Below are 101828 nucleotides of genomic sequence, written 5' to 3' on the forward strand. Positions count from 1 at the left end.
GATATCTCAACACATAGCGTGGCAGGTGATCTTCCGGTTAAGAATATTCTTCGAATAAAGGCAATAAAGGATACCTCTAAAAACGATCTTGATTTCGGCTTTATCAAGGATAAAACATCTATTGTCACCATCGTAGGGGAAAAGTTTATGGCGCAGTATAATGTTGAATATCTACCAGTGCCCGAATTTAAAGGATATCAAACGAGAATTCAAATCACTCCCCAGGATATGACGCCAATTGATAACCCAGATGTTACCATGTCTGAAACAGAGATGCGAAACTACGCAATGTCTGCCCTGAAGAGAAAGAGAACGTATCATTCTGTATCCTCTAAAGCTTATGGCATCAAGGCAGACTTAAATAACATTTATACGGTTGGCGATTTCGTGTTTATTGATGTGACTTATACCAACAGCACCAATCTAAAGTATGATATTGATCAGGTAAGGTTCAAAATTGATGACAAGAAAATAACCAAGGCAACCAATGTTCAGTCTGTTGAAATTGAACCTTCCTACATCCTAAATGGGATCAACAGTTTCAAGCGCCAGTTCCGTAATGTTTACGTTTTCAAAAAGTTTACATTTCCAGGTAACAAGGTTCTGAATATCGAAATGACTGAAAAGCAGATCTCCGGAAGGGTAATCAGTTTGCAGCTTGATTATTCAGATGTATTAAACGCGGATACCTTATGAGAAAGCTTCTGATGATTGCTGCTTTGTTATTTACGGGGTATTTAGCAAAAGCCCAACAAGGCTATACCTACATTGGTGTACGAGGGGGATGGGTAGCAAATGATGCCTACACAGGGACTATTAATCTTGATTTTTCTTCGAAATATTTCAGCTCTTATGAACTTTTTGGAGAGGTCTATGACAAGTCGAAGAGCGACTATCGCTCATATATGGCAGGCGTGGTATATAAACCAACCTTAACCAGAAATAAGAACTCATTACTTCGCTTTAGGGCAGGGGTAGGGATTGGATCTGGAAATGATAAGTTTATTGCCGCTCCGCAGTTAGGGCTTGAATTTGCTCAAGCCATAATGAATAATGTTGATCTTCTATTTGTCAATAGAAATCAAGTCGTGTTTTTTGACCCAAAGAATACTAGGTGGCGTGTCGCTTTAGAAGTCGGCTTTCGCTTTCCTTTATAGGCTAATCGTGCCAACTGTAACAAATTAATTCTCAATCCAATGCAAGAAACTAGAGAACAACAATCGCTTTATCGTTTCTTTCAAGCGGTAATTTACTTCACTCTGATTTTTGAGTTCGCTGTTTTTATTTATATAAATGCCCCCTTTTGGGGGCCATTTAAAAAAGCGGTTATTAAATTCTCATCGCTTCCTTTTTACGATAATTTAGTGTTTAGCAAATTAGCAACCTTGCTGATCATTTGCCTGGTTGCTATTGGAACCTTAGCAAAGAAGAACTTAGAACTTAATCCCAAAACACAAATTGTTTACCCTTTAACCCTGGGATTGCTTCTTTTTTTTGGTAGCATATTCATCTATGCAAAGCCATCTCCGATTATCTTCATGGGCACTACCGGTTACAATATACTGTATATGGTCATGTCCCTGATAGGTACTTTGCTGATACATGCTTCAATGGATAATATTTCCAAAATCATCAAGTCTGGATTAGGAAAGGATAAATGGAATGTTGAGGGGGAAAGCTTTATGCAGCACACCGAAAAAAAGGTTAATCCCCATTCAGTAAACATCCCGATGCAATTCTATTTCAAAAAGAGAATACATGACGGATGGATAAACGTTGAGAATCCATATCGGGGGACAATGGTAATAGGTACACCCGGTTCAGGTAAGTCCTTCTCTATTGTCAACCCCTTTATACGCCAATTATTGGCTAAAGAATTCACAATGTGCGTTTACGATTTTAAGTTTCCCGATTTAGGCAAAATAGCCTATTACCATTATAACCTGGCTAAGCAGAACGGTAAAATGAAGAAATATAAGTTTCACGTTATCAATTTGAATGATGTTGAGAAAAGCGAACGGATCAATCCGCTCCGAGCGGACTATATACGAACTTTGGCTGATGCATCAGAAACCGCTGAGGCGCTGGTAGAGGCACTCAAAAAAGGAGATAAGGCAAGTGGAAGTGATGCTTTTTTCACGCAATCTGCCGTTAACTTTTTAGCCTCGTGCATCTACTTCTTAAGTAGGTTCGAAAACGGTAAATATTCAAGTCTGCCGCACGTCCTTGCCCTGCTCAATAGATCTTACGAGGAAATCTTTACACTCCTTTTCGGGAATAAAGAGCTTGTTTCGCTTCTTTCCCCATTTATGACTGCTTACAAGGCGAAGGCATTTGATCAGTTGGAAGGACAAGTAGGAACATTAAAAATCTTCATATCCAGGCTTGCCTCAAAGGAAACCTTTTGGGTTTTTAGTGGTAATGATTTTAACCTAAAAATATCTGATAAAGAGGAACCAGGTGTAATCGTTTTAGCAAATGATCCCAATACTCAAAACATAAATTCGGCCTGTTATTCAGTAGTCTTGAACAGACTTACAAGATTGGTTAATTCAAAAGGCAACTTGCCAACTGCTCTCATTATCGACGAAATACCGACATTGTTTGTTCATAAAATTGAAAACCTGATTGCAACGGCCAGAAGTAATAAAGTCGCCATATTAATGGGCTTACAAGAGTTGCCGCAGTTCAAACAACAATACGGGAAAGATACGGCAACAACCATCACATCAGTGGTAGGTAATATCATCTCTGGAAGTGTACGGAATAAAGAAACACTGGATTGGCTAGAGCGATTATTTGGAAAGAGCAAACAGATGGGTCAGAGCTTAACTATTGACAGGGAGAAGACCAGCTCACAACTCAGTGAAAAACTCGAAATTCTTATCCCTGCAGGAAAAATCGCCTCACTCAATTCAGGTGAGGTAGTGGGTATGATAGCCGCCGATGCCTCCAACAAGTTTACTGGACAATTCGATACCTCAGCAATAAATTGCAAAGTGAATCTCAATTCTAAGGCTATAAAAAAAGAAGAAGATAACCTGCTCGAACTTCCAAACTATTACAACTTTGGCAGTAAAAAAGAGCAGATCCTACAAAAGAACTTTGAGGATATCAATGAACAGATTGAATTTTTAGTCTCAGGTTACGCCACCGCCTAATATTTTATTATGAAGTTTTTATTTCTCTTAGCCAGTTTCTGGCTTTTTTCGTTTTCGGGCTTTTCCCAAAACTTTAATACCGTTCTGCATATTTCAAAGCCTTCAGGTGTGCAACTTGCTCCAAAGCAACCTGCTATTAAGCAAGATAGCGTAATCCATCCGATGGCTGTTAATAAGAAGGTCGATACCATATCGCACCTGAGCGAAAGGAACATCCACCTATTAGCCAACATGCCCTTACGTGACATATCAAAGCTTACATCAGGTTTTGGTAACCGAACCCATCCGGTTACAGGAGAAAGGAATAAGTTCCACTCTGGTATTGATATTTCAGCAAGAGCAGACACAGTTTTCTCTATCCTTCCAGGAATCATAGAGGAATCAGGGTACAACCCAATTTTAGGTAATTACGTGCGCATCAGACATGGCGAGGTTACAAGTATCTATGGACACCTTCTAACAAGGTTTGTTTTGAAGGACGAATCAGTAACGGCCGGATCTCCTATTGGTATCACAGGCCAAACCGGAAGAGTTACAGGGGAGCATCTTCATTTCACGATCAAGTACAGAAATGGGTATTTAAACCCTCTAACCTTCCTGGCTAAGATCGTAACCGTGCAGGCCCGTAATCAATTCATAGCTGCAAATTCAAATCTATAACCACAACTTATGAAAAGGGAAAATAGCAAACACGAAGCAAGCTTGAAAAACAAGCTTACAACCATCGGAGAGCCGATTGAGGATCATACTTTATCGGTTGAACTTACCAAAGGTGAAGCTGCCGAATACGGTATAGATCAAAATGATATTTTAAGTCCAGAACATCAAATGATAGAAAGTGAGGGAGAAGATGTCGGATAAAAAAGCACTATTTGAAGAAGTCGCTAATGCGATTATTGAAAAGCTTGAAAAGGGAACTTCGCCCTGGCAAAAGCCTTGGTCAGACAAACAAGGAACAGCTTTTAATCTCCCATACAATCCAACAACTGGTAACAACTATAAGGGCATGAATAGTGTCTGGTTAATGTTGCAGGATCGTGAAGATCCAAGATGGCTAACGTTCAAACAGGCACAAGCAAACGGATGGCAGGTAAACAAAGGGGAAAAAGCTAAGACAATCAATTTTATCAAGCTTCAGGACGTAAAGACTATGAGGGATGATAAAGGGAAGCCGGTATTAGATGATAACGGTAAACCTCGTAAAGTCATCGTCAACCTTCGTAATCCAATTATTACAACCGCCTGGGTATTTAATGCCGAGCAAATTTCCGGGATACCGCCTTTGAGCCAGGTTTTGGATGATTCCAAAAGGGAGCAAAAGTGGTCAAATGTAGAACGAGCCGAGTTCATTGCTGAAGCATCGAAGGCCAAAATAATTCACGGAGGCAACCAAGCATATTATTCCCCTGGTACTGATCATGTGCAAATGCCCAACAAAGACCAGTTTAATAGCGCATCGGCTTACTATGGAACCCTTTTGCATGAATTAGGTCACTGGACCGGGGATAAGTCCAGATTAGATAGAGATATGTCCGGAAGATTTGGAAGCGTTCAGTATGCTAAAGAAGAGCTTATAGCTGAGATCGCCTCTTACATGGTAAGGGGACAGATCGGTTTAGAAAAGGGATTAGACCAAACTGCCGCCTATGCAAAAAGCTGGATTCAGGTTCTTAAAAATGATCCATATGAGATTTTTCGAGCTTCAGCTAGTGCCCAGAAAATCAATGATTATCTATTAGACTTTGAGTTAAAAAGAGATCTCAAAGAAGAAGCTAAAACCAACGTAGAGAAGCCTGTAAAAGGCGCTGACTTTATTAAAGGCGAAAGTATTCCATATAAGGATGAAACCTATCAAATTTTAGAAGTGCTACCTAGAAAAGTTTTGCAGGTAAAAATTGAGGAATCTTCATCATTGCTAAAGGTAACTGCTAAAGATGGTCTTTATCAATCTCTATTAAAAGCAAAGTCGGATTCCCTGGATCTTAAAAATGGCGAGGCGGTAAAGCCCCTAAAGCCTGCTTTACACGATAATAACCTACAATTAACCCCAAACTTTAAACGATAAATTTTTGCACTATGATAACCGAGGAAGTAAAAAACAAAATGCCTGTTGAGGACTTTAAAAAAATTGGCTTAATGAACAACGATACGTTGAACCTTACCAAGGAGGATCTTAAAGAACTATCAGCTGGGCGAAAGTCAGGACTTTTAGATCTTAAAAACCTGGAGCATGAGGGCATCCAAATTGAAAGGCTGAAAGCTAAGATCTCCTTACAGGAGAATAAAGACGGATCGCTGTCGGTTGTATTACACCCCATCTACAAAAATCCGCAAAAGCATAGCCTTTTGAATGACAAGGAAATGGACAGCTTGATCACCGATAAAAAAGCAAATATTGTCAAAAGCTATCTTGATGAGAAGGGGAAAAGTCATAAAATGCTTATCGAATATGATAAGGACACCAAAGAATTCGTATCAATGAATACAAACCGGATTCTGGTACCGGAGAAAGTCAACAATGAACCTCTTACCCCAACGCAAAAGACAAAGTATAAGGATGGTGAGGCAATCACAATGCCAGACGGTACTATGCTTCAGCCCAGCCCCACTGCTAAAAACGGCGTTAGATCTAACAATACGTTTCTTGTCCTATCCATCCTCATTGATGGCGGTGTTTCCTACTTGCTAGTTAAAGCGGCTCAGGCGCTGTTGGGCATTGGTAAAAATGAAGACCAATCAGCCGTGCAATCGGCACAACTTACTAATGCCTTCCACAAAGGTTATTTGGATGCCTTAAAAGAAATGGAGGCTCAGAAATGGAACAATAGAAATTCTAAATTAATGAATTTCCCTGATGACCATCATAAGCTTGACCTTGATGAATTAAAGCTCAAAGGACAAAACGGCCATAAGCAGGAAGCCAGGGGATATACAAGAGGGGGGATGTCAAGATAATGGCTACACCTTTAATTAGACTTGGTATTTGTGATTCGGTTATTGACTTCTTTAAAGCTGATTTCAGTATCGATCAGAACGGGAATATTGTGTTTGATTATGGGGACGGTAAGTTGGAGACGTTCGGGATCAATAAGCATATCACGCCTAAGCTGTGCCCACCTTGGGTAAGTCACAAGCTCGATCTTCCTGCAATCACTGATGTTTATATTTTTGAATCTGCTATCGAAGCTTTGTGTTTTGCACAATGCAAATGGTCTAAATTGAAGGAACAAGGTTTTATGAAAGCCTTGTTCCTCTCAATCGGATCTCTGACTTTACCCCAGGTTACTGAATGGATAAGCGAAAGCCTAAAAGGAAAAGACTTCCACTTCGTATTTTCTAATACCCTTTTAGGGCGGGTAATGGATTGTAGAATGGCCGCACGACTGGCAAATAAAACAGTCCGGGTTACCCACTATGATGAAACGGTATTTGTTGATTTTGCAGGGCACACCTACCAGTTCAATGAAGACGATTTTACCCTCAGTGCTTTTAAAAAAGCTTCGGGCTTTTATTTTAAGAACGCCCGGACGCACAAACCTCCATCGCCCCATAAGTCGTATAAGGATCTGTTAAAGTCAGTTAACCGAGCATAACTTGCTGTCGCCTGAAATGAGCACCGGTAGCGCCTGCAGCTCGTTAACCTGGTTAACTTCTGTCGCCTAGCTTGTGCCTGGAGAGTACCGGATCTGGCGCAGATCCGCTCCGCTCCGGAGAAAGGCTGTCGCCTTTTAGTAAATAGGTTGCTTCGCAACAAGGGTGCTAACGCACCCTTGTTATTTGCCTATTTTTTCCAACGGCCATTTTTAGATTTAAGAGCAATGTATGTACAACCATAAAAAGTGCGTGGGGTCTAGGAAGTATGGCAACGGGATTTTGGCGTTTTAAGAGAAATTATTTAAAAACCAGTATTTAGGCCATTTGAAAGTGATTAAGCTATGGTTTTAAGTATATCCGTAGTTCTATGTGGAGAAGATAAATAAGTTTTATGTGTAGAATCAGATCTTTCAGTTTAACAAAATAGAATAGTTCGAGATCTAAATTTACTATCAAAATGGGGTAAAAGGCCATGACAAAGGGTGATTGATTTCGTAGAATAGGTTGAAGGAATTAGTAGGCAAGTTTTTGGTAATGTCGCATTTTTTCAATGGTTAATAATACGTGTGTTTAGGCTAGAACTAGGATGATTTGGAAGGGGTGTTTAAGAGGGATACGTACTATTATAGGCAGCTTTTTTCTTTAGATAGCTGAGTTGACAACGGTTAGGATGTGCTTTATAAAGCTCACTATCTCTTTTTTTCTGAAAATGGGCAGTCGATTAAGACGATGCAAGACGGTTTTTTCAAGGCGATTAAATTTGCAGTAGAATCAGGAATTTAGCGGTTTCAGAATGGCCAAGGGGATGTATGCAAATATTAGTTTTTGAACCTTTAACGTGCATTAGGACAGCTTTAAAAAGGCTTTTTTGGCATGCCTGCGCTTATGGCCGACACGGGCTTTCCGCTGTATCTTTTTTCCCTCTCCCTCTATCCAGATGCAAAAAAAGGATGCCGCTTCAATCCCTGATGCAATTAAAGGAGAGTATCTAAAACGAAGGTTTTATCAGTCAATTTTGAATAGCAAGACCAGTTCAAAATGGCCTTAATTATACTAAAACGAAGGTTTTATCAGCATTATAATGACTTCATGTTTTTATGCTTTTATGCCTTATTAAGGATCTGCAGAATGCGATATTCTATTATTTCAGAACCTAAAACGAAGGTTTTATCAGTCAATTACTAAGCTCAGGGTACACTTGATGGTTGCCTTATACGCCGGATAATGTCTAAAACGAAGGTTTTATCATCCGTAACTATTTATTAATCATAAACTTAATTAAAATGCAAAACGAAAATTTAGATTTTTTGAAAAACAACCTGAAGTACTTGGGTTTTGGGGATCAGGCCAACGAGCGCCTTCAGAAAGAGATTGCATCTGGTAAAGAATCTTTTAACATAGAACTGGTGACAAAACCTAAGTCTCCTGAGTTAAAGGATGATCAATCGGTAAAGTATGATCTAGCATTTGCAAAGTCGAAAACGTCCGATAATTATTATCTGAACTCATATACAGCTAAGCTTCAGGGAACAGATATCAAGGAGGCAAAAGAGCAAAACTTTACTGTGCACAATGGCAATGGTGTAACTGCTAAGGAAGCTTTTAACCTGATATCAGGAAGGGCAATCAATAAAGACATTACCAATAACTCAAATGAGAAATTTAATGCCTGGATTAAGTTAAACAATGCGGAAGATGGAGGCCATGATAAAAAGTACTACAACAAAAATTACGGTTTCGATCTGGAAAAGGTCGTTGATGCGCTTGGAGTAAAATTCAATGAAAATTTCACCAAAGACAGTGTTTTGAAATCACTTGAAAAGGGGAATTTACAAGCCGTGATAGTTGAGAAGAATAATTCTGCTGAACAGATTTACATTGCCGCCAACCCACAATTCAAAAAGCTTGATATCTATGATAAGGATCTTAAGCCTGTTTACGTGAAAAATGAGAGTATCAAATCCTCGTTAAATCCTTGGGAAGGCGGCCAACCGAAAGAGAATAAAACCGGCTTATCCAGGTAGCCTAGATGCTAGACCTTAGAGGGATGGCATTCGCTGTCCCTTATTCTACTAACTAAAGAAAAATATGGCTGAACAATTAAAAATACATTTTACTCAAACAGGAGAGGGCGAAACCGCCCCATATAAAAGCGTTTTCGGCTTTAATTCCGCAGTTAAGCCATATGATGGCCAGACCGGTTCCACCAATTTACCTATATGGAATAAATATGAGGGAATGAAATTCGATGGCTCTTACAAAATCAGAGACCACCATGATGTAGCCCATTTAATGAAATCCCTGGAAAGTAAAAGTGTAGAACTAGGCTTTGCCGTGCATGTAAATGATAAAAAGGAGGCGATGATCCAGTTCTTAAGTATAGGAGGTAGGGCAGGCACCGTACTAGATACCGGGGTTATTCTTGCAGGATCTAAGTTGCATGATAGTAAAGTAATCTATTTAGTTCATAACCATCCATCTGGAAATTTAAAGCCGTCTAAGGCCGATATCAATTTAACAAAGAGGGTTCAGGAAGGATTCAAAAAGCTTGATGTTGACATCTACCATGTTATTCTCAACACCTATAATAAAGCTTTCACAGTCATTTTAGAAGATGATCATTCTGTCTTTTCAAGGGATGAAACGCCAAGGGAGGGTAAACATTATTCGGCGCATATATTCGATGAAATGAAAGTGCTCAGAGAACCTATTGCTAGAATTGCCGGTTCTAAAGATGCAGCTGAGCTTATACAACAGACCCGTTTTTCTGCTTTTCCAAAGCATGGAATTCTTGCTTTAAGTAGTGATATGTCCGTGACTGGCAACTATTTTCTGGATAGCTTATCATTAAAAAACGTAACTGACATTATAGCTCCCCTGCCTGGTGTTCGGTCTATTATCGCTTATGGTAATACCGATCAAGAGCGTGAGATGATTGAACTCCGAAAAAGCTTACTACCTTTTGATTATAGCATGTTAGATTATGTACAGGTTAACTCTAATGCAAATGGTGTAAAAGCCGCATATAAATCCTATGCAGATGAAGGTTTATTGAATGAAACTTTTGCTAAATACGGGACAAATCAAATCAAACAACCATTTCCAAAACAGGATTTAAAGCCTTGGGAGAGTTCCGCTGATTCAGAGAATATAATCAATAAGAAAGGCATATCCCGCTGAATATATTTGAAATAATGTATACAAAATATCAATTTGTTTTTATCTTGATAAACTTTTTAAATTTAATTATGTCATTCGTTCTCTATCAGCCAATTACACTTATAGTATCCACTGTTTTGTTAGTCTTAATCCTTATGGCTTTCGTCTTTAGAAAACGGTTATTTCAACCTTCCAGAAAACCTGATTATAAATATTTAATGGAGAAAGAGATCTTAACCAGCTACGATAGTCAGGACGAACCTGATTATAACAAGAGCATTGAAGAAAGAGCGTATAATCGGAAACTTAATGAACGGAAGATTTATTCATTAAAATCACTTGATATTGAAACAAAGGCACTTCTGATAAAAAACAACATAGAAACAGTAGGTGAACTGAAATTTTCGTCCCTCGACTTTTTACTTGATGTCGGCCATGATGATTCCATAGACCAACAAAAATTGAATTCATTTTATGCCTGTAAAAATTTTATATCTGCCTGCCAGTATAAAAAGGGTAAATCACATTTAGATCTGTAGTTATGGATACTCAAAACCTCATTATCATTTGGACCTTGCTTTTGATAGGAATGCTCTTAGGCAAACTTCAGGACAAGTATTTGAAGAGCGCTAATCCTACAAGGGCGACATTTAGGCTAATTAGTGCAGCATCAATATTATTCTATGCACTGGGTGTAATCCTGATATTAATGTATACAGTAGAAAATCACCTGTAATTCACTAATTATTATTTGATTAAACGTGTACATTTAATTTTGTTTTATATGTAAATATACATATATTTGTTATATACCATTGTTGGTAACGGCCTTAAATCTTTCATTATGGAGCCAATTAGTAAGAAATTCCGAACCTATACAGGAGTTGAAATAGACTTTCAGAACCTTAATCCTGAAGTTTTTACCATTGAAGATATAGCTAAAGGGTTATCCGTAATGCCCAGATTTGCAGGGCAGGCAAAGGGTGTAATATCAGTGGCAGAACATTCCATTAATGTGGCAAAGCTTGTCCCGGCTCATCTTAAATTGGAAGCTTTACTGCATGATGCCAGTGAAGCATATTTAATGGATATCGCAAAGCCTATAAAACAGCTGCTACCAGACTATGTGGCGCTTGAAAATGAAGTTATGCGCAATATTGCTATACAGTTTAACCTATCATTTCCCTTAGATGACCTCATCAAAAAAGCAGATAATCAAGTTGCATTATTAGAATGGAACAACAGCGTTTTAAGTAATAAATCAGCCTTATTTCCAGCTGAAATTATTGAAAAACGATTTCTAGATCTCTATAAATCAATACAGTTTGACCGTTCTCTGATGACTTCAAAAAAAGTACATTTAAGAAGATAAACCCTATAAATTTCTCACTTTATGAAAACTTTAACACTTCTAGCACTGGCTACTTTAACAGTTTCAGTAGCCAAAGCACAAAAACTTAATGGAGACAGTACATTCGTTACCGTTGATAATAAAACGATATCCGTTAACGATTCCCTTAGAATTGGCCTACCTGTAGCAGGGCAACCGAATTTTCTCTTCATCGAGGATGCCAACGACAAAAAAATTAAAAAGGTTTCAAAGGTAGCAGATAATGCATCTGCCGTTGGATCTGTAGTTGGTTTAGGTGGAGGCTTGAAAGGCGCCATGCGAGGAATCAAAATCGGAAGAGCTGCAAATAAAGTTTCTACGGCAGCAGGAGCCGCTGATATAATCAACGGACATGGAATCATTAAACCGGGAGATTTGATTGTCGTTACTAGCTTCTATACCGATAAGAATAATGAGGTAATAGCTGAAGCCAAAGGAGTGAATAATCACAAATACCGTATTAAAATCAATCAGGCGATGATAGTGAAGGAAGTAGTCACCAAAGATGCCGACCTGTTTCAAGAGGAAGAGGATGAGGCAGAAAATCAATAATCCTATCACCTTAAATCCTACATTATGTTAGACGTCCTTAATGAGCCTAAAACTTGGTCAGAAATAAAACTCCGTAAACCAAGTGCGGAGATCTGCGATGCTATGCAGTTGATCATCTCGGACTTTTCCGAGATATCTGCCTCCAAAGCTCTTGAAAAGCTTATTGTGAATTATCCAAAGCAGAAAGAAAGAATTCAGGTTCTGGAAGCTTCAGGAAAGGAACAAAGACAGCAGATCAGCCAACTGGAAGCAGAATTAGCTGAGCAAAAAAAGCTAGTAGCTGCTATTCGTCAATCATACAAGAATTTCACGGCATTGCTTTCCGACTGATCAGGCGACAGACTTTTTCCGGAGCGGAGCGGATCTGCGCCAGATCCAGAAACATCCAGGCAAGGACAAACGAATTATAAATTTGTAGGTGTTTTTACCAATAACAGAGAAAAATCAAATTCCACGAAAGGAACTGTGTGGAGTAGAATCGGTAGCCACATAAATCTTGCTACTTGCGAGATTTTCGATATTGATAGTCAAAAATAATGTAGTTTAAATAGCAAACGAAGTACTCGTGCAAATTAGTTCCATAGGCATATGGAGGCTAGGTCTTCCGTTGCTATGTGTTACACGTAAAGTCGCCTCTTTACGGCCATCCTAAAAGTTTGATATGCCGGTATAATAGTTTTATCTAGTTCTATTAGTTTTGCCGAGATTTCTTCGCATTGTTGTTTCTCTTCACTATCAGCTTTAAATCCGGTCCAATGTCGTACTTTGGGCATTAATTCGCTCTTATAGTCCGGTCCGTGTTGTGTATATGGCCAAGAATCGAAGTAAGATGTGATAATTTTTGTTAGTTCTTCAAGCTCAATGAGAAATTTTGAAGTCGCGAGCGCAATTTCTTCAGCGAGAAATTTATTCCTTGTCTGCTTCAAATATTCAATAACGGCATCTAAAATATCCTCCTGACTACTCCAAATTCTATGGTAATCTTTTAAAGAACGGAAGATACCCATGAGCTTTTCTTCGTCGGCTATCTCATCAAGTTTAAGAAAGGTAGTTTTATCAATAGAGTCAGCTTGACTAACAACATCATTTGTATAGTAATTGTGTTGAGTACCGACCACTTGGCTGTCTTTTACATTGATAACTATTCCAGCGTCCCCACTAAGTTGCTTGTTTAAGTTTTTTGTTACCCAACCCATGTGATTAGCCTTCCACTTTTTTAGTCTAGAAACAGGAAAATCAATGCCATTATTTTTGTCTATCAGATCTGCGCAACTACCACATAGAAAAAGCGCATTATCCTGATGCATTCTTTGCTCTGGTGTAATACCTGAAAGGTCTCTTGGACCGCCCACAGAGGCAGGATATATATGCGCTATCTTTCCATTGTATAAAAATTTTTCATCGTCTACATCAGAAGGTCCTATTGTCATTAATCTACAGCTAGGGTTAGAGCAAACGAATGCTGCACGCATCTTAGTTAAATTCTTTATTGTATGGGAAAATTCATACCTTTTTAAAGGTGTAATCATCAATGTATATTTGATCTTAAATATACATCATCCGACTAAGATTTCGAAAAGTGAAGGAGTGATTTTGGTTTTGAGAATTGGCTTTTCAAAATTCCTTTCATTCTGGTAATGTATCAAAGGCCATTAAGTTTTTAGGCAATTTTAATTTTATGAATCAAGCAAAACCACTTTACAACATTGCTAACTTGCCAGACAGAAAAACGCTGGATAAGGTGACCTCCGCGCTTCGCAGTGCTGATCTTTCAAAAGTTTCTTATCAAAAAGTGCTTTATAGCCTGATGAATGACCTTAGGTTTATTCCATTTGTAACCGCTAAGCTTAAAGCAGGGCACCACATAGAAAGGGCAAGAATAAATGTACCAAATCAAGTTTTTTATTCCGAAAAGGAAATTAGCTACAGAAATGACTTTCAAAACATAAAACGTTATGGGAGAGCTAATTCTCCCGGACAATCTCTTTTTTATGGTGCTGTTAAGACTGAGAATATTAAGCATCCAAGAATAATAAATTTACTTGAAACGAGTGAAATGTTCCGTAGCGCAGATAGAAAATGTGATGCAGAATTTGTTATGACGGTAGGTAAGTGGAGGATCAAAGAGGATTTTGAAGTAATCGAGTCTGTTTTTAATAAACATAATATTGAAACTATTCCACAGATAAAACAATCTTACGAGTATCATCTCAACAACCTAAAGGCGGAAATGCCAGACCGAATTGATGATATTGAATTTTTATTAGAGTTTTTCTCTGATGAGTTTGCAAAAAAAGCAATCAAATCAGACGATGATTACAAAATTTCGGTAGCTTATACTGACCTTGCTATGAACTTCCTTAAAGCTGCTGGTGTAGCATATCCAAGTGTGAGAACAGACTATCAGGGCTTTAATGTTGCTCTCGACATCCATGCAGTTGAAAACTTTTTAGAACTTGAAGTGGTCGCTATGTTCAAAATTTACAAAAAGGGGGATCAAACGTTTATGGATAATTTGGCTTATGCGACTGATTTAGGGGATATGAAAAGTAACTTTAAATGGATTGACATTAAAGGAACGCCAGAGGAAGTAATAAATGAACTTTTATTAAAAAGTTGATTATAAATTAATAGCGAACCGTTACAGTTAGCAACAATGATTTTATCAGAGGAATAAAAACGATGGTTTTGTAACGATTTAAACGAACTATTGAAATTCTGTTCCCACTATTACAAGAAAACGACCGTTTTTTGATGTAAAATGACATGGGTTTATGATAGCAGTTGCTTTAGATTATATTGTTTGTGAGTCTGAACATAAGGAAAACTAAAAATTGTAGGTCAATTTTCCAGATGACCTTAACGCTTATAATTTATCTTATGTTAAGTAGATGCGTGCAACTCTCCGGTTTTTCTTCTTGGAATTAGAACCTTGAGTTGAATACATCACTCAAAAGCAGGTGTTTTCTGTTTTGTTTTTGAATATATTGATGTTCAGTTATCTCTTCTGTCAACTAGCTGCTTGGCTAAAAAAATCACTATTACTTCATTTCTTCCAGGTTGCTCCACTATGCAATCTGAATGTTCGAGGAATTTATATATTGTGCACTTTTATGCCTTTAGTCTTACATACTTTTGGCCTGGCCGCAATTTTGCAAATTGGCATGTTCTTTCTTTTGTGCATATAATTTAACTTTTATGCAGATTTGCACCCCTTAACCGCAATGAGTTTAAAATAACTGAAACTGAGCTAAGGCTCATGGCCAGTGCTGCAATCATTGGAGATAGCAGAACACCAAAAAAAGGATATAATACCCCTGCTGCAATCGGTATTCCCAAAATGTTATAGCCCAGAGCAAAGAACAGATTTCCTTTTATATTTCCCATTACTTTATGGCTTAGTAAGCGAGCTTTAGCAATTCCATTCAAGTCACCTTTAACTAGTGTAATTGCCGCGCTTTCAATAGCCACATCAGTCCCAGTGCCCATTGCAATCCCTATGTCTGCTTGCGACAATGCAGGCGCATCATTAATGCCATCCCCGGCCATAGCTACATTTTTTCCTTTAACCTGCAAGCGTTTAATTTCCTCTAATTTATCTTCCGGCAGCATTTGGGCCTTGTATCCATCAAGGTTTAAAGTTCTACTTACCGCTTTCGCGGTGTCGTCATTATCTCCGGTAAACATCAATACTTGCAGACCTTCTCTCTGCAATTTATGGATTGCTTCTTTACTAGATTCTTTGATCTTATCAGAGATAACCACAAAACCAACAGCAAGATTTCCAATTCCTAAATAAGAGACTGTTTTACCCTGTTTTTGTTCGGCTCTAACTTGCTGGGCTAGCACCGAATCAATTTTTACTTTAACTTGTTCCATAAGCTTTTCATTGCCTAAAGAAAGATTTTCCCCTTCAAGTATGCCAACCACCCCTTTTCCCGTTATAGCTTCGAAATGTGTAATAGGTAAGAGCTTTATATGTTTTTCGTCCCCATAACGTAGCGTAGCCTGTGCCAGTGGGTGCTCACTACTGCTGTTCAATGATATGATTTTTTGAAGGATATCGTTTTCGGTAAAACCGGAGTTGGTACTAACCACTTTTTCAACGGATGGCTTCCCTTCAGTAACCGTACCTGTCTTATCAATTACTACAATATCAATAGTATTCATCTTTTCAAGTGACTCCGCATTTTTAATGAGCACACCAGACTTTGCACCTTTTCCTACACCAACCATCACCGACATCGGCGTGGCAAGGCCAAGGGCACAAGGACAAGCAATAATCAGCACTGCTATCGCATTTACAAATCCATAAACGTAGGACGGCTCTGGCCCGTAGATTGCCCATATAATAAATGTGGCAATTGATATGAAGACCACAACAGGAACAAAGTAACCGGAGATTCTATCGGCCATCTTTTGGATCGGTGCTTTCGATCTGCTGGCAGAGTTTACCATTTCAATAATCTGGGAAAGCAAGGTCTCTGCGCCAACTTTCTCAGCCACCATGGTAAAAGTTTTGGTCCCATTTATAGTACCTGAACTTACCTTATCTCCAGGTTTTTTATCCACGGGAATGGGTTCTCCGGATATCATCGATTCATCAATTGTTACGTCTCCGACTTTTATTCTTCCATCAACAGGTACTTTTTCACCAGGCTTTACCCGAAGCAGATCCCCTTTTTGAATGTCATCAATGGCTACAGTCGTTTCCTTTTCCCCCACAATCTTTGTAGCCTGGTTAGGTGCGAGTTTTAAGAGTTCTTTAATGGCACTATTAGTTCTACCATGTGCATGTGCCTCCAGGAGCTGCCCAAGTAGAACAAGCGTTAGAATAACCGTAGCTGCCTCAAAGTATACATAGACAGTACCTGAATGAGTTTTAAACTGGTTCGGAAAAATACCGGGAAATAACAAGGCAACTATGCTAAAAAGCCAGGCAACTCCTGCGCCAAGGCCAATTAAGGTAAACATATTCAGCTTCCAGGTGATAACTGAGCGCCATGCACGTTCAAAAAACATCCAGGTGGCATAAAACACGACCGGAAGGGAAAGCGCAAACTGCACCCAATTCCAATATCTAAGATCCATCAACTTAAAAAGCGGATTCCCTGGGATCATTTCAGACATGGATATAATGAAAATAGGAATCGTAAAGAGGGCAGCGATTTTGAATTTGCCTAGTAACCTGTCATAAGACTGATCCTCTTCTTCTGCGCCTATGCCGCCCATTGGTATCAGATCCATTCCACAGATTGGACAGGCACCTGGCTGATCACGGATAATTTCCGGATGCATTGGACAGGAATATTTAACTGCTTTATTTAATGACGGCCGTTTCACTAAATCCATTCCGCAAACCGGACAATTCCCTGGCTTGCCATACGTCTTATCACCTTCGCAGTGCATCGGGCACTCATATATTTCCCCATCATTTCCGCTATTTACAGCTCGGCTCAGAGTTTCGTGATGCTGGTGAAGCGGTGGTTTATTATCATCATGATTATGGGTGGTATGATCATGCATCTCAGGGTGCTGATGACCAGACATCTCTATCGAATAACTACCGGCTGCTGATAAAGCTTCCTGCAGTTTTTCGGTTGACACATGTTCCTGCATCGTAATAACAGCCTGTGCTGGCTCTAATGTAACCGAAGCGGACACTCCAGTTACTTGGTTTAAAGCATTTTCAACCTTCGATCGGCAACCATCGCAGGACATTCCAATTATGTTATAGGTGTGTTGCATAATAATCTAGTTTAAGAAGTTAAAGGTAGACGACTAGTAGTTTAAGCTTATACCTGCCCCATAGCCCATATCACTATCATAATGGGTAGATAATGCAAATGAATTTGTTAATACATATTTCAATCCCGCTGCATATTCTTTATCAGTATTCCACATCATATTTAACCGTATACGATTACTAAGCGGGATATCTTCCCTGCTCAACTGAAAACGAAATTTCCCATCACCATCTACTCTTCCATCTGCCACAACTAACATTGGTAAAGTGTACTGCACACCAGCTACAAATGTTTTACGGTTGTTTTTATTGCTGATCTGTCCAAAGGAATTCTTTTCTATTTCATATACGCCTTTTTTATAATGATAATCAAAGCCTACATAAGGGAACAACCATTGCATTTTTCCAATATAGCGCCCAAAATTTAATTCCGCTTCGCGGCCATCTTCTGGTTTTAGACCAAGGTGCCACAACCCTTGTACTTCAAAACGGTTACCTGCCAGTAAAAAAGTGGCATCACTACCATTACTTTCAAGTCCAATAGATGCTACCGGATGGATCATTGTTTCATGACGTTTAAATTGCTTGAAGGCTTTCTCCTTATCCGGTATTTGAGGATTAGGTGGCGAATTTTGATAACTGAGCACATTTCCCATGCCTGCCATCATGTGGTATAAAATATGGCAATGAAAAAACCAGTCACCACTTTTATTAGCAGCTAGCTCCAATGTGTCGGTTTCCATTGGCATAATGTCGAGGGTATTTTTGAAAGGTGCATATTCGCCCTGCGCGCCCAATACCCTAAAGTCATGTCCATGCAAGTGCATCGGGTGGCGCATCATGGAATTATTGGTCAGAATAATACGAACTTTCTCTCCCTGTTTAATAAGCACCTTATCCCATTCCCCAACTGTTTTATTATTGATGGACCATACATAGCGGTTCATATTTCCTTCAAGGGTAAAATTCAATGTTCTTGTAGGTATATCCGGTAGCGTTGTTTTGACAGGTGATCGAAGCATGGCATAATTAAGCGTTGCAATATCATTGCTCTGGCTGGTCATATCCATATCCTTCATATTATCCATCTTCATTCCCGGCATTTCCTTTACATCGCTCGGCCTTTGTGTGCGTTCGCTGCCGGTTATTTCAGGATACATGACCGTATTCATGTCCATGGATTGCAGACTCATTTGCATGCCTTCCATTGGCTTCATATCTCCATTCATTTTCATCATCCCGTTCATCATTTTCATGCCTTCGAAATATTTCAGCGGAGGCAATGTCGGAGCTGGCATTTTCATGCCGCTGCCTAACCATAATGAGGTATACCCGCTCCGGTCTTCTGGTGTAGACCGAAATTCATAGCTCATATTTTTTGGGATGGTAACGATCACATCATAGGTTTCTGCCACGCCTATAATTAATCGGTCCACTTCAACGGGCACTACATCATTACCATCATTCGCAACAACAGTTATTTTGCCACCGGCATATTGCAACCAGAAATAAGAAGAAGATCCCCCGTTTACTACACGTAACCTAACTTTATCCCCGGCTTTAAACTGTGGTGCCTCGATTTCAGGCTTGCCGTTGGACAGGAACTTTTCATAATACACATCACTCACATCCATGGCATTCATGCGCTTCCATTCGTTGGCCAGTTTAGTGGTAAAATATCCCTTTTTAATAGCTTCAGCATAACCCTGCACACTGCCTTTTTTAATAGCATACCAGTCATTGGCTGCCCGCAAACGGCGCTGCACCTGCTCTGGATTTTCATCTGTCCAGTCGCTCAACACCAAGGGAATTTCAGCAATTTTCTTACCCGTCATGGCATTGTTTTCACGACTTTTAAAAACCAGTGCCCCGTATGTGCCCACTTGTTGTTGAAAGCCAGAATGTGAATGGTACCAATAGGTGCCATTTTGGACAATAGGGAATTTATATACATGTGTAGTTCCGCCCGGGATCATTGAAGTGGTAAGCATAGGTACCCCATCCTGCTCATTTGGTAAGATGACCCCATGCCAATGTAAAGATGTTGCAGTTTTTAGTGTATTGTGTAGATAAACTTCAGCAGTGTCACCTTCAGTAAATGTTAATGTCGGGGCAGGTATAGAGCCGTTAAGTGCAATACCACGTCTTTGTTTTCCGGTAAAGTTTACAATGGTGTCGGCAACATATAAATCATAACGAACAGTTTTGCCGCCCCCAACGATCACTCTGTCCCCAATTTGGCTGCCTGGATCTGTTTTCAGGCTATCCATATTCATTCCGTGCTCCATAGGCCTGTCTGTTTCTGGCTCGTTTTTCATCTCTGCTTTGTGGGGCATTACATCCTTCACCTTTTTAGGGACTGCTTGTTTTTTTGGAACCGACTTAGGCGTTGCATTCTTTATGGTTTTTTTTACCAGCGTCATACCGCATTTGGGGCACTTGCCGGGTTTATCCATTTTTACTTCCGGATGCATCACACAAGTATATATTTCTTGTTGTGTCTGTTTTTTATTTTCCTTCTGTCCGGATGGCATCTTCATCCCAGGCATTTGCTGTGCAGAAGCTGTAAACCAAAGGAAAACTATGGCTATTACTGTTAATTTTTTCATTAGGAGAAACATTTTAAGTCAGTGAGATTATAGGAAACTGTTAGCCTACAAAGCTTCAATACTACTAGTACAGACTATTGACAACATTTTTTCTTGCGAATAAAAATCGCTTTAAGAATGATTAGAATTACTTTCTTTACTTTTTTCATTAGAGATGGTTTTATCTTATTCAAGACCTTCTTCTGCTTTTACCGCCCAGTCCATGATCGCAGCTTTTTGTTCTTTGCTAAGCTTTGCATTCCGGTGGATGAATGTATAAGACGATAATGGCATTTCTCCATCATTGATTTGGCTTGCGATAGACTTTAATTTGCTTTTTTGCCGTCTGGTGGAATACGATCCAAATTCACTAAAGTTAAGCTCCTTCTTTCCGTCTTTAATATGACTAGCTAGGAACCAACCCACCGGCTGAATGGTGGCGTACCAAGGGTAATCTGTATTATCACTATGGCAATCATAACAGGCGGTTCTTAATAAAGGCCTTACATTTTCAGGGATCGAAATTGTTTTAGAGATATCGTTCAGCGATACCTGCCCGCTAATATTGCGGACAGGATGTATGAGCTGAATGCCGATGAATAAGATCAGTATAACTAACAATATCTTTTTTGTACGGCTCATATTTCTATTAAATTTCTTCTTTTACTTCGCCACAAGTAAGCATTTTTGTGCCCAGATATGGGTTCTTGATCTCTTTGGTTTCGCTTAACCAGTTTGCCCCTTTGTTATTATTATACATCGGGCAATGTGTTTGATACAAGGTTTGACTGCTTGGAAACACCTTTACCAGATCATATAAGTCTTGACTCAGCGTTTCAAAATGTTCTCTTTGATGTACGATATTGCTTCCGTTAGATGCAATATGCTCAGCATGCTCCTTAGCATCCTCCCTAACTTCGCTAAACACCTTTTGTTGCTCAGCAGAAAAAGAAGTAGTATCTGTTTTCTCAATAGCTTGTTGCAAATCTCCACCAGCTGTGGCCGCTTCTTTACTATTGTCATTTACCAATGCGTTTTTAAGTTGCAGGTAAGCAGTAACCACTTCGCTAATGGAGCTTTCGCTTTTAATTGCCGAGTTGCCAGATTGTGTTAGCGCAGTATCGCCAGCTTCAGCTGTGTTTTCTTTAGATTGATTACCGTTTGTGTTGCAGGCTGAAAGGCCTATAACTGCAATTGCGGCCATAAATAATATTTTCATTTTTATTTGATTTTAGAATAGATAGCTAACAGCAAAGACTTATTGTCCATGAATTAGCTGTTAAGAATAAATTATTGATTAATAGTTCCCACCACTTTGCCGCAACTTAGCATAGTACTGCCATAGTAGGGGTTTTTGATTGCTTTACTGTCACTAAGCCATGAAGCTTTTTTCATAGGGCAATAGGTTTCGTAAATTGGTTGTGCGCCCAACTTAGTTCCTTTTGCAAGTGCAATCATGTTAGTAGAAAGATTAGCAAATTGTTCGCGCTGCTTTTTGATGTCCTGAGTATCTGAAATAGTTCCGGCATCTTTAAGTAAGGCATGAATGTTACCTTCAGCTATAACTTTATAGTCAATGCCGTTGGCGACTTTAATAAATTGCGTCGCATTTGCTGATGCCTTGCTGGCGTCACCTGCAATTAACGCATCTTTGATGTTATAGTAAGAAGTCAGAAATTGTGAAAGCTGCGATTGAGCTTGGCTGGTATTTTCCTGCGCAAAGCCCTCTGACGCAAAAGCAGTCGTCAGGAATGCAAGGATTAGAAATATCTTTTTCATGTTATTGATTTTAATGTATACACTAATATTTTAGGCATAACAAAGTAATTGCTATGCAAAACGCAAGTAACATTAAATCAAATTTGAAAGCTTTGTATGGCAATACGGATATCTTGTATAGGAGAACGACAATGCCGGACAAAGTACCCGTTAGAAGTACTTATAGGAAATGTACGCAGTCCACTTATTGGATAAGCTGTAACAGGTAAAACGAAACACGATAAAGACAACAAACTGTAATCAAAAAAGCGCAAATCTGTCTTATCAGACTTTGTAAGTTTAGCGACTTCATCCTGACAGCAATTGTCCTTGGATTCTTTAGATGAAGAATGATGATGACCATCGGCCGCCTTATCATGCGCATGATTTCCCTGGTCATGCGAATGAGCATGCTCGGGGTTTATAGCTCTTTCCGCACCCATCGCACAGGCGAAGCCTACCATTATATTCAAAAGAAATATAAAGGTTAAAAAGGCCGCTTTGAACTGTATGGATGTACGGTTTTTCATCTAGTTATATAAAAGTACACTATTAATCTGTAATCGCGTTCTACGAGCAAAAGTAGTTGAAATCTTTATTTCAATTTTATAGAATTTGGTGTTTATCATACAAAATTTTCACCTGCTTAAATGAAGCAGGTGAAAATTTCAGATTAATTTAGGCAGCTGTACTCATTTGCTCACAAGCCTGTGCACATGCACGGCAAGCCTCTGCACATTCCCTGCAATGCTCCATACCCATTTCTGCATGTTTTTCACATTCCTGGGCGCAGGCATTACACACCTCAGCACATGTTCGGCAAAAAGCGTCACTATATTCACTGCCTAAACTCATAACTTCTGCCGCGGAACGGCAGATAGCCGCGCATTCCAGATCTAACTGGATACAGCGGGAAAGCGTTTTTACATCTTCTTCTTTTAAACATTCTGTAGCGCAATGGCTACATGCTACTGCACAGGCTACACAAGCCTGGATACAGTCCTGAAATCTTTGATGCGACATAGTTAACTGTTTTAAATTGTTAAATGTTTATTTATTGTTGTTTGCTAATAACCACTCCTGTAAGTCTTTAATTTCTTTTTGCTGGTCTTCAATGATCTTGGAGGCCATCGTCTTCATTTCTTCATGTGTGCCATAATCCAACTCCATTTGAGCCATTTCAATAGCACTTTGGTGATGGCCTATCATTAACATAGCGAAATCATGATCTGTGTTTCCATTTATAATTTGCAAGTCTGCATTTCTCCCCATCTTTTCCATTCCCATCATCATTTTTGCATCAAATTCAGGTACATTTAAATGCGGTGGGTGGCCCTGTAAAAAGGCGTCAAGCTGTGCGATCTCCTGGGTTTGTGCAGTGATCATCATTTGAGCGATTTCCTTTAAGGTCACATCTTTTCCGTCCTTTAGTTCTGCATTGGCCATATCAATTGCACCCTGATGGTGCATCATCATCATCATGGCAAAATCATTATCTGGGTCTTTAGTCATTTGCATGGCGTTCATTTTATCCATCATCTGGTGCATAATGGTCATCATTTGGTTTTTGTCATGTTCCTGGATGGTGATCTTATCATCATCTTTACTGCAAGCCTGGGCAAAAATTAATAGCCCGAGAAGAGATAGTATTTTTAGTGTGTTTTTCATAGTTGTAGGTATTAAATAAGGTTCTATTATTTGTTATCAGTTTTATGTAAAAATTATTTGTGTTGCGCCAGCCAGTTTTCAAACTCCTGAATTTCCTTTGTTTGATCAGCAACCATTTTTGTTGCCATTGATTTGAACATTGGATCTTTGGCAAATTGTAGGATGGTGTTGCCCATCTTTAAGCCATCCGCATGATGTTTGCTCATCATCATGGCGAACTGTTGATCTACGGTGACTGCTTTTCCTTACCGCTTTCCGTATCTAATATCAGGTCATATCCAATTGACTGCACTGCTTTTTGAAAAGTTGTTGGCTGTACCTGATCTGGACGAAATAAAATTTTAACAGATTGGGTGGCATAGTTTACCTCTGCTTTATTAACTCCCGGCTGGGAACCGATGATACTTTCAACACTTCCTGCACAAGCCGCACAGGTCATACCCAAAACAGGCAGGGATAGCGTTTCTATATTTTCTAATGGGGCCATTTTCTTTGTAATTCTTTTATACAAAAGTAAGCCAGGTGTAAAGGAGTTTTTTTACAGAATCTTGCGAAAATGTTATATGATTTAGCATCTTGCTATATAACAATCAAGATAAAGTTGTGCAAAATTTAATCAAGGGAACCAGATATAAGCGTGTTTTTTCAGCTTATATCTGGTTATATTTCAAGTTTTAGTAGTCTATTTCAATGTTTCTTTTACAGAACCGCAAGTCAGCATACTTTCCCCATAATAAGGGTTGCGGATCTCTTTTGAGTTACTTACCCATTGTGCTCCTTTATCATTTAAAGCCATAGGACAATGTGCTATATACAATTCGCCACTTTCAAGGCCACTTTCTTTTAGCAAAGCAATAAACTGATCACTTAAGGATGCATAAATTGTTCGTTGGGTTTCAATATCCTTGGCACCAGTAATTTGTGCAGCTGTTGTAGCTAAAGCAGAACCTCTCCCAATTTCTTTGGCCCCGGCTTCAAGAGCAAGGGCTGCAACTTTTGCTGCTGCTGCATCCCCATCAGTTAATTCAGCGGTCAAGTCTTGGTATTGCTGATATACTGCATTCAGTTTATCGTCCTTCAGCGTTATTGAGGCTGTAGAAGGTGTAGTGGCCGTAGGTGCAGGAGCTTCCATCGCCGCTGCCGAGCCATGATCATGACCCTCATGACTATCTTCTGGTTGTTGGTTGTTGCTACAGGCAGCTAATAAGACTACAAAACCTAATGCTAAAACTGTTTTTAATGTTGTTTTCATGATTTTAATTGTGTTTTTATTTAATTGTTGTTTTACATTTTTGCACTTGCCATGGGATCTTTCCCTTTTTTAAGGATATACTCGCTATAAAGCAAATATGCACCGGTGACCACCACCTGATCACCCGCTTTCAAACCTTCTTTGATTTCTACCGTGTCGAAACTTTCCATTCCGGTTTTTACGATTTGAGGCTCAAACTTGCCCTGTTCTTTTTCAATCCATACATGGGCACCTTTTCCGCTACGGATCACTGCATCTACCGGAAGGTTAAGGACATCTCCTTTACTTTGGGTGGGCACAAATACATTAGCCTGTAAACCTGGTTGCCATTGATTGTTCGGATTAGGCATGGCTCCCCTTAGTTGTATCAGTTGGCCATCTGCCTGTAAAGCAGGGTTCATAAACTTAATGGTCACCAGTTGAGGCTGATCTTCCCAACCTGGGATCACAACTTTCACCTGCTGGCCTTCTTTGATGCTTCCAAGCTCAGATGGATAGATATCTGCCTCCACCCATAAAGATTGATAGCCTTCCAGGCGCATGATCGGGCTTCCCTCGGCCACATACTGGCCCTCGGTAACCGACAATTCGGCAACCGTACCGTTTTGGGGTGCCATATAGGTAATGTTCGGGTTGGTTTTTTTACTATTTTGCAGCGCCTTGATCTGACCTTCAGATTGTCCGTACAAGCTTAATTTCTGCCTGGACGACTTTAAAATTTGCGAAAAAGTCTTATCACCAGGGAACTGTGCTGCCTGCGTCAGGGCAAGCAGGTATTCCTGTTGTAAGGAAGCCAGTTGCTCTGAGTAGATTTGATATAAGGGCTGTCCTTTGCTAATCTTCTCTCCCGTCTGCCGCACATATAAACGGTCCAGCCTTCCAGCTACCCTGCTTGAGATGTATTCCGTTTTATCCGGGTTAACAACCAGTCTTCCGTTCAATTGTTTATAGGTATTAAATCCATTTAACCCAACTGCCATGGTTGTGACATTGGCCAGTGCCCTTTGGCTTTCATCCAAGTGCAGGGCGGCATCAGCAGAGTTTTTTTCAAAAGGAACCAGATCCATCCCACAAACTGGACATGTCCCCATCTTATCCTGCACCACCTGGGGATGCATCGGACAGGTAAAAGTTTGTGAGTTGACATTTGAATTTTGATCACCTTTTTTCTTATCATCGCTACAGGCCGCAAGAAATAAGGTAGGTGTGAGCAGGGCTATAGTCAAGCTTTTTATAAATTCTTTTCTTTCCATGGTGTTACTCTCCCTTTTTTGGTGTTTTAATGAAACTTTCACTGTCAATTAGGTAATAGGCATTTTTAGCAAGATCCCATCCGCTAAGCTCCTCAAAAACTTGTATTTGATTATTTTGACTAACGCCTGTTTTTACAGTTTTAGGAATAAAAACCTTCCCTTCTTTTTTAAAAACTACATACTGGTTACCGATAGACACCACTGCCTCTTTTGGTAACCAAACTCCCTTCTTAGCTAAGAAAGGAATCTGGCCAGTGACCAGTTCCCCCGGTTTCAGTCCGCTTTTCTGGAGGTAAACCCTTGCCAGGACAAAATTTTCACCGGCATTAAAAACCGGTTGAATTAATCCGATTTTACCAGTCAGCGTTTGCTGTTTATTTGCGGTTCTTTGAATGAGCACCTTTGCTTGTTTATCCACCTGTGAAGCAACATCAGGGGTTAAAGAAAATTCTGCCACCAGGTCACCAGCTCGATAGATGGTGAACATATTCTGTCCGGCACTCAGGTATTGTCCTTCGCGAAGCAAAACCGCCGAACTTACTGGGCTTGCCGCAGTTTGGCTGGCCGGCACACTTCCTGCGTCCCCTGAAGCCATATCACCCATTCCTGCACCGACAGCAGCCGAAGGCATCGGAGCGGGGGGTTGAGCAGCAGTGGTTGCAGCCTGTTTCTCCAAAATGAAACCGGTAGCATTACTGTAGACCGGAATTCTATAAAAAATCTGCCCTGTACGCAGCACTTTGCTGATTTGTGCGGGGTCCATGCCAAGGAGCATTAGTCTTTGCTTTGCAGGTTCCAGCATGCCATCTTGATTTCCAGAGCCATGAATCAATAGAAGTTCCCGCTGGGCTGCTGCAAGGTCTGGTGAGTAAATTTCCATGATCAGCTGTCCCTTATTTACCGGCTGATAATTGTACTTAACATACAGTTTTTCAATGCGCCCGGAAACGCGGCTGGCCAGGTTAACCTGGTTACGGGTATCATAGGCTATGCGGCCTTGTACCTCACGAATGAAAATACTTGAACCTTCCCTGGCCCGTATTAAAGGAATATTTGCAATGACCTGCTCATTAGCTGGTTTCAATAAATAGTTCAGGCTGGTGTCTCTTTCCGCATGCTTTTGCGCGCTTGAAGAGGGTTCACTTTTCTTATTTTGACAGGCAGCCACAGCCACCCCGATCGTTAAGAATAATGATAGCCTAACGATATAATTCTTTTTCATAATCAACGATCATATTATATAATTTCATTTTTTCATCCAGTACATTGATCTGCATCATGGTCAGCGCTTCCCAGGAACTAATGACTGCCGGAAGCTGTAACTTATTCTCCTGATAATTGACAAAGTCTGCATCCATCGTCTTTTTTAAAGCAGGGATGATTGTTTGCTCCATGGCAGTTATCCTATTCTGCATGGACAGTATTTCATAATGCATCCCGGTTAACATGCCCTGGCTTTCCTGCAACATTCCCCCACGCTGTTTTTCCATAGCCTGTATTTCATAATCCATAGCCTTAGCCTCGGATTTATACATTTTTGACGACCATGGTGCGATTGGAATGCTGATCATCCCCATTACGCTATATGCTTGAGGCATCATATTGCTTAATGGGCTCATGTGGTCAAACCTGATTTTAAAATCGGGTTTTGCCTGAGCCTTCATGGCATTTAGTCCTAGTTTCATTGAACGTATGTTTTGTTCCATTTGAAGGATGTCCTTTCGCTGGCCAGCAAGCAGCATGGTGTCAATCTTAGCTTCTGCTAAATACTGCGGAACAAAAGTTGAATCAATCTCCAAATCCTGGTTTCCTGGTAAATTCATCAAGCTGTTTAGCCATGCCTTAGCCTTTGCAATATCTCCTTGCTGCATCCGGATCATATTCTGGTTTTCTTCAATTTTAGCATTTGCTCTAAAAACCCCGGATAACTGGGACTGGTTATAGGGATAGCGAATCTGCTCGATCTTTTTCATCATCTGCATGATTTTATCATTCTCTTGGAGCACCTGAATGCGCTCGCTAGCTACGATCCATGTATAGTATAGGGCTTTCGCCTGGGCTTTGAACTCATTCAAAGCAATGGCACGCCCTGCCAGCTCTACATCTCCTTTGGATTCTTCATACCGCCTTTGTGCATTAAGTTTGCCTGGGTTTGGAATATCCTGTTCCAACTGGAACATGATGGAACCTTTGTCCCTGTCATCCATTATTTGACTTCCGGGATAAGGTGTCATAAAAGTTCCAACACCTACCATAGGTGCCATCCATGCTGTACCTGCCTTTGCCTTGTGTTTAAAGCTTTCTGCTTTTAAAGCATAAGTCTGCAACAACAGGTTATTATTCTCTATTCGTTTTAAAACCGTATCCAATGACATGGTATGTTGTTGTGCTAATAGCTGTAGCGGTAAAACCGCTAACAGCAACACTGTTTTTTTAATGCTGTGCATCACTTACCTCCAATTTTCCATATTTTCTCAATTCATATTCCTTGCTCATTAAAAAGATCAATGGGGTTACCAGCAGAATATGTGTCGAGGAGGTGAGTACTCCTCCAATCATAGGCAGCACAATAGGCTGCATCACATCTGTACCCACGCCAGTAGCCCACAACACCGGTATCAAACCAAATAGCGATACACAAACTGTCATTAGTTTTGGACGCAGACGCTTGGCTGCACCTTTGACCACATACTCCCGAAGATCTTCTTTACTAATCGTTTCACTTGAATTGCCTTTAAGTTTAATCAACTGATTCATGGCATCATTTAAGTAAATAACCATCACAATCCCTGTTTCTACTGCAATGCCAAACAAAGCAATAAAACCTACGGCAACCCCTACAGATAAACTGACACCCCAGAAGTAGATGATATAAGCGCCGCCTATGAGGGCAAAAGGCACGGTGATCAGGCTTAAAAATGCTTCTCTAATTGAATGAAATGCAAAGTAAAGCGAGAAGAAAATGATCACCAGCACGATTGGAGCAATCCACATCAAGGTTTGCTGTCCGCGGATCATGTTTTCATATTGACCACTCCATTCCAGGAAATAGCCTTCCGGCAGAATGCCGTTGGTTTTATTTAATTTTTCGATAGCTTCATTTACGGTGCTTCCCAAATCCCTATCACGCACGTTGAACATCACCGCACCTCTCAATAATGCATTTTCAGAATTGATCATTGGCGGCCCATCTTCAAAGCCTATATCAGCCACAGCTGATAAGGGAATTTCGCCCATGCTTGCTGATTGCAAGGGAATGCGTTTGATACTTTCTACACTGTTTCGGAACTCCTGTCCTAAGCGCACACTAATTGAAAAACGTTGTCTGCCTTCAATGGTATTACCAATGGCAGCACCGCCTAGAGCCGATTCTACAGTTTGATTAATATCATCTACGGTTAAACCATAACGGGCTAGTTCCTCCCGCTTCACATCTACAGACAGGTATTTACCCCCTGTAATAGGGTCTACATAAAGGTCGGTCACACCGCTAGTGCCTTCCAGGGCCTTTTTTACCCTTTCGGAAATCGACGCGATGCTATCGAGGTTTTGTCCGTATATTTTAACGCCTACATCCGTACGGATCCCTGTAGCCAACATATTAATACGGTTAATGATAGGTTGTGTCCAACCGTTTACCACACCCGGAATCTGGAGCTTTTTGTCTAGTTCATCAATAATACCTTTTTTAGTCATACCCTCGCGCCACTCAGACTTAGGTTTGAGCATAATAATGGTTTCAATCATGCTAATTGGCGAGTTATCTGTCGCTGTACTGGCGCGGCCTGCTTTACCTAAAACTTTATCAACCTCAGGCACCGATTTAATGATCTTGTCCTGTATCTGTAAAATGCGTTTTGCTTCATTATTGGAAACGTCGGGCAACGTTACCGGCATAAAAAGAATGCTTTGTTCATCCAGCGCCGGCATAAACTCAGTGCCCAGATTTTTCAACAAAGGAATAGTGATCAGCAGGGCAATGATATTGATCGCTATAGTGGTTTTACGCCAATTTAATACCGTTCTGATTACAGGCTCATAAAACTTTTCCAGAAACCTGTTCACCGGGTTTGCATGATCGGGTCGAAACTTTCCCTTCATAAAAAAGGAAATGAGCACCGGCGCCAGGGTAAGCACCAGTAAAGCATCCACAATCATTATAAAGGTTTTAGTGTATGCAAGTGGATGAAACATTTTCCCTTCTTGTCCGGTCAGCATAAATACAGGCAAAAAAGAAGTAATAATAATAACTGTTGCAAAAAACACGCCCCTTGAAACCTGTTTGCTGGACTTTTCAATAACTTTGAGCCTTTCTTCCTCAGAAATCCAGTCTGGACTTTTTTTAAATAAATTTTTAAACCAGGTTCTCATATTTCATTAATTTTTTTGTTGTTCATTTTGCCACAATTCATATTTTTCAGACAAATGCTTGTAAGCGTTCTCACTCATCACAATTCCATTATCTACAATTACCCCTATGGCCAGGGCTATTCCGGTAAGGGACATGATGTTTGAGGAGATATCGAATGCATTTAATAAAATAAAGCTCGCTGCAATAGTAATAGGAATCTGAATGATAATACTTACAGCACTGCGCCAGTGAAATAAAAAGACAATTACAACAAGGGATACGACAATCATTTCCTCAATAATCGTAGTTGTAATAGAATCTACTGATTCCTTGATGAGTTCTCCCCTGTCGTACACAATGTCAAACTTAACTCCTGCGGGCAAGCCCTTAGAAACTTCCTTCATTTTGGCTTTAACCCCATCAATTACTTCGTCGGCATTTTCGCCATAGCGCATCACCACAATTCCACCAACCCGTTCTCCTTCTCCATCCTGATCAAAAATACCAAGCCTGGTTTCTCCGGTCATCTGTACTGCGGCCACATCAGACACCTTGATGGGTGTTCCTTTTTGATTTTTAATAGGAATTTTTTCAATTTCCTCCAGGGATTTCAGGTAACCAGATGTTTTAATGATATAACCAATATCACTCATTTCAAATTTACGGCCTCCCGATTCATTATTGTTGGCGCGCACCGCTGCAATAACTTCTGGAACCGATAGTTTATAGTAAAGTAATTTATTGGGGTCTATCGCAATCTGGTATTGCTTCTGAAATCCCCCAAAGGAGGCAATTTCACTCACGCCAGGGACGTTTTGAAGGGCAAATTTCACGTACCAGTCCTGGATGGCACGCTGCTCACCCAAATCGATATTAGGCGCATCCAGAGTGTACCATAACACGTGGCCTACACCTGTCCCATCAGGTCCAAGCTGTGGTGCAACACCGGTTGGCAGCGTGCCGGTAACCGTACTCAAGCGTTCCAGTACTCGTTCTCGTGCCCAGTAAACATCCACATCATCTTCAAAGATCACGTAGATAAAGCTCATTCCAAACATGGATGAGCCTCTCACGTATTTAATTTTAGGAATACCCTGTAGATTAGTGACCAGTGGATAGGTAATCTGATCTTCAATTAATTGAGGAGACCTGCCCATCCATTCCGTAAAAACGATAACTTGATTTTCCGAGAGGTCAGGTATAGCATCAATGGGATTCTTTTTAACAGCAAAGATCCCCCATACAAACAGGCCCGTAGCCAGCATGAGGACGATCCACCTGTTTTTAAGGGACCATTCTATTAGTTTATGTACCATGTGTTTTTGTTCAACCGATGACTATCATAGTATCGGGAATGTTCTTGGTTTGATCAATCACCATGTACTATAAATTTTTACAGGTATCATCTTTTACATCTACAAGAGATTAATAGTGCAAAAGCGGTTCTGAAAATGCGGAACCAAGTAAAAATCAGTAGTAAATTGAATGATTGAATTATTAATTTTATAATGAATAATTCATAGAAAATTTAGGCTGTAGCGATGCTATAGCCAGTACACGAAAGTGTAGGACGGTAGAGAAGAGGAATCAAATTCTGTAAGTACAGTTTCGGATAAAGACTGGAATATCTTGCTTTTGTGGAGGAGCATTACTTAAAGATGCTTTACCCAATTCTATTGGAATAATAACATTCTTTGTTTGCCAAGTGATGGTTTTTAAAACAATAGCTGGCGCTTGTTCAAACTGAAAATGGCTTGGGACCGTCTTCTGGGATTCATCAACCTTTAGTAGCTTTGTTTCTTTTTCGCAACAGGTTTTTTCTTTTGCCTGTTTTGAGGTCATGCCACAAAAATCACAGGAAGGCGATTGAGATTCTATCATGCCCATTTGGACTAACTCCCCCATGCAATAATGAAGATACACTGTTGCCCCTTGGGATATACCAAAGTAAAAAACGGCAAGAAAAATTAGCAGTGTCTTTTTCATTTGGCACAAAACTAAAAAATAGATTTTACTTTTTTTTATATAATTCCGACCAATAGTTATATGACCCAAAGAAATGCGTGTTTTCAAAAAAATAGGCTCTTTTTGTGTTCTTTCTAATGAAAAATCTTACGTCTATTTTACACATGCACTAACTAAGCTTCTATATTCTTAATAAACCAATTCCAAATTACAACTAAACATGTAGCACCGATAAATAATCCTACGGCAAGCTGAACGATAATCGCGACTAATTACAAGAAGGCTCCGATTAGAGTAAAGATCATCTCCCAACCTTACCCCACCAATTAAAATAATTAATGAATTCGTTTGGCCATAGTCACGAATTAGTTTTAACCGCTATATGTAGGCTCACAAAACGATCCATTTTTGAGACAACTCTTTAAATTAGGTTATCTTTAAAGATGTAAATAGATTATTGTCTCACTAATCCGTCTCAATAATCTATGCATTATTATCTTTGCTTATAACGTTTTTTATGAAAATTGGATACGCCAGGGTCAGTACATCAGACCAGAACTTAGACTTACAGTTGGATACACTGGAGCAATTCGGATGTGAACAGATATTTGAGGAAAAAATATCCGGAGCTTCGAAGGATAGACCTCAACTTATTAAGTTATTCAGCATACTAAGAAAGGGTGATAGCATCGTAGTTTGGAAACTTGACAGACTGGGCAGGTCATTAAGAGATCTGATTGACTTGATTTCAAAGATGAAGGATCTAGGTGTAACATTCGTAAGTATTCAAGATAGCATTGATACAAGTACGGCGACAGGGAGATTTACATTCAACATCTTTGCGTCTTTAGCCGAATTCGAGAGAGAAATTATTAGTGAGCGAACTAGAGCTGGCTTAGCTGCAGCAAGAGCAAGAGGCAGAAAAGGCGGTCGACCTCCTGGATATAGTAAAGAAATTATTAGCAAAATTAAGGCGGTTAAGGTTCTCTATGATCAACAAGATAAAACAGTACAGGAGATTGCCGATGACCTTTCCATTAGTAGAGCAACAGCCTATAGATTTTTAAAAATTGCTAATCAGTGGGCGTTAGCAGCTAAAACATAAAATTATCTAGAAGTAAACTGAATTGTTCAAAATTACATGATGTTCATGATTCATGAACATCATGTAATTTTGAACAATATTTCGATAATAGTTTGATTCATAATAAATGTTCATTAGTTTTGAATGTTCAGGTAACGTGAACGATAACTTATATTGAACATGAGAGAAGAACAGATTTTGATCCCTGCATTAAACAAGTTAAAAGAGGTTACAGGGATTAATGCTAAAATTCTAAATATCATTAGTCAAAAACGAGAAACTATAGATGCCATTATTGAGATCTCTAAGGGCCAGCAAAGCTATGTTTTAGAAGTAGAGGTTAAAAACGAACTCCGAACTGCTGCACTGTCGTATGTCCTGAATAAAAGAGAATCTACTGAAGGAAATATCATTATGATTTCAAGGTACATTCCTACACCTATGAAAGATGAGCTAAGATCACAAGGAATAAGTTATATCGAAAGTTCTGGAAACTGCTATATTGAGACACCTGGTATATACATATACATTAATGATCAAAAAAGCCCACCATTAAAAGCAACTGAGGAGACCAAGCTATGGGCTCCCACCGGCATGAAGTTTCTCTTTGCAGTCTTAATGGACCAGGAGCTCCTGAATTCATCATATAGAAATATCGCCTACACGGCAGGTGTGGCCCTGGGAAATGTAGGTAGTTTTATTTATGAGATGAAAAAAGAAGGTTATGTAATCACAGGAGCAAGAAATAGGAAGGAGACGTTATTATTAGAGAATAAAACCATGTTAATCGACAAATGGGCGGATATGTACAGGGCTGTTCTTCGGCCTAAACAACTGGTTGGAAAATTTCGCTTTAATAAAAAAGAAGATAGAGAAAACTGGCACAGCCACATACCTTCTGATCTTGGAATATATTGGGGCGCTGAAACTGCGGGGGCCATTCTTACTAACTATCTTACTCCAGAGGTTTACACGGTATACTCAAATGAGGATCGCTTTGAATTGATGAGAAAACTTAGAATAGTTCCCGATCAGAATGGTGAGGTTGAATTACTTAGGCCTTTTTGGAATGAAGAAGTAGTTGTTTCCAATGAAGATACAGTGCCTGCTTTACTAGCATATGCTGAGTTAATTAGCAGCTTTGACAGCAGGAATCGAGAAACCGCGATGCGCATAAAAGAGAAATATGTCAAATAATCCCATCATTGCGCCAGCGGTGGCTGAAATGCTCACGAACTTGCAAGTTGTATTCTTAAAGTTTGACATTGATTTCTATCTTGTTGGAGCTATAGCACGCGACATACATCTCTCGAAAAACGAAGAGCTATCTTCAGCGCGTGCAACAAAAGACGTAGACTTGGCTATCACCATAAATGATGAAGGACAGTATAATGAAGTCAAGGCCGCATTGATCGATACTAACCATTTTGATGCACACGAAACAGAAACGATCAAGTTAATCTACAAAAAAAGTATAGAGGTTGACTTACTGCCGTTTGGGCAAATTGAACAGCCAAATAGGAACGTAACTTTAACAGACCCCACCTTTGTCTTGAATATGCCTGGCTTTACTGAAATATATCCTTTTGTTAAAGACTTTGAATTAGCAAACGGGCAAATCATCAAGGTATGCACTATGGAGGGAATTGTATTGCTGAAGCTTATTGCGAATAATGATCGACCGCAGAGAACAAAAGATATTACAGATATCGAGCATATAATTCAATCATACTTTGATCTCTATGATGATGATATTTATTTGGTGCATTATGATATAATGGAGCTGTATGATACAGCGAATGCCGACTACATTCGCCTAGTATGTGCGAGATTAATAGGAAGAAAAATGAAAATAATGCTTGAAGACTCACCTGAACTGGCGCAGAGGATAATGGAAATTCTTGCCAAACGGGAAACGGCCAGGTGGCTTGCCATGCTAGCAGGGATGAAGGATGAACAATAAAAATATAAATGAAGAAATCATTTTCGTAAACTTGAATATCTAACACCAAATATGACGTCTGATCACCTACTTTCTTTAACTACATCCTTTCAGGCAAATTCGTGGCGTGGTATTTCTAACCAGATTCAAGTAGGAAAAAGCCTTGAAATGATTCGAAATGGAACTTACAGCTCTCGAGTCAACCGACTACGGGAATACTTGGATAAGGGGGACCGAGCGACCTATGACCAGGAAAAAAGAAGACTCCCTGCAATTACGTTTTCTGCTAATTTTAACGTTAAAAGAAATAGGTATTCCATATCTCACTACAATCAGCTGCTTGTACTAGACATCGATAAACTTAATAGTGAACAGATGATTTCGACTAAAGAGGTGTTTTCAACAGATCCATATGTATGGGCATTTTGGGAATCTCCATCAAAAGTAGGTTTAAAAGGGCTTATTCATTTTGACTTCGGAAATGGCTTCCCAGCGGAGGATGTTAATTTTCGTCATACCTATGGCTTCAGAAAGGTTTATACTTACATGCTGGAAAAGTATGGAGTTGAAATTGATAAAAGCGGAAGTGATGTTACTAGGCTATGTTTCTTCTCTTACGATCCGTCGCTTTGGGTAAGAAAGGATAATTTTGAATCATTTCCTGTTACTTACACAGAAGCTGATGCAGTTGTCATCAGAGAAATTGTACGTTCAACGAACTATACATATGCCGCAGAACCGACTGGAAATCAAAAATTTAATCCATATCGTAAAAATAAACAAAAAGATAGAACTCGCATTCAAGCTATAATCAGATATCTTAATAAACGAGACCTTTCGATAACTGACAGCTTTAACAACTGGTATCAGGTTGGTTATGCGATAGCAAATACCTTTACATATGAGCTTGGTACGAAATATTTCCTTTCTCTATCTAAAATGGATGGAAGTAAGTTTAATGAAGACGGTTGCAAGGATATGATGAACTACTGCTATGCAAACTCAATGGGAAAGTTTAGCTTTGCAACTGTAGTCCATTTTGCAAAGCAAATGGGTTTCAAGGAAAAGAGAGAGGTACCTAAGGTGGAAGAGATCCTATGAAGTTGGGATTTCAATCGCAAGTATTAACAGCCATTCTGTGCACGACAAAGTTAGGAGGCGCTCTGATAGTTCAGTATTTTTTATTCAGGAACCTCAATCTTTTCCTTTATGTCGGTTTTTAAAGACTTTTCGTCGGATAGAGCAATTTTGGAAATCCTATGCAAAATGCGCGTAAAGCTTGCTCATCAAAGGAATAAAGATCATTTAATCCATCTGCACACATCAAATCCGCATAAAAACTATCATAAGAACGGTCCAGCTAAGAACGAAAAACTGCTATGCAGCCTCTTTCCATCTAGAAAAAAATGGAAGACAGTTCTGCAACATAAACGTGTAAAGGATGGGGTCGCCCGAAGCACTAGCGAAAAGACTTTACTTTCTCTGCACGCGACAATCAAATATTATGAAAGAAATGACCCAGCTGCCGATTTCCTAATAAAGCTTAAAGATTTCATTAAGGAAATACAGACTGCACTACACGCGGGTGATTATAAAATTAGTTCTCCCAATATCATCCCAAAGTTAAAAGAAGACAAGCCGAGCTTAACCGAAAAAAATATTTGTAGACCGATCGCGTCCTTTGGTCTAAAAGACAAAATTATCTTAAGTATTACCAACAGGTATTTAACAACTATACTCGATCCATTGTTTATTGAGCGGTCATATGCCTTTCGCGCAAAACGTATGATTAAGGGTAAGGAAATGTGTCCCACCCATCATGAGCCTGTCGAGGAAATACTTGCGTACAGAAATAAACATGATGAAGGGAGCCTGTTTGTTGCAGAATGCGATATGAAAAAGTTCTTCGATACAGTGAACCATACCATAATAAAAAGAATTTTTAGGCAGTTCTTTAAGCGTAAATTAATATTGAATTACCCTCCGGAAGATATAAATAATGCAAAAAGAATCCTCTACGATTATCTCGACGTCTACACATTTAACCGTAGCGTACTACCTTTGAATAAGGAACAAAAGCATTTTCAAAAATTTAAAATAGAAAAAGGCGAATACGGCTGGGTAAAGGACGAACTTATTTCAAATGGATACTACAAAAACATAGCTACCGCTAAAATAGGAATCCCCCAAGGTGGTGCATTGTCCGGATTGATTGCAAATGTTGTTTTACATGGCGTAGATAAAAATGTTACCAGTCAGAATGACAATAACCTACTATATGTAAGATTTTGCGACGATATGTTGATCATACACCCGAATCAAGAACAATGTGTTTTAGCTTTTGATAGATACTTGTCAGCAATAAAGTCAAAAAAACTAGTAGTTCACCAGCCTGTAAATACCCCTTATGAAAATCCACGACATTTTTGGTCAGAAAAATCTAAGAGCTGTTATATATGGGGGGAAAAACGCGGAATAGGTTCACCTTGGATTGGCTTTGTTGGTTATGAAATCAACTATCAGGGCTTCCTGAGAGTGAGGAAGAGTTCCTTATTAAAAGAGATGAAAAAGCAGTTTAAGGTAGTCGGAGACCTTAAGCTCATTTTAAAGGATCCCCATTGTAGAAGTAGTGAAAAAACAATTTACGAGTCAGTAGCAAACCGTTTGATTGGTATGTCAGTGGGCCGTGTAAACCTTTGGAATTGCCAAAAAATAAAAAATGAGATGTGCTGGGCAAGTGGTTATCGCTTACTGACGGATAATAAGTATTCAAGGATACAGCTAAAGCGCCTAGATTCAAGCAGAAATCGGCTTTTACTAAAATTACGAAATAAGATTAATAAAATCCAGGAGAGTGAATCTGTTGAAGAAAGTGATAAAGATGAAAAAGCTAAGACAAAAGAACAGATTTACTATGGCTATCCTTTCAGTTATTATTATCAAACGTTAAAGAATGAGCTTTAGAATAAGTGATCGTTTATTCCCAGTCGTGCAGCCTTTTAAGTTCATATACGTTAATATTCTTATTATTCGATACAGCATTTTTTAACTGCGTTTCTATTAGACTTTTCAACTGATTAAGCCCTTGATGGCGCAATAAGTGATCACTTACTTTACAGTTATATACTGATGTTACCATCCACCGGTACTTTTTTTCACCTTCTTCGTCCGATAGCAAAATAATATCTTTGCTTTTCAGTTGCGTATACCGGTCATCGATACTGTATAATGCAGACCATAAGTTATGCTTATCCTCGTCAACTCCAAATAAAGTGCTAAATTCAATCTGCAGATCTTCATGAACCCTACCCAGTTTGATTTCCTCAAACTTGTCAGGAAAATATTTCACACGTTTAAAGTCTTTTAACAGAATCTCCTCACCATTTATGTCAACCACATCAAGCAGTCTCGCGTACGGACCGAATTTCCCCTGGTATTCTAAAAAGATGTGAGGCATCTCATATTCGAAATCTCCTTTTGAATCAACTAACACTATATCATTGTATTTTACAAGCCCTTCCATTTTGATTTTCACCTGTTGATGCCTGGGAAGTAACTCCCAATTACTCCTGATCATCATTTGCTGTTCGTGGCGTCTTATACTTAGCTCATCATCATAGTCATCTTTGGAAATGAAGTCGTGTAAGCTCACATAGTCATATTCTTTTTTCTCTAGATCTATGTAACCAAAGTATTCATGTACGTGACACCAAATCCCAAGAGGATGATATTCAAAGGCGGTGGTTCGCTGCCATTTCGGCATAACTGCGAAGTCAGGGTCGAGATCTGCAAAAGGGTAACAATCATCATTTAAATCCCTTAATAATACATCTTGATAAAAAACAGCACTACTGCCTAGCAGACTAATAAGTTTATTTTTTACAGCTATTCTAGATCGCAGTTCATTGGTTTTTGACTGGCGTTTAGTGACTAGTGAAAATCCAAAAAACGTAAACAAGATCCGGTCATTCTTAGGTAATAGGAGCAAATCTTCTAGTTCTGCCTTGCCCCATAGATAGAATTCCATGACACCGACAAGTTGCAACTCGTGTCGGAATGAGTCGTAGGTTTTCTTTGAGATGTTAGCTGCTGCAGCTAGAATATAGCCGTAAGGCGGTTCATTTGGATCCACCCCCCCTTTGACAATGCTTTTAACCTTTGAAGATCCCATTTCCTTCTCACGTTTGCATTGAACCATCCATAAGCGACCATTCATGGGAGAAAAGGACTCCACAATTTCTTCGTCACCATCTTGCGGGGAATAACTTTGTTTTTCATAGGCACGAATATCATATCCATCATCTGCGCCACCTCGTCCGGTAGCCTCAATGCTTTGCCAGTCTTTATAATCATAAATTAATTGACGTACTAAATCTTCGAAACGATGGGGCTCAAGGTCTTCAAAATGAATTTGCCCGAGCGAACGGGTTATAGTGGGTTTCTGCATACTTCAAACTGCTGTTACGCATGTTAAAAATAAACATATTCGTAGCAACTATATACGATCAGATCAATCGATTTTTATAGGTCTTGATGACACATCTCCTATCAACTTCCTCCTTGGTAATATTTCCTGTCTAAAATCAATCAAATTCCTAGTTCGGTGTTATCCTATATTACTGATTGCCTACCCTTTCTGCTAGATATCAAATGCTTAAAAATGCTTGTTTATAGATACATTGTCTGTTATTCTATAAAACAGCAAAAAAAGGTAAAATTTCTTGCCTGTAAATACTAGGAAATTCACGTTTAGAGTTGTTCATCTTGCAGCTGCCTTACGACTCAACTTCTCCCGGAGTAACTGTCTTCAAAAAACGAACATAACGAACTTTTAAACAGTTCTAGATCTTAATTTATTCCTCAATGTTTTCCTTCGATTTATCTAAGCTTAAAACTAAAAATAGAACAAATAAGGTTCTGAAAACAGTTGAAAAGATTAATAAGGCACTATAAATATTGGAATATAGAACTATCGATGGAGATAAATTGCCCAGCATTATCCATACAATATATAATCCGATGAATACAACAGATAATTCAATAATTGCATCTTTAAATACTTTGATAATTTTTGCATAGTTATCAGTTGAAAATAAGAGCTGCATCGGATTATCAGCTTCCCTAAGTGGCTTATAGGCAATATTAGACTTAAATGCAACTATTATTGTTAGCGCCGCCAAGATAAAACCCGCTAAAGAAACGCATGTTCCAATCAGACTTGACAAAACACTTAACTGTTCATCTACTCTGTATTTTAATGTGAAGATTACCGGACATAAAAAATTAATCAATAGTAAACAACATACTAAAAAGGTATCAACCGAAATAGGATGCCTGAGGTACAAATCAATGAAGCTAAACTTTTTTTCCATTATATATTTTTACGGATTATTTCAGCCTGCATTTTCTCTAGAATATCTGCAGAAATAATGGTTCTATATCTTGGTTGTTTTTGGACTTTTATATTACTCTTCACTTTATCCACTAATAAATCAAATATTTCAAGTCGATTATTCTTGTTTTCGTCCTCAGCTTTAACGCTTAAAGTATTGAATAGCTCTGAATTCTCTGGTTTTTTAATTAGGTTTCTAATTGTATTGAATATAGATTGATTAACTTTTTTTGTTTCTTTTTTCTTCTGATAATCAAATTTTAAATCTAGGAGTGCATATTCACTCTCGAATTGGTCTAAAGATGCTTTCGCTGCCGTGTAAATTCCTGTATCAACATCTTTTATTCTCTCAATATTGTCCTTATGAATCTTGACAATAAATTCACTGGTTCTATTTATTCTGCTTATATATTGAGAAAGTTCATCTTTAACTAAAGGTGAATATCCAAGCGAATCAACAGCTTTCTTATGCAATCCAATATTTTGAATATACAAAACAAAATCATTAATTTTTGCCCCAAATTGATTGTATTCTAATGCCAGTTTTTTATCTTTTTTTGAGTAATCAATAATAAAGTGTGTGGTCTCAAGCAACCCTTCCTCTGCTAATGCCTCAATACCTCTGGATTCATCAGTTTTCGTATTCATTATCTCAGGTAGAATATCGGTTCTAACACACCTAAGTTTCCCTGATATTTGTTTTATTTGGGGATGAAATTTTACATCTTGGATAAAAATAGATTTTTCCCCAAAACGTTGATATCTAATTCTGGCTTTTGTTTTTGCTAGTATAACAATAATTTCAAAAAGCGCCCTGAATTTGTCGCCGTCAGTAGGTTTAAAATCTTTTTCAAATTTAAACCTGAGATTGTAGTAATGAATTGTTTTTTCTATTAAGATGACCTTGTTACTCATTATTAGAGGTTAATTTTTAACTCAAATATAATGTAAACAACTCCAGATGATGAAAAAACTTGTCAAGCTTAATGGTTAGACTGGTACTAAGTCTTGTAAAAAGCACAGCGCACAGCCAACTCTCCTTAAAACCGGGCAGTCATTCTTTTCTTACACACTAACATCGTATCGTGATTAAACTTATCTTAACCACTGAAATACTAAAATGAATGCAAACCATGAACAAATTTTTGATTAAATGTTCTTTTTTTGTGATCAGCCTAGGCGCCGCTATTTCAGGATATTTCTTCTATGCGCTCTCCGGACCTTTTGAGGTCAACGGCAATGGCGAATGGAGGATGGATGTCACTGGGCAGGTCGGCGACTTTATCGGTGGGATCGTCGGAACCCTTTTTGCATTATCTGGGACACTTTTGATCTATCTCTCCTTCAGGGAACAGACCAATCAAAATAAGCGCGAGGCATTTGAAGCGGCCTTTTTCGAGATGCTTAGACTTCATAGGGAAAACGTCCAGGAAATGAGGCTTTCGAAGGAAGTCGACGGCCATATTGAGCTTGCTGAAAACCGTAAGGTATTCCGGCTGATATATGCTGAATTTGTGGAGTGTTACCGAGAGGTAAAAAAGTTTTTCCGAAAAACCGATGATTACATTCTTCCCAAGTACAAGCTTGAACTCGATGGTATCGCCAGACGCATTAACAACAAGATAGATGTTAAGGAAATGGCTATGATCGATACTGCTTATTGCATTGTTTTCTTTGGTATGGGCAATGAGGGCGAACAGGTTTTAACACACAAGTTCAGAAATAAGTATGATGGCATGCACTTTCGTAATCTGTTAGCTTACATTAAGCTGAAGCCAAAGCAGACTGATGAATTAAGGTATAAAAACTTCCTCTACTTCAAAGGCTTGCCGGTCACCCAGCAGCGCGCAAAGATCCGTGAACTTTATGATTTTAAGCGTAAGGCGGTTATTAAAAACCCCACGCTGTCAGGTGCTGAGCTGAACTATTTGGTACGAAACGATTATATGAAATATTATGGAGGTCACCAGCATCGCCTTGGGCATTATTTCAGGCATTTGTTTCAGACTTATAAATACCTGCACTACCACCCCAACCTGAACGCGAAGGAAAAATATTTCTACGGCAAGACACTTCGTGCACAACTTTCAACTTATGAGCAGGCGCTTTTATTCATTAATAGCATTTCCACACTGGGAATGAAATGGGAGCTTTTGGCGGAATATAAGGAGGAAAGTGGCATGAACCCAGATAAGATTGCCAAATTTCGAAGAAAAAACCATTTGATCACTGAATACAACTTGATCAAGAACCTTCCAGGCGAAAGCTCATTCGGTTTTAGATACAGTACATATTATCCATCCATTAAGTATGAATCAGGGGAATAGATCCCTTCCGCATAGGGATCAAAAGAAAATATTTGTCTCAAGAAAGGAAGCTTTGTGCCCAGGAAGTTTTTATACTAAAAGGTTAATAGACTGCCATGACTAAAATAGATCGGTAAAGAGCACGCATAAAATAAGTAAATAAAATATCCGGAGATAGGACATTTACACTGTATAAAAACAATTCTTACTTTAGGCAACTATAATAGTATAAATGGGATTATTTCAGCAATCAGTTTTAAAAAAATACATTCGGGACCTAAATGTAAATGTTGTCAGCAATGCATTTGAAATCTTCACAAGCATTTTTAATGATCCAATTAAACAAAGGAACATTTTGAATTCCAAGGAGGAACAATATCAGGAGGGATTTTTACGAGAATTATTTGTTGATGTTTTAGGATATGTTTTAAACCCTAATCCCAACTTTAACTTAATAACAGAGAAGAAAAACGAAAACAATAGCAAAAAAGCAGACGGTGCAATCTTAGATGGCCTTAAGGTCTTAGCGGTCATTGAATTAAAGAGCACTAAGACGATTGACTTAAGTACTGTTGAGGCTCAAGCTTTCGGTTATAAAAATAATCAACAAGGATGCAGATATGTAATAACGTCCAATTTTCAGAAGATTAGATTCTATATAGAAAACACAATCAATTTTGAAGAATTCAATCTGTTCAATTTATCTTATGATAAATTCCAAATGCTCTGGGTTTGTTTAAGTAAGGATTCTTTGACGAACGACATTCCCTACCAAATGCGACTATTATCAAATAGCGCGGAGGAGAATATCACAAGAAAATTGTATTCTGATTATTCAAATTTCCGTATCAACCTATTCTCGGATATTCAAGCGAAAAACGGATCTGTCGATAAACTATTAATATTTAGAAAAACCCAAAAATTACTGGATAGATTTCTATTTCTTTTCTTTGCCGAGGATAAAGGCTTGGTTTCACCAAACTGGACGCGGAAGATCTTAAATGATTGGACAGACTTAAAGGATAAATTTGATAACTATGTCCCCCTATATGACCGTTTTCGAAAGAATTTTGAGTACCTAAATTCGGGCTTTAAAAGCAAGGACATAGATATATTTGCTTATAATGGAGGATTATTTGCTCCAGACCCCTTATTAGATTCCTTAGTAATTGATGATCAAATCTTGTATAATGGCTCAATTAAATTGAGCAATTACGACTTTGATACTGAAGTTGATGTAAATATTCTTGGACACATCTTCGAACATTCATTAAATGAGCTAGAGCATATTCAAGACGAGGACACAAGCCTTCATCTTGAAAATATATCTAAACGTAAAAAAGATGGTGTCTTCTATACGCCTAAATACATTACAAAATATATCGTAGAAAATACTTTAGGTGCTATATGCAATACTGAAAAAGAAAGAATTGGTATATCCGATGAAGACTTTCAGTTCATTCCATCAAAAGCCAGTAAAACACTCACGAAAAAAAGAGAATTTCAGAACAATCAACTAAACCAATATAGAGAGTGGCTACTTAAGTTAAAAATACTTGATCCATCTTGCGGTTCAGGTGCGTTTTTGACGCAGGCGCTTGATTTCTTAACGTTTGAGCATCGTAAGATCGATGAATTAAGAGCATCGTTGTTAGGTGGTAGCATTGTTTTATCAGACATTGAGAACACAATATTAGAAAGGAATATTTACGGAGTTGATATTAATGATGAAGCCACTGAAATCGCTAGATTATCATTATGGCTTAGAACGGCAAGAAGAGGGCGTAAGCTAAATAACCTTAATAACAATATCAAAACTGGAAATTCATTAATCAACGATCCATTAGTAGCGAATGAGAAAGCATTTATCTGGCAAGATGAATTTAAGGAGGTATTCGAACAAGGCGGCTTTGATATTATTATTGGTAATCCTCCATACGGGGCTCAGGTACGTGAAATAGAAAAGAGATATTTTGACATTAACTACACGATTACTCAATACAATTATGATACATACAGTTTTTTCTTCGAGCTGTGTATGAAACATCTTCTTAAGTCAACCGGACTTTTAGGCTTTATTACACCCAATACTTTTATGGTACTTGAAAATGGCGAGAAATTAAGAAAATATCTATTTATGGAGAATAGGGCTATCACTTTAGTTGAAACGCTAGACGCCTTCAGCGACGCTGTTGTGGAAACAATGGTTAGCATTTTCTCTAAGTCACTACCTAATTTAGATGATCAGATAAATATCCTGACCAAATCTAAAGCAAATGGAGATCTTCCAATTGAAAGTTATAACCAGAACTTTCTCGCTTTAAAGGACATATTAAATGCAAATAAATTAATTACAAATTATAGAGCCTCCGCAAATAGCTTTTTATTAAGGAAGAAGATATTTGCGGACAGCGTCCCCTTAGTTTCTATAGCAAAAATCATAACTGGTGTTAAGCCGTATCAAGTCGGAAAAGGAACACCCAAGCAAACAAGGGACGTTGTTAATCAGAAATCCTTTACAGCATATGAGAAAAAAAGTGAAAAGTGGTTGCCTGTAATTAGAGGCACTCAAGTTTTGAGATATAAATTATTGAACAATAATGAATTTATATATTACGGCCCATGGCTAGCTGAACCGAGGACTATTGATATATTTAAAGGTGAAAAACTGTTTATTCGAAGGACAGACGACAAACTTCTGGTTGCATACGATGACCAAGATAGTATCAGTATCAATTCCGCGCACGTATTGAAAATTAGAAATACGGATGAACATGACTATAAAGCTCTTATGGCCTTGTTAAACTCCAAACTAATGAGGTGGGTTTTTCAATTTGAAAATTTCCATATGGTAAATAAGCCGTTGGCAGAAATCAAAGTAGTATTTCTTGAGAGGCTTCCAATAAGAACAACAAGCAATTCTGAGTTTCTTCACCAACTGGTATCTGATTTATCAAGATGGATGACTGAATTGGAGAAAACAGAAAATTCATTCCTGTCTATTCTAAGTAGTAAGTTTGAGGATTCTACCTGGCTTAAAAAGTTTAAGAATTGGACGAAATTGAGTGAGACAACTTTTCTAAAATATATTGAATCCCAAAAAGTTACTGTATCAAAGCAAGCAGAGTGGCTAGATTTTTTTCGGTCACAAAGGACAACGGCACTACTATTAGAAGAGCGGATTGCCTCAACAGAATCACAAATTGACGATGCGATTTATAAGCTTTATAATCTTAGTGAGGAGGATATTAAAATAATTGAATCCTAATGGTTAGCAGCATTCGTCTCACAAAACGAAGCTTAAAGTGCTCTCCTATCGAAATTGAGCCGCATGATATCAAAACCATTATAGTATACCGACCTAACTTGAGCGTATTTTCTTTTAGCTGTAGGTTTACTCCGGTTATACCAAATATAACAAAAGAAGAAGGCAACTTCCAGATAGATATAGATATCATGATGTGTTTATATCTATATACCACATGCTAAATAGTTTTGTCTAAGTAAGAAGAACGACTGTAAAAAAACAGAGCTTAAGCGCTCTCCGATCAGAGTTGAGCCGCCTAATGGCAATAGCATTATAGTACACCGACCTTAATTATATCTTTAGCTACAAGTAATCCACTAAAGGAGAGAATGAATTTTGTAAAGGTTTATTTCTGCAGAGGAAACAAGCTACTATCATAATAGCCAGCTATCCCGGTGGCCATTGGAATTATTTAGTGAACACGTCGTGATTGATATATAAAAATTAATATTTAAGATACTTGTAAACTGTGCTATTACTTTTGATACTAAGGGTTTTCCTGATTTGGGCTATACTAACTTTAGAAGCATATAGGTTTTTTACGGCTTTCATTTTCAACATGGCATCGGGTGTTAAGCCTTTCGGCCTTCCTCCTACCCTGCCACGCTCTTTAGCGGCCTTTAATCCTGCGTTGGTTCGCTCTATTTGAACACATCTTTCATTTTCAGCGAGAATGGCATTTAGACTAAACCAAATCTTACCCATTGGTGTATCAGTATCAATATCTTCACTGATTGAGACAAAGCGAATATTTCTTACTTTGAATTCGGTCATAAGCTTGATTAGTTGCAAAGCGTTACGGCCTAATCGGTCAATTTTCCAAACAACAACGGTATCACCTTCTCTAAGCTTTGAATATAAAGATTCCCATTCCTTCCTAACTTTGACGCCACTTTCCTTTTCAAAGAAAACCTTGTCACATTTATAGTTATGCAAAGCATCATCTTGAAGGTCTAAGTTTTGATCTTTCTTTGAAACACGTTTATACCCAAATATCATATTATCTTTTGATCTTAAAATCTGCTGTCTGCTGATTGACTAAAAAATCGTTAATGTCATTAAGTCCTTTATCAGCATAGAAGGAACTCTTATCAATGGCACCCTTTACAAGTTCAATAGCCTTTTGGGTTGCATGTTTACCACCTACCCCATCACGACCATTGTCAAAGTATAAGTGTACTGGGATACTTTTTTCAATGGACTTTGCATTGATCTTCTCGCAAAGAACTTTCGTTAAATTTCCCGTACCATTAAGCAAAATAGCATTATAGCTTTCATCAGGATACAAATGTCTGTAACTGGCAAAATCCATAGACCCTTCAAATAACTTTATACTTTGGGGATTATTCCCGATAGTAAAAGTAGATATGCCACCACCATTCAAATTTCCTTTATATACTTTTGATCTAACCGCATAGCCATTACTTGAATTTGGAAAACCGATGCCAAAATAATTATCCTCCCCATTTGTCCAGTGGACTTCCTTTGCTGCTCCGGCAACATCTTTAAGGTCTAAGCCCCTACTTTGCAGATAACCTATTAAGGCCGGATGCTGCACCTTATCAAGAACCTTTTTGATTTCAATGTTATATTCGGTCTCGCCATTCTTTTTGAAAAATGCCTGATAACCATCTGCAACAATATCAGTATTATTGGATAGGCGCCTGATAGCTTCTACAAAAGATTTGTTCTCAAACTTCTGTACGGCTTTAATTATGTCGCCACCTTCCCCCAGGGCATGATCGTACCAAACGTTGTCTTTATCTTTGATACTTATAGAACCTGTTTTTTGATGGTCGAAACCAAAAAAGTACTCTTTGCCTTTCTTCCCATCATACCTAAGCGTACCGATACTTTCCAGTTTGAAAAAGTAGTCGAGTAAAGAGATTTCAGATTTAATTCTTGCAGCTTCTGCGGTTAATACTGCATAATTGGTTTTGGTATTCATAGCTTTACATTTAAAGGTAAGATTATTATTTGATTAGGTGTAATCATTTTACGCACGTTTTATTGTAACGTTTATAGGCTAAAAAAAATTTTGATTGGTTTACACGGATTACGTTTAAACGTTCGTTTATTTGTAACCCAAATTATCAAAAACTCATCATCAAAAACCGGAAAATGGATTTGATTAGTGAAATGAGTTTCTGATAATCCTTCATTAATACATTAGCTTTTAAGAAGTCATATAGAAGATACAACTCCAATATTTGAGGCACCTGATTGTTGTCAATTAATGAGGGAATAATGATAAAAGCAAATACCTTATTTGGTCTAGCATTAGACGCTAAACATAGTTACGAATTCTGATATACAAAAAAGATTAAAAATCCAGGTAATGACATACCTGGATTTCCAAACTTATTACATTACTGCTTTACAAGTTGATCTATGAACTCTGAAATCTTAGGATTACTATAATCTGCACCGCCAACATGATGAAAGGCAATGTTTCCTGATTTGTCAAGGATGACTGTGGTTGGCATGCTTCCGGCAAATAATGCTTTGGGCATTTCACTTGCAGGAATATGAACCGGAAGATGGAAGCCTTTATCTTTCATAAAGGTGGTTGATTCGTCAACCTTCCCATCTACATCAACCATCAAGAACATGATATCACTTTTATCTTTATATTTTTCATGCAGTTGATCTATGGTTGGCATTTCAGCGATGCATGGGGGACACCATGTAGCCCAAAAGTTTATAAAAACCACCTTACCTTTTTGATCAGAAAGGTTGATGGTATTACCCTTGCTGTCCATAAATTTTACATCTTGAGTTGGTGAGGTCGTATTGGCAGCTGGAGCTTTTGACTTGGACTCTACCTTAGGTACATCAGGTTGGAATAGCCCGATCTTCATTAAGCCCTCAATTACCAGGCCTTTTGCATCTGCACTAAATACCAAAGTTACTACCAGTAGTAACACCACTATATTGCTGACGTTTGAAAAGGTGATATAACTTTTCAATGTTTTGCTGTTTTGCTGATTACTTGTCTTCATTTTATTTCTTAATTTTTACGTTTGTTCCGTTTATTAGTTCTTCAGAACCAATTTTTACGTACTGATTGTCAATGTTTAACTCGCCAAAAACTTCTTGTAAATTGCCCTGTTGAATGCCCAAACTGATATCAACCCGTTCAATTTTTCCATTAATCACTTTCTGAACAAAAATCCCGGATTGTGATCGTATAATACTTGTCATAGGTAACCACAATGTTTGATATGGTCTGCGTAGATTCAGTTTGACCTGCGCATATTCACCTCCCCGGAGTTCATTTTTTGCATTCGGTACATCAAATTCTGCGTTCACTGCTCTGGATTCTTGCTTTACAAAATCACTTTTTCGGGACAGTTTAGATTGATATACTTTTCCTGGCAAGTTGCTTACGGTAAAAGATACCGGAGTATGCTCGCTCAATGATTGTGAATGTTTCTCTGGAATGGCGACAGTTAAGCGTAGTTGGTTTGTCTGTACGATGGTGATCATTGGTATCTGAGAATTGTCGCCAACTAAAGCCCCATTTGATACATTTTTATCGACTATAATTCCATCGAACGGCGCTGTTATCCGTAGATATTGCTTTTGCTGAGCAGAAATACCCGTGTTGGCTTTGGCAGAAGCATAAGCGGCACTGTCACTTTTGAATTTACTTCTTGCTTTATCAAGTTCAATCTCAGCTACAGATCCTGCCTTCAGGGCCGCTTTTTTAAAGCGTTCATAAGATTGCCGGCTATACAGGTAATCTTCGTAAAGTTTGTTTTCTGATGATTTCTCTGATAGGTACTTTTGACTTACTTCTGGTGCTTCTAATATGGCTAATAGTTGCCCTTTTTTTACGCGAGTACCCCGATCGACTAATATTCTTTTCACAAAGCCTTTCACTTTTGGGTACAAGTCAGTATGTTCAAAAGGGTGCAGTTCTCCAGGGAGATTCAGTACATAATTTGGTTGATCAAGAATAGGTTGGACTACCTCAACCTGCGGTGCAGGGGCGGGCTTTTGATCAGCTGTAACCTGCTTGCTCGGCTTTTTCTGGCTGCAGCTCGCCATAATCAGTAATAACGGGATGGCAAAATTGGCAACCTTCATGTATTTAAAATTTATCATTTTCATAATTCTAGCGAATGGGTCTGGTGGGAATTAGTATTGTATTATCAAACTTTTGTTTTCAGGATCATCAGGATCCAGAGTTGGGCTAAACCTTGATTTGTTTTTCATAACAAGAGCATAGATGTGTGGCAAAATCAGCAGAACTGTTAGAGTAGACAGTAATAGTCCCCCAATTACGGCCTGACCGAGTGGCGCGACTTGGTCACCACCATCTCCCAGGCCAAGCGACATTGGAATCATTCCTGCAATCATCGCTAATGTGGTCATGATAATTGGCCTTAACCTGGAAGAGGCAGCAAGAAAGGAAGCTTGACGTGCCGACAATCCATATTTTAGACGATTGACCTCTGCCTGGTTGACCATTAATACAGCATTGGAAACGGAAACTCCGACCGACATAATGATTCCCATGTACGATTGTAAGTTTAATGTGCTTCCAGAAAGCAGTAGTAGTAGTAGACTTCCCCCAATTACAGCAGGGACCACAGATAGAATCAGTCCTGAAACGGCAAACGATTGATAGTATGCAGTCAGCATTAAAAAGATAACGACCATCGCTACCACCAGGCCGGTCTGAAGTCCTGAAAGGGTATCATCTAACAGTTGCATTAAACCCTCAGTGGATACTCTTACTCCACGTGGAGGTTCTCCTACATTTTTAATTGCTTCGGTTACCGCTTTTGAAGCGGCACCTAAGTCTGTTTGATAGGTATTTGCAAGCACGCTTACATACCTGTTTGGTCCCTGCCTGTTTACTTGCGCAGGCATCTTTACAGATCGCAGTTCAGCAACATCCTCGAGTACCGGTCGAGGCTGTCCAGCCTTTAAAGGCAACGCACGTAAATTCTCCAGAGATTGCATATCCGATTCAGGTATCTGTACCTGCACCTGGAAAACTAAACCCGATTTCGGATCTACCCATAGGTTTTTGTTTGTAAAACGCGTGGATGAAGTGGCCATAGTCATTGTTCTGGCTACATCTTCCATAGTTAAACCAAATTGAGCGGCCAGCTCCCGGTTTACGTTAATTTGAATTCCTGGGGTATTAACGGGTTCAGCAATACGAACGTCACGCAGAAATGGCATTTTTATTAGCTCTGCCTCCAATTTCTTTGCAAATTGCTCAGCAACTTTTAACTGGCTACCTGCGACCTTAAGCTGAATAGGCGTCATAGCCCCTTGGCTCATGATCTTTTCGACCATCTCAATAGGCTCAAAGTTTATCTTTAGCTTTGGCAATTGTTTACCAATTTCATTTCGGATATTTTCTTTTAGTAAGGTCATGGAACCTGTATAAAGATCCTGATCTACAGAGACCTGCAAGACAGATTCATGAGAGCCACTGGTAAATAGAAATATTGGGTTAATTGCCGTAGCTGAAGGCTGTAAACCTACATATGCAGATGTGATCTTTATCGCATTTCCAGGTAGCTGATCTGAAACAATTTTGGTTACCTTTTTTAGGTAATCCTCAGATTTCTCAAGCCTGGTGCCTTCTGGGGCAACAATCCTCATTTGCACATCGCCATTATTGCTTGCCGGTAGAATGTCGGTTCCTATAATTAGGCCTCCGGCAACTAGAATTGTAAGGGAAAGTAGTGTATATATACCAATAACTTTCCAGGTTCTGTTTTGGCTGTAACGGGTCAGTATTAGATATTTTCGTTTGAATTGCTCAAATCTGGTTAGTTTCTTTTTTTGAAAGCTTACTTTTTGATGGACAAGTAACTCAGGCTTCATTAGCCAGTTAGCCATAATCGGGACAAATGTTTGAGAAGCTATAAAGGATGCAATCATCGCAAATGCAACGGCTAGTGATAGTGGCATGAACATGTCCTTTGGTATCCCGCTCATCATAAATGAAGGGATCAGTACTGCCAGTATACAAAGAAGAATAAGAATTTTCGGAATGGAGATTTCCAAAAGAGCGTCTAAAATAGCCCGTTGCTTTGGCTTTTCCATTTCAAAATGCTGGTGGATATTTTCTATCGTTACCGTGGCCTCATCGACGAGTATACCGATTGACAATGCAAGTCCACTTAGGGTCATGACGTTTATGGTCTGTCCGAACAGATATAACATAATAACCGCCGAGAGTATGGCAATGGGTATGGTAAGTACCACAATCAGCGCCCCTCTTGAATCGCCTAAAAACAGGAAAATCATCAGGCCAGTTAAAACCGCCCCTAATATGCCTTCATGTATCAGGTTTTCTAAAGAACTTTCAATATAACCAGATTGATCAAAAACGTACTTGATATCAACATCCTCGGGCATGGCAGCTTTAAGTTTTGGAATTGCTGCTTTCAAATTCTCTACGACCTTTAGTGTAGAGGCATCGGCCTTTTTAATGACTGGCAAATAGACTGAGCGCTTACCATTTATAATGGCATAACCTGTTGTGACATCCGCTGCATCTTCTACAGAGGCTATATCTTTGACAAAAATGGTATTTGCCGAACTTGACTTTATTGGAATATTAAGAAAGTCTTCAGGTCCGGTAGCAATGGAGTTAACCGGGCTCATCAAATTTTGATCGCCAATCCTGATGTTTCCGGCAGGCGAAGGAAAATTGTTTTTTGCAATAGCCATAGTGACCTGCTCTGCAGAAAGTCCATATGACTGCATAAGGGTTGGATCAACCTTAACGACCATGGTTCTAACATTACCACCAAATGGTGCAGGCGCAGTTACCCCGGGAATAGTTACGAACATAGGCCTGATTTTAGTCATGGCGAGGTTTTGGAGTTCAGTAATGGACCGCTTAGGGCTTTCGAAGACCAGCTGACCAATTGGAAGAGAACTGCCATCAAACCGAACAACCTGAGGCGGAACTGCACCAGGGGGGAGGAACCCCATAGCTCTTGAAACCTGGGTCGAAACTTCTGCAGAGGCCTGGGCCATGTCAGTACCCGGATAGAAAGATAGTTTCATCAGGGTAAAACCCTGAACACTTTTAAAATCAATTTCGCTTACTCCGCTAACAAATATGAGTACCTTTTGAAACTCATTTGCCATAAATCCATCCATATATGCCGGCGTTAAGCCGCCATAGGGCATCGCTATATAGATAACAGGAAGTTCGACCTTTGGGAAAATATCAACATTGATATTGCGTATTGCTGTAAAGGAAAAATAAGTGATAGCTATAACAGCTACCATAATTGATAATGGCTTCTTTAATGCAAACCTGATCATATTCATAATGTTAGTTAAATTGAGTAGCCAAATAGTTGAAATTGCCAGATACTTCTGCTTGTGTAATCAGCAGATTCCACAAGACCTGCTGGGCCTCAATGAATTCCTTTTCGGCTATTTGCAGGAAAGATTGAATTTGTAGCAATTCTGTTAAGCTAATTAATCCGCCCTCATACCTAACCAGGTATAGATCGTAAGCCTTTCTTGATTCCTGTTCTGCCAACCTATTTTGAATCAGCTGTATTCTTTGTTGATTGATTCGTGAATTAACCGACGACAGGGCCGTTTCCATTTGCAGTTTTTGCATATCGTACTTAGCCTGCACTCCCTTAATGGTTTGCTTAACACGCCTTTTTCCTAATGAACTCGTGTAAATTCCGGAGATATTCCAGCTAAGTCCTAAGCCAATCAAGTAGTTGTTTGCATAATTGGAAAAGCCAGATGTAAGTCCCGGTGTCATGGATCCATCCGGATTGATACTATTTCCTCTTGTTGACAGCCCACCCAGAACTGAAAGTGAAGGAAATGCCTCCTTAGTAATTAAGGTTTCCTGCGTTTGCTCATAGGATATCTGGTCATTAATGACCTTTAGATAAGGATGAGTAATTGGCACCGAATCTGTTTTTAGATGCTGTATATCAGATTTAAGAAATCCATTTTCGGACAGGTTGAAGCTTTGCACCGGCACCACTTCAGTGAAATTAATCTTACTTGCATTTAATTTGCCAAGCCATTCCTGCTGATTGGCTGTTGCTTGTAAGAATGATGATGCCGCCAATGACGTATCTGCTCCGGGCTTTATACCTGCCCGCGCCAGGCTAGTAGTCACCTCCCTGATGTTATTTAGCCTAATAGCATTTGCCTGGGCCCATTGCAGGTTTGCTCTATTGTACAAGATATCAATGTATAACCTGGTTACTTTACTTTGTAAAGAAAGGCCGGTAGCTTGATAACCACTTTCTGCAGCCTGTACCTGATACTGAGCTGCTTCTACTGCACTGCGTTGCCGTCCAAACTCAAAAATTGTCCAGTCTACCAAGACTGACCCGAAAGTATTATAAACGTTATTTAAGTCTGGGTTCAAGATTGCATTGCTACCTGATACGTTAAAAACCCCAGGAACAGGGAAAAACGCTCCCGCACTGCCATTCAAGGTTCCAAAGGAACTTTGTGCTTGAAGCTGTACTTGTGGGAGAGCCTGACTTTGAGCTTCCTTTTTTCTGATTTTAAACTCTTCAATCAGATACTTTCGTTCGTGAAGACCAGGATAGTTATCATTTGCCTGTTCCCATGCCTCCTTTAAAGACAGGGTATGAATTTGCTGTGCCTGTGATGATTTACTCCATAGAATAAACAGCACAAGCGACATTTGAAGAAAATACTTCATCGCTAAGAATTGAAATTAGATATTGTCGAATTGATGTTTCGCTGATGTCAGCGTAAATAACAGCGGGCGCTGTTTTAAAACAATTCTATATCAGAAGAAGCCTGTTTTGTAAAAACAAAGGTAAATAAGACCAACGTAGCCATGAGTTTGGAACTGGGAGTACTGTTGGGGTTTTAAAACCAGTTAAAAGCGAAATTAGAAATTCCGGTAGAACGAAAAATAAAAGTGGAACCAATGCGACCGGTGAGGAGGCCTGCTTCAAAGACACCTGCTGATCCTCAAACCCTTGCCCTAATAACTTACAATTGATAGAGTTAAACTTCAAGCCCTGCTTTTGTATTAAACTTGCTTTAGAAGCTTTATTGAAACCCAGTGCTGTAGTAGCCCCGTCAGAAAAGAATGACTCTATCCCTTTTCTAATGGAACATGAGGATACCAAACACAAAATGACGAGCATACCTATAGACAAAGACTTGGCTGTCTTGCTATTGGAAAGGTCAAAAATATGTTGGAGTAATTTCTTCATCAAGCGCAAAAGTAGTGTTTTTTATTTATTGGCAAAAAGTACCGGATTTAATGCCGTTTAAGGATGGATAACAGACCAGCCTTGTTGTTGACGAATGATGACCTCACCATTACCACTAGGTACAAAATGAATAAAGTCATATAGTTCATCTTTTCCAATGTTACGTTCCCTTAGGGTATTTTCACATTGTGCCAGAAGCACACCTTTATTCCTTAATGTCATAAGCACTTCACGGTATTTTCCATCTTTTTTGAAAAGAACCACACCGTCACCAAATACAACCAGTTCGACCTCAAGTTTCCCCTTCAATCTGGGGTCATCCAATGCATTGTTAATGTTTCTTAGCGTTGCAGATATTCTTTTGTCTTCACCGTTGTTAAGGATATACAATACTTTATAATGGCTTTTAGTTGCCTTAGCGCCGCCAAAATGGATCACTTTACTTTGTCCTTTTGCTGGATTAATATAAAACAAACAAACTAGTACAGTGATTAAAAAAAAATATGGTCTCATGCGGTCATTGTTTTATAAAGACATCAAGGTATAGTTGTAAATATACCTTGATGTTTTGGAATGCGAACCTAATTGGATTAGTGCTTGCCGATAAATTCTTTGATTCGGTCACTTAAATCAAACACATTAGCATTTAGCTTATTTTCCAGTAAACTGCTTCCTGCAGCACTTCGATAGCCACCGGCGCAATGAACAACAATAGGCTTATTAGTTGGAATCTCGTTTGACCGGTTGCTCAGCTCTGGCAATGGGATATTGATTGAACCTTGGAAAGCAGGTTGGCTTTCAGCCTCTGGCTGATTTCGAATATCAACAACCGTATACGCCGAAGGGTGTTCCTTAAAATCTTCAAAGTCTAATTCAGCTGATTGTTCAGTTCCAAAATCCAGCACAAATGCCTCTTTGATAAATGGTTCATATCCAATTTTAGCGGTCCTTTCCTTCAAGAGTTTTAAAGCATTTTCGTTTTCTGCTGCAAGGTAGAATTTATCACCAGGGGCAACCAATGCACCTAACCATGTTTCAAATTTCTCACCATCCATGATGTTAATGGAATTTTTCAGGTGTTTCCTTTTATAGGCTGCAGAATTTCGTGTATCCACAATGGTTATGTGATTATCAAGTAGAGCTGCTTTTTTCAGATCATCAACTTTTTGCCCCACTATAACCTTATCCAAACTATTCTTTAATACAGGAGCGCCTGTTTTATTTAAATCAACGTTGTAAGGAAAATACTTTGGTATAAATGGTTGATCGGCAGTTAATTCTTTAATGAATTCAGACTCAGGCATATCCTGTAAAGACCAGTTTGTTGCTTTTTCAGCGCCAATAGAACTGCTACTAGCCTTGCTTAAGGCCTTTCCACACAATGTGCCAGCTCCGTGAGCGGGATATACAATTACGTCATCATCAAGCAACATCAGCTTGTTTCGAAGCGAGCTGTACATTTTTTTTGCAAGCTCTTCACGTTTCAAATCTAAATCTTCACCTTTTTCTCTCAGATCAGGTCTTCCACAATCGCCAATGAATAGCGTATCCCCCGTAAATACGGCTTTGTCTTCTCCCTGGTGTTCCAGGACAATAGAGATGCTGTCTGGAGAATGTCCAGGTGTATTCATTGGTTTAAATTTGACTTTGCCAACTTCAAGCACAGCACCTTCATCAAACGGTATAAAGGTATAGTCGGGATTCATCAATTTGCTCGCAAATATCTTTGCGCCGGTTTCCTGTTGAATCTGAAGGTGACTACTTACAAAGTCTGCATGTGGATGTGTTTCTATAACTCCGATAATTTTTGAAGCATGTCTATCTGCATAGTCATAATATGGCTTAGGATCGCGGGCAGGATCAATCAATACAACCTCACGCTGACACTCGCTCAAAACGGCATAACTGTAATGAGCAAGATTCTTATCTTCAAATTGTTCAATTTTCATGTTCTTCTGATTTGATATACAAATTTCTAACAATTACTTTTTCTATACGGTGATTTAAGTCACCAACCCTGATCCTTAGTGAGGAAGCCGATTTTTTATTACCCCATAAAGGTATGTCCCTGCTAATGCTCCAAATATTACAATCAACATTCCAAAATAGCCATGGCCAATATTTACGAACATTGGACCCGGGCAAGCGCCTGTTAGTGCCCAACCTAACCCAAAGATGGTCCCTCCCAGTATATATCTTGGAAAGCTTTTATCCTTATCTTGAAAAGCAATGGGATTACCTTTATAATCATTGATTTTAAACCGTTTAATGAGGAACACAGCAAGAGAACCTAATACTACAGCAGTCCCCATAAGCCCATACATGTGAAAAGATTGAAAACGGAACATTTCCTGAATACGAAACCATGAAATCGCCTCAGATTTACTCATTATTATGCCGAACAAAATGCCAGCTACTATAAATTTTAAAGACTTCATTTTTTTGAATTTTATAGATTAGAAGAGATATGGAAGTATTAAATAGGTTGTGGCAAGCCCACCAATAAAGAAACCGATAACTGCAATCAGAGATGGTACCTGCAGATTAGTTAAGCCTGAAATTGCATGGCCTGATGTACAACCACCTGCATAGCGGGCCCCAAATCCCACCAGTACGCCTCCAACTAACAGAATTAAAAAACCTTTTATTGAAAGTATTGCATCAAGACTGAATAATTGCGACGGATTTAGGCCACCTTCAAAACCTACCCCAATGGTCTTTAGATCAGCTATGGTAGCTTCTGAGAGTTGTAATGGTTGATCATTTTTTAAGAGTGTGGAAGAGATCACCCCGCCCAATACTGCACCAAATATGAATAGCAAGTTCCATTTTTGTGTAGTCCAGTCAAAGTCAAAAAATTTCACTTTCTTACCTGCACCAGCTATGGTACAAATCGTCCGCAGGTTGGAGGAAACACCAAACGATTTTCCAAAGTATAAAAGTAAAACCATGATAAAGGCAATGGCGGCACCAGAGGTATACCATGGCCACTGTTGTTTGAGTAGTTCTAGCATATGTTGTATGATTAATTTAAGTTAACTTGTTAATTGAACAAATTTCGGAAGATTCAGGCCCTTATAACGGTGACTTCTGTCACTCAACAGATTAAAATCCTTCAGCCTTTAGTGTAAAAGTTCCTTTATCAAGATAAAGCCACCCATGATTAGAACAAACCAGCCAAATCCCCTCTTTAGTTTTGATCCGTCAACCTTTTTACTTAAAAATATTCCAAAAAAGAGCCCGGCCAGCGCTATTCCGGTAACTTTAAATAAAAAGAGCCAGTCAATTTGAAAGTGTCCCAGGTCACCTGTAAAACCTACTAAGGAATTCATGGCGATAATCATTAAGGACGTTCCAACAGCCTCTTTCATTGGCAAGCCCAGCAGAATCACAAGAGTAGGTATAAGTAAGAAGCCACCGCCTGCCCCCAGAAGTCCCGTAGCAAAACCAATTCCTACACCATAAATCAATAGCCTCAGCGTATGTCCCGAATAGGCAGGAGATTTTGTTTCTATGATTGCTTTATCCTTGATCATGGAGAAGGAAGCTACTAGCATTAGTAGCGCAAAAAGCACCATGGTCATCATATTTAAGGTAACCTGAAAGCCACCAATAGAAAACAATTGTGTAGGTAAGATAGGGACTAAGAACTTCCTTATAACAAATACGGTGATTATTGAAGATAGACCAAATAACAGGGCGGTTCTGATGCTGACCAGATTATTCCTGAAGTTTTGATATGCACCTACCAAACTTGTTGTACCTACAATAAACAAGGAGTAGGATGTGGCAAGAAGGGGATTAACGCCAAAAAGATATACCATTACAGGGACTGTGAGAATTGACCCACCACCACCAATAAGTCCGAGCGATATACCAATTAATGCAGAAGCGAAATAAGCAATGATTTCCATATTGTAAAGTGTAGTACAAATATGGGCTGTAAAACATACCAGAATGGTGACTTGAGTCACACTGGAGCTTATTTGAGATATTCGATGTAGCTGCGATGAAGGATAACCTTTTTTTGCTGTTCCATTTTCTTTAGAAGACGGGAAATTACCTCTCTTGAGGAATTTAAATCATTTGCAATCTGGCTATGTGTTAGCATTAATGCCCTCGTATTGAGATCATGATGTTGCTTTTCAAGGTAGAATTCTAGTCTTTCGTCCATCGCTTTAAAAGATATATGATCAATAACAACTAGTAATTCTTCAAATCTTGATCTATAGGTTTCTAAAACAAAGTAGTACCACGTCTTATAATTTTTCATTAGTTCGTCCATCAGCGTAGTAGGAACTGCCAGGACAGTAGTTTTATCTACTGCACTTGCCTTGATTTCACTAGTTTGTTGCTTTGTAGAGCAAATCATAGACAGCGCACAAGCGCCTCCAGGATGAATATAATACATAAAGAATTCACTCCCATCCTCACCTTCACGGTACAGTTTAACCAATCCCTCAACGACCAGCATTGTAAAACGCATGTTCTGCCCGGTATTCATCAATAAATCACCTTCATTGAATTCTTTCAAAAAGGCATTATCAATTAGCGTTTCAATTAACCGCGCTTCAAACTGAGGAAAGGATGCAAGTAAGTATTGTTTGATTAGGCTCTGATCCATGCGTGTAAGTATCTAATAAACCAAAATTGCTGATTAATATTCACTTATGAGATTGAATGTAAATATTATTAGTCAATGGAGCTAAGTATCTGTTTAAGAATATCAAGGTCTTGCATTGATGGAGATCAGCATAATTATTTTATTCAACATGTGATGAACTGATAGTAAACATATTATCTAAATGGTTACTAATTCCTTGACTTGGTTTAGGCGTATAATAGGGAACATTCTAACTAAAAGCGAATCAAAAACCCGTCTCATTATACATCAAAAAACGGTCGTGGCTGTTGCACAATGGCTACATTTTCTGAAACCTCGACCCGTAAGATGATTTATTCAGCCATTAGGAGAATTTTTACTGATTAGCTAGGATAGTGGAAAATGCAAGTAAGTGCCGCTGCAAGGTGTCTATAACGGCTTCAAAGAAGGCTTGGGAAGGCTTTCTTCCCCCTTTCTTCAGGTATTTTTTTAAATTGAAGGCAATTGCAGCCATGAGCATGACTTTATGGGCACCGGCTTGACCCAGTACACCTATTTTTCTTAAACCATAGTAATGAGTCAAACTACCAAAGACAGGTTCTACTGTGCTTTGCCGCAGTTTTTTCATTTGCCTGCCTCTTTTACTATGTTGTCTGCTAAAAGCTCTGAGGTACTGTTCGTCATAAATTGTCCTGATAATCTGTCTCCATGTTTTATTTGGCACACAGGTGGATTTCATCGGACATGTTTTACAATCCTTCGTTGCTGTCCGGTAGATTTTCAACACTGTTCCATCCTGGTTTGTATGAAAGCCTTTGAAGGGTAAAGGCTTGTTCATTGGACAATGATATTCATCTTTTTCTTTGTTATATGGAAAGCCTTCGATCTCTGGCTTATACTTTCCAAATACTGGTATCCAACCAGTAATTCCTCTTTGTTCCAGGAAATTGTAATTGGAGCCATTGGAGTAACCTGCATCTGCAAGCAGATCCGTCATTACCATTTCGTTTTTCTTTAATCGGTTTTGTACCTGCATGCTAATGGCAGGTAAGTATTGGCTGTCCCTGCCATCGGCAAAGTCTGCTTGGATATGTGAGATTACACCTTCTGCGGTGTCCACCGCCATACTGCAATGATAGTTCAGCTTTCTGGCTTTGCCAGGCTTCACTGATATGCGGGCGTCTGGATCGTGCGGATTGTAATACGTCTTATTGCTAAGTAGCTGTGCTTTTTCATGTGCTGCTCCTGGTGCCCCAACTGGATTGTCAAGCAAATTTTGCTGGTGTTTTTTTACTCGCCTTAAATGATGCTCCGGTGCAGTAATTTGCACTGAAGTAGGTGGATCATTCTTTTTTTTACCTTCCTGATTCTCTTCCTCCACTTTTTTCAAGTGGTTGTCTATGGAAGAAGCTGGTACTTTTAACACCACACTTTCCATAGATGCATTTGCTTTAATGGGCGCTGAATCTACTGCTTGAGTATGGCCAGATACCATTCCGCTGTTTACACAAAGGGTAAACACTTTGTTGAACAATGTTTCAAACAGGGAGGCCGGGTATAGCTGCCTGGTTCTGCTTATGGTAGAATGCCAAGGCAGCTCTTCATCTATATCAAAGCCCAGAAAGTACAATACGTCCATTCGCATGGAGCAATGCTCTACCAATTTGCGGTCAGAAGTTACGTTCTCAAGGTAACCAGTCAGCAGTAGCTTAAAAAAGACTACGGGGTCAATAGATGGGTTGCCAGTTTTGCCATAAAGTTCTTTTGTTTCTTTGTATAAAAAGCTCAGATCAAGCGTTTCGCGGAGTTTGCGGTACAGGTTTTCCTTGGGAACCCGGCTCGAGAGCTGGAAGCTGAACAGCTTTTCAGTATAGTCCTTTCTGCCTTGCATGCTTTAATTTACGCATTTCAGCAATTTTATAAAAGCAAAATCTGCATTTATTCGAGTTGTGCAACAGCCACGGTCGTTTCTTGGAATGTTAGGAACAAACTTTTTATGATTTCGTTTTGGCCAAATTCATGAATTCGTTTTAGCCGTTACAGTTTTGAGGGACACCTGTAACGGCTAAATCACCAATGAAAAATCTCCTGGTATATTGAATTAGAAAATGAGGGTTTAATAGATATGCCACGTGATTAATTACAACAGCTATTTCCTTCCTGAATTGGTGGACATGGGACAGTAGCATAACTGCAAAACACACAACAATCCCCAAAATGAGGTTTTAATTGAGTTTTACAGCTTTCGCATTCATAAAAGTACTGACAAGCATCCGTTGGCATTACCTCTTCTTTTTTATACCCACACGAAGGACAGGTGATGGTAGAATTTAATTGAATTTCTTTAGTCATCTTATTGCGTTTTAATACTTGTTACCTGGTAGCCGGTTTTGTTTATTTGGGACTTTAAACTGTCTACTGAAACCTTTTTAGGGTCATAACTTACCTTTGTCTCAGACTTTTCATAGGAGGTTGAGCTTTTTGCAACACCAGAAACTTTAGAAAGTGCCCCGTCAATGTGGGCGGTACAACTGGCACATGTCATCCCTTTAACTAAAAAATTAACTGATTTCAGATTACTTTGCTGTTGGACAATAGTGGATTGTACAGGAGTTTCATACAATGCAGATGTATAATAAGGGAAAGCAAGCAGTAGCCCCGAAAATAGAGTAATGATCAGTAATGCTTGTTTAGATTTCCTAAAAGTATTACGCTCACACCCACAGTTTTCTTTTTTCTGTGATTTTCCAGATAACTGTTGATACCAGGCAAAAGCAAGAACGATTACGGTGATTCCGATGAAATATGGGCGCGTAGGTTCTACCCACGAAAAGGAAGAAGCCACGCCAAACGTTCCTGTAATAAGGGCAATCACTGGGGTGATGCAACATAATGATGCTGCAAATGCAGACAATAATCCTACGCCAACTAACCCTGACCTTTCTTTTGTTTTCATATTTGTTCTGTTTGGAGATTTGAGGCTGTAATATGGATAAGTAAAGGTTTTAATAATTCGATATGCATGAGGTCTATGGAGTAAAAAATGGTTTGTGCCACTTTGCGGGTCTTAATAATTCTTCCATCCTTCATTTTACGTAGATGTTGAGAAACTGCAGAGATGCTCATGCTTAAAATATCGGCCAGATCACAAGGGCATAGTTCACCCTCTATCTTTAAAAGAAAAAGAATTTTAAGCCTTACTTCGTTTCCAGCGAGGGCTAGGATACTACTTAACCCTGTCAAAGTTGTTTGATTAGCCTGTAAAAGTTCTTTACACCCTTTTATCTGGCATGAATCGGCTAATACCCGTATACAGCTTTCCTGACTTTCCATGATGCAAAAATATATTTATTTAAGTATTTTAGCAAATACTTAAATAATAGCTTTATATCTTTAAATGCACTAATGGTCTTGTACTCCTTAAGAAGAGAAGTTGCCTCTTCATATTGTTTGTAATAAACATTGTTTTTCCTGCCTATGTTCCAGCCTTTGATCAACAAGGTAATTGCGGCATTGAGTTGTTCAAGTTTTTTGTGTTTCACCGTATTTAGACAGTTGAATGTATTTGCTATTGATTTTAATACTACATTGCCAGAACTCAATACATTTATTACTGGGGAATGGGCATGGATAAATATAGATGTTCCATTAACATATTCGCAGCAAATTGGGAGCAAACAACAAGGTGGCTTTGCTGATTTCGTACAGCCAATAATAAAAAGAAATATTCTAGGTTGGCAAAATGCCACAATCAATCTTGCTTGCCGCCTTGAGTATGTGGATTGGAATGTTGGAAGATTTAATGAAACTGATGAAAATATTGGAGATGAGTTATGGAGCATAATGCCGGGTCTAAGCTTCAGACCAAGGCCTCAAACTGTTCTAAGGGCAAATTATAGAATTCAAAGTCAAAAAGATTTATTAGTGAACCCACCGAGTCGAACTGCCGCAATACAATTCGCAACACGTCCATTCGCATAGAGTAATGCTCTACCAGCTTGCGGTCAGGGGTATGATTCTCCAGGCAACCTGTCAGCAGTAGTTTGAAAAAGACGACCGGGTCATTTGAAGGATTGCCGGTCTTGCAGTAAAGTTCCTTTGTGTGTAATATAAAAAGCTCAGATCAAGCGTTTCGCGGAGTCTCGGTACGGGTTTTCTTTAGGAACCCGGTTCGATAGCTGATAAACAGGTCTTCTGTATAATCCTGTCTGCTTTGTATGCCTTTAATTTCGGCATTTTTATAAAAGCAAAATTTAACATTATTAGAGTTGTGCAACAGCCACGATTAAACCCTTATTCAGCTAATACGTTAAACATTATAACATTAAGTAAACTGCCATTGAATAGTAGGCTTGCCCAGATTTGAAAGTTGGCATTCTATATAATTAAAAAGCCTCAACGATTTGTTGAGGCTTTTTTCTTAAACTTGATTACGTTTTTGAAAACAAAAAGAGGCTTTATCAAGCATTACATACCAAATATACGATATATTTGGCTATATATTATATGAATTACAATAAACTTGAATATTTTGTTTCACAGCAGCGTTTAGATAGGTTTTTAAATGTCTGTGGAAATTCTAAAGTGAAAGCCCAAAAGCTATATAGAATCAATTTGAGAATAGCTCAAGCAGCTTATCCGATACTAAGTCTATTTGAAATATTTTTCAGAAATGCCGTTTACAATCATGTATCAGCATACTTTGTAGATCCAAATTGGATTTTGCATGAAAAAACAGGTTTTATGGCACATCCTAGCTTAAAACGGTCCAACTTTTATTTAAAGAAATGTATTCAAAATGCTGAAACCTCTATGATCCGTAAGGGTCGAGTTGTAACAACTGGACATGTCTTAGCAGAGCAAACATTTGGCTTTTGGACCAGTTTATTTGAGCCACATCATTATAAATTAATTGGAGGTTCTCCGATTAAATGTTTTGTTAACAAACCTCCAACTATAAATCGAAGTGCTATTGCAATTAAACTCGACTCCATAAGAGCCTTTAGAAATCGAATTTATCATAATGAACCAATCTGTTTTCTAAACAATACCATTGACTTTACACATGTCGAAAACATAATACAATCTATCTATGAGCTAACAGATTGGATGGACCAGGATTTAAAAGAATACATTGAATATTTTGACAACGTCAAAACAAAAATTAAAGATGGAAAAGGCCTTTAATACCTCTTTACTTCCATTTTAATTTAAGCCACAATTGCATAAAGAGAACTCTCTTCGGGCGCTGCAATATATCAGGATATTATTTTAAATTCATACGCTGTATACGCACTGCATTCAAGATCGCCAATAAAGCAACTCCAACATCTGCAATTACAGCTTCCCATAAGTTAGCCACACCACCAGCGCCTAATCCTAATACAATAACCTTTACAACCATTGCCATGGTTATATTCTGCCATACAATGTGCCTTGTAATCTTACCTGCTTTAATAGCAGAAACAATTCTGGAAGGCTGGTCATTTTGAATCACAACATCGGCGGTTTCGATAGTAGCGTCACTCCCAAGTCCCCCCATAGCAATCCCTACATCAGCCAAAGCAATTACCGGAGCATCATTAACCCCATCGCCTGCAAAGGCAATACGTAATCCCTGGTCTTTTAATCCCTGAACCTTGTTCACTTTATCTTCAGGCAGTAAATCACCATAGGCTGCATCAATACCTAATTCTTTAGCCACCTCATCTACTACAGCTTGTTTATCTCCGGAGAGCATAACTGTTTTAATATTCAGGCGGTGCATTTGTTTTATCGCCTCTGCTGCATCCTCTTTGATCTCGTCAGCAATGGTAATGTATCCAACATAAACATCGTTTACAGCAACTACGATTATGGTGTAAGCAATCCTTTCAATTTCTTCTGGGTATACTATTTTAAATTTCTTTAGTAATTTGAGGTTACCTACAAGGACTTTCTTCTCTTCTACAATACCCTTTAAACCATGTCCGGGAATCTCTTCCACATCAGTGGCGGTGATATTACCAAGCAGATTACCTGCATAATCAACAACCGCTTTTCCAACCGGGTGAGTCGAGTTTATTTCTAACGCAGCAGTAATTCTTACTAATTCCTCTTCGCCAATTTCTTTGGCGACTACCTGTTGGACTTTAAACACGCCCTTAGTTAGCGTACCGGTTTTATCCATAACAACGGTATTGACTTGTGTCATCACATCAAGAAAATTACCGCCTTTAAAAAGGATACCATTTCTAGAAGCAAGGCCAATTCCACCAAAATACCCCAAGGGAATGGATACCACCAAGGCACATGGGCAACTGATTACAAGGAATACCAAACCTCTGTAAAGCCAATCGTTGAAAATATAATCACTTACAAAAAAGAATGGAAGAAGGACTAAAGCTAAAGCCAGGAAAAACACAATCGGTGTATAGATTTTCGCAAACCGGGAAATAAAAAGCTGTGTTTTTGACTTACGGGCAGTGGCATCCTGAACCATTTCCAAGATTTTACTGAGCTTACTATCCTTAAACAGCGAACTCACTTGTACTTCAGAAACTGTATTCAAATTAACCATTCCAGCAAAAACCAGATCAGCTTTGTATTTCGTATCAGGCTTACTTTCTCCTGTTAATGCTGCTGTATTAAAAGAAGCAGAATCAGACTTTAAAACTCCATCTAGAGCGACCTTTTCTCCTGGTTTTATTTGTATGGTTTCCCCTAACTTAACATCCAAAGGGTTTACAGTTTGGGGAACACCATCTCTTATAACCGTTACTATATCTGGTCGAATATCAAGCAAGGCTTTGATATTCCGCTTTGCACGATTAACAGCAGCGTCCTGAAACCATTCACCAATTTGATAGAATACCATTACTGCCACTCCCTCACTGTATTCTCCAATATAAAAAGCGCCCAGTGTGGCAACGGACATTAACACAAACTCGTTAAAAAAATCACCCCTTATTGCCTTTCTGTAGGCAAGATTTAACACGCCCCTTCCAGCAAGAACATAAGCAACCGCATTCACAATAAAGCCTGTCAGGTTATTAAGCTTGTAGCCAAAACCAAACTCCGCCACGAGTTCGATAACTAAAATGAGTAAGGCCAGCAACAAATCCCAATGGGCAACTATACTATTTTCGTTTTTCTCATCAATACTATTATTGTGGCCATCACCTTGCAAGTTTTCCTGCAGGTCAGGTTGAACTATTTTAGTTTGTTCTTCCAATTCTAATTTTTTTTTTACTTCCATTGTTTTTTATACAAAAAGCTCTCCAGGCCACGCAATACTATTGCATAGTCTATTTTAAACATTTTCCTTTTAAAACCACATTAATTTCATCTGATACAAATCCATGTGATCTATTCTCCCTCTTATATCGCTGCCAACATAAGATTAATCTTATTACCCAGGCCACTATAAACGCTGAAAAGAAACCCCCATATCAAAGCTTCATTTTATTATATGAAGATGAAACTTATTAACGGCTATTCTTGTTATATAATAATTACCAATATATAAAAAATTAATTATGACATCAGGAAATCAAGAACAGCCAGAAAAAGATCAGCATCCAGAGCATCACGAGCACAAGGAGCACCATGTACATCCCGAACACCATGAGGGACCGGGACACAAAAACGAACCAGAACACCACGATGAGCCGGAACATCATCAGGAACAGGAACATCACAAGGAATCGGAGCACCATACTAAAAAGCCCTGATATGCAACAATGCTCCACACGGGGCATTGTTATTAATGTTATTGCAATGCTTAAATTTTAAAGAATTAACGACCTCAATAAACAGCCAAAGCATTATTGTTTTATAGTTATTAAACGAATAAGAATTGCTCCTGCGTTAGCTATTCCAGATTATTAAGTTTAGTTCTTGTAAGACGAATATCCTCATGATTTGACTACGTATTCAATTTTTACAAGCTCTTTGAAGCGTGGCTGACGGCTTAATACTGACTGACTTTTATCTGCCGCTCAGCACCACAAATTGGTTTGTAAGGTTGTCTGTCGCCCCTTACGGTGGGCCTACTACAGATTAAAGGAGTTATAACATTAAACCAATAATGTTCTAAACGTTTTAAGAAATAACATTTTAGATCAACCCGCCCATTTGCCACTTTTTTCAAATACCTGATAGTAAAATAATAAATAGCCAAAATAACGCATCCTGAGATCAGTATTTTAGTGCGGAGTTCTTCGTCTCCATTAGTCAGCTGAGGATATTCAAATAAGAGAATAACCAAAATTCCGGCAGGTTCCGGGGCTGTTTGCGGCCATTATATTCGCCCTGGTGATTGCCAGTGCTACGCCCTCATCACCAGTAACTGCCAAAAGTGCCAGAGCAAATAAAACACCCGCAGACCTGAAAAAAGATGAAGAAACTGCGGTAGCTGCTGTTGTAACCATCAGTATTTCTTTTGGGTATTGGTAGCTATATTGGTTACAGCAGCGATTGTAGGCATCATTGCTCGTTAGGGGATCTATCCTTATTATCTTTTAAATTGTTTTTATATACACTGCTTAAATCTAAAACTATGTTATACAATGTAAAAAGTTTGGTTGGCTTCCATATTGGGGCTACCGACGGCGAAATCGGAAAAGTGGAAGACTTTTATTTTGATGATGAAACCTGGACAATACGTTACCTGGTCGTAAAAACAGGGGGCTGGCTATCCGGCCGTAAAGTACTTATTTCTCCGTCGGCCGTAAATCAACCTGATTGGGAAAATGAGATCTTCCCGGTTAATCTTACCCAGGAACAGATAAAAAACAGTCCCGATATCGACACGGATAAGCCCGTCTCCCGCCAGCAGGAGATCGAATTGTACAGTCATTATGCCTGGCCGTACTACGGAATTGGCGGGGTAGGTTTTTACGGTGGTATGGGCATGACCGGTATGACCGAAACCAGGACGCCACTGGAAGAAAGCATAGCTGCATCAAACCCTGATCAGCAAACAGGTGATCCGCACCTGCGCAGTACCAGTGAAGTTAAGGGCTACCAGATCCATGCTACCGATGGCGAAATCGGCGAGGTAGAGGACTTTGTTATGGATGACAACAGCTGGACGCTGCGCTTTATGGTTGTGGATACCGGAAACTGGTTTCCCGGAAAAAAGGTTTTAATATCACCCAGATGGCTCACGGATATACAATGGTCAAATTCGGCTGTGTATTTGGATCTTCCGGTAGATGCCGTAAAAAACAGCCCTGAATATGACCTCTTTAAACCAATACCGGAAGTTTACGAAACTGATCTTTATACCTATTATGGAAAAACTTTTTAATTGCTCTCGCTTTCTATAACTTTTGGATCGGCCAGTTCGGTTGGCATTTGCATAGAAGCTTGCAGTACGCTTTCTTCTTCGCTCTGGTCTGCGGGGGTATACAGGATATAAAAGGCATATTCCCCCTTCTTTTTTTCATCAGAAGCTGAAACACTGCTCTTTGCCAGGCTGGTTATATTGGTTTCGACGATATGTGCATCCTTATTGTCGGCCATCCATTCGTTTATTTCTGATTGCAGGGCTTTTATTGGGCGCAGCAAAGATCTGGATCTTGTTCATGGCGGAAATATTCTGTTGTAAATTTTTTAAATAATTTAAAAAAAAATGCAGGCTGACCTACATTTTAAAACTTAAGCTGCCATTTTCCGGCATTCCTCTGCGCATTCCCTACAGGCTTTGGCACATTCCTGGCAATGTTCAGTCTGGTGCTGTCCGCACCGCATTCCATGCCGCATTTTTCGCACAGTTCTGCGCATATATGGCAAAGCGCTTTGGCATGATCGCTACCCAGGCTCATTATTGGTGCGGCCGATTGGTATACAAGTTTTATTTACTAATTTCATGTCAATAGACTTAATCAGATATTTCGTTTAGCCTTTTTATAACTGCCGGATTTGTATAAGTTGAGCAACGTTTGTTTGTACAGCAAAATCAGGTAGAAAAGTAATTTATACAATATTAGTTACTGCCATATCTTTCTTATTGCCAAGAAAAGATTACCTATTTGCTGAAGCAAGGCACCGGTTTTGATAACCCTTCAGTTCTTCAGGGCAACAATAGCAGATATTTTTGCAGGCACCTACCCAGGCAACGGAATATGTCGAAGGTTTGCTGACCCTTCGAATAAAGTAGTTTTATTTTGCAGGTTGGTATTTTAGGATAGTCAGTCGCTTCTTCGCTTCGAGCCGTTTTCATCAGGCAGATGTTGCTTGGGAACTGAATATTTCCAGCAAAGACAAAGAATTTTCTACAGTGAAGTCGAACAGATTTTTGTACTTTTACTATTATTTACTGGCACTATAATTAAACTGAAATTTATGAATTGTCCATCCTGTACGAAATCTTATTAATGACCGATAGGCAAGGTATCGAAATTGATTACTGCCCTAAATGCCGCGGCGTATGGCTCGACAAAGGCGAGCTTGACAAAATAATCGAAAAATCACTTGAACAGGAAACACCTGTCCAAAATCAACAAACGCCTAATCAGCAAAATCCAAATTACAACAACCCTTATAATCCGGGTGGATATAGTGACGGCGGTCATCACGGTAGTTATAACAAACATGGGCGAAGGGGTTTCTTAGGAAACTTGTTCGATTTTTAGGCGAACTGAGGTTGATCCATTATAGCTATACTAAGAGATAATGTGCTTATTAATGATATTAATAAATCGGAGCAAACGAAGCCGTACGATTGATCAAATCTTTGGATATAGCCAATATGAAGCCTGGGTTGACAGAACGCCAAGACCAGCTTCCGCTACAACATCGCTAAGCCAGTGCCGGTTTATTGTACATCCTCAAAACGGCAACAGCAGCAGCGGCGGTATAGCCTGATACCGTGTACCATACCGATTGTTCGCCGTATTCCCGCCGAAGGAATTCTGCCGAAGCAAATGCTTCAGCAGCATGGCCGGAAGGGAAGGCATTTGGAGTGCCGTCAGGCCTGGTCACGGCTGTGATCCGCTTTATGCTTTGGGTAGTTCCGTTTAAGATGATGTTGGACAATAAATAAATGCCGCTCTGATCAATCAGGCTGTTTTTCCCTTGAAACCCAAGCCGTTTAAAACGAATACCGCTGCTCCAGGAGCAAATTGCAGGTAATCATCCACGATGAACTGGCGGTGTGGATGTTCACTGTAGAATTCGTGCCTGGCCTCCTGTTCAAGTCGGGTGAGCGCATTGTTGTCCAATTTTATAAATCCATAAGTCAGAGCTGCCCCCCGGAATGATAATAGCTGATAGAGGAATGGGGGTATTTAATTCCTGCAGGACAATTTTATCATGAACGCTTGAAGTATCGGATTGTACAGGTATAGTAATCGACAGCCTGAAGTGCAAAAGTGCTTCCCGAAAATAATATCGGTAGTATATATAAAAAACATTGGAGGCAGCCTTTCATTTCTGTAATTTTAAACCACCATTTTTGAACAGATAATAGGCCGTCTGATAGTAGGATATCGCCTCATTAGTTACCTCTCCTGAAAATTTATGGGGCGTCTGTTCATTTGTTGATGGATTGTACAGGTATGTTTCCAGCTTTCTTCCTGGACTTAGGATCACCAGACTGTCGCCTTTCATGTATCCCAGTTTCTGATAGGTACCTAGTAAGGTACGGGGCGTATACTTTTTATCAAGAATGTTTTTGCCATAGTTGTTATTTACGTATGACCAGTTCAGTAGAGAAAAAAGCGTTGGATAAAGGTCTATCTGGGAACACATTTTGTCAATACGGGCCGGTACTGCACCGGACATATTAAAAACCAAAGCCGGAATATGGTATTTTGCAATGTCAATCTCATTCTTTCCGGCACTGCCAGCGCAATGGTCGGCTACAAAAATAAAAACGGTGTTTGCATACCAGGGTTTTGTTTTGGCCAGTGCAAGAAATCTGCCTATCGCATAATCAGTATATTTTACCGCACCTTCCCTGCCTGTACCTGAAGGAATATCAATTTTGTTTTTGGGATAAGTAAACGGGCGATGGTTGGATGTAGTCATCACAAAATTATAAAAAGGCTGTTTGGATGCAAATCCAGTATCGGCATCCCTGATTACTGCAGCAAAGAGATCCTCGTCGCAAATGCCCCAGGCGTTCTCAAAACTCACCTGTTTGTCTGTAAGAATCGTTCTGGTAGTTTTGTAATTATCCCCTATGGACAAATTCCTGCCCCTGTCAACAATATTAAATCCATTACTGCCGAAGTACTGATTCATGTTGTCAAAATATCCATCCCCGCCATAAAAAAAAGTAGTTCGGTATCCCTTAGTCCTGAAAATGCTTCCGATAGTAGTCAGTTCTTCATTATTCTTTCTTCTGACAATACTATTTCCTGGAGTGGGGGGTACAGCTAGGGAAAGTGCTTCCATTCCGCGGACTGTTCTTGTTCCGGTAGCGTACATGTTGGTGAATAATAGGCTTTGATCTGCAAGAGAGTCTAGTACGGGTGTCAGCTTTTGGCCATTGCCAAATTTTCCCATAAATTCTGCGCTGAAACTTTCCAGTACCACCATGACCACATTTGGGGTTTTAGCTTCACTGGAACCAGTGATCTGCCTTGTTATCTCTAGCGGATCAGCACTAGCTGACGAGCGGGATTCCCGAAGGCTTATTTTCATGGTGGCAAAAGCCCTTTTTATCTCCATTAACGGATAAAACTGGTCAAAGTTCAGTTCATTGTTTTTAAAAGCAGCCACAAATGAGAAAATACCTGCTTTAGAGAGTTCATTCTGATACCTGTTTCTGCTTTTTTCCGCCCAGGAGTTCTCGGTTTTCCATAAGAGCAGGAATGCTGCCGAGCAGATCAGAGGAGTGATGAATAGCCGTTTCACAAAGCGTGTTTCTGATTTAAAGCTGTTGACAAAATTTTGCCTTATTAGTATTAACACTGTTAGCGTAATGGTCAATACCCCGCCAAATAGGAGCGGCAAAGGGTAGGATTCGTTGATGTTGTTGATAACTTCATATGTATAGATCAGGTAATCCACCGCGATAAAATTAAAACGGCTTTCAAACTCCCGCCAGAATGTATATTCTGCGAAAAAGGAAAATATTGTAATGAGAATCATTAGAAAAACCATAAAATAGGTTGCGATCTTATTGAATACAGTTCTGTTCCAGCGCTGGGGTAACAGCAGTAGATATATTGAATAGGGAATAGTGAAACACAATGCTACCGTAAGATCAAAAACAAACCCCTTGGCAATAACTCCAAGAATGTTTAAACTATCTAAGTCTGCCTGAACTACTGAAATCGATAAAAACAGTACTCTCAAACACAATGAAGCCAAGAGGAAAAATGATAGAAAGGAAAAGAGAACGATATACCTGCTATTAAGAAAGTTTTGCATATGTAATAATTATAATCATGTTGTTAATCGTCAGTATTTTCAATTTTATGCGCTTTCTGCATTTTGGCTTTCCACCTCAAGTACCATTTGTGATGATAAAGACTTAGCAGGAAGTAGATAGCAGCAGCGGCAACGACTGCGATGATCAGCATGTTCAGGCCAACCGCTACACCAATACCTGCGGTACACCATATGGTTGCAGCCGTTGTAAGTCCCTGGGAACTGTTCGTTTTATCGTTTTTATAGATAATGCCCGCACCCAAAAAACCGATACCTACTAGGATATTGGCGATGATTCGTGAGGCAGCGGCAATGTCCTGCAGATGCTCACCGATAGCGGTAAACAGAGTAGCACCCAAACAGACCGCTGCATAGGTTCTGATGCCTGCACTGCTCCCATGCTTTTCCCGGTCAAGCCCAATGGCAGCGCCCAGAACAAATGCAATCAACAATTTTAAAACAATGAATATCTCTTTCTCAACATCCATAAATTAACCCTCCATATTTAAAAACCACTCCTGTGCCCGCTTAATGGCCTCTTCTACAATGGAAAGTTCTTTGACCTGCCCTTCCTTTTTTAACTGGTTGGCGATCTCAATCGCTTTTTCCCTTACATGCGGTTCCAGTTCACCCATCTCCAATGGAAAAATTTCTGATGTCCATTTCATAGCTTTTTGATTTTGTTTATTTTGAGTTTTCAATGCGCCTGCTAAATACATCGATATTTTCTTGTTTTCCCTCTTGTAGCTTCCCGCTGCAATAAGAAGTAAAAAACCGGTGCTCTTTGAGAAAATCAAGGGTAATATTGTCCCATTCCCTACCGACAGAAAGCCCCCTTAGCCCCCATTCTTTCTTCAGCAATTCATCGGTCATCAGGAACTCGTCAGTCCCCAGGTTGTAGGTGTCCGCATCGCAGATGATCTCTTGTAAAAAGGTCTTTGGGCAGTGGGGTATCTTTGTGGCCATGATGCATCCCCGGATATCTTCGATAATAACCGGGTCTATCCCATGCTCCAGTAAGAAAGGCTCCATGATGGCCACACTCTGCTGTTCATGACCCTGAGGCCCGGAAAAAAGGTGTCCTGTATCATGGAACCAGGAAGCTGTAAGCAGGATAAAGTGCTCGGTGATGCCAAGCCTGTAGTAGTTTGCTATTTCCAGCGTCCTTTCTACCACCCGCCTGGTATGTTCCAGATTATGGTAAACCAGTTGGGGATTAATGTGCTCATAGAATATAGCGGAAACATAAACAGGTAACTCCTTACTTAATAACTTGATATTATTTTCCATCTTAATTAGTAATTTACCAGTGTTTAATTAAATAATGACGAATCCTGAGAACTATAGCGGCAATAAGCAAAAGGGATGCTATTACAATAAGAATAATCTTTAATACCTTTTTAAATAAAGGAGTTGGCGGCACGACTTCTTTAGGCAAATCGTTAAATGTCTTAGGTTTATATTTTTTATTTCTCCTACTGGGTATTGTATTTCTTTTCATTATTATACTTTTTTGCGTGGGCTTATTTGGAGATAAGTCCGGAAATAACATTGATGGTGAGGGCTACAATAATGGTATTAAAGGCAAAGGCCAAAACCCCGTGCATCCAGGCCAGCCTCCTGATCCTTTTGGAGGTAATCTGTACATCGGAAACCTGAAAAGTCATGCCTATTACAAAGGAGAAATAGGTAAAATCAAGATAGTCGGGCTCCTTTTCTTCGGGGAAGATCAGGCCACCAGGCTTTATCTTTTTGTCCTTATCGCCCCGCTCCATATCACAATAGTAAAAGTGGGCATAACGCAGCGTAAAAATGGTATGCACCAGCCACCAGGAACTGATGACACAGGCAAAGGGAACGACAATCTGATAGACAATATCCTGTTTTGACTTTTCCGCACTCCCCTGCAAAAGGATAACAATCGCAAACAGGCTTGCAAAGGCAGCAGCAACGGCAAATAAAAACATCAGTGAGCGGCTGGAATCCTGGGCGTGAGCTTCATGCTTCACCTGGGCGGGGTGCGAGGTCAATATGGTAATCCAGGCAAGCGCCAGGCTGCTCAAGGCATAGGCTAGCCAGGTTATCATGAAATGCATGGAGAAGGACAGACTACCATAGGTTGCCAAAAATACAAGCAGGGCAATGCCTAATGATATATATAGCTTATAGTGGGCATCCAGTTGGTAAATTTTCATATAAATGTTTATAATAATGCTTTTAAGACCTAAACAATTATCCCCAAGATCATAAAGATCAGGAACCCGGCAAAGAAAGCGGCAGTGTAAAACGGAGAATCCTTTTGTTCGTGAGCCTCTACGAGAAGTTCCTCGGTGACCAGAAACAATAAGGCCGCCGAGCCAAAAGAAAGTACGACTTCAAGCACCTTATCGCCCGTATAGTGCAGTACAAAAAATCCGATTGCTGCCCCCATTACAAATAACACGCTCAACCCCATCAGTATTAATAGGATTTTCCTGCCTTTCATCTGCAATTTTAACAGGCTGCTACTTATAGCAAGGCCCAATGACAGACATTCCATTGCCAGGGCAAGGGCCAGCAGCATGCCCTCTTTTGCCCCGGCAGCAAACCCGATACCCAGCAATAGGCCATCCAGTAAAATATCAATGCCAATGGCGGTCAACATTCCCCAGGGAAGGAGCTGATCGCCTTTATTACCGGCCTCTTTGAGTTCCAGTTTAGCGGTATACCATTTAATGAGCAGCATGGAAGCAATACCCATTATAAACCCTGCAATAATCGCTATGGGTTTATGAATTTTGATCATGTCTGGCAATAACTCAACTGCTACTACAGAAAAAACCACCCCAGCAGCAAAATGAAGGATGATGCTTTGTACTGCCGCATTGGGCTTGCGGTAAAGAACACTTACCCCACCGGCAATCAGCAAGGCAACCGGGATGCAGGTAAGGCCCAGCTCTTTGCAAGAAATTATCAGTTTAATTGGCATAATATCGATTTAAATAGTGTTTATAGGCCATAAATGACATATAGGACAGGGTTAAACCCATTAAGGCACCAAAAAAGATCTCATCGGGGTAATTCAGTCCATTATATACACGGCTATAGAGAATTAAAGCTGCCCAGCTAAATAGGATCAGCTTCAGCAGCCGATAGCGCTGATTAAAGTACAGACTGAAAAATAGTGCTATGCCAACAGCGGCGGAAGCTGCCGGAAGACATCCATAAGCTGCGCCCTTTCCAGCGGAACTGATATGTAATTGGAGGCCCAAATACTGTTGATACAGCGGACGCAGATGTTTAAAAAAATTATTGAACGTAAACAGAAATATGCTTTGGACACTAAGATATATGATTACAAAAGGGAGTATGCGCATAAAGCGAATTTTATCATATGCCAATGCCATTAATAACAAGAAACAATAAAACGGAACCCAGAAGTAAAAATTTCCAACGTGAAGCATTACCTGATCCATAAAACGACTGTGGTGGCTGTTTGCCAAAATCAAAAGCATGTCATTCAATTCGCTGAGATCACTTACTATATGTGCGTCAGCAAGAATGAATGAAACTAGCAGCCCGGTAAAAACTAAGGCTGTTATTACTACAAGAAAGTGGATGTTATTGGCTCTCATTACAATACTGAATTAATAAATTAAATTCTATCGCATAAATAGCTATGAAGTAAACTGTAGGTAAATAAGAAAAACAGCTGAAACTGACATAACCAGTAGCGTTGCAAAACCCAGGAAATTGGAAAGCTTTCCATTGGTGTATTCTCCCATGATTTTTTTATTGTTTGCGATGTGCAGCAGAATGGCGATGATCACAGGCGAAGTTAAACCGTATAAAATAGCAGTATATAACAGTGCGTCTACCGGACTGATGCCAATATAATTGAGTAGCAGCCCAATGACTACCGATATAATGATAATGGCATAGAACGGCTTTGCCTGATGAAACTTCTTATCCAGGTTGCCCTTCCATCCGAAGGTTTCCGATACAATATAGGAAAGGCTGCCGCTCAACACCGGAATGGCCAAAAAGCCAGTTCCAATCACCCCCAAGGCAAACAAAAGATAAGATGCCCGTCCCGCCACCGGTTCCAATGCCTTGGCCGCCTGTTCTACCGTATCAATCTGCCTGATTCCCTGGCTGTAGAGTGCAGTACCCGTAGCAAGGATGGTAAAGAACATGATCATGTTTGACAAGAGCATGCCCAGGTTTACATCCAGTCCCATTTTTTGGATCAGCAGCCCCATCAGCCGGTTTTCCCTGGTCTTATTCTCGGATCGGGTGCGATGGTCCCCGTTTATGTTCACCAGTCTTTTATTGATCATCACCTGGCGTTTGACCGCCTTTACATCTTCGGCCTCCATTGCCGTTTGCCAGAAAAAGAGGTAGGGTGAGATCGTTGTTCCAAGGATCGCAACCAGCATCCCTATAAAGTCCTTGTCCCATTTTATCGTTGGGATGAATGTTGCCTTTAATACCGCCCCCCAATCCGGTTTGGTAAAGAACGGAACAATGATATAGAGCAGTAGGGTCAGACACAGGTATTTCAGAACCGAAACGAATTTGGAATACGGGAGATAAATGATAAAGAATAATAGAATGGCCGTAAACAGTACGCTAAATATCATGGCATGGACGGCGGGAAAGATCAGGTGCGCCACAGCGCCCATCCCGGCGATATCAGCCCCTATATTTAATATAATGGCAGGTACACTGAACAGGATCATCAGATAAAGAACAAATTTAGAATAATGCTTTTTTAGGGTAGTTGTCAGCCCAACGGCGGTAACCAGACCAATCCGGGCGCAGATTTCCTGAATCGCGGCCATTAAAGGAAAGGTGATGAGTACCGTCCAGAGTGTAGCTAGCCCATATTTGGCACCGGCCTGTGAATAGGTCGCAATCCCTGACGGGTCATCGTCACTCGCACCAGTAACGACGCCCGGGCCTAAGGCCTTCAGGAATTTTTTTACTTTTCTAAGCATGCTTTTATCCCTTTGATTTGGTGGACTCTTTTTGATCGTTTTTATAGGCAAGCAGACGAAGTGCATTCGCCACTACAACCAATGTGGAGCCTTCATGAGCCAACACTGCCAGTCCAATAGAGGTTATGCCTAAAATCGTTAGCGGTATCAGGGCGGCAACCACTCCCAAACTGATCCATAGGTTCTGTTTGATGATTCCTTTAGCCTTGCGGCTTAAGCCAATTGCAAAGGGAAGACTTTCAAGTTTATCCCCCATTAAGGCAATGTCGGCCGTTTCCAGGGCAACATCCGAACCCGCGGCACCCATGGCAATACCAACCGTACTTTTTGCCATTGCGGGGGCATCGTTCACGCCATCACCGACCATTGCCACCATTTTCTCGGATTTGTCCAGTTTTTTGACAGCTTCTACCTTATCTTCAGGCATTAGGTTACCAATGGCGTCAGTGATGCCGATCTGCTTTGCAACAGCTTCGGCTACCTGCTGGTTGTCGCCTGTCAGCATGATCATCTTTTTAATCCCCAATGCAGACAACTCATTGAGCACATTTTTTGCTTCTTTGCGTGGGACGTCCATTAACGAAAGTATGCCGATGAAATCATTGTCCTGCTTGACCAGCATCGATGTATGTCCACCCTTTTCCAGATCCTCCACCTGTTTAATAATCTCGGCAGGCACATTATCTTTTTCAAACAATGCCTTATTCCCAATCAGTATTTTTTTACCTTCAACCTCTGCCTGGACGCCTCTTCCGGTAATGCCTTTTACCTTACTTGCCTCCGGCAAAGATTGTTTTTTAAGTTTTTCCAAGCCTCCCTTAACAATGGCTTCAGCAAGGGGATGGTCGCTTAGTTTTTCTACGGATATTGCAATCAGTAGCAATGCTTCCTCAGAGCTTCCATTTAGTGGGATTACATTGGTCAATTGCGGTTTCCCTTCTGTAAGGGTACCAGTCTTATCGAAAGCAATTGCATTTAAAGAACCCAAATCTTCTAAAGGTCTTCCTCCTTTGATCAGCACACCGCCACGCGCGGCACGGGCAACCCCGCTCAATACGGCGCTTGGCGTAGATATTGCCAGGGCGCAGGGACTGGCCGCAACCAGTACCGCCATTGCCCGGTAAAAACTTTTACTAAACGGCTCATCAATGACCAGGAACGCAAAGCAGAGCAGCGCTACCAAGACCAGCACAATCGGTACAAAATACTTTTCAAATTTATCGGTAAACAATTGGGTAGGGGATTTTTGCTTTTCCGCTTCATTTACCATTTTCACGAGCCGTGAAATGGTAGAATCCTTCGCTTCCTTAATCACTTTAACCTCCAATACGGAAGCGCCGTTTATGGTTCCAGCAAACACCCGGTATTGCGGTTTAATACTTTTTTCGCCAGTATAATCTTTGGCAGGATCGGGTACGGGCGATTTATCGACCGGTACGCTTTCTCCGGTTATGGGTGCCTGGTTTACGCTGCCCTCGCCTTTGATCACCACGCCGTCGGCGGGAATTTTACTGTTGGGCTTAATAATGATGGTGTCGCCCAGTACCAGCTGTTCAATACCTATTTCTTCTTCTTTGCCATCCCGTACCACCAGGGCGGTTGGGGGGGCAAGGCTGGTCAGCGCGGCAATGGATTTACGAGCTTTACCCATTGCATAATGTTCCAGTGCATGCCCCAAACTGAAAAGGAATAGCAGCAGGGCCCCTTCCATCCATGAACCTAATATGGCAGCACCGATTGCAGCAACCAGCATTAAAAAATCAATCTCAAACCCGCCTTTCATTATGGTTTGAACTGCTTCTCTAGCCGTGAAGAAGCCCCCAAAGAAATAGGCAATTATATAAAGGATAAGACTAACCTGTTCGGGTATACCTGCCACATAAGATAACCCAAAGCCCGCTCCCAGAGCAGCTCCACAAATCAATGAGAATATCAGCTCTGTATTTTTTCCAAAAACTCCGCCATGTTCATGTCCTTCTTCCTCCTTATGATCAGCCTTGTTCTCCTTATGGGAATGTGACTGATCTTTGGAGTGGGTATCCTTGGTGATTTTCTGATCTGCCGCACTTTTAGGCTTGGGAGTTTTGCTTTCCCGGATATTCCCCGGACTATTTTTTGGGGCTGTTGGTTTTTTTGCCGGTTGTTTTTTATTATTGCTTTCCATATCAGGTAGATTTTTAAATTTTGAGCTTGGATAAGCTCTTTGCTGTGCAGTATTTTAAGTAGTTATAGTTACATAGGGCGGCATAAAAAAGAGATGCCTTCCGAAGAAGGCACCCCATCAGATGTGTGTATTAATCCTGGTTTAATTTACTGTGATGCTCATGGCAGGCATCAGCACATTCGTTACAGGCCTGTGCGCATTTTTTGCAGTGTTCGTGATCGTGTTTAGCGCATTCCTGGGCGCACATCCGGCATGCTTTTTCGCAGATAAGCAAGAACTCATGTGCGATGTCTGATCCACGCTGCAACAAGCGGGCAGCGAGCATGCAGATGTCCGCACAATCGATGTCCATTGGTATGCACTTTTCCATCATTGCGTTTTGGGCTTCTTTAAAGCCCTGGGCAGCACAGTTTTCACAGGCTAGGGCACAGTTCAGTAATTTCTGAATAAGTGCCTGGTGATTTTGATTTTCCATAATTAAAATAGATTAGTTATATGTAGATTTATTTCTACCACGTTTGACTGAATCATGTGCGTTATTTAATTATTTTAGTTCTTTTTTTAGTGACCTTCATGTTCTTCGCTATTTTTTAATTTCGATAGCAAATCATAGGCCCCTGATAAAACTACTTTTCCTTTAACATCTAGATTTTTAGGTAGTTCTACTTGAATATATCCACCGTCACTTGTCCCGACAACTACTTCAATAATCTCAAAATGAAAGGATTCGCCTTCAGCTTCCGATTCTGTTTCGGATTCCTTTGGGTCATGTTTATGACCCTTTTCCTCGCCATCATGTGCAGCTTCTTTTTTTCCTGATTTTGAAATAAAAATGTACTTTTTGCCCTGAAAATCCACGACAGAGGCTAGCGGCAGGGCCATGACCTGGCTGGTTCCTGTCTCTATCAAAGCTTTGAGGTAAGTTCCCGGAATAAAACCTTTGCTCCCTTTTGCAATGGCATGGACTGTAACGGTTTTGTCGGGTTTAATCTCCTTTCCTACCAGTTGAACCACGGCTTTTTGTTCAGTACTATCATTGGTCATTTTAAAGCGAACAACTTGTCCTGCCTTTACTTGGGAAGCATCCTTTTCGAATACATTTAATTCCACGTGAAGGTTAGAACTATTTACGATTTCAAACATCACATCATTGGGATTTACAAATTTCCCTGTGTTGACGTTCACTTTGGTTACATAGCCACTAATTGGGGCATAGATATTTACCTGACTGCGTATATTCCCTGCGGTTAAATTTGCAGCATTGATGTTGATCAGCTGCAACCGCTGTCTAAGCGCACTCTCCCTGGCCAAAGTACTTTGATACTGTGAGCGTGACTGTTGCAGTGTTTTTTGGGAGTTTACATTCTGGTTTGCCAAGGTTTGCTGACGCTTGTATTCAGTATCGGTCAATTCAAGCTGGCTTTTACTTTCAAGATAATCCTGCTGGAGTTGTACATATTCCTGGTTTTGTAAAACGGCAATTACTTGTCCTTTACTCACGCTGCTACCCTGTAAAAGAGGGGTGGATTTCACAATGCCTCCCATTTGCGTAGTGACGCTCACTAAATTTTGAGGAGGGACATCAATATATCCATTAACTTTTAGCAATCCGCTCAACGCTTTCATCTCAGGTGAACCTAATTTAATGCCAATCGCATTATACTGTGACTGGGTTATCTCTACGGAATTTTCATTTTCCTCATGGTTTTCTTCAACTGAAACTGCTGCTTCAGGCTCTTTTTTGTTTCCACAAGAAGTTAAGAAAACAGCCAATGCAATAATATATGTGATCCGGCTGATGATTTGAATTGTTTTTTTCATTTTATTTTTTATAAACCCATAAGGTATTGGAGTGTGTAAACTGATTGATTATATTCGTTGATGGCCTGCAAATAATTAAAGCGGATATCCGAATAAGTCCGTAATCCCTGCAAATACTCCACATAACCAATCTCGCCGTTCTGAAAGGCGATCTGTGACTGCTTTAGGATCAGGTTTACGTTTGGCAATGCACTGCTTTTATAATATTCAATACTGCGGGAGTTTTTTAGCAGATCCTGGTAAGCCCGGTTGTACTGTCCCTGCAAGTTGGTCTGAAACAGACTGAACTGGCTTTCTGCTACCTGCTTTTCTATTTTGGCAGCTTTGATCCGTGAAGAAAAAGGCTTAAAAAAGAGCGGTATAGATATACCCGCCTGAACGCCCTGAAATCTTTTGCCCCCGTTAAAATATTGATCCTGACCGTTCACGTTCTGACTGCCAATAATAGACTGGTTAAAATAGCCGATTGTAAAATCGGGGCCGGAACGGGCTTTTTCCACTCCAATCGCCTTATCTGCAATCTCGATCTGCTGCCTTTGCAAAGCCAGCAATGGATTTCCAGCGATTGCACTATCCAGACCGGTGTTATTCCAGTCTTCCTGTTTGAACTGCTCTTTTGCTATTTCTATACTAGCCTGTGAATTGAGCAGCCTTTTAAGTTCTGAAGTATAGGCCAAAATATCCGACTGGTTCTTGCTCATCTGGTTGCGCACTTCATTATACTGGGTTTCAGCCGTAGTCTTTTCCAGTAGATTGGTTTCCCCTGCCTGGTAACGGAGCGAAGCTGCCTTCAAAAAGTTACTGTAGACACTGTCCTGGCTTTTATACAATTCCTGCAAGGCAATAAAATAAGCAAGCTGTGTGTAGGAACTTTTTACCTGGTAGGTCAATTCTTTTTGTGTAACCAACAGGTTTATTTCAGCACCCCTGATCTGGGCATCGTATAGATTGCGTTGATTTTTAAACAATCCGGGATACGGGATACTCTGCGAGGCACTAAAGTTATTGTCCCTTTTTATGCCATTGATCTGACCATATTGAACGTCAATGCTGGTCTTGCCTAAGTCCGTTGAACTGCCCCTTAATGCCTGCCGCTGGCTAATTTGTAGACCGGAAGACCTTACAGCCTGGTTGTTGCCAATTGCAGTCTGGATGGCCTGTTGCATGGTTATTGGGGAGCCGGTGCTGGGCGTTTGTGCCTGCGCCGCCGGAGCAAGTAAAGTAAGCCCAGCAATGAACAATACAATCAGGGCAGTAGGAACAACAGTTTTCTTTTTACTTTTAAAGCCTTCGAAATAAGTATATAACACGGGTAAAACAATTAAGGTCAAAATAGTGGAGGTGATCAATCCGCCGATTACAACAGTAGCCAGAGGTTTTTGAACTTCAGCACCGGCAGCTGTAGAAAGGGCCATTGGTAAAAAGCCCAGCGAGGCTACTGTAGCAGTCATCAACACTGGCCTTAAACGAATTTCCGTGCCTTTGAGGACAATTTCATCTAAGGTATATTTACCGAGCTTTTTAAGTCTGTTGAATTCAGTGATCAATACAATGCCATTGAGCACCGCTACACCAAACAAGGCGATAAAACCGACACCAGCGGAAATACTAAATGGCATTCCTCGCAATAACAGGGCAAAAATACCTCCTATGGCAGCCATCGGTATAGCAGTGAAGATCAACATCGACTGCTTTACTGAACCGAAAGAGAAATACAATAATAACAGGATCAATAACAGTGCTACCGGAACAGCAATAGATAGTCTTTTAGTCGCTTCTTTAAGATTCTCGAACTGACCGCCGTAAGTAATGTAATATCCTGCTGGTAATTTAACCTGTTGATTGATTTTTTGTTCGATCTCCTCTACCACACTGGCAATATCACGCCCACGAACATTAAGTCCCACGATGATCCGACGTTTGGTGTCTTCACGTTGAATCTGATTTGGTCCTATTTTGAATTCGATATCGGCTAGCTGATCAAGTGGAACCTGATTTCCATTAGGCGCTGTCACATAAACATTTTTTACATCATCAATACCTTGACGGTTTTCCTGGGATAAACGTACCACCATGTCGTATCGTTGTTCCCCTTCATAAACAAGTCCCGCCGACTGTCCTGCAAACGCGGTATTCAAAGCCTGGTTAACGGTACCTACACTTAGTCCGTATTGTGCTATCCGGTCACGGTTGATCCTTACTACTATTTGTGGGAGCCCTTCCGCTTGTTCCAGATACAGGTCTTTTGCACCTTCAACTGTGGAAACGATTTGCCCTATTTGTTGAGAAAAATCGGTTAATGTTGAAAGGTCGTCGCCAAATATTTTTATCCCGATGTCTTGTCGCACTCCCGATATTAGCTCATTTGAACGTAGTTGAATCGGTTGTGAAAAACCGAAACTAACACCCGGTACATCTTTGAGTGCCTCACTCATCAGTTCTGCAAGTTCTTCACGGTTTGTCGCAGACACCCACTCATCTTTATCCTTCAATATAATAGTAAGGTCGCATGCTTCCATCGGCATGGGGTCTGTAGGTATTTCAGCGGCTCCGATCTTTCCAATCACCTCTTTTACTTCGGGAAATTTCTTTACAAGGATCGCCGATGCCTGGTTTACCTTATCAATGGTCTGTGACAGGGAACTACCTGTTAATAACCTGGTTTCCACGGCAAAATCACCTTCTTCGAGGGTTGGAATAAATTCTCCACCCATTCTGCTAAATACAAATACGCTGATAGCGAAGATTATAACAGCAGTTAAAGTAACCAGCAGACGTCTCTTCAGCGCTCCTTTAATCATAGGATGATAATGCTTATGAAAAAAGTCCATCATACGGTCTGAAAAGTTTCTTTTATGTGTGGTGTTCTTGCTTAAAAACAACGAAGAAACCATAGGTACATATGTCATGGAAAGTAAAAATGCGCCAAGGATAGCAAAAGAAACGGTCTGTGCCATAGGGCCAAACATTTTACCTTCAATGCCTACCAAAGCCAGAATTGGGAGATAAACTATTAAAATTATAATCTCTCCAAAAGCAGCGGCTGACCTGATTTTTACTGCTGATTCATAGACTTCTTCGTCCATTTCCTGTTGAGTTAATCTGCGTCCTTTTCGCAAACCGAGATGGTGCATAGTTGCTTCCACAATTATGACTGCTCCATCTACAATTAATCCAAAGTCAATTGCACCAAGGCTCATTAGATTCCCGGATACACCAAACAGGTTCATCATTGAAATAGCAAAAAGCATGGCCAATGGAATTACCGATGCTACAACAAGACCTGCTCTCCAGTTTCCAAGAAACAAAACCAAAACAAAGATCACAATCAATGCTCCTTCGATCAAATTTTTGGCTACTGTACTCATAGCTCTGTCTACCAATGCACTACGATCAAGAAATGGTTCAATCGTAACCCCTTCTGGCAAGGTTTTGCTGATCCTGTCAATTTTTGCTTTAACTTGTTTTACCACATCATTGGCGTTGGCCCCCTTAAGCATCATCACGATCCCACCAACGGCCTCGCCCTGAGCATCGGGTGTTGCACGGGTAAGCGCGCCGTAACGGATGGAACTCCCAATCTGCACAGCAGCGATATCTCGGATCAATACAGGTATGCCGCTGCTGTTATTTTTCACAACAATCTTGTTAATGTCATCAAGATTACCAACTAAGCCCTCACTTCGTATAAAGTAAGCATTAGGCTTTTTATCTATGTAGGCACCGCCAGTATTCTGGTTATTTTGTTCTAAAGCAGTAAAGACATCGCTTATACTTAAATTTAAACTTCTTAGTTTATCAGGGTCTAAAGCAATCTCGTACTGTTTTAATAAACCGCCAAAACTGTTTACCTCGGCTATACCGGGTGTCCCTAAAAGCTGTTTACGGACAATCCAATCCTGAATACTCCGGAGCTCACGGGCATCAAATTTTTTCTCAAACCCGGGTTTGGCATGGATCACGTATTGGTATATCTCACCAAGGCCGGTTGAAATCGGGGATATTTCGGGGTTACCAAGCCCTCCGGGAATATTGTTTTTGGCTTCAGTCAACTTTTCGTTGACCTGTTGTCGTGCCCAGTAAATATCTACATCATCATGGAACACGATAGTAACCACAGAAAGGCCAAACCTTGAAATGGAACGAACCTGCTCAATTTCGGGAATGGTAGACATGGTCTGCTCTACAGGATAGGATATTAACCGCTCAACTTCCTGTGTGGCAAGGGAAGGACTAAGGGTTATGACCTGCACCTGGTTATTGGTAATATCCGGTACGGCGTCTATGGGTAATTGACGAAGGGAATACACCCCCCAGGCAATCAGTGCTAAGGTAAACAGGCCAATGACCAATTTATTTTGTATGGAAAACTGAATGATTTTTTTCAGCATTGAATTTTAAATTAGGTATAAATAAAAAAAACAGATCAATGCGGGACAGGATCATTTCCAAAAGGATTGATTCAGTCGCAATAACTTGATAATTTAAATTAACCTAATTGGGGAGGCTGCCAAACGGAAAGAGAGGTGGAGGTTGCCTTTCCGGAAATACCGTTTGAATACTCTCGTATGATTTGTATAGGAATCTCAATAGAAACTATTATTTGCCTAACAAACGTTGGGGTGTTACAACAGGCACACACACAGAAGGGTGAACAGGCATCCGTGCGGTGTTGATTGTGTGTTTGCGAGGTAACAGGCTTTGTAAAGCTGGTCTTAAGAGAAGATTGATTATATGCAGCAGCATCTGCGCATGGAGCACAGCTCAATGCGATTATTACTATACAAATAAACCTGCTCCAAAATTTCACTTTAAACGATTTTGCCAAATATAAAAAAAATATAACAAAGGCAAAGTACTTAGGGCAAGATTATATTTTGCTGCTTCTATTATAAAGTATTCGCATTTAAACATCTAAGGAAAATCTAATGAGCCATTTTATGTTATTGCTTACAAGGGTTGACAACCGTTCGTTTTAAGAGTTGTTCTTTTCTTGTGAATGGTTGATTCATTTTGTATAATTGAGTTGGAGAAAACTTTGAATTATGTGCTATAATTATACTCAACACCTTGGGGAAGAAAGATTTAGAACGGGGAATTTAATAGGCAAATCTTGGATGATACCGGATATCAACCGCACTATAACTCCAATGGCTTTAATTTCCCAAAAATGGCCATTATAACCTCTGAAAACAAAGAAATTATTGAGTTGGCAGAATGGGGTTTTCTGCCTGACTATATTCAGGACCCGAAAGATGCTAAAGCAAAAAAAATAAGAAGTGGCACCTTGAATGCAAAATCAGAAACGATTTTGAACTTTCCTCTTTTAAAAAATATGCGGAAGCAAATTATTGCCTGATAACTACTACTGGTTTTTTTGAACCGCACCATAACCCTGATGGTTCGGTTGCCTATTATTTTATAAGTTCAAAATCAAGAAAAGCATTCTGCTTTGGTGGTTTATGGAAAATTTGGAAAGACCGGCAAACCCTCTTTTGACACGGATACATAACAATAAGCCAAGAATGCCATTTATCATTTCTTCTTCAGATGGACAGCGTTTCCCGGTAAGCGGTAAAATAAGAAATGCAAAAGCCCAACTGAAATATTTTGGGTATGGCAAGGGGGTCACGTTTTATACGCACACCGCTGACCAATACTCCCAGTTCGGAAGTAAAGTTATCGCCTCGACTGAAAGAGATGCTATGTATGTACTGGATGAAATCCTAAATAATGAAACTGAACTAAATATTTTGGAGCATACTACAGATACATCCGGCTATACAGACTTGGTATTTGGGTTGTTCGATTTATTGGGAATGCAGTTTTCACCCAGGCTAAGGGATATCAAAGATCAAAAACTTTCTAAGATCAAAGGCAAGGATTTCGAATATCCCTCCTTGAAATTTACCGGTGTCATAAATCCAGATTATATCGCAGGCAGATGGGACGACTTATTGAGATTGGCCGGTTCGATGAAATCGGGATATGTTACCTCTTCATTGTTTATTGGCAAGCTGCAGTCTTATCCAAGGCAAAACAATTTAACGTATGTCCTGCAGGAATACGGCAGGCTTATTAAAACTATTTTCATTCTGAAATATCTGTTAAGCCAGACGTTGAGGCGAAAAATCAACACGCAACTGAATAAAGGCGAAGCACTTCATTCTCTCCGGAATTTCCTCTGGTTTGGAGGGGACGGCAAAATTAGGAAGAAACAAGAAGAACAACAGCAAGAACAGGCGTTATGCTTGAATGTAGCAACCAATAGTGTTATACTTTGGAATACAATTTACATGCAGGAGGTCTTGAATGAATTACGGAAAGAAGGGTATATTGTAAACCAAGATGATATCGTTCATTTGTCCCCAGCAAGGTTCTCTCATATCAACAGGCTAGGAAAATACTTCTTTGATTTTGATGAAAATGGGTTGAATGGGAACTTAAGGCAATTAAGGGTAAATGCTTAGCGATACATTTCGTCCAAATACTATTGGAACCCCAGTACGAGGTTGGAATACTTAACGAGATGATTGACTTGCTAAAGAAAAATGATTCTGAGAAACTTGACTGGTTTGCCAGCTTTGGAGACGACATCAGACATATCACTATGAATGTAAACGCTTATCGAAGAGGCTTAGATTTTGGTTTTACTGAAATTAAATTTGATCAACATGGATGGTTTGTCAGACCTCAATTTTTGGATTTTGAAGCTATCAAACTAGGTGATACAAAAAATTACAACTCTTATAGCGAAATTAGAATTGGCCGAGGACCAAACCTCGTCTGGACATATGCGCTTAGTTACAGCTTCGGAACCGCTGGAGGTGGTAGTAATATTTCAGTATATGATCGCCCTTATAAGGACAGAGAAACAGCTCTTAACTCAGCTTTGAGCGACCTTAAAGATCTGATGCAAGCTAAAGTTGGCAATAGTGATAGAAGTAACTACAACCCTCAAATAATTGCTTCAACTTTAAAAGCCGTTTCTGAGTATAAATATAAAGATTCACAAATGACGTTATTTTAAGGTCATTTACTATCAGGCGACTGTTCAACGCCTGGCCACTCAGCTGCAGGTTCTCCAGGAAGTCAATGTAGGCGACAGATTCGATCCGGATAAGCCCGGATCTGCGACCGGCAAGCCTCAATATAGGCGACTGTTTGTTCAAAATGTATCCCTAAATCCCGAATACCAAAGCTATGGCCGTACTTTGGAATGTAGACCGAATTTCAAAATCCCTAAAAACAAATAACTTTTAGGCGACACCTTATCCTGATATCGCTCAGGAGCTTCATTCTACAATCACCCAGACTGGCGACCTTACGTATCTCTTATAATCTCCCATTGCACCCTGCGGCTTGTTGGCTTTGCCCAACTTTACATTTACGGAGAATATTACTCTAGCTCCTCTCAAAGAAGATTATCCCTCCCCCATTTACATCACTAGTCCTCCTACCTTGCAGTAAATATTCTGGCAAAAGAAAAAATGTTTAGCCTATATTTTTTATAAAGTCTTAGCAATAAATGTCAACTTTTATTTGCAAATATATGTATTTATACATATATTTATGTAAGAAACGAAGACGATATGGAAGCTAAAAACATCTCCCCTGAGTGTACACCTGTAAAGGAACTAAAATTTCAAATTGAATCTAAATCCGGCCTACCAGATACATTAACTCACATAGTTGAATGTATCTCATTTTGGAATAAAGAAGGTGCTATATGCCACGAGAATAGCAAAACAACCAAGTGGCCTGATGAACATAAAAATCGGACATGCAAGACTATCAGCTATGAGGACTTTATTTTGTGGATGATCTCTAGCGATTGTGAGGCTTTCGTATTGTCTAATCCGCAATACATTACCGGTAAAGGCGGCCATCACGTTTGGATTGCTGACAAGAGTACTAACGAGCGAATCCTAATTATTTTCTTTGAGGTTACCCCACCTGAACCAACCAAGGCACCTAAACGCAGATTTAAGGTTAATCGTAAATATACCCACTTTGCCATCAGCAGAGCCACTAATAAAATCGTTGATGGATGGGATTATAAAGGAATCGACAAAGAGAGTATCAAGTACTATACTGCCATTGATCTTAAAGACAATGATAGATTGGTAAAGGATTTTAAAATAGTTGAAAAATCAAAAGTTATCAAGTCTGGAATAGATCCTATGGACTGGAATAATTGGGGGAATAACTAACCCCACCCCTTTTACTCACTTATCTTCTAACCCTAATTCCTTTTTTATGAATACTCAAATCTCAATTTCAGACACAGTTTTTTATCATGGTACAAATGCCAATTTTGATAATTTTGATATTAGCATGAGAGGCAGCAATACCGAATGGTCTAATACTGTTCATGGTTTTTTCTTCGCTGATAAAATCGAAAATGCTTTGCTATTTGGTGAGCGAATTATTAAGGCTCGATTGTCTTTAAAAAATCCTATAGATTTAAGATTGGAATCAATATTTAGCATTCAAAGCCAGGCATCTACTATTTGGGAAATCCTTACAGGTGAAATTCTATCTAACGAAGAAGCTTTATATACCTTGAATGAGGAAATCGGTTTAGGAGAACTTGGTGAACTTAGGGATGCTTTAGATACCGAAGACGCAAATGCCATCTTAGTTGAAAAAGGCTATGATGGTATTCTATCTTCACTAGGAAATGAACAGATAGAATATATTGTTTTTAGCGTGAATCAAATTGAACAATTAGCCAACTAATAATTAGCATTATTGCAATGGATAATGGGAAAAGTTCTCCAAGGTTAATAATGGTGGGGATCGATCAAACTTCAAAAATAAGGTTGAAGGTTGGGCAACTAAACTAAATGCTGTTTTCAATACCATTGGTTATGAGGTAACCATCAAAAGGAAAGATGAAAGTCCAAATTCATAAAATCTTTCATGGTAAGGCGACAGCCTTTCTCCGGAGCGGAGCGGATCTGCGCCTGATCCGGCACTCTCCAGGCACAAGCTAGGCGACAAATGTTAACCAGGTTAACAAGCTGCAGGCGCTGCCGGTGCCTAATTCAGGCGACAATTCCAAAGTTAGTATAGCTATAGGAATCTTCGGTTACGAGCAATTTGACTTCTCATGTACTCATTGAATAAGTCTTCCTGAGCTCGTTGTTTCCGCTTTCTGTTTTGGCGTTTAAGGAATCCATAAATAAACCATGCTTTCAACAGCATAATTACCACATATGGGGTATAGCTGAATTCTTTTGATGTAGTTTCTCCTAACGCAATCATTGAGACTGCAATGGTTAGTAGTAAGAAATAGAATACAGTTCTCATAGCATTAGGATTTATATAAAAATAAACTTTTATCAGCTTTTTTCAAGCTCATTAAGCTTGTAGATGCTCTCTTTTATTTTATCTGGCAACTGGTCTCCATATCTTTCTTTCAGTTCTTCCAGTACCGTTTCAATTATTCTAACAGTATAAGGAACAGTTGGTTCTTTAAAGGTAATCCCCTTTTTTCTACCTGCCCCACTACGTTTGCCGCCTCGTAAAGTTGAATCCATATTTCGTTTATCCAAAGCTATGAGATCCATATCTATAAGACAAACTATTAAGTGCTTTTGATTAAATGTGTACATTTAATGACTTTATGATGACATTTAGTATATGTCTATATACATATATTTGATATATATAAATTCAAGCGCCATGAAGATAAGAGCTTTCAAAATTGATTCCCTTAACAGGGAAATTGTTGAACTTCAGATCGACCCCTCATTAAAAGTTTTTAATGAGGTTATCGGCTGCCGTTGTGTTGATGTCATCAGACTGGATGCTTTGGGAACGGATGTTATTTACATAGATGATGAGGGACTATATCAGGTACCTGAAGGGGCATTCTCAGTAAGGGGGCTTTATGGTGTGTTTTCCGGGAACGGACTTGTTGTAGGAACCTTCGAGGGGCAGGATGTAGATTGTACAACAACTCTTGATAAACTTAAAAAACTCATCAGGTTTGAAGATCCGCATTACCGTCCAGAGCCAGCTTTACAGTTTATTGTATTATAAAATAAATTGCTAATTTGGGGCGAGAAGGGATTAACCCTGATTTGATATATTTAAATGGAGAAAATTTTAGATGGCGATCAAGATCAGCCTTATTCAACCTATATTCATAAGCTCCTGGAATTTGAGTTAATCACTCCTACAACGCTTTCCACTAAGATGTGGCCGAACCTACCTGAAAAGACTGCATATAATAAGCTGTACAACAAATTGAATAGAAAGGCTAAACAACGGATAACTGATGCTGATATCGCTTTAGCAAAGTCTGTTTGTCACGAATTAAAACTGTTTCTCTAAGATTTGGGTTCATCTTCTCCCTTCGGCTTACCAGATTTAAGAGCAGATATTACTTCATCCTTAGCACTAACGATCTTGTGTAAATATTCGTTTTCTTTTTTAGTTAGCTCTAGCTCTTTTTGCAGTTGAAAGATGATCCTTTGATTTTGATCTCTGTAGAATTTCTCCGCATCATCTCCTGGTGCTAGTTCTTCACTTTCTATAGGTCGATAACGCTCTCCTTGGCCGGTTTCCAAATAGTCTATATTGATATTATAGATTTCCTCAAGCATGTACTTAATCCGTGCTGTAAGGTTATTTTTTCCCCTTTCAAGATCAGAATACCCGCCTTGTGTTAAACCTAATGATTCCCCAAATTTTCCTTGGGTCTTACCAGAATCCTTTCTGTATTCTCTAAGTCTTATGCCTATTTGTTGTTTTTTTTCCATTTTCCATTTGAAGCGCGTCTTTAAGATTCTCCATGAGACGATGATATTTGCCTAAAGCACAATATATTGCATAATTGTGCAATTATGCATTTTAATTTCCTCCCGAATCGTAAATATAGATAATCGTTTTTAATTGAATCTAAGTTCAGATCCTGAAAATCGATTGAGTAAAATATCGTTTACCCCACTTCCAAAAAAGCACAGATCGACAATATATTATACCGTTTTACAGTTATAATACTGCTGGAACCGTAAAAACCTGTTATCGGCTATAAGAGGCACGGGTTTAGCTATAAAAATTTCACTATAATTGTGTAATCATTAACCCTATCCTTATACTATGAAAAAGGCGAGAGCTGAAGACAAGCAATTAGTTGTAGCTATTCTTACGAAGTCCTTTAATGAAAATCAAAGCGTCAACTACATTGTTAAACAAGACAATAAAAGAGAATCACGGTTAAAAGAATTGATGGCTTATTCATTTGAAATTTGCTATCGATATGGTGAGGTCTACTTATCTGACGATAATACAGGTTGTGCTCTTGTTCTTTATCCTGAAACAAAATCTGTTCTTAAGACCATTCCCCTGGATCTGCGATTGCTTATTAAATGCATAGGTATCGAGAATGCAGGTAAAGCTATGAAGCGAGAAAGCTTGATCAAAAGTCAGTACCCGAAAGAGCCGATCTACTACCTGTGGTTTATCGGGGTGCTACCTGATCAACAGCACAAAGGTGTAGGTACTTCGTTAATGTTGTCAATCTTAGATGATGCCAGACGTCAATCAAAGCCTGTTTATTTAGAAACTTCTACAGTGAGAAATATTAAGTGGTATCAGAATTTCGGCTTTAATATTTACCATGAACTTGACTTTGGCTATAAGCTATTTATGCTGAAAGGACGGTAAGAAGGTATGAATGTATTCGATACTGAAATGCATCTGGTGACATTTCTCTTTGTTATAGCTGAATCCGTATTATTATTATTCCAGACATTTTATCTTCTTTCAAGGCCATCTGAAAAGCGCAGGCTTTATTTCGTAATTCTTTTATTCCTATTGATTTTATATAACATCACTGGGGGCCTATTTCCTGATCCTAACCTCAGCATAGATATTAAAGTTCAAAATATCTTAGCGTATGGTACCGGCTTCTCAATGGCCTGCTATTTTCCGTACTACTTCTATAAAGGATGGGAATTGAAGGAATTGAGGTTTCATGCCTTTTATGGTGTTTGGTTGTTTTTGTTTTTACCATACTTGGCCTTTATAGGGATCGAGTATATGTTTACCGGTGATCTGATCTCTTCGGTCCAACATGGGGTTGCAATTGCTTTTATATATGCCATAGTTGTAATGCTAAAGATGTTCAAGGCAATATCCATGAAATATGCACTTGATAATAGTGGATGGACAGCCGATGTGTATTTAACCTATTTCGCCATTATACCCTGGATTGCATTGCCATTAATTAGTTTCTTTCAACTTTCACAATTTGTAGAGGTAATGGTTACGAACCTGGGATTTACTATTATTACATTCCTGTTCTCCCGGAACAACATTATTAAATCATGGGAGGAAGAGCGCCAACTTGCTAGCCTTAATGGAAATCTAAGCCTATTGGACAGCTCTTCAGATGTATTCTTGAATAACTGCCAATATTATAATTTAACGGCCAGGGAAATAGAAATTGTTACTCTAATCCGGATAGGGCAGACATATAAAAGTATCGCTACTGATCTGTTTATAGCGGAAAAGACCGTTGCTAAGCATGTTCAGAATGTCTATCGGAAAATGGACGTGTCCAATAAGATGGAGTTGGTCGGCAAGTTAGAAGACAATCAACCCAAAACTGAAATTTAGTATCTGCCTACTTTTTAGGCAGATACTTTTTCTTCTGAAACACAGCAACAATATATGCAGCTGGATCTTCTATTTGCGACTTATTCTTTTGCTTCTTTATTTGCTCAATTAATGCTTCAAATTCGGGCATATATTTTTGAGCTATCAACTCAGCATACGCTTTTGAAATCCCGTAGGCTTCTACTGTTGATACAGCCTTTTGATAAGTTAAAGAGGTCTGGATGTCTACTTCTTTGGTATTAACCCTGTTGTAGTTTACATATATGGTAATGGAGTGAAAGGAACGCCCTTTTTTATGTAATTCGTAATCGAATGTAATGTCGGTATGCGTGTTGATTTGCTGTTTTGAAATCTCTAATACATTCTTTCTAAATGCGTTCACTTCAGTAAACTGCTCAGGAACTTTGTTCTTAGGGTCTTTCAAGTATAGCATTTCCTTAAGTTTGGCGATCTCAATAGTGATCTTCCCTACTGCCCTCCACTGGCATGCCAGGGTGTACAAACGTTTAGCATATTTTGAGGAACAGGATAGAACGGATTTTAGCTGAAATATTGTAAAGTTGTTTTTCAATTCAAATAGATAGGGTCTGGCCTCCGGAGATACTGAGGCTGTAAAATATCCTTTGCCCTTCATGTACTCAAATCCACTAAATAGCCAAATTTGTTTGAGGCTCCGTTCAGTCTCAATAGTAAACATTCTGCTACCCATATCCTCAGTAGCCTGCTGCAATTGGTTATAATGCCATTCACGACCGGTTATCGATTCAATGTCCTTGGCATAGAGGTTATATTTCTTTTCCTTATCGTCATCCTTTTCTAAGGATGCAAGTAGCAAGAAGAGAATATCTAATTGACAAGCAGTAAAGTCATACCTTCCACTGGTAATCATGTTATGCTGCATGATTACTTTGTCTTTGGGTAGCTGTTGAAGTTCCATGATCAAATATAACAAAACGAATATTAAAAACGAAGTATTGTTTATCATTATTCGTTTTGTATGAAGCTCAGGAATTTTAAGTGTTTACAACAGGCGACAGATATATACCCGACCAAGCGAGATCCAGTACTGATATCTGTCCGACCTAGATAACTTCAGGCGACTGTTTGATGCCTGGCGGCTCAGCTGGAGCATTTCCAGGATGTCTGATCAGCCGACAAATCTATCTTTTAAGATTGTCCAGACTGATAAAACCTTCGTTTTAGGTTTTGCGAGCTATCATATCTTTTGATTGTTATTATAAATGAGGCACTTGGACATAAGATTGACTGATAAAACCTTCGTTTTCAACTAGCTAATACAGCTGATAAAGAGGTGATTAGATTTTAACCATCATAATGCTAGCGCCTAAATACATGAAATAAAATCGGATACTACCCCTTCAGGAGGCCATATTTTTGTTACCACACTGATAAAACCTTCGTTTTAAAGTCAGCAACATGCAGTATATCAATTATTTATGCGGTATATATGGTTTGAAACGCACTGGAATAGCTTTAATTTGAAAAAACGAAGTATACTTTCTCTTACTCGTTTTTAACTGATAGAACCTTCGTTTAACGATGATAAAACCTTCGCTTTTAAGGATAATAACTTCGGAATAAATGATGATACCTTCTTTTTAGCTGATAAAACCTTCGTTTATATGCCTATAACTATCTGTATATTAACGCATTACAGGGGCGTAAAATAACAAAGTAAAGAAAGTAATTAAATTAAAGAAACATGTTAGGCCACCTCTTAAGCTTATACAGACGTGTGTTTTTGAGAAATCGACAAAATGGCAGGAAAACAAAAAAACAAGAGGGAGGGAACAAAATAAAATTCTGTTTCCCGTTTGTAACAAATCTGTTACATTGCCCCCGGTTTCCATAAATGCTTTTGAACAAGATCAATACTATTATGTTTTTATGCATTTATGCGTTTATGCGTTTATGTCTTTATGTCTTTATGCTTTATAGTATAATATCAATTACATCCTTTAATCTAGTGGTGTAACATGGAGATAGCTTTTCATTTTTCAACTTCCAATTCCTTCCAAATCCCTGACTTCCTAATCGGAGTTTATCAGTACCGTACAGTCCATTGATCTTATCCAAAGCTACCATAATCTTTTCTTGTTTCTCAGAATCGAATTGATAAAATAAATTACTTTGAACCTGGTCTGAGGAAATTATATCCGTGACAATGACCCCGGCCTTCTTATATTGATACCCTTTGCGATAAATACCTTTTAGTGCCAAAAGAGCAAACTTATTTAGTTCCATTGTGCTATTAATAGCTACAGGAAGAATTGTTGTTTTTGAATTGCTATACTGCTTAAGATCCCCTCTGAACAAGTTAGTCTGCACAAAGACAGTTACAATCTTGCAACACGAATTCTGGTCCCGTAACTTCTTAGCACATTTAGCAGTGAAATTACTCACGGCCTCCGCTATATTTTCGTACTCCGTAAGCATCGTTCCAAAGCTTCTTGAAGTACATATTCCTTTTTTTGAAGCAGGTGCTGATTCCAGAGGTATGCATGGTTTACCTCTTAATTCATACCACATTCTTAAACCTGTAATTGTCATTTTTGATTTTACCCATTCGCTAGGCAAACATGAAAATTCCAAAGCGGTATTAACCCCGTGCTGAGCAAGCATTTTTGCATATTGACCACCAATTCCCCAAATGTCACCGACCGGAAAATCTGATAAAGCAATATGTATTTCTTCTTTAGTCAGGATAGCTTTAACACCTCTTGATGTGGGATCTTTCTTGGCTAACTTATTTGCGAGCTTAGCCAGGGTTTTGGTTGGTGCCAATCCTATGCTGATGGGAATTCCTGTATTTGTTGTGGTAGTCTTAACGATATGTCTGGCATATTCCGGAAGATCATAATATTCAAATCCCTTGAACTGTAGAAAGGCTTCGTCAATGCTGTAGATTTCGGTTTCAGGAGAGAACCTGGATAAGGTTGCCATAACCCTACTGCTCATATCTCCATAGAGGGTATAGTTAGATGAAAATACTTGAACTTCTTTTTCTTCGATGAGCGATTTGATTTCAAATGCCGGAACTCCCATCGCAATACCCAGGGCTTTTGCCTCATTCGATCTTGCAACGACACAGCCATCGTTATTGCTGAGTACAACGATAGGCTTACCCACCAATGAGGGGTTAAATACCCTCTGACAGCTTGCGTAAAAGTTATTGCAGTCCGCTATTCCAATGATCATAGTGCTTTGTTTATAATATAGGTGACCTTACCCCAGATAGATCCTTGGTTAGCCTCGTCAATTAAAACAGGTTTAAAATTTCTGTTAAAGGCCATCAAATATGTGTTACCATTTTCCTTTCGGATTTGCTTTAGTGTAAATCCCCCATCAATCCAAGCCACTACTAGACTGTTATTTTCCACTCTGAGAGATTTATCTACAATGGCTAGAGAGCCATCAAATATTCCTATATCTATCATCGAATCCCCCGTTATTCGGCCTATGAATGTACTGGAAGGGTTTTTGATCAGTGTTTCGTTCAAGTCTATTGCCAATTCCATGTAATCGGAAGCAGGTGAAGGAAAGCCAGCCTGAATTCCTTTGTCAAAGTATGGAATCAGCTTATTTGTGTTATTTTGTATCGTATATAATTGAATCTTGTGCTCCATAGTGCCGGTAAAAATACTAAATATATTAGCAAAGGAAGCTTAAACAGATAAATATGAAAACGCAAGAACTAACACTACAGCTTTATAGCTCTCTTAGAGACAAGGGCTATACTTATTTTTATGGTTCGATTGAAGAAGTCCCGGAAGACGAATTTGGAAATTCAACATTGATAACTTTAACACCAATTAAATTTGATCCGGAGAATCTGCCGATCCCAGAAGAATTCCATGCCTGGTATTCATTCTCTGAATCGGGTACTGAAATGGCTAAAGGTGTCGATACTATCAAGTTTGTGGTGCTACTTCCGGAAACTATAATTGCTTAAATACGATGTGTTATAATTATTCGCAAGAACTCAAGGCTCAGGATCTTGAAATTGAGTATAATCGAGAGATGCCAAGTGAGTATAGGGAACAGTACCAGCCGTACTATAATGCTGATGGATATGCTCACCCCTTGATGCCAGTTATATCCTCTGATCAACCCAACATTATTCAACTGCAGGAATGGGGATTGATCCCTATTTGGGCTAAGTCAGACGATGATGCCAAAGTAAAAAGAAAAGGAACATTGAATGCAAAAGCTGAAACACTGTTTGAACTCAACTCCTTTAAAAATATAGCTCCCACCCGAAGGTGTCTAATTTTGGTAAGTGGTATATTTGAGCCTCATCATTTTAGTGATGGGGATGTAAGGTATTACTATATTACCCGAAAGTCTAAAAGATCCTTTGCAATAGGCGGGATATGGAATTATTGGAGAAGCCCGCAAACCGGAATCGTTCACCGATCATTCTCTATGATCACCACCCCGCCAAATCCACTTTTAGAAGCGATACATAACAATAAACCCAGGATGCCGTTTTTCGTCCCTGATCATCAACATAATTCATGGCTCTCAAATGATATCAGCATTACGGACATTCAGTCTCTTATGCAGCCTTATGAAGACGTCAGTGACTTACGAGCCTGGCCTATATCAAAGTCAATCAACTATAGAAAAACAAACTCGAACATCCCAGAAACCTTGCAGCGAGCCGAGTTATCTCATCCAGTCCACATTCGTGAAAATCAACACATTTTAGATATCCTAAACCGATATATAGCTTAGCTATAAATTACGATCTATTTTTGTCGTTGCCTGGTTTGAACATTCGGGATCAATTTTCCCCAAACTTGGTATATAAGATCATTTACGTCGGGGCATTTATTACCCCTTGCAAAATACTTGCCTTCCCCCCTCTCCTACTTTTAGATTTTGTAGCAATTTTAGTACTACGTATATACGTACCCCTGTTTAAAGGCTATTATGGAGGTATATACGTTGGTTTACGTATATGCCTACGTAGATAAAATACTGCTTGCTTCGCATTCAAATACGCATAAAAGAGTATTTGAAATCCTTTCCTGCCGGCCCATATTTGATTAATGGCAAGCCGATACTGGTCGCCACCTACGATCTACAGAAATCCACCGAGCTTAATAGTTTTTACCATATAATATCTATAATACAGTTTAACCATAAAATTATATGTCTGTATAACAGTTAGTTATGTATTTAAGCTTTAATTTTAAGCTATGCTTTTGCATAAATGCATAATAACCGTATATTTGATATGTAAATAAGGTTTAACCGTAAACTTTACTTACAGGCGGAGCGAATAACGCCATATTTATAAGATGCTAGGTAAGCATTAAAGGAAATACCTAAAGCTGCAAAGGGCTAAAACATTTGTTCCGTGTGTAGGATCAAAGCACCGACTAGAGGACTGAAAGAGTAGGCGAAAGCCTTTTATCCTCATCATACTTAGATCGAAGAAGGATGCATGGAGGGCTAACCCCACTCGAAGCGCCATAGCTATGTCAATAGTTTCTTACGTTGTCATATGGTGTGCGCCATATCTGATGATGGTCAAAAGGCCGAAACAACAAAACCTAACTTTATGAATATCGAAGAGCTTAGAGAAAGAATTAAGGAAATCAAAGACAGTGTATCTTTGGTAGACTTTCTAACCAAGTTAGGCTATGAGCCCACTTCGAAGAAAAGCGGTCATGAGAGGTTCTTTCTTTCACCTATAAGAGATTCAGACAGCGATCCCTCCTTCTCGGTAAATGACAGTAAAGGATTCTGGTATGATCACGGATCAGGCCAGGGCGGTAATGTAATTGATTTGGGTAAGTTAGTATTCAAGACAAATAGTATTCCCAAGGTTGTCGAGGAAATTGAAAAGCTGTATAATGGTCATCCATCTTTTTCTTTTAGCCAGCGTGAATTAGTACCCAAGGTTTATACTCCGAAACACGAGATTGTAAATGTTAAAGATTTAGGCCATAATGCTGCCATAACCTATTACATTGCTTCCAGAGGTGTTATTAATGCTGCTATATCTAGTAAGCTCTTAAAAGAGGTTTATTACGACCATATAGATGACAAAGGATCTAAAAAAAGGTATTTTGGGGTTGGGTGGCAAAATGCATCTGACGGATATGATGTCAGGAGTAAATACGGAAAGATCTGCATAGCTAAAAAGGATCTTTTATTTAAGGAAGGATCTAATTCTAAGATTTCAATTTTCGAAGGGATGTTCAATTACCTTTCTGCCCTGGAGAAAGACCCTTCCCTGAATAAAAACAATCTGATTGTTTTAAATTCCTTATCGATGGTAAACAGAGCTATTACACTCATAAAGGCCAGTGGCTCTATTAGAGATATAGATCTCTATTTTGATAATGGTAGCGGAGGCAGGAAAATGACAGCTGAGTTTCAAAAGCAATTGCCACATGCAGTTGATCGCTCCTATCTTTACAGGGGATATGATGATTATAACGATATGCTTAAAGCGGAAATTTCTCACAGAACACCTAAGCCTTGGCAATCCAATGAACCCGAAAGAAATTCTCAACACACCAGGTGATTTTTTTTT

At 39.5% G+C, this 101828-nt stretch carries 100 protein-coding genes and 2 pseudogenes; 41 read left to right on the forward strand and 61 right to left on the reverse strand.

Annotated elements, in window-relative coordinates; translation table 11 throughout:
* The 15 genes from traN to BM192_RS18850 form a co-directional block, all read left to right on the forward strand.
* Positions 1 to 696, forward strand: a 696-nt coding sequence (gene traN / locus BM192_RS18780; protein ID WP_074964071.1) for a conjugative transposon protein TraN, incomplete at its 5' end; no start/stop codon positions are given.
* The gene (locus BM192_RS18785) at positions 693 to 1157 is read left to right on the forward strand and encodes a hypothetical protein (protein WP_037443438.1); all 465 of its coding nucleotides are present in this window, start codon (positions 693 to 695) and stop codon (positions 1155 to 1157) included. The genes traN and BM192_RS18785, both read left to right, overlap by 4 nt.
* 39 nt (positions 1158 to 1196) lie before the next feature.
* Positions 1197 to 3161, forward strand: coding sequence for a type IV secretion system DNA-binding domain-containing protein (locus BM192_RS18790; protein WP_037443436.1), 1965 nt, complete (start codon positions 1197 to 1199; stop codon positions 3159 to 3161).
* Positions 3162 to 3170: 9 nt separating this feature from the next.
* Entirely contained in the window at positions 3171 to 3821 is a 651-nt protein-coding gene (locus BM192_RS18795) for a M23 family metallopeptidase (RefSeq protein WP_051760154.1), read from the forward strand.
* A gap of 9 nt (positions 3822 to 3830) precedes the next feature.
* Positions 3831 to 4022, forward strand: a complete 192-nt coding sequence (locus BM192_RS18800) for a hypothetical protein (RefSeq protein WP_037443434.1) — start codon at positions 3831 to 3833, stop codon at positions 4020 to 4022.
* Positions 4012 to 5226 (forward strand): ArdC family protein, encoded by a 1215-nt coding sequence (locus BM192_RS18805; RefSeq protein ID WP_051760152.1) that lies wholly within the window; start codon positions 4012 to 4014, stop codon positions 5224 to 5226. Before BM192_RS18800 ends, BM192_RS18805 begins: the two co-directional genes overlap by 11 nt.
* Positions 5227 to 5237: 11 nt before the next feature.
* Entirely contained in the window at positions 5238 to 6116 is an 879-nt protein-coding gene (locus BM192_RS18810; RefSeq protein ID WP_037443432.1) for a DUF4099 domain-containing protein, read from the forward strand.
* A complete protein-coding gene (locus BM192_RS18815; protein WP_037443430.1) occupies positions 6116 to 6754 on the forward strand; it encodes a hypothetical protein in 639 nt (212 codons plus the stop codon). Before BM192_RS18810 ends, BM192_RS18815 begins: the two co-directional genes overlap by 1 nt.
* Positions 6755 to 8038: 1284 nt before the next feature.
* Positions 8039 to 8779, forward strand: coding sequence for a hypothetical protein (locus tag BM192_RS18820; protein ID WP_037443428.1), 741 nt, complete (start codon positions 8039 to 8041; stop codon positions 8777 to 8779).
* Positions 8780 to 8843: 64 nt separating this feature from the next.
* A complete protein-coding gene (locus BM192_RS18825; protein ID WP_074964072.1) occupies positions 8844 to 9935 on the forward strand; it encodes a JAB domain-containing protein in 1092 nt (363 codons plus the stop codon).
* 68 nt (positions 9936 to 10003) lie between these two features.
* The gene (locus tag BM192_RS18830; protein ID WP_170844864.1) at positions 10004 to 10453 is read left to right on the forward strand and encodes a hypothetical protein; all 450 of its coding nucleotides are present in this window, start codon (positions 10004 to 10006) and stop codon (positions 10451 to 10453) included.
* Between the two features lie 2 nt (positions 10454 to 10455).
* Entirely contained in the window at positions 10456 to 10650 is a 195-nt protein-coding gene (locus BM192_RS18835; protein ID WP_037443421.1) for a hypothetical protein, read from the forward strand.
* 108 nt (positions 10651 to 10758) lie between these two features.
* On the forward strand, positions 10759 to 11286 hold the full coding sequence (locus BM192_RS18840; RefSeq protein ID WP_074964073.1) for a hypothetical protein: 528 nt from the start codon (positions 10759 to 10761) through the stop codon (positions 11284 to 11286).
* Between the two features lie 21 nt (positions 11287 to 11307).
* Positions 11308 to 11856 carry a hypothetical protein gene (locus BM192_RS18845; RefSeq protein WP_037443420.1) on the forward strand — a complete coding sequence of 183 codons (549 nt, stop codon included), beginning with the start codon at positions 11308 to 11310 and terminating at the stop codon, positions 11854 to 11856.
* 24 nt (positions 11857 to 11880) lie between these two features.
* Positions 11881 to 12186, forward strand: a complete 306-nt coding sequence (locus BM192_RS18850) for a hypothetical protein (RefSeq protein WP_037443419.1) — start codon at positions 11881 to 11883, stop codon at positions 12184 to 12186.
* Positions 12187 to 12473: 287 nt separating this feature from the next.
* On the opposite strand, the gene BM192_RS18855 is transcribed toward BM192_RS18850, so the two are convergent.
* Positions 12474 to 13385, reverse strand: a complete 912-nt coding sequence (locus tag BM192_RS18855; RefSeq protein WP_139218464.1) for a hypothetical protein — start codon at positions 13383 to 13385, stop codon at positions 12474 to 12476.
* Positions 13386 to 13534: 149 nt separating this feature from the next.
* Here BM192_RS18855 and BM192_RS18860 point away from each other — a divergent pair, with 149 nt between their 5' ends.
* Positions 13535 to 14476: a hypothetical protein gene (locus BM192_RS18860; protein ID WP_074964074.1), complete on the forward strand. Its 942-nt coding sequence runs from the start codon at positions 13535 to 13537 to the stop codon at positions 14474 to 14476.
* A gap of 569 nt (positions 14477 to 15045) precedes the next feature.
* Here the strand turns inward: BM192_RS18860 and BM192_RS18865 are convergent.
* The 16 genes and pseudogenes from BM192_RS18865 to BM192_RS18945 all read right to left on the reverse strand — a co-directional run bounded on the left by BM192_RS18865 (position 15046) and on the right by BM192_RS18945 (position 32458).
* The gene (locus tag BM192_RS18865) at positions 15046 to 17604 is read right to left on the reverse strand and encodes a heavy metal translocating P-type ATPase (RefSeq protein ID WP_074964075.1); all 2559 of its coding nucleotides are present in this window, start codon (positions 17602 to 17604) and stop codon (positions 15046 to 15048) included.
* Positions 17605 to 17637: 33 nt separating this feature from the next.
* Positions 17638 to 20211 (reverse strand): multicopper oxidase domain-containing protein, encoded by a 2574-nt coding sequence (locus tag BM192_RS18870; RefSeq protein ID WP_037439794.1) that lies wholly within the window; start codon positions 20209 to 20211, stop codon positions 17638 to 17640.
* A 165-nt stretch (positions 20212 to 20376) separates the two neighbouring features.
* The gene (locus BM192_RS18875) at positions 20377 to 20832 is read right to left on the reverse strand and encodes a heme-binding domain-containing protein (RefSeq protein WP_037439787.1); all 456 of its coding nucleotides are present in this window, start codon (positions 20830 to 20832) and stop codon (positions 20377 to 20379) included.
* A 7-nt stretch (positions 20833 to 20839) separates the two neighbouring features.
* Entirely contained in the window at positions 20840 to 21409 is a 570-nt protein-coding gene (locus tag BM192_RS18880; RefSeq protein ID WP_037439789.1) for a DUF3347 domain-containing protein, read from the reverse strand.
* A 71-nt stretch (positions 21410 to 21480) separates the two neighbouring features.
* Positions 21481 to 21969 (reverse strand): DUF3347 domain-containing protein, encoded by a 489-nt coding sequence (locus BM192_RS18885; RefSeq protein ID WP_074964076.1) that lies wholly within the window; start codon positions 21967 to 21969, stop codon positions 21481 to 21483.
* Positions 21970 to 22046: 77 nt separating this feature from the next.
* Positions 22047 to 22478 (reverse strand): hypothetical protein, encoded by a 432-nt coding sequence (locus BM192_RS18890; RefSeq protein WP_074964077.1) that lies wholly within the window; start codon positions 22476 to 22478, stop codon positions 22047 to 22049.
* A gap of 148 nt (positions 22479 to 22626) precedes the next feature.
* Positions 22627 to 22971, reverse strand: coding sequence for a four-helix bundle copper-binding protein (locus BM192_RS18895; RefSeq protein WP_037438769.1), 345 nt, complete (start codon positions 22969 to 22971; stop codon positions 22627 to 22629).
* A gap of 27 nt (positions 22972 to 22998) precedes the next feature.
* Positions 22999 to 23616, reverse strand: a complete 618-nt coding sequence (locus BM192_RS18900) for a DUF305 domain-containing protein (protein WP_074964078.1) — start codon at positions 23614 to 23616, stop codon at positions 22999 to 23001.
* 53 nt (positions 23617 to 23669) lie between these two features.
* Positions 23670 to 23831: pseudogene (locus BM192_RS21230) on the reverse strand (DUF305 domain-containing protein); the annotation flags it as partial.
* A gap of 11 nt (positions 23832 to 23842) precedes the next feature.
* The gene (locus BM192_RS18910; protein ID WP_037438771.1) at positions 23843 to 24103 is read right to left on the reverse strand and encodes a cation transporter; all 261 of its coding nucleotides are present in this window, start codon (positions 24101 to 24103) and stop codon (positions 23843 to 23845) included.
* Between the two features lie 195 nt (positions 24104 to 24298).
* Positions 24299 to 24868 carry a DUF3347 domain-containing protein gene (locus tag BM192_RS18915; RefSeq protein ID WP_037438773.1) on the reverse strand — a complete coding sequence of 190 codons (570 nt, stop codon included), beginning with the start codon at positions 24866 to 24868 and terminating at the stop codon, positions 24299 to 24301.
* A gap of 32 nt (positions 24869 to 24900) precedes the next feature.
* The gene (locus BM192_RS18920; RefSeq protein WP_074964079.1) at positions 24901 to 26121 is read right to left on the reverse strand and encodes an efflux RND transporter periplasmic adaptor subunit; all 1221 of its coding nucleotides are present in this window, start codon (positions 26119 to 26121) and stop codon (positions 24901 to 24903) included.
* Between the two features lie 4 nt (positions 26122 to 26125).
* Positions 26126 to 27343 carry an efflux RND transporter periplasmic adaptor subunit gene (locus tag BM192_RS18925; protein ID WP_037438777.1) on the reverse strand — a complete coding sequence of 406 codons (1218 nt, stop codon included), beginning with the start codon at positions 27341 to 27343 and terminating at the stop codon, positions 26126 to 26128.
* On the reverse strand, positions 27321 to 28568 hold the full coding sequence (locus BM192_RS18930) for a TolC family protein (RefSeq protein WP_037438779.1): 1248 nt from the start codon (positions 28566 to 28568) through the stop codon (positions 27321 to 27323). The genes BM192_RS18925 and BM192_RS18930 overlap by 23 nt, the downstream gene beginning before the upstream one ends.
* A pseudogene (locus tag BM192_RS21375) lies at positions 28555 to 31788 on the reverse strand (efflux RND transporter permease subunit). Before BM192_RS21375 ends, BM192_RS18930 begins: the two are co-directional and overlap by 14 nt.
* A gap of 271 nt (positions 31789 to 32059) precedes the next feature.
* Positions 32060 to 32458 carry an HYC_CC_PP family protein gene (locus BM192_RS18945; RefSeq protein ID WP_074964082.1) on the reverse strand — a complete coding sequence of 133 codons (399 nt, stop codon included), beginning with the start codon at positions 32456 to 32458 and terminating at the stop codon, positions 32060 to 32062.
* Between the two features lie 496 nt (positions 32459 to 32954).
* Between BM192_RS18945 and BM192_RS18950 the strand changes: the two genes are divergently transcribed.
* The 5 genes from BM192_RS18950 to BM192_RS18970 all read left to right on the forward strand — a co-directional run bounded on the left by BM192_RS18950 (position 32955) and on the right by BM192_RS18970 (position 38427).
* Positions 32955 to 33542, forward strand: coding sequence for a recombinase family protein (locus BM192_RS18950; RefSeq protein WP_074964083.1), 588 nt, complete (start codon positions 32955 to 32957; stop codon positions 33540 to 33542).
* Positions 33543 to 33701: 159 nt separating this feature from the next.
* Positions 33702 to 34718, forward strand: a complete 1017-nt coding sequence (locus BM192_RS18955) for a type IV toxin-antitoxin system AbiEi family antitoxin (RefSeq protein ID WP_074964084.1) — start codon at positions 33702 to 33704, stop codon at positions 34716 to 34718.
* Entirely contained in the window at positions 34708 to 35484 is a 777-nt protein-coding gene (locus tag BM192_RS18960; protein WP_051760167.1) for a nucleotidyl transferase AbiEii/AbiGii toxin family protein, read from the forward strand. Before BM192_RS18955 ends, BM192_RS18960 begins: the two co-directional genes overlap by 11 nt.
* A 51-nt stretch (positions 35485 to 35535) precedes the next feature.
* The gene (locus tag BM192_RS18965; protein ID WP_037443560.1) at positions 35536 to 36564 is read left to right on the forward strand and encodes a BT4734/BF3469 family protein; all 1029 of its coding nucleotides are present in this window, start codon (positions 35536 to 35538) and stop codon (positions 36562 to 36564) included.
* A 108-nt stretch (positions 36565 to 36672) separates the two neighbouring features.
* Positions 36673 to 38427: a reverse transcriptase domain-containing protein gene (locus BM192_RS18970; RefSeq protein ID WP_037443558.1), complete on the forward strand. Its 1755-nt coding sequence runs from the start codon at positions 36673 to 36675 to the stop codon at positions 38425 to 38427.
* 13 nt (positions 38428 to 38440) lie between these two features.
* Here BM192_RS18970 and BM192_RS18975 read toward each other — a convergent pair whose 3' ends face one another.
* From BM192_RS18975 to BM192_RS18985, 3 genes are all read right to left on the reverse strand, one after another.
* Positions 38441 to 39910 (reverse strand): restriction endonuclease, encoded by a 1470-nt coding sequence (locus BM192_RS18975; RefSeq protein ID WP_037443556.1) that lies wholly within the window; start codon positions 39908 to 39910, stop codon positions 38441 to 38443.
* 406 nt (positions 39911 to 40316) lie between these two features.
* Positions 40317 to 40835 carry a hypothetical protein gene (locus BM192_RS18980; RefSeq protein ID WP_074964086.1) on the reverse strand — a complete coding sequence of 173 codons (519 nt, stop codon included), beginning with the start codon at positions 40833 to 40835 and terminating at the stop codon, positions 40317 to 40319.
* A complete protein-coding gene (locus BM192_RS18985) occupies positions 40835 to 41770 on the reverse strand; it encodes a hypothetical protein (RefSeq protein WP_037443552.1) in 936 nt (311 codons plus the stop codon). The genes BM192_RS18980 and BM192_RS18985 overlap by 1 nt, the downstream gene beginning before the upstream one ends.
* A gap of 218 nt (positions 41771 to 41988) precedes the next feature.
* Between BM192_RS18985 and BM192_RS18990 the strand changes: the two genes are divergently transcribed.
* The gene (locus BM192_RS18990; protein ID WP_074964087.1) at positions 41989 to 43182 is read left to right on the forward strand and encodes a putative phage abortive infection protein; all 1194 of its coding nucleotides are present in this window, start codon (positions 41989 to 41991) and stop codon (positions 43180 to 43182) included.
* Positions 43183 to 43393: 211 nt separating this feature from the next.
* Entirely contained in the window at positions 43394 to 46429 is a 3036-nt protein-coding gene (locus BM192_RS18995; protein WP_037443547.1) for an Eco57I restriction-modification methylase domain-containing protein, read from the forward strand.
* Between the two features lie 483 nt (positions 46430 to 46912).
* On the opposite strand, the gene BM192_RS19000 is transcribed toward BM192_RS18995, so the two are convergent.
* From BM192_RS19000 to BM192_RS19080, 17 genes are all read right to left on the reverse strand, one after another.
* On the reverse strand, positions 46913 to 47467 hold the full coding sequence (locus BM192_RS19000; protein WP_037443545.1) for a recombinase family protein: 555 nt from the start codon (positions 47465 to 47467) through the stop codon (positions 46913 to 46915).
* A 1-nt stretch (position 47468) separates the two neighbouring features.
* The gene (locus BM192_RS19005) at positions 47469 to 48416 is read right to left on the reverse strand and encodes a CHC2 zinc finger domain-containing protein (protein ID WP_037443543.1); all 948 of its coding nucleotides are present in this window, start codon (positions 48414 to 48416) and stop codon (positions 47469 to 47471) included.
* A 421-nt stretch (positions 48417 to 48837) separates the two neighbouring features.
* Positions 48838 to 49470, reverse strand: coding sequence for a TlpA family protein disulfide reductase (locus BM192_RS19010; RefSeq protein WP_051760163.1), 633 nt, complete (start codon positions 49468 to 49470; stop codon positions 48838 to 48840).
* A gap of 1 nt (position 49471) precedes the next feature.
* Positions 49472 to 50560: an efflux RND transporter periplasmic adaptor subunit gene (locus tag BM192_RS19015; protein WP_170844865.1), complete on the reverse strand. Its 1089-nt coding sequence runs from the start codon at positions 50558 to 50560 to the stop codon at positions 49472 to 49474.
* 51 nt (positions 50561 to 50611) lie between these two features.
* The gene (locus BM192_RS19020) at positions 50612 to 53785 is read right to left on the reverse strand and encodes an efflux RND transporter permease subunit (RefSeq protein WP_037443541.1); all 3174 of its coding nucleotides are present in this window, start codon (positions 53783 to 53785) and stop codon (positions 50612 to 50614) included.
* Between the two features lie 4 nt (positions 53786 to 53789).
* Complete coding sequence (locus tag BM192_RS19025; protein WP_083401144.1) at positions 53790 to 55166, reverse strand: TolC family protein; 1377 nt, start codon at positions 55164 to 55166, stop codon at positions 53790 to 53792.
* 85 nt (positions 55167 to 55251) lie between these two features.
* The gene (locus BM192_RS19030; RefSeq protein ID WP_037440944.1) at positions 55252 to 55692 is read right to left on the reverse strand and encodes a hypothetical protein; all 441 of its coding nucleotides are present in this window, start codon (positions 55690 to 55692) and stop codon (positions 55252 to 55254) included.
* A 57-nt stretch (positions 55693 to 55749) separates the two neighbouring features.
* A complete protein-coding gene (locus BM192_RS19035) occupies positions 55750 to 56205 on the reverse strand; it encodes a DsrE family protein (protein ID WP_074964090.1) in 456 nt (151 codons plus the stop codon).
* A 77-nt stretch (positions 56206 to 56282) separates the two neighbouring features.
* Complete coding sequence (locus BM192_RS19040; RefSeq protein ID WP_037440940.1) at positions 56283 to 57641, reverse strand: MBL fold metallo-hydrolase; 1359 nt, start codon at positions 57639 to 57641, stop codon at positions 56283 to 56285.
* Positions 57642 to 57716: 75 nt separating this feature from the next.
* Positions 57717 to 58130: a DUF6691 family protein gene (locus tag BM192_RS19045; RefSeq protein ID WP_037440937.1), complete on the reverse strand. Its 414-nt coding sequence runs from the start codon at positions 58128 to 58130 to the stop codon at positions 57717 to 57719.
* A gap of 18 nt (positions 58131 to 58148) precedes the next feature.
* Positions 58149 to 58706, reverse strand: coding sequence for a YeeE/YedE family protein (locus BM192_RS19050; RefSeq protein WP_037440934.1), 558 nt, complete (start codon positions 58704 to 58706; stop codon positions 58149 to 58151).
* Positions 58707 to 58814: 108 nt separating this feature from the next.
* Positions 58815 to 59606 carry a sulfite exporter TauE/SafE family protein gene (locus BM192_RS19055; protein WP_037440931.1) on the reverse strand — a complete coding sequence of 264 codons (792 nt, stop codon included), beginning with the start codon at positions 59604 to 59606 and terminating at the stop codon, positions 58815 to 58817.
* 68 nt (positions 59607 to 59674) lie between these two features.
* Positions 59675 to 60316 (reverse strand): Crp/Fnr family transcriptional regulator, encoded by a 642-nt coding sequence (locus BM192_RS19060; protein ID WP_051759900.1) that lies wholly within the window; start codon positions 60314 to 60316, stop codon positions 59675 to 59677.
* Between the two features lie 355 nt (positions 60317 to 60671).
* Entirely contained in the window at positions 60672 to 62186 is a 1515-nt protein-coding gene (locus tag BM192_RS19065; RefSeq protein WP_074964091.1) for an IS1182 family transposase, read from the reverse strand.
* A 245-nt stretch (positions 62187 to 62431) separates the two neighbouring features.
* Positions 62432 to 62647: a GDCCVxC domain-containing (seleno)protein gene (locus BM192_RS21305; RefSeq protein WP_074964092.1), complete on the reverse strand. Its 216-nt coding sequence runs from the start codon at positions 62645 to 62647 to the stop codon at positions 62432 to 62434.
* Position 62648: 1 nt separating this feature from the next.
* The gene (gene merTP, locus BM192_RS19075; RefSeq protein ID WP_037440929.1) at positions 62649 to 63251 is read right to left on the reverse strand and encodes a mercuric transport protein MerTP; all 603 of its coding nucleotides are present in this window, start codon (positions 63249 to 63251) and stop codon (positions 62649 to 62651) included.
* Entirely contained in the window at positions 63248 to 63628 is a 381-nt protein-coding gene (locus tag BM192_RS19080; protein ID WP_037440927.1) for an ArsR/SmtB family transcription factor, read from the reverse strand. Before BM192_RS19080 ends, merTP begins: the two co-directional genes overlap by 4 nt.
* 156 nt (positions 63629 to 63784) lie before the next feature.
* Here BM192_RS19080 and BM192_RS19085 point away from each other — a divergent pair, with 156 nt between their 5' ends.
* The gene (locus tag BM192_RS19085) at positions 63785 to 64276 is read left to right on the forward strand and encodes a hypothetical protein (protein ID WP_139218465.1); all 492 of its coding nucleotides are present in this window, start codon (positions 63785 to 63787) and stop codon (positions 64274 to 64276) included.
* 525 nt (positions 64277 to 64801) lie between these two features.
* Positions 64802 to 65482, forward strand: a complete 681-nt coding sequence (locus BM192_RS19090; RefSeq protein ID WP_037440925.1) for an Abi family protein — start codon at positions 64802 to 64804, stop codon at positions 65480 to 65482.
* Positions 65483 to 65561: 79 nt separating this feature from the next.
* Here the strand turns inward: BM192_RS19090 and BM192_RS19095 are convergent, their stop codons facing one another.
* Positions 65562 to 67532, reverse strand: a complete 1971-nt coding sequence (locus BM192_RS19095) for a heavy metal translocating P-type ATPase (protein ID WP_037440923.1) — start codon at positions 67530 to 67532, stop codon at positions 65562 to 65564.
* A 280-nt stretch (positions 67533 to 67812) separates the two neighbouring features.
* Here BM192_RS19095 and BM192_RS19100 point away from each other — a divergent pair, with 280 nt between their 5' ends.
* A complete protein-coding gene (locus tag BM192_RS19100; RefSeq protein WP_074964093.1) occupies positions 67813 to 68007 on the forward strand; it encodes a hypothetical protein in 195 nt (64 codons plus the stop codon).
* 516 nt (positions 68008 to 68523) lie between these two features.
* On the opposite strand, the gene BM192_RS19105 is transcribed toward BM192_RS19100, so the two are convergent.
* The gene (locus tag BM192_RS19105) at positions 68524 to 68706 is read right to left on the reverse strand and encodes a hypothetical protein (protein ID WP_037441733.1); all 183 of its coding nucleotides are present in this window, start codon (positions 68704 to 68706) and stop codon (positions 68524 to 68526) included.
* A gap of 128 nt (positions 68707 to 68834) precedes the next feature.
* On the opposite strand from BM192_RS19105, the gene BM192_RS19110 reads away from it, so the two are divergent.
* Positions 68835 to 69587, forward strand: coding sequence for a PRC-barrel domain-containing protein (locus BM192_RS19110; RefSeq protein WP_074964094.1), 753 nt, complete (start codon positions 68835 to 68837; stop codon positions 69585 to 69587).
* On the opposite strand, the gene BM192_RS19115 is transcribed toward BM192_RS19110, so the two are convergent.
* Both BM192_RS19115 and BM192_RS21380 read right to left on the reverse strand, forming a co-directional pair.
* The gene (locus tag BM192_RS19115; protein ID WP_139218466.1) at positions 69584 to 69802 is read right to left on the reverse strand and encodes a hypothetical protein; all 219 of its coding nucleotides are present in this window, start codon (positions 69800 to 69802) and stop codon (positions 69584 to 69586) included. The two genes, BM192_RS19110 and BM192_RS19115, sit on opposite strands and share 4 nt — an antisense overlap.
* 135 nt (positions 69803 to 69937) lie before the next feature.
* A complete protein-coding gene (locus BM192_RS21380) occupies positions 69938 to 70063 on the reverse strand; it encodes a four-helix bundle copper-binding protein (protein WP_201771389.1) in 126 nt (41 codons plus the stop codon).
* 593 nt (positions 70064 to 70656) lie between these two features.
* On the opposite strand from BM192_RS21380, the gene BM192_RS19125 reads away from it, so the two are divergent.
* Positions 70657 to 70914 (forward strand): TFIIB-type zinc ribbon-containing protein, encoded by a 258-nt coding sequence (locus BM192_RS19125; protein WP_037441737.1) that lies wholly within the window; start codon positions 70657 to 70659, stop codon positions 70912 to 70914.
* A gap of 166 nt (positions 70915 to 71080) precedes the next feature.
* Here BM192_RS19125 and BM192_RS19130 read toward each other — a convergent pair whose 3' ends face one another.
* From BM192_RS19130 to BM192_RS21385, 14 genes are all read right to left on the reverse strand, one after another.
* Positions 71081 to 71317 (reverse strand): phosphatase PAP2 family protein, encoded by a 237-nt coding sequence (locus tag BM192_RS19130; protein ID WP_051759951.1) that lies wholly within the window; start codon positions 71315 to 71317, stop codon positions 71081 to 71083.
* Between the two features lie 390 nt (positions 71318 to 71707).
* Positions 71708 to 73660, reverse strand: coding sequence for an LTA synthase family protein (locus BM192_RS19135; protein ID WP_074964095.1), 1953 nt, complete (start codon positions 73658 to 73660; stop codon positions 71708 to 71710).
* 23 nt (positions 73661 to 73683) lie between these two features.
* Complete coding sequence (locus BM192_RS19140) at positions 73684 to 74148, reverse strand: MgtC/SapB family protein (RefSeq protein WP_037441740.1); 465 nt, start codon at positions 74146 to 74148, stop codon at positions 73684 to 73686.
* A 3-nt stretch (positions 74149 to 74151) separates the two neighbouring features.
* Complete coding sequence (locus BM192_RS20985; protein WP_169741376.1) at positions 74152 to 74328, reverse strand: DUF2188 domain-containing protein; 177 nt, start codon at positions 74326 to 74328, stop codon at positions 74152 to 74154.
* A 16-nt stretch (positions 74329 to 74344) separates the two neighbouring features.
* Positions 74345 to 74950 (reverse strand): HD domain-containing protein, encoded by a 606-nt coding sequence (locus tag BM192_RS19150; protein WP_037441744.1) that lies wholly within the window; start codon positions 74948 to 74950, stop codon positions 74345 to 74347.
* Between the two features lie 233 nt (positions 74951 to 75183).
* Complete coding sequence (locus BM192_RS19160) at positions 75184 to 75855, reverse strand: DUF1345 domain-containing protein (protein WP_070808209.1); 672 nt, start codon at positions 75853 to 75855, stop codon at positions 75184 to 75186.
* A gap of 29 nt (positions 75856 to 75884) precedes the next feature.
* A complete protein-coding gene (locus BM192_RS19165) occupies positions 75885 to 76628 on the reverse strand; it encodes a ZIP family metal transporter (protein ID WP_051759955.1) in 744 nt (247 codons plus the stop codon).
* Positions 76618 to 77274, reverse strand: coding sequence for a phosphatase PAP2 family protein (locus BM192_RS19170; protein ID WP_037441749.1), 657 nt, complete (start codon positions 77272 to 77274; stop codon positions 76618 to 76620). Before BM192_RS19170 ends, BM192_RS19165 begins: the two co-directional genes overlap by 11 nt.
* 42 nt (positions 77275 to 77316) lie before the next feature.
* Positions 77317 to 78639: an Nramp family divalent metal transporter gene (locus BM192_RS19175; protein WP_037441779.1), complete on the reverse strand. Its 1323-nt coding sequence runs from the start codon at positions 78637 to 78639 to the stop codon at positions 77317 to 77319.
* Positions 78640 to 78643: 4 nt separating this feature from the next.
* Entirely contained in the window at positions 78644 to 80803 is a 2160-nt protein-coding gene (locus BM192_RS19180; protein ID WP_037441751.1) for a heavy metal translocating P-type ATPase, read from the reverse strand.
* A gap of 130 nt (positions 80804 to 80933) precedes the next feature.
* Positions 80934 to 81278 (reverse strand): four-helix bundle copper-binding protein, encoded by a 345-nt coding sequence (locus BM192_RS19185; RefSeq protein WP_037441753.1) that lies wholly within the window; start codon positions 81276 to 81278, stop codon positions 80934 to 80936.
* 86 nt (positions 81279 to 81364) lie between these two features.
* On the reverse strand, positions 81365 to 82624 hold the full coding sequence (locus tag BM192_RS19190) for an efflux RND transporter periplasmic adaptor subunit (protein ID WP_037441756.1): 1260 nt from the start codon (positions 82622 to 82624) through the stop codon (positions 81365 to 81367).
* A gap of 8 nt (positions 82625 to 82632) precedes the next feature.
* Positions 82633 to 87015 carry a CusA/CzcA family heavy metal efflux RND transporter gene (locus BM192_RS19195; protein ID WP_037441758.1) on the reverse strand — a complete coding sequence of 1461 codons (4383 nt, stop codon included), beginning with the start codon at positions 87013 to 87015 and terminating at the stop codon, positions 82633 to 82635.
* Positions 87016 to 87113: 98 nt separating this feature from the next.
* Positions 87114 to 87434, reverse strand: a complete 321-nt coding sequence (locus BM192_RS21385) for a DUF6660 family protein (protein WP_394364785.1) — start codon at positions 87432 to 87434, stop codon at positions 87114 to 87116.
* A gap of 360 nt (positions 87435 to 87794) precedes the next feature.
* Between BM192_RS21385 and BM192_RS19200 the strand changes: the two genes are divergently transcribed.
* The 6 genes from BM192_RS19200 to BM192_RS19225 all read left to right on the forward strand — a co-directional run bounded on the left by BM192_RS19200 (position 87795) and on the right by BM192_RS19225 (position 91366).
* Entirely contained in the window at positions 87795 to 87983 is a 189-nt protein-coding gene (locus BM192_RS19200) for a hypothetical protein (RefSeq protein ID WP_074964096.1), read from the forward strand.
* Positions 87923 to 88123 carry an SOS response-associated peptidase family protein gene (locus tag BM192_RS21390; RefSeq protein ID WP_081857523.1) on the forward strand — a complete coding sequence of 67 codons (201 nt, stop codon included), beginning with the start codon at positions 87923 to 87925 and terminating at the stop codon, positions 88121 to 88123. The genes BM192_RS19200 and BM192_RS21390 overlap by 61 nt, the downstream gene beginning before the upstream one ends.
* A gap of 26 nt (positions 88124 to 88149) precedes the next feature.
* Entirely contained in the window at positions 88150 to 89094 is a 945-nt protein-coding gene (locus BM192_RS19210; protein ID WP_157282868.1) for a Tn3 family transposase, read from the forward strand.
* 59 nt (positions 89095 to 89153) lie between these two features.
* Positions 89154 to 89654, forward strand: a complete 501-nt coding sequence (locus BM192_RS19215) for a hypothetical protein (protein ID WP_037441762.1) — start codon at positions 89154 to 89156, stop codon at positions 89652 to 89654.
* A gap of 790 nt (positions 89655 to 90444) precedes the next feature.
* Positions 90445 to 90837, forward strand: coding sequence for a hypothetical protein (locus BM192_RS20795; RefSeq protein WP_139218467.1), 393 nt, complete (start codon positions 90445 to 90447; stop codon positions 90835 to 90837).
* Between the two features lie 46 nt (positions 90838 to 90883).
* Positions 90884 to 91366 (forward strand): ADP-ribosyltransferase-containing protein, encoded by a 483-nt coding sequence (locus BM192_RS19225; protein ID WP_037441767.1) that lies wholly within the window; start codon positions 90884 to 90886, stop codon positions 91364 to 91366.
* A gap of 336 nt (positions 91367 to 91702) precedes the next feature.
* Here BM192_RS19225 and BM192_RS19230 read toward each other — a convergent pair whose 3' ends face one another.
* Both BM192_RS19230 and BM192_RS19235 read right to left on the reverse strand, forming a co-directional pair.
* Positions 91703 to 91939, reverse strand: a complete 237-nt coding sequence (locus BM192_RS19230) for a hypothetical protein (protein ID WP_037441770.1) — start codon at positions 91937 to 91939, stop codon at positions 91703 to 91705.
* A 32-nt stretch (positions 91940 to 91971) separates the two neighbouring features.
* On the reverse strand, positions 91972 to 92244 hold the full coding sequence (locus BM192_RS19235) for a hypothetical protein (RefSeq protein ID WP_139218468.1): 273 nt from the start codon (positions 92242 to 92244) through the stop codon (positions 91972 to 91974).
* Between the two features lie 70 nt (positions 92245 to 92314).
* Between BM192_RS19235 and BM192_RS19240 the strand changes: the two genes are divergently transcribed.
* The gene (locus tag BM192_RS19240) at positions 92315 to 92674 is read left to right on the forward strand and encodes a DUF3846 domain-containing protein (protein WP_074964099.1); all 360 of its coding nucleotides are present in this window, start codon (positions 92315 to 92317) and stop codon (positions 92672 to 92674) included.
* A 54-nt stretch (positions 92675 to 92728) separates the two neighbouring features.
* Positions 92729 to 92968 carry a hypothetical protein gene (locus tag BM192_RS19245; protein WP_037441103.1) on the forward strand — a complete coding sequence of 80 codons (240 nt, stop codon included), beginning with the start codon at positions 92729 to 92731 and terminating at the stop codon, positions 92966 to 92968.
* Here the strand turns inward: BM192_RS19245 and BM192_RS19250 are convergent.
* A complete protein-coding gene (locus tag BM192_RS19250) occupies positions 92965 to 93396 on the reverse strand; it encodes a helix-turn-helix domain-containing protein (RefSeq protein ID WP_074964100.1) in 432 nt (143 codons plus the stop codon). The genes BM192_RS19245 and BM192_RS19250 overlap by 4 nt on opposite strands.
* Before the next feature lie 340 nt (positions 93397 to 93736).
* Between BM192_RS19250 and BM192_RS19255 the strand changes: the two genes are divergently transcribed.
* Both BM192_RS19255 and BM192_RS19260 read left to right on the forward strand, forming a co-directional pair.
* Positions 93737 to 94303, forward strand: a complete 567-nt coding sequence (locus tag BM192_RS19255; protein WP_037441105.1) for a GNAT family N-acetyltransferase — start codon at positions 93737 to 93739, stop codon at positions 94301 to 94303.
* A 6-nt stretch (positions 94304 to 94309) separates the two neighbouring features.
* A complete protein-coding gene (locus BM192_RS19260; protein WP_037441107.1) occupies positions 94310 to 95257 on the forward strand; it encodes a response regulator transcription factor in 948 nt (315 codons plus the stop codon).
* A gap of 7 nt (positions 95258 to 95264) precedes the next feature.
* Here BM192_RS19260 and BM192_RS19265 read toward each other — a convergent pair whose 3' ends face one another.
* From BM192_RS19265 to BM192_RS19275, 3 genes are all read right to left on the reverse strand, one after another.
* Positions 95265 to 96194: a replication initiation protein gene (locus BM192_RS19265; protein WP_074964102.1), complete on the reverse strand. Its 930-nt coding sequence runs from the start codon at positions 96192 to 96194 to the stop codon at positions 95265 to 95267.
* Positions 96195 to 97210: 1016 nt separating this feature from the next.
* Entirely contained in the window at positions 97211 to 98476 is a 1266-nt protein-coding gene (locus BM192_RS19270) for a Y-family DNA polymerase (protein WP_037441121.1), read from the reverse strand.
* The gene (locus BM192_RS19275) at positions 98473 to 98904 is read right to left on the reverse strand and encodes a LexA family protein (RefSeq protein WP_037441119.1); all 432 of its coding nucleotides are present in this window, start codon (positions 98902 to 98904) and stop codon (positions 98473 to 98475) included. The genes BM192_RS19270 and BM192_RS19275 overlap by 4 nt, the downstream gene beginning before the upstream one ends.
* A gap of 53 nt (positions 98905 to 98957) precedes the next feature.
* Here BM192_RS19275 and BM192_RS19280 point away from each other — a divergent pair, with 53 nt between their 5' ends.
* The 3 genes from BM192_RS19280 to BM192_RS19290 all read left to right on the forward strand — a co-directional run bounded on the left by BM192_RS19280 (position 98958) and on the right by BM192_RS19290 (position 101819).
* Positions 98958 to 99230, forward strand: coding sequence for a hypothetical protein (locus tag BM192_RS19280; RefSeq protein ID WP_037441117.1), 273 nt, complete (start codon positions 98958 to 98960; stop codon positions 99228 to 99230).
* A 5-nt stretch (positions 99231 to 99235) separates the two neighbouring features.
* On the forward strand, positions 99236 to 100015 hold the full coding sequence (locus BM192_RS19285) for an SOS response-associated peptidase (RefSeq protein ID WP_037441114.1): 780 nt from the start codon (positions 99236 to 99238) through the stop codon (positions 100013 to 100015).
* An 832-nt stretch (positions 100016 to 100847) separates the two neighbouring features.
* Entirely contained in the window at positions 100848 to 101819 is a 972-nt protein-coding gene (locus BM192_RS19290) for a toprim domain-containing protein (protein WP_157282856.1), read from the forward strand.
* The last annotated feature ends 9 nt before the right edge of the window (positions 101820 to 101828 follow it).

Source organism: Pedobacter antarcticus (genome assembly GCF_900112985.1).
In the GTDB taxonomy this organism is placed as follows: Bacteria; Bacteroidota; Bacteroidia; order Sphingobacteriales; family Sphingobacteriaceae; genus Pedobacter; species Pedobacter antarcticus.

What these genes read in the sequence shown, in the direction of transcription:
- BM192_RS18785 (WP_037443438.1), top strand. Translation starts at nt 693, where the DNA reads ATGAGAAAGCTTCTGATGATTGCTGCTTTGTTATTTACGGGGTATTTA.
- BM192_RS18790 (WP_037443436.1), top strand. Translation starts at nt 1,197, where the DNA reads ATGCAAGAAACTAGAGAACAACAATCGCTTTATCGTTTCTTTCAAGCG.
- BM192_RS18795 (WP_051760154.1), top strand. Translation starts at nt 3,171, where the DNA reads ATGAAGTTTTTATTTCTCTTAGCCAGTTTCTGGCTTTTTTCGTTTTCG.
- BM192_RS18800 (WP_037443434.1), top strand. Translation starts at nt 3,831, where the DNA reads ATGAAAAGGGAAAATAGCAAACACGAAGCAAGCTTGAAAAACAAGCTT.
- BM192_RS18805 (WP_051760152.1), top strand. Translation starts at nt 4,012, where the DNA reads ATGTCGGATAAAAAAGCACTATTTGAAGAAGTCGCTAATGCGATTATT.
- BM192_RS18810 (WP_037443432.1), top strand. Translation starts at nt 5,238, where the DNA reads ATGATAACCGAGGAAGTAAAAAACAAAATGCCTGTTGAGGACTTTAAA.
- BM192_RS18815 (WP_037443430.1), top strand. Translation starts at nt 6,116, where the DNA reads ATGGCTACACCTTTAATTAGACTTGGTATTTGTGATTCGGTTATTGAC.
- BM192_RS18820 (WP_037443428.1), top strand. Translation starts at nt 8,039, where the DNA reads ATGCAAAACGAAAATTTAGATTTTTTGAAAAACAACCTGAAGTACTTG.
- BM192_RS18825 (WP_074964072.1), top strand. Translation starts at nt 8,844, where the DNA reads ATGGCTGAACAATTAAAAATACATTTTACTCAAACAGGAGAGGGCGAA.
- BM192_RS18830 (WP_170844864.1), top strand. Translation starts at nt 10,004, where the DNA reads ATGTCATTCGTTCTCTATCAGCCAATTACACTTATAGTATCCACTGTT.
- BM192_RS18835 (WP_037443421.1), top strand. Translation starts at nt 10,456, where the DNA reads ATGGATACTCAAAACCTCATTATCATTTGGACCTTGCTTTTGATAGGA.
- BM192_RS18840 (WP_074964073.1), top strand. Translation starts at nt 10,759, where the DNA reads ATGGAGCCAATTAGTAAGAAATTCCGAACCTATACAGGAGTTGAAATA.
- BM192_RS18845 (WP_037443420.1), top strand. Translation starts at nt 11,308, where the DNA reads ATGAAAACTTTAACACTTCTAGCACTGGCTACTTTAACAGTTTCAGTA.
- BM192_RS18850 (WP_037443419.1), top strand. Translation starts at nt 11,881, where the DNA reads ATGTTAGACGTCCTTAATGAGCCTAAAACTTGGTCAGAAATAAAACTC.
- BM192_RS18855 (WP_139218464.1), bottom strand. Translation starts at nt 13,385, where the DNA reads ATGATTACACCTTTAAAAAGGTATGAATTTTCCCATACAATAAAGAAT.
- BM192_RS18860 (WP_074964074.1), top strand. Translation starts at nt 13,535, where the DNA reads ATGAATCAAGCAAAACCACTTTACAACATTGCTAACTTGCCAGACAGA.
- BM192_RS18865 (WP_074964075.1), bottom strand. Translation starts at nt 17,604, where the DNA reads ATGCAACACACCTATAACATAATTGGAATGTCCTGCGATGGTTGCCGA.
- BM192_RS18870 (WP_037439794.1), bottom strand. Translation starts at nt 20,211, where the DNA reads ATGAAAAAATTAACAGTAATAGCCATAGTTTTCCTTTGGTTTACAGCT.
- BM192_RS18875 (WP_037439787.1), bottom strand. Translation starts at nt 20,832, where the DNA reads ATGAGCCGTACAAAAAAGATATTGTTAGTTATACTGATCTTATTCATC.
- BM192_RS18880 (WP_037439789.1), bottom strand. Translation starts at nt 21,409, where the DNA reads ATGAAAATATTATTTATGGCCGCAATTGCAGTTATAGGCCTTTCAGCC.
- BM192_RS18885 (WP_074964076.1), bottom strand. Translation starts at nt 21,969, where the DNA reads ATGAAAAAGATATTTCTAATCCTTGCATTCCTGACGACTGCTTTTGCG.
- BM192_RS18890 (WP_074964077.1), bottom strand. Translation starts at nt 22,478, where the DNA reads ATGAAAAACCGTACATCCATACAGTTCAAAGCGGCCTTTTTAACCTTT.
- BM192_RS18895 (WP_037438769.1), bottom strand. Translation starts at nt 22,971, where the DNA reads ATGTCGCATCAAAGATTTCAGGACTGTATCCAGGCTTGTGTAGCCTGT.
- BM192_RS18900 (WP_074964078.1), bottom strand. Translation starts at nt 23,616, where the DNA reads ATGAAAAACACACTAAAAATACTATCTCTTCTCGGGCTATTAATTTTT.
- BM192_RS18910 (WP_037438771.1), bottom strand. Translation starts at nt 24,103, where the DNA reads ATGGCCCCATTAGAAAATATAGAAACGCTATCCCTGCCTGTTTTGGGT.
- BM192_RS18915 (WP_037438773.1), bottom strand. Translation starts at nt 24,868, where the DNA reads ATGAAAACAACATTAAAAACAGTTTTAGCATTAGGTTTTGTAGTCTTA.
- BM192_RS18920 (WP_074964079.1), bottom strand. Translation starts at nt 26,121, where the DNA reads ATGGAAAGAAAAGAATTTATAAAAAGCTTGACTATAGCCCTGCTCACA.
- BM192_RS18925 (WP_037438777.1), bottom strand. Translation starts at nt 27,343, where the DNA reads ATGAAAAAGAATTATATCGTTAGGCTATCATTATTCTTAACGATCGGG.
- BM192_RS18930 (WP_037438779.1), bottom strand. Translation starts at nt 28,568, where the DNA reads ATGCACAGCATTAAAAAAACAGTGTTGCTGTTAGCGGTTTTACCGCTA.
- BM192_RS18945 (WP_074964082.1), bottom strand. Translation starts at nt 32,458, where the DNA reads ATGAAAAAGACACTGCTAATTTTTCTTGCCGTTTTTTACTTTGGTATA.
- BM192_RS18950 (WP_074964083.1), top strand. Translation starts at nt 32,955, where the DNA reads ATGAAAATTGGATACGCCAGGGTCAGTACATCAGACCAGAACTTAGAC.
- BM192_RS18955 (WP_074964084.1), top strand. Translation starts at nt 33,702, where the DNA reads ATGAGAGAAGAACAGATTTTGATCCCTGCATTAAACAAGTTAAAAGAG.
- BM192_RS18960 (WP_051760167.1), top strand. Translation starts at nt 34,708, where the DNA reads ATGTCAAATAATCCCATCATTGCGCCAGCGGTGGCTGAAATGCTCACG.
- BM192_RS18965 (WP_037443560.1), top strand. Translation starts at nt 35,536, where the DNA reads ATGACGTCTGATCACCTACTTTCTTTAACTACATCCTTTCAGGCAAAT.
- BM192_RS18970 (WP_037443558.1), top strand. Translation starts at nt 36,673, where the DNA reads ATGTCGGTTTTTAAAGACTTTTCGTCGGATAGAGCAATTTTGGAAATC.
- BM192_RS18975 (WP_037443556.1), bottom strand. Translation starts at nt 39,910, where the DNA reads ATGCAGAAACCCACTATAACCCGTTCGCTCGGGCAAATTCATTTTGAA.
- BM192_RS18980 (WP_074964086.1), bottom strand. Translation starts at nt 40,835, where the DNA reads ATGGAAAAAAAGTTTAGCTTCATTGATTTGTACCTCAGGCATCCTATT.
- BM192_RS18985 (WP_037443552.1), bottom strand. Translation starts at nt 41,770, where the DNA reads ATGAGTAACAAGGTCATCTTAATAGAAAAAACAATTCATTACTACAAT.
- BM192_RS18990 (WP_074964087.1), top strand. Translation starts at nt 41,989, where the DNA reads ATGAACAAATTTTTGATTAAATGTTCTTTTTTTGTGATCAGCCTAGGC.
- BM192_RS18995 (WP_037443547.1), top strand. Translation starts at nt 43,394, where the DNA reads ATGGGATTATTTCAGCAATCAGTTTTAAAAAAATACATTCGGGACCTA.
- BM192_RS19000 (WP_037443545.1), bottom strand. Translation starts at nt 47,467, where the DNA reads ATGATATTTGGGTATAAACGTGTTTCAAAGAAAGATCAAAACTTAGAC.
- BM192_RS19005 (WP_037443543.1), bottom strand. Translation starts at nt 48,416, where the DNA reads ATGAATACCAAAACCAATTATGCAGTATTAACCGCAGAAGCTGCAAGA.
- BM192_RS19010 (WP_051760163.1), bottom strand. Translation starts at nt 49,470, where the DNA reads ATGAAGACAAGTAATCAGCAAAACAGCAAAACATTGAAAAGTTATATC.
- BM192_RS19015 (WP_170844865.1), bottom strand. Translation starts at nt 50,560, where the DNA reads ATGAAGGTTGCCAATTTTGCCATCCCGTTATTACTGATTATGGCGAGC.
- BM192_RS19020 (WP_037443541.1), bottom strand. Translation starts at nt 53,785, where the DNA reads ATGAATATGATCAGGTTTGCATTAAAGAAGCCATTATCAATTATGGTA.
- BM192_RS19025 (WP_083401144.1), bottom strand. Translation starts at nt 55,166, where the DNA reads ATGAAGTATTTTCTTCAAATGTCGCTTGTGCTGTTTATTCTATGGAGT.
- BM192_RS19030 (WP_037440944.1), bottom strand. Translation starts at nt 55,692, where the DNA reads ATGAAGAAATTACTCCAACATATTTTTGACCTTTCCAATAGCAAGACA.
- BM192_RS19035 (WP_074964090.1), bottom strand. Translation starts at nt 56,205, where the DNA reads ATGAGACCATATTTTTTTTTAATCACTGTACTAGTTTGTTTGTTTTAT.
- BM192_RS19040 (WP_037440940.1), bottom strand. Translation starts at nt 57,641, where the DNA reads ATGAAAATTGAACAATTTGAAGATAAGAATCTTGCTCATTACAGTTAT.
- BM192_RS19045 (WP_037440937.1), bottom strand. Translation starts at nt 58,130, where the DNA reads ATGAAGTCTTTAAAATTTATAGTAGCTGGCATTTTGTTCGGCATAATA.
- BM192_RS19050 (WP_037440934.1), bottom strand. Translation starts at nt 58,706, where the DNA reads ATGCTAGAACTACTCAAACAACAGTGGCCATGGTATACCTCTGGTGCC.
- BM192_RS19055 (WP_037440931.1), bottom strand. Translation starts at nt 59,606, where the DNA reads ATGGAAATCATTGCTTATTTCGCTTCTGCATTAATTGGTATATCGCTC.
- BM192_RS19060 (WP_051759900.1), bottom strand. Translation starts at nt 60,316, where the DNA reads ATGGATCAGAGCCTAATCAAACAATACTTACTTGCATCCTTTCCTCAG.
- BM192_RS19065 (WP_074964091.1), bottom strand. Translation starts at nt 62,186, where the DNA reads ATGCAAGGCAGAAAGGACTATACTGAAAAGCTGTTCAGCTTCCAGCTC.
- BM192_RS21305 (WP_074964092.1), bottom strand. Translation starts at nt 62,647, where the DNA reads ATGACTAAAGAAATTCAATTAAATTCTACCATCACCTGTCCTTCGTGT.
- merTP (WP_037440929.1), bottom strand. Translation starts at nt 63,251, where the DNA reads ATGAAAACAAAAGAAAGGTCAGGGTTAGTTGGCGTAGGATTATTGTCT.
- BM192_RS19080 (WP_037440927.1), bottom strand. Translation starts at nt 63,628, where the DNA reads ATGGAAAGTCAGGAAAGCTGTATACGGGTATTAGCCGATTCATGCCAG.
- BM192_RS19090 (WP_037440925.1), top strand. Translation starts at nt 64,802, where the DNA reads ATGAATTACAATAAACTTGAATATTTTGTTTCACAGCAGCGTTTAGAT.
- BM192_RS19095 (WP_037440923.1), bottom strand. Translation starts at nt 67,532, where the DNA reads ATGGAAGTAAAAAAAAAATTAGAATTGGAAGAACAAACTAAAATAGTT.
- BM192_RS19100 (WP_074964093.1), top strand. Translation starts at nt 67,813, where the DNA reads ATGACATCAGGAAATCAAGAACAGCCAGAAAAAGATCAGCATCCAGAG.
- BM192_RS19105 (WP_037441733.1), bottom strand. Translation starts at nt 68,706, where the DNA reads ATGGTTACAACAGCAGCTACCGCAGTTTCTTCATCTTTTTTCAGGTCT.
- BM192_RS19110 (WP_074964094.1), top strand. Translation starts at nt 68,835, where the DNA reads ATGTTATACAATGTAAAAAGTTTGGTTGGCTTCCATATTGGGGCTACC.
- BM192_RS19115 (WP_139218466.1), bottom strand. Translation starts at nt 69,802, where the DNA reads ATGGCCGACAATAAGGATGCACATATCGTCGAAACCAATATAACCAGC.
- BM192_RS21380 (WP_201771389.1), bottom strand. Translation starts at nt 70,063, where the DNA reads ATGCGCAGAACTGTGCGAAAAATGCGGCATGGAATGCGGTGCGGACAG.
- BM192_RS19125 (WP_037441737.1), top strand. Translation starts at nt 70,657, where the DNA reads ATGACCGATAGGCAAGGTATCGAAATTGATTACTGCCCTAAATGCCGC.
- BM192_RS19135 (WP_074964095.1), bottom strand. Translation starts at nt 73,660, where the DNA reads ATGCAAAACTTTCTTAATAGCAGGTATATCGTTCTCTTTTCCTTTCTA.
- BM192_RS19140 (WP_037441740.1), bottom strand. Translation starts at nt 74,148, where the DNA reads ATGGATGTTGAGAAAGAGATATTCATTGTTTTAAAATTGTTGATTGCA.
- BM192_RS20985 (WP_169741376.1), bottom strand. Translation starts at nt 74,328, where the DNA reads ATGAAATGGACATCAGAAATTTTTCCATTGGAGATGGGTGAACTGGAA.
- BM192_RS19150 (WP_037441744.1), bottom strand. Translation starts at nt 74,950, where the DNA reads ATGGAAAATAATATCAAGTTATTAAGTAAGGAGTTACCTGTTTATGTT.
- BM192_RS19160 (WP_070808209.1), bottom strand. Translation starts at nt 75,855, where the DNA reads ATGAAAATTTACCAACTGGATGCCCACTATAAGCTATATATATCATTA.
- BM192_RS19165 (WP_051759955.1), bottom strand. Translation starts at nt 76,628, where the DNA reads ATGCCAATTAAACTGATAATTTCTTGCAAAGAGCTGGGCCTTACCTGC.
- BM192_RS19170 (WP_037441749.1), bottom strand. Translation starts at nt 77,274, where the DNA reads ATGAGAGCCAATAACATCCACTTTCTTGTAGTAATAACAGCCTTAGTT.
- BM192_RS19175 (WP_037441779.1), bottom strand. Translation starts at nt 78,639, where the DNA reads ATGCTTAGAAAAGTAAAAAAATTCCTGAAGGCCTTAGGCCCGGGCGTC.
- BM192_RS19180 (WP_037441751.1), bottom strand. Translation starts at nt 80,803, where the DNA reads ATGGAAAGCAATAATAAAAAACAACCGGCAAAAAAACCAACAGCCCCA.
- BM192_RS19185 (WP_037441753.1), bottom strand. Translation starts at nt 81,278, where the DNA reads ATGGAAAATCAAAATCACCAGGCACTTATTCAGAAATTACTGAACTGT.
- BM192_RS19190 (WP_037441756.1), bottom strand. Translation starts at nt 82,624, where the DNA reads ATGAAAAAAACAATTCAAATCATCAGCCGGATCACATATATTATTGCA.
- BM192_RS19195 (WP_037441758.1), bottom strand. Translation starts at nt 87,015, where the DNA reads ATGCTGAAAAAAATCATTCAGTTTTCCATACAAAATAAATTGGTCATT.
- BM192_RS19200 (WP_074964096.1), top strand. Translation starts at nt 87,795, where the DNA reads ATGGCCATTATAACCTCTGAAAACAAAGAAATTATTGAGTTGGCAGAA.
- BM192_RS19210 (WP_157282868.1), top strand. Translation starts at nt 88,150, where the DNA reads ATGCCATTTATCATTTCTTCTTCAGATGGACAGCGTTTCCCGGTAAGC.
- BM192_RS19215 (WP_037441762.1), top strand. Translation starts at nt 89,154, where the DNA reads ATGATTGACTTGCTAAAGAAAAATGATTCTGAGAAACTTGACTGGTTT.
- BM192_RS20795 (WP_139218467.1), top strand. Translation starts at nt 90,445, where the DNA reads ATGATCTCTAGCGATTGTGAGGCTTTCGTATTGTCTAATCCGCAATAC.
- BM192_RS19225 (WP_037441767.1), top strand. Translation starts at nt 90,884, where the DNA reads ATGAATACTCAAATCTCAATTTCAGACACAGTTTTTTATCATGGTACA.
- BM192_RS19230 (WP_037441770.1), bottom strand. Translation starts at nt 91,939, where the DNA reads ATGAGAACTGTATTCTATTTCTTACTACTAACCATTGCAGTCTCAATG.
- BM192_RS19235 (WP_139218468.1), bottom strand. Translation starts at nt 92,244, where the DNA reads ATGTACACATTTAATCAAAAGCACTTAATAGTTTGTCTTATAGATATG.
- BM192_RS19240 (WP_074964099.1), top strand. Translation starts at nt 92,315, where the DNA reads ATGAAGATAAGAGCTTTCAAAATTGATTCCCTTAACAGGGAAATTGTT.
- BM192_RS19245 (WP_037441103.1), top strand. Translation starts at nt 92,729, where the DNA reads ATGGAGAAAATTTTAGATGGCGATCAAGATCAGCCTTATTCAACCTAT.
- BM192_RS19250 (WP_074964100.1), bottom strand. Translation starts at nt 93,396, where the DNA reads ATGGAAAAAAAACAACAAATAGGCATAAGACTTAGAGAATACAGAAAG.
- BM192_RS19255 (WP_037441105.1), top strand. Translation starts at nt 93,737, where the DNA reads ATGAAAAAGGCGAGAGCTGAAGACAAGCAATTAGTTGTAGCTATTCTT.
- BM192_RS19260 (WP_037441107.1), top strand. Translation starts at nt 94,310, where the DNA reads ATGAATGTATTCGATACTGAAATGCATCTGGTGACATTTCTCTTTGTT.
- BM192_RS19265 (WP_074964102.1), bottom strand. Translation starts at nt 96,194, where the DNA reads ATGGAACTTCAACAGCTACCCAAAGACAAAGTAATCATGCAGCATAAC.
- BM192_RS19270 (WP_037441121.1), bottom strand. Translation starts at nt 98,476, where the DNA reads ATGATCATTGGAATAGCGGACTGCAATAACTTTTACGCAAGCTGTCAG.
- BM192_RS19275 (WP_037441119.1), bottom strand. Translation starts at nt 98,904, where the DNA reads ATGGAGCACAAGATTCAATTATATACGATACAAAATAACACAAATAAG.
- BM192_RS19280 (WP_037441117.1), top strand. Translation starts at nt 98,958, where the DNA reads ATGAAAACGCAAGAACTAACACTACAGCTTTATAGCTCTCTTAGAGAC.
- BM192_RS19285 (WP_037441114.1), top strand. Translation starts at nt 99,236, where the DNA reads ATGTGTTATAATTATTCGCAAGAACTCAAGGCTCAGGATCTTGAAATT.
- BM192_RS19290 (WP_157282856.1), top strand. Translation starts at nt 100,848, where the DNA reads ATGAATATCGAAGAGCTTAGAGAAAGAATTAAGGAAATCAAAGACAGT.